Origin of the sequence: Pseudomonas sp. MWU12-2345 (genome assembly GCF_023242385.1) — a bacterium.
In the GTDB taxonomy this organism is placed as follows: domain Bacteria; phylum Pseudomonadota; class Gammaproteobacteria; order Pseudomonadales; family Pseudomonadaceae; genus Aquipseudomonas; species Aquipseudomonas gingeri_D.
On record NZ_JALLJA010000014.1, the window covers coordinates 57,214 to 170,796 of the forward strand.

Annotated in this window: 103 protein-coding genes, 2 tRNA genes and 1 pseudogene (2 of these 106 cut by a window edge); 67 read left to right on the plus strand and 39 right to left on the minus strand. The window is 62.1% G+C overall.

What is annotated here, in order from left to right; all coding sequences use genetic code 11:
* From prfB to M5C71_RS24000, 7 genes and pseudogenes are all read left to right on the plus strand, one after another.
* Nucleotides 1-167 (plus strand): peptide chain release factor 2 gene (gene prfB / locus M5C71_RS23975; protein ID WP_103498378.1) (it extends 929 nt beyond the left edge of the window). Within the gene, nucleotides 1-167 belong to an annotated coding region that runs on past the window's edge; the region does not span the whole gene.
* 96 nt (nucleotides 168-263) lie between these two features.
* Nucleotides 264-1,766: a lysine--tRNA ligase gene (gene lysS, locus M5C71_RS23980; RefSeq protein ID WP_103498377.1), complete on the plus strand. Its 1,503-nt coding sequence runs from the start codon at nucleotides 264-266 to the stop codon at nucleotides 1,764-1,766.
* A 105-nt stretch (nucleotides 1,767-1,871) separates the two neighbouring features.
* On the plus strand, nucleotides 1,872-2,576 hold the full coding sequence (locus M5C71_RS23985; protein ID WP_103498376.1) for a TetR family transcriptional regulator: 705 nt from the start codon (nucleotides 1,872-1,874) through the stop codon (nucleotides 2,574-2,576).
* A gap of 9 nt (nucleotides 2,577-2,585) precedes the next feature.
* A complete protein-coding gene (locus M5C71_RS23990; protein ID WP_247263340.1) occupies nucleotides 2,586-3,899 on the plus strand; it encodes a flavohemoglobin expression-modulating QEGLA motif protein in 1,314 nt (437 codons plus the stop codon).
* Nucleotides 3,900-3,931: 32 nt separating this feature from the next.
* A pseudogene (locus tag M5C71_RS33765) lies at nucleotides 3,932-4,009 on the plus strand (outer membrane lipoprotein carrier protein LolA); the annotation flags it as partial.
* 47 nt (nucleotides 4,010-4,056) lie between these two features.
* Complete coding sequence (locus tag M5C71_RS23995; protein WP_103497419.1) at nucleotides 4,057-4,971, plus strand: alpha/beta hydrolase; 915 nt, start codon at nucleotides 4,057-4,059, stop codon at nucleotides 4,969-4,971.
* Nucleotides 4,968-5,294: a hypothetical protein gene (locus M5C71_RS24000; protein ID WP_103497418.1), complete on the plus strand. Its 327-nt coding sequence runs from the start codon at nucleotides 4,968-4,970 to the stop codon at nucleotides 5,292-5,294. Before M5C71_RS23995 ends, M5C71_RS24000 begins: the two co-directional genes overlap by 4 nt.
* Nucleotides 5,295-5,356: 62 nt before the next feature.
* On the opposite strand, the gene M5C71_RS24005 is transcribed toward M5C71_RS24000, so the two are convergent.
* From M5C71_RS24005 to M5C71_RS24015, 3 genes are all read right to left on the minus strand, one after another.
* Nucleotides 5,357-6,148 (minus strand): OmpA family protein, encoded by a 792-nt coding sequence (locus M5C71_RS24005; protein ID WP_103497417.1) that lies wholly within the window; start codon nucleotides 6,146-6,148, stop codon nucleotides 5,357-5,359.
* A 62-nt stretch (nucleotides 6,149-6,210) separates the two neighbouring features.
* Nucleotides 6,211-6,633, minus strand: coding sequence for a DUF4398 domain-containing protein (locus M5C71_RS24010; RefSeq protein WP_103497416.1), 423 nt, complete (start codon nucleotides 6,631-6,633; stop codon nucleotides 6,211-6,213).
* 414 nt (nucleotides 6,634-7,047) lie between these two features.
* Nucleotides 7,048-7,389 (minus strand): pilin assembly protein, encoded by a 342-nt coding sequence (locus M5C71_RS24015; protein WP_100942392.1) that lies wholly within the window; start codon nucleotides 7,387-7,389, stop codon nucleotides 7,048-7,050.
* A 204-nt stretch (nucleotides 7,390-7,593) separates the two neighbouring features.
* Here M5C71_RS24015 and ppc point away from each other — a divergent pair, with 204 nt between their 5' ends.
* The 6 genes from ppc to M5C71_RS24045 all read left to right on the plus strand — a co-directional run bounded on the left by ppc (nucleotide 7,594) and on the right by M5C71_RS24045 (nucleotide 14,193).
* Complete coding sequence (gene ppc / locus M5C71_RS24020) at nucleotides 7,594-10,224, plus strand: phosphoenolpyruvate carboxylase (RefSeq protein WP_103497415.1); 2,631 nt, start codon at nucleotides 7,594-7,596, stop codon at nucleotides 10,222-10,224.
* Nucleotides 10,225-10,508: 284 nt separating this feature from the next.
* Nucleotides 10,509-11,156, plus strand: a complete 648-nt coding sequence (gene adk / locus M5C71_RS24025; protein ID WP_103497414.1) for an adenylate kinase — start codon at nucleotides 10,509-10,511, stop codon at nucleotides 11,154-11,156.
* A gap of 93 nt (nucleotides 11,157-11,249) precedes the next feature.
* Nucleotides 11,250-11,924 (plus strand): tRNA (adenosine(37)-N6)-threonylcarbamoyltransferase complex dimerization subunit type 1 TsaB, encoded by a 675-nt coding sequence (gene tsaB, locus M5C71_RS24030; protein WP_177099756.1) that lies wholly within the window; start codon nucleotides 11,250-11,252, stop codon nucleotides 11,922-11,924.
* 222 nt (nucleotides 11,925-12,146) lie between these two features.
* Complete coding sequence (locus M5C71_RS24035) at nucleotides 12,147-12,446, plus strand: hypothetical protein (protein ID WP_103497412.1); 300 nt, start codon at nucleotides 12,147-12,149, stop codon at nucleotides 12,444-12,446.
* Nucleotides 12,447-12,459: 13 nt separating this feature from the next.
* The gene (locus tag M5C71_RS24040; RefSeq protein WP_103497411.1) at nucleotides 12,460-13,332 is read left to right on the plus strand and encodes a DUF72 domain-containing protein; all 873 of its coding nucleotides are present in this window, start codon (nucleotides 12,460-12,462) and stop codon (nucleotides 13,330-13,332) included.
* Between the two features lie 33 nt (nucleotides 13,333-13,365).
* Nucleotides 13,366-14,193 (plus strand): isocitrate lyase/phosphoenolpyruvate mutase family protein, encoded by an 828-nt coding sequence (locus tag M5C71_RS24045; protein ID WP_103497410.1) that lies wholly within the window; start codon nucleotides 13,366-13,368, stop codon nucleotides 14,191-14,193.
* An 8-nt stretch (nucleotides 14,194-14,201) separates the two neighbouring features.
* Here the strand turns inward: M5C71_RS24045 and M5C71_RS24050 are convergent, their stop codons facing one another.
* On the minus strand, nucleotides 14,202-14,816 hold the full coding sequence (locus M5C71_RS24050) for an energy transducer TonB (RefSeq protein WP_103497409.1): 615 nt from the start codon (nucleotides 14,814-14,816) through the stop codon (nucleotides 14,202-14,204).
* A 92-nt stretch (nucleotides 14,817-14,908) separates the two neighbouring features.
* Between M5C71_RS24050 and M5C71_RS24055 the strand changes: the two genes are divergently transcribed.
* Nucleotides 14,909-15,691 (plus strand): class I SAM-dependent methyltransferase, encoded by a 783-nt coding sequence (locus tag M5C71_RS24055; RefSeq protein WP_103497420.1) that lies wholly within the window; start codon nucleotides 14,909-14,911, stop codon nucleotides 15,689-15,691.
* Between the two features lie 156 nt (nucleotides 15,692-15,847).
* On the opposite strand, the gene M5C71_RS24060 is transcribed toward M5C71_RS24055, so the two are convergent.
* Nucleotides 15,848-16,483: a TetR/AcrR family transcriptional regulator gene (locus tag M5C71_RS24060; protein WP_248768884.1), complete on the minus strand. Its 636-nt coding sequence runs from the start codon at nucleotides 16,481-16,483 to the stop codon at nucleotides 15,848-15,850.
* Between the two features lie 93 nt (nucleotides 16,484-16,576).
* Here M5C71_RS24060 and M5C71_RS24065 point away from each other — a divergent pair, with 93 nt between their 5' ends.
* Nucleotides 16,577-17,677 carry an efflux RND transporter periplasmic adaptor subunit gene (locus M5C71_RS24065; protein ID WP_177099761.1) on the plus strand — a complete coding sequence of 367 codons (1,101 nt, stop codon included), beginning with the start codon at nucleotides 16,577-16,579 and terminating at the stop codon, nucleotides 17,675-17,677.
* Nucleotides 17,678-17,683: 6 nt separating this feature from the next.
* Nucleotides 17,684-20,749: an efflux RND transporter permease subunit gene (locus tag M5C71_RS24070; RefSeq protein WP_152740215.1), complete on the plus strand. Its 3,066-nt coding sequence runs from the start codon at nucleotides 17,684-17,686 to the stop codon at nucleotides 20,747-20,749.
* 206 nt (nucleotides 20,750-20,955) lie between these two features.
* Here M5C71_RS24070 and M5C71_RS24075 read toward each other — a convergent pair whose 3' ends face one another.
* The 3 genes from M5C71_RS24075 to plsB all read right to left on the minus strand — a co-directional run bounded on the left by M5C71_RS24075 (nucleotide 20,956) and on the right by plsB (nucleotide 25,022).
* Nucleotides 20,956-21,645 carry a DUF4197 domain-containing protein gene (locus M5C71_RS24075; RefSeq protein WP_103497404.1) on the minus strand — a complete coding sequence of 230 codons (690 nt, stop codon included), beginning with the start codon at nucleotides 21,643-21,645 and terminating at the stop codon, nucleotides 20,956-20,958.
* A gap of 122 nt (nucleotides 21,646-21,767) precedes the next feature.
* Nucleotides 21,768-22,388 carry a hypothetical protein gene (locus tag M5C71_RS24080; RefSeq protein WP_177099765.1) on the minus strand — a complete coding sequence of 207 codons (621 nt, stop codon included), beginning with the start codon at nucleotides 22,386-22,388 and terminating at the stop codon, nucleotides 21,768-21,770.
* Nucleotides 22,389-22,514: 126 nt separating this feature from the next.
* Nucleotides 22,515-25,022: a glycerol-3-phosphate 1-O-acyltransferase PlsB gene (plsB, locus tag M5C71_RS24085; RefSeq protein ID WP_103497402.1), complete on the minus strand. Its 2,508-nt coding sequence runs from the start codon at nucleotides 25,020-25,022 to the stop codon at nucleotides 22,515-22,517.
* A gap of 246 nt (nucleotides 25,023-25,268) precedes the next feature.
* Between plsB and M5C71_RS24090 the strand changes: the two genes are divergently transcribed.
* A complete protein-coding gene (locus tag M5C71_RS24090; RefSeq protein WP_100942406.1) occupies nucleotides 25,269-25,478 on the plus strand; it encodes a cold-shock protein in 210 nt (69 codons plus the stop codon).
* 48 nt (nucleotides 25,479-25,526) lie between these two features.
* Here M5C71_RS24090 and M5C71_RS24095 read toward each other — a convergent pair whose 3' ends face one another.
* From M5C71_RS24095 to M5C71_RS24110, 4 genes are all read right to left on the minus strand, one after another.
* The gene (locus tag M5C71_RS24095) at nucleotides 25,527-25,904 is read right to left on the minus strand and encodes a hypothetical protein (RefSeq protein ID WP_100942407.1); all 378 of its coding nucleotides are present in this window, start codon (nucleotides 25,902-25,904) and stop codon (nucleotides 25,527-25,529) included.
* 85 nt (nucleotides 25,905-25,989) lie between these two features.
* Nucleotides 25,990-26,799 carry a putative RNA methyltransferase gene (locus M5C71_RS24100; RefSeq protein WP_177099767.1) on the minus strand — a complete coding sequence of 270 codons (810 nt, stop codon included), beginning with the start codon at nucleotides 26,797-26,799 and terminating at the stop codon, nucleotides 25,990-25,992.
* Nucleotides 26,799-27,950, minus strand: coding sequence for a succinyl-diaminopimelate desuccinylase (dapE, locus tag M5C71_RS24105; RefSeq protein ID WP_103497400.1), 1,152 nt, complete (start codon nucleotides 27,948-27,950; stop codon nucleotides 26,799-26,801). The genes M5C71_RS24100 and dapE overlap by 1 nt, the downstream gene beginning before the upstream one ends.
* Nucleotides 27,951-28,153: 203 nt before the next feature.
* The gene (locus tag M5C71_RS24110; protein WP_177099769.1) at nucleotides 28,154-30,745 is read right to left on the minus strand and encodes a glycosyltransferase; all 2,592 of its coding nucleotides are present in this window, start codon (nucleotides 30,743-30,745) and stop codon (nucleotides 28,154-28,156) included.
* Nucleotides 30,746-31,003: 258 nt separating this feature from the next.
* Here M5C71_RS24110 and tcdA point away from each other — a divergent pair, with 258 nt between their 5' ends.
* Nucleotides 31,004-31,822, plus strand: coding sequence for a tRNA cyclic N6-threonylcarbamoyladenosine(37) synthase TcdA (gene tcdA / locus M5C71_RS24115; RefSeq protein ID WP_103497398.1), 819 nt, complete (start codon nucleotides 31,004-31,006; stop codon nucleotides 31,820-31,822).
* A gap of 3 nt (nucleotides 31,823-31,825) precedes the next feature.
* Here the strand turns inward: tcdA and M5C71_RS24120 are convergent, their stop codons facing one another.
* The 4 genes from M5C71_RS24120 to M5C71_RS24135 form a co-directional block, all read right to left on the minus strand.
* Nucleotides 31,826-32,230: a SufE family protein gene (locus tag M5C71_RS24120; protein WP_103497397.1), complete on the minus strand. Its 405-nt coding sequence runs from the start codon at nucleotides 32,228-32,230 to the stop codon at nucleotides 31,826-31,828.
* Entirely contained in the window at nucleotides 32,227-33,432 is a 1,206-nt protein-coding gene (locus M5C71_RS24125) for a cysteine desulfurase (protein ID WP_248768885.1), read from the minus strand. The genes M5C71_RS24120 and M5C71_RS24125 overlap by 4 nt, the downstream gene beginning before the upstream one ends.
* Nucleotides 33,433-33,664: 232 nt before the next feature.
* Nucleotides 33,665-34,699 carry a 2,3,4,5-tetrahydropyridine-2,6-dicarboxylate N-succinyltransferase gene (gene dapD, locus M5C71_RS24130; RefSeq protein ID WP_248768886.1) on the minus strand — a complete coding sequence of 345 codons (1,035 nt, stop codon included), beginning with the start codon at nucleotides 34,697-34,699 and terminating at the stop codon, nucleotides 33,665-33,667.
* Between the two features lie 45 nt (nucleotides 34,700-34,744).
* Nucleotides 34,745-35,107, minus strand: coding sequence for an ArsC family reductase (locus M5C71_RS24135; RefSeq protein WP_103496373.1), 363 nt, complete (start codon nucleotides 35,105-35,107; stop codon nucleotides 34,745-34,747).
* A 214-nt stretch (nucleotides 35,108-35,321) separates the two neighbouring features.
* Here M5C71_RS24135 and M5C71_RS24140 point away from each other — a divergent pair, with 214 nt between their 5' ends.
* Nucleotides 35,322-36,971, plus strand: a complete 1,650-nt coding sequence (locus tag M5C71_RS24140) for a Na+/H+ antiporter (RefSeq protein WP_248768904.1) — start codon at nucleotides 35,322-35,324, stop codon at nucleotides 36,969-36,971.
* A gap of 6 nt (nucleotides 36,972-36,977) precedes the next feature.
* Here the strand turns inward: M5C71_RS24140 and dapC are convergent, their stop codons facing one another.
* From dapC to map, 3 genes are read right to left on the minus strand one after another with little or no spacing between them, the layout of a single operon-like run.
* Nucleotides 36,978-38,177, minus strand: a complete 1,200-nt coding sequence (gene dapC, locus M5C71_RS24145) for a succinyldiaminopimelate transaminase (RefSeq protein ID WP_248745188.1) — start codon at nucleotides 38,175-38,177, stop codon at nucleotides 36,978-36,980.
* Nucleotides 38,178-38,213: 36 nt separating this feature from the next.
* Entirely contained in the window at nucleotides 38,214-40,916 is a 2,703-nt protein-coding gene (locus tag M5C71_RS24150) for a [protein-PII] uridylyltransferase (protein WP_248768887.1), read from the minus strand.
* 58 nt (nucleotides 40,917-40,974) lie between these two features.
* Entirely contained in the window at nucleotides 40,975-41,757 is a 783-nt protein-coding gene (map, locus tag M5C71_RS24155; RefSeq protein WP_103496376.1) for a type I methionyl aminopeptidase, read from the minus strand.
* Between the two features lie 396 nt (nucleotides 41,758-42,153).
* Between map and rpsB the strand changes: the two genes are divergently transcribed.
* The 23 genes from rpsB to ispD all read left to right on the plus strand — a co-directional run bounded on the left by rpsB (nucleotide 42,154) and on the right by ispD (nucleotide 68,363).
* Nucleotides 42,154-42,894: a 30S ribosomal protein S2 gene (gene rpsB / locus M5C71_RS24160; RefSeq protein ID WP_100938580.1), complete on the plus strand. Its 741-nt coding sequence runs from the start codon at nucleotides 42,154-42,156 to the stop codon at nucleotides 42,892-42,894.
* 189 nt (nucleotides 42,895-43,083) lie between these two features.
* Complete coding sequence (gene tsf, locus M5C71_RS24165; protein ID WP_177099781.1) at nucleotides 43,084-43,944, plus strand: translation elongation factor Ts; 861 nt, start codon at nucleotides 43,084-43,086, stop codon at nucleotides 43,942-43,944.
* Nucleotides 43,945-44,149: 205 nt separating this feature from the next.
* The gene (pyrH, locus tag M5C71_RS24170; RefSeq protein ID WP_003172271.1) at nucleotides 44,150-44,893 is read left to right on the plus strand and encodes a UMP kinase; all 744 of its coding nucleotides are present in this window, start codon (nucleotides 44,150-44,152) and stop codon (nucleotides 44,891-44,893) included.
* Complete coding sequence (frr, locus tag M5C71_RS24175) at nucleotides 44,890-45,447, plus strand: ribosome recycling factor (protein ID WP_100938582.1); 558 nt, start codon at nucleotides 44,890-44,892, stop codon at nucleotides 45,445-45,447. The genes pyrH and frr overlap by 4 nt, the downstream gene beginning before the upstream one ends.
* Nucleotides 45,448-45,463: 16 nt before the next feature.
* Nucleotides 45,464-46,219 carry a polyprenyl diphosphate synthase gene (gene uppS, locus M5C71_RS24180; protein ID WP_177099783.1) on the plus strand — a complete coding sequence of 252 codons (756 nt, stop codon included), beginning with the start codon at nucleotides 45,464-45,466 and terminating at the stop codon, nucleotides 46,217-46,219.
* On the plus strand, nucleotides 46,219-47,025 hold the full coding sequence (locus M5C71_RS24185; RefSeq protein ID WP_103496378.1) for a phosphatidate cytidylyltransferase: 807 nt from the start codon (nucleotides 46,219-46,221) through the stop codon (nucleotides 47,023-47,025). Before uppS ends, M5C71_RS24185 begins: the two co-directional genes overlap by 1 nt.
* Nucleotides 47,022-48,212, plus strand: a complete 1,191-nt coding sequence (ispC, locus tag M5C71_RS24190) for a 1-deoxy-D-xylulose-5-phosphate reductoisomerase (RefSeq protein ID WP_103496379.1) — start codon at nucleotides 47,022-47,024, stop codon at nucleotides 48,210-48,212. The genes M5C71_RS24185 and ispC overlap by 4 nt, the downstream gene beginning before the upstream one ends.
* A 51-nt stretch (nucleotides 48,213-48,263) precedes the next feature.
* Entirely contained in the window at nucleotides 48,264-49,616 is a 1,353-nt protein-coding gene (gene rseP / locus M5C71_RS24195) for a sigma E protease regulator RseP (RefSeq protein WP_103496380.1), read from the plus strand.
* A 75-nt stretch (nucleotides 49,617-49,691) separates the two neighbouring features.
* Nucleotides 49,692-52,079 (plus strand): outer membrane protein assembly factor BamA, encoded by a 2,388-nt coding sequence (bamA, locus tag M5C71_RS24200; protein WP_248768888.1) that lies wholly within the window; start codon nucleotides 49,692-49,694, stop codon nucleotides 52,077-52,079.
* 45 nt (nucleotides 52,080-52,124) lie between these two features.
* On the plus strand, nucleotides 52,125-52,628 hold the full coding sequence (locus M5C71_RS24205; RefSeq protein WP_103496382.1) for an OmpH family outer membrane protein: 504 nt from the start codon (nucleotides 52,125-52,127) through the stop codon (nucleotides 52,626-52,628).
* A 3-nt stretch (nucleotides 52,629-52,631) separates the two neighbouring features.
* A complete protein-coding gene (lpxD, locus tag M5C71_RS24210; RefSeq protein ID WP_103496383.1) occupies nucleotides 52,632-53,687 on the plus strand; it encodes a UDP-3-O-(3-hydroxymyristoyl)glucosamine N-acyltransferase in 1,056 nt (351 codons plus the stop codon).
* 114 nt (nucleotides 53,688-53,801) lie between these two features.
* Nucleotides 53,802-54,242, plus strand: coding sequence for a 3-hydroxyacyl-ACP dehydratase FabZ (fabZ, locus tag M5C71_RS24215; protein ID WP_040064770.1), 441 nt, complete (start codon nucleotides 53,802-53,804; stop codon nucleotides 54,240-54,242).
* Complete coding sequence (lpxA, locus tag M5C71_RS24220; protein WP_103496384.1) at nucleotides 54,239-55,015, plus strand: acyl-ACP--UDP-N-acetylglucosamine O-acyltransferase; 777 nt, start codon at nucleotides 54,239-54,241, stop codon at nucleotides 55,013-55,015. The genes fabZ and lpxA overlap by 4 nt, the downstream gene beginning before the upstream one ends.
* Nucleotides 55,016-55,017: 2 nt before the next feature.
* A complete protein-coding gene (lpxB, locus tag M5C71_RS24225) occupies nucleotides 55,018-56,148 on the plus strand; it encodes a lipid-A-disaccharide synthase (protein ID WP_248768889.1) in 1,131 nt (376 codons plus the stop codon).
* Nucleotides 56,149-56,159: 11 nt separating this feature from the next.
* Nucleotides 56,160-56,786: a ribonuclease HII gene (gene rnhB, locus M5C71_RS24230; RefSeq protein ID WP_248768905.1), complete on the plus strand. Its 627-nt coding sequence runs from the start codon at nucleotides 56,160-56,162 to the stop codon at nucleotides 56,784-56,786.
* 213 nt (nucleotides 56,787-56,999) lie between these two features.
* A complete protein-coding gene (gene dnaE / locus M5C71_RS24235) occupies nucleotides 57,000-60,521 on the plus strand; it encodes a DNA polymerase III subunit alpha (RefSeq protein ID WP_103496387.1) in 3,522 nt (1,173 codons plus the stop codon).
* A gap of 149 nt (nucleotides 60,522-60,670) precedes the next feature.
* Nucleotides 60,671-61,618, plus strand: a complete 948-nt coding sequence (locus M5C71_RS24240; protein WP_103496388.1) for an acetyl-CoA carboxylase carboxyltransferase subunit alpha — start codon at nucleotides 60,671-60,673, stop codon at nucleotides 61,616-61,618.
* Between the two features lie 42 nt (nucleotides 61,619-61,660).
* A complete protein-coding gene (gene tilS, locus M5C71_RS24245; protein ID WP_177099789.1) occupies nucleotides 61,661-62,989 on the plus strand; it encodes a tRNA lysidine(34) synthetase TilS in 1,329 nt (442 codons plus the stop codon).
* Between the two features lie 274 nt (nucleotides 62,990-63,263).
* Nucleotides 63,264-64,895, plus strand: a complete 1,632-nt coding sequence (locus M5C71_RS24250; protein WP_103496390.1) for a CTP synthase — start codon at nucleotides 63,264-63,266, stop codon at nucleotides 64,893-64,895.
* Nucleotides 64,896-64,913: 18 nt separating this feature from the next.
* Nucleotides 64,914-65,759, plus strand: a complete 846-nt coding sequence (gene kdsA / locus M5C71_RS24255; protein ID WP_100938597.1) for a 3-deoxy-8-phosphooctulonate synthase — start codon at nucleotides 64,914-64,916, stop codon at nucleotides 65,757-65,759.
* A 157-nt stretch (nucleotides 65,760-65,916) separates the two neighbouring features.
* Nucleotides 65,917-67,206 (plus strand): phosphopyruvate hydratase, encoded by a 1,290-nt coding sequence (gene eno / locus M5C71_RS24260; protein WP_248768890.1) that lies wholly within the window; start codon nucleotides 65,917-65,919, stop codon nucleotides 67,204-67,206.
* A gap of 171 nt (nucleotides 67,207-67,377) precedes the next feature.
* Nucleotides 67,378-67,656, plus strand: a complete 279-nt coding sequence (gene ftsB, locus M5C71_RS24265) for a cell division protein FtsB (protein ID WP_017906255.1) — start codon at nucleotides 67,378-67,380, stop codon at nucleotides 67,654-67,656.
* Entirely contained in the window at nucleotides 67,653-68,363 is a 711-nt protein-coding gene (gene ispD / locus M5C71_RS24270; RefSeq protein WP_152740229.1) for a 2-C-methyl-D-erythritol 4-phosphate cytidylyltransferase, read from the plus strand. Before ftsB ends, ispD begins: the two co-directional genes overlap by 4 nt.
* A 9-nt stretch (nucleotides 68,364-68,372) precedes the next feature.
* Here the strand turns inward: ispD and M5C71_RS24275 are convergent, their stop codons facing one another.
* Complete coding sequence (locus M5C71_RS24275) at nucleotides 68,373-69,269, minus strand: LysR substrate-binding domain-containing protein (RefSeq protein ID WP_103496393.1); 897 nt, start codon at nucleotides 69,267-69,269, stop codon at nucleotides 68,373-68,375.
* Between the two features lie 107 nt (nucleotides 69,270-69,376).
* Between M5C71_RS24275 and M5C71_RS24280 the strand changes: the two genes are divergently transcribed.
* The 8 genes from M5C71_RS24280 (at nucleotide 69,377) to rpoS (ending at nucleotide 76,527) form a co-directional block, all read left to right on the plus strand.
* Nucleotides 69,377-70,489, plus strand: a complete 1,113-nt coding sequence (locus M5C71_RS24280; protein WP_248768891.1) for an S-(hydroxymethyl)glutathione dehydrogenase/class III alcohol dehydrogenase — start codon at nucleotides 69,377-69,379, stop codon at nucleotides 70,487-70,489.
* An 8-nt stretch (nucleotides 70,490-70,497) separates the two neighbouring features.
* Complete coding sequence (gene fghA, locus M5C71_RS24285; RefSeq protein WP_103496395.1) at nucleotides 70,498-71,343, plus strand: S-formylglutathione hydrolase; 846 nt, start codon at nucleotides 70,498-70,500, stop codon at nucleotides 71,341-71,343.
* A 53-nt stretch (nucleotides 71,344-71,396) separates the two neighbouring features.
* The gene (gene ispF, locus M5C71_RS24290) at nucleotides 71,397-71,870 is read left to right on the plus strand and encodes a 2-C-methyl-D-erythritol 2,4-cyclodiphosphate synthase (protein WP_103496396.1); all 474 of its coding nucleotides are present in this window, start codon (nucleotides 71,397-71,399) and stop codon (nucleotides 71,868-71,870) included.
* On the plus strand, nucleotides 71,867-72,925 hold the full coding sequence (gene truD, locus M5C71_RS24295; RefSeq protein ID WP_248768892.1) for a tRNA pseudouridine(13) synthase TruD: 1,059 nt from the start codon (nucleotides 71,867-71,869) through the stop codon (nucleotides 72,923-72,925). Before ispF ends, truD begins: the two co-directional genes overlap by 4 nt.
* Complete coding sequence (gene surE / locus M5C71_RS24300) at nucleotides 72,913-73,662, plus strand: 5'/3'-nucleotidase SurE (protein ID WP_177099792.1); 750 nt, start codon at nucleotides 72,913-72,915, stop codon at nucleotides 73,660-73,662. The genes truD and surE overlap by 13 nt, the downstream gene beginning before the upstream one ends.
* Nucleotides 73,663-73,703: 41 nt before the next feature.
* Complete coding sequence (locus M5C71_RS24305; RefSeq protein WP_177100209.1) at nucleotides 73,704-74,339, plus strand: protein-L-isoaspartate(D-aspartate) O-methyltransferase; 636 nt, start codon at nucleotides 73,704-73,706, stop codon at nucleotides 74,337-74,339.
* Between the two features lie 196 nt (nucleotides 74,340-74,535).
* Complete coding sequence (locus tag M5C71_RS24310; RefSeq protein ID WP_103496400.1) at nucleotides 74,536-75,414, plus strand: peptidoglycan DD-metalloendopeptidase family protein; 879 nt, start codon at nucleotides 74,536-74,538, stop codon at nucleotides 75,412-75,414.
* Between the two features lie 108 nt (nucleotides 75,415-75,522).
* Nucleotides 75,523-76,527 carry an RNA polymerase sigma factor RpoS gene (gene rpoS / locus M5C71_RS24315; protein WP_103496401.1) on the plus strand — a complete coding sequence of 335 codons (1,005 nt, stop codon included), beginning with the start codon at nucleotides 75,523-75,525 and terminating at the stop codon, nucleotides 76,525-76,527.
* A gap of 105 nt (nucleotides 76,528-76,632) precedes the next feature.
* On the opposite strand, the gene M5C71_RS24320 is transcribed toward rpoS, so the two are convergent.
* Together M5C71_RS24320 and M5C71_RS24325 are read right to left on the minus strand one after the other, a co-directional pair.
* On the minus strand, nucleotides 76,633-76,839 hold the full coding sequence (locus M5C71_RS24320) for an SEC-C metal-binding domain-containing protein (protein WP_100938610.1): 207 nt from the start codon (nucleotides 76,837-76,839) through the stop codon (nucleotides 76,633-76,635).
* A 7-nt stretch (nucleotides 76,840-76,846) separates the two neighbouring features.
* The gene (locus M5C71_RS24325; RefSeq protein WP_103496403.1) at nucleotides 76,847-77,329 is read right to left on the minus strand and encodes an LEA type 2 family protein; all 483 of its coding nucleotides are present in this window, start codon (nucleotides 77,327-77,329) and stop codon (nucleotides 76,847-76,849) included.
* A 133-nt stretch (nucleotides 77,330-77,462) separates the two neighbouring features.
* Between M5C71_RS24325 and M5C71_RS24330 the strand changes: the two genes are divergently transcribed.
* Nucleotides 77,463-77,966, plus strand: coding sequence for a hypothetical protein (locus M5C71_RS24330; RefSeq protein WP_248768893.1), 504 nt, complete (start codon nucleotides 77,463-77,465; stop codon nucleotides 77,964-77,966).
* On the opposite strand, the gene M5C71_RS24335 is transcribed toward M5C71_RS24330, so the two are convergent.
* Together M5C71_RS24335 and M5C71_RS24340 are read right to left on the minus strand one after the other, a co-directional pair.
* Nucleotides 77,959-78,435, minus strand: a complete 477-nt coding sequence (locus M5C71_RS24335; protein WP_103496426.1) for a YchJ family protein — start codon at nucleotides 78,433-78,435, stop codon at nucleotides 77,959-77,961. The two genes, M5C71_RS24330 and M5C71_RS24335, sit on opposite strands and share 8 nt — an antisense overlap.
* A gap of 5 nt (nucleotides 78,436-78,440) precedes the next feature.
* Nucleotides 78,441-78,938, minus strand: a complete 498-nt coding sequence (locus M5C71_RS24340; RefSeq protein ID WP_103496405.1) for a DUF6231 family protein — start codon at nucleotides 78,936-78,938, stop codon at nucleotides 78,441-78,443.
* A gap of 109 nt (nucleotides 78,939-79,047) precedes the next feature.
* On the opposite strand from M5C71_RS24340, the gene M5C71_RS24345 reads away from it, so the two are divergent.
* Nucleotides 79,048-79,326, plus strand: a complete 279-nt coding sequence (locus M5C71_RS24345; protein WP_152740236.1) for a DUF1145 domain-containing protein — start codon at nucleotides 79,048-79,050, stop codon at nucleotides 79,324-79,326.
* Entirely contained in the window at nucleotides 79,319-80,077 is a 759-nt protein-coding gene (locus tag M5C71_RS24350; RefSeq protein ID WP_248745170.1) for a collagen-like protein, read from the plus strand. The genes M5C71_RS24345 and M5C71_RS24350 overlap by 8 nt, the downstream gene beginning before the upstream one ends.
* Nucleotides 80,078-80,226: 149 nt before the next feature.
* Here the strand turns inward: M5C71_RS24350 and M5C71_RS24355 are convergent, their stop codons facing one another.
* Entirely contained in the window at nucleotides 80,227-80,691 is a 465-nt protein-coding gene (locus M5C71_RS24355) for a CopD family protein (RefSeq protein WP_248768894.1), read from the minus strand.
* Nucleotides 80,692-80,790: 99 nt separating this feature from the next.
* Between M5C71_RS24355 and dinG the strand changes: the two genes are divergently transcribed.
* The 6 genes from dinG to M5C71_RS24385 all read left to right on the plus strand — a co-directional run bounded on the left by dinG (nucleotide 80,791) and on the right by M5C71_RS24385 (nucleotide 89,453).
* On the plus strand, nucleotides 80,791-82,935 hold the full coding sequence (gene dinG / locus M5C71_RS24360) for an ATP-dependent DNA helicase DinG (protein WP_248768895.1): 2,145 nt from the start codon (nucleotides 80,791-80,793) through the stop codon (nucleotides 82,933-82,935).
* Nucleotides 82,936-83,032: 97 nt separating this feature from the next.
* Nucleotides 83,033-85,396, plus strand: coding sequence for a beta-galactosidase (locus M5C71_RS24365; protein WP_248768896.1), 2,364 nt, complete (start codon nucleotides 83,033-83,035; stop codon nucleotides 85,394-85,396).
* A 138-nt stretch (nucleotides 85,397-85,534) separates the two neighbouring features.
* Complete coding sequence (locus tag M5C71_RS24370) at nucleotides 85,535-86,680, plus strand: serine hydrolase domain-containing protein (protein ID WP_248768897.1); 1,146 nt, start codon at nucleotides 85,535-85,537, stop codon at nucleotides 86,678-86,680.
* 110 nt (nucleotides 86,681-86,790) lie between these two features.
* Nucleotides 86,791-88,023, plus strand: a complete 1,233-nt coding sequence (locus tag M5C71_RS24375; RefSeq protein ID WP_248768898.1) for an OmpA family protein — start codon at nucleotides 86,791-86,793, stop codon at nucleotides 88,021-88,023.
* Between the two features lie 25 nt (nucleotides 88,024-88,048).
* A complete protein-coding gene (pdxH, locus tag M5C71_RS24380; RefSeq protein WP_103496412.1) occupies nucleotides 88,049-88,696 on the plus strand; it encodes a pyridoxamine 5'-phosphate oxidase in 648 nt (215 codons plus the stop codon).
* 292 nt (nucleotides 88,697-88,988) lie between these two features.
* Entirely contained in the window at nucleotides 88,989-89,453 is a 465-nt protein-coding gene (locus M5C71_RS24385) for a glycine zipper 2TM domain-containing protein (RefSeq protein WP_103496413.1), read from the plus strand.
* Nucleotides 89,454-89,607: 154 nt separating this feature from the next.
* Here the strand turns inward: M5C71_RS24385 and nhaA are convergent, their stop codons facing one another.
* Entirely contained in the window at nucleotides 89,608-90,792 is a 1,185-nt protein-coding gene (gene nhaA / locus M5C71_RS24390) for a Na+/H+ antiporter NhaA (RefSeq protein WP_248768899.1), read from the minus strand.
* A 316-nt stretch (nucleotides 90,793-91,108) separates the two neighbouring features.
* Here nhaA and M5C71_RS24395 point away from each other — a divergent pair, with 316 nt between their 5' ends.
* Nucleotides 91,109-92,206 carry a PLP-dependent cysteine synthase family protein gene (locus M5C71_RS24395; protein ID WP_248768906.1) on the plus strand — a complete coding sequence of 366 codons (1,098 nt, stop codon included), beginning with the start codon at nucleotides 91,109-91,111 and terminating at the stop codon, nucleotides 92,204-92,206.
* A gap of 133 nt (nucleotides 92,207-92,339) precedes the next feature.
* On the opposite strand, the gene M5C71_RS24400 is transcribed toward M5C71_RS24395, so the two are convergent.
* From M5C71_RS24400 to rimO, 5 genes are all read right to left on the minus strand, one after another.
* The gene (locus tag M5C71_RS24400; protein WP_103496416.1) at nucleotides 92,340-93,110 is read right to left on the minus strand and encodes an SDR family oxidoreductase; all 771 of its coding nucleotides are present in this window, start codon (nucleotides 93,108-93,110) and stop codon (nucleotides 92,340-92,342) included.
* 104 nt (nucleotides 93,111-93,214) lie between these two features.
* Complete coding sequence (locus tag M5C71_RS24405; protein ID WP_103496417.1) at nucleotides 93,215-93,676, minus strand: DUF1456 family protein; 462 nt, start codon at nucleotides 93,674-93,676, stop codon at nucleotides 93,215-93,217.
* 54 nt (nucleotides 93,677-93,730) lie between these two features.
* The gene (locus M5C71_RS24410; RefSeq protein ID WP_103496418.1) at nucleotides 93,731-94,441 is read right to left on the minus strand and encodes an rRNA pseudouridine synthase; all 711 of its coding nucleotides are present in this window, start codon (nucleotides 94,439-94,441) and stop codon (nucleotides 93,731-93,733) included.
* 75 nt (nucleotides 94,442-94,516) lie between these two features.
* On the minus strand, nucleotides 94,517-94,966 hold the full coding sequence (locus M5C71_RS24415; protein WP_152740243.1) for a GNAT family N-acetyltransferase: 450 nt from the start codon (nucleotides 94,964-94,966) through the stop codon (nucleotides 94,517-94,519).
* Between the two features lie 102 nt (nucleotides 94,967-95,068).
* Nucleotides 95,069-96,406, minus strand: a complete 1,338-nt coding sequence (rimO, locus tag M5C71_RS24420; protein WP_103496420.1) for a 30S ribosomal protein S12 methylthiotransferase RimO — start codon at nucleotides 96,404-96,406, stop codon at nucleotides 95,069-95,071.
* A 302-nt stretch (nucleotides 96,407-96,708) separates the two neighbouring features.
* Between rimO and M5C71_RS24425 the strand changes: the two genes are divergently transcribed.
* Nucleotides 96,709-98,610, plus strand: a complete 1,902-nt coding sequence (locus tag M5C71_RS24425) for a potassium transporter Kup (RefSeq protein WP_152740244.1) — start codon at nucleotides 96,709-96,711, stop codon at nucleotides 98,608-98,610.
* Nucleotides 98,611-98,685: 75 nt separating this feature from the next.
* On the opposite strand, the gene M5C71_RS24430 is transcribed toward M5C71_RS24425, so the two are convergent.
* From M5C71_RS24430 to M5C71_RS24445, 4 genes are all read right to left on the minus strand, one after another.
* A complete protein-coding gene (locus M5C71_RS24430) occupies nucleotides 98,686-99,966 on the minus strand; it encodes an AcvB/VirJ family lysyl-phosphatidylglycerol hydrolase (RefSeq protein WP_103496423.1) in 1,281 nt (426 codons plus the stop codon).
* Complete coding sequence (gene mprF, locus M5C71_RS24435) at nucleotides 99,966-102,608, minus strand: bifunctional lysylphosphatidylglycerol flippase/synthetase MprF (protein ID WP_103496424.1); 2,643 nt, start codon at nucleotides 102,606-102,608, stop codon at nucleotides 99,966-99,968. The genes M5C71_RS24430 and mprF overlap by 1 nt, the downstream gene beginning before the upstream one ends.
* Before the next feature lie 278 nt (nucleotides 102,609-102,886).
* A tRNA-Met gene (locus M5C71_RS24440) sits at nucleotides 102,887-102,963 on the minus strand.
* Nucleotides 102,964-103,159: 196 nt separating this feature from the next.
* Nucleotides 103,160-103,236: transfer RNA gene (locus tag M5C71_RS24445), tRNA-Met, on the minus strand.
* Between the two features lie 294 nt (nucleotides 103,237-103,530).
* Between M5C71_RS24445 and dinB the strand changes: the two genes are divergently transcribed.
* Complete coding sequence (gene dinB, locus M5C71_RS24450; RefSeq protein WP_248768900.1) at nucleotides 103,531-104,592, plus strand: DNA polymerase IV; 1,062 nt, start codon at nucleotides 103,531-103,533, stop codon at nucleotides 104,590-104,592.
* Nucleotides 104,593-104,622: 30 nt separating this feature from the next.
* On the opposite strand, the gene M5C71_RS24455 is transcribed toward dinB, so the two are convergent.
* The 4 genes from M5C71_RS24455 to M5C71_RS24470 form a co-directional block, all read right to left on the minus strand.
* Nucleotides 104,623-105,576 (minus strand): hypothetical protein, encoded by a 954-nt coding sequence (locus M5C71_RS24455; protein ID WP_248745162.1) that lies wholly within the window; start codon nucleotides 105,574-105,576, stop codon nucleotides 104,623-104,625.
* A 17-nt stretch (nucleotides 105,577-105,593) separates the two neighbouring features.
* Complete coding sequence (locus tag M5C71_RS24460) at nucleotides 105,594-107,309, minus strand: proline--tRNA ligase (protein WP_248768901.1); 1,716 nt, start codon at nucleotides 107,307-107,309, stop codon at nucleotides 105,594-105,596.
* Between the two features lie 117 nt (nucleotides 107,310-107,426).
* On the minus strand, nucleotides 107,427-108,971 hold the full coding sequence (locus M5C71_RS24465) for an AmpG family muropeptide MFS transporter (protein ID WP_177099804.1): 1,545 nt from the start codon (nucleotides 108,969-108,971) through the stop codon (nucleotides 107,427-107,429).
* A gap of 43 nt (nucleotides 108,972-109,014) precedes the next feature.
* The gene (locus M5C71_RS24470; RefSeq protein ID WP_100938638.1) at nucleotides 109,015-109,368 is read right to left on the minus strand and encodes an MGMT family protein; all 354 of its coding nucleotides are present in this window, start codon (nucleotides 109,366-109,368) and stop codon (nucleotides 109,015-109,017) included.
* Between the two features lie 165 nt (nucleotides 109,369-109,533).
* Between M5C71_RS24470 and M5C71_RS24475 the strand changes: the two genes are divergently transcribed.
* From M5C71_RS24475 to groL, 5 genes are all read left to right on the plus strand, one after another.
* A complete protein-coding gene (locus tag M5C71_RS24475; RefSeq protein ID WP_248745160.1) occupies nucleotides 109,534-110,541 on the plus strand; it encodes a DUF481 domain-containing protein in 1,008 nt (335 codons plus the stop codon).
* Between the two features lie 112 nt (nucleotides 110,542-110,653).
* Nucleotides 110,654-111,385: a HugZ family protein gene (locus M5C71_RS24480; protein WP_248768902.1), complete on the plus strand. Its 732-nt coding sequence runs from the start codon at nucleotides 110,654-110,656 to the stop codon at nucleotides 111,383-111,385.
* A gap of 65 nt (nucleotides 111,386-111,450) precedes the next feature.
* Nucleotides 111,451-111,924 (plus strand): FxsA family protein, encoded by a 474-nt coding sequence (locus M5C71_RS24485; RefSeq protein ID WP_103498953.1) that lies wholly within the window; start codon nucleotides 111,451-111,453, stop codon nucleotides 111,922-111,924.
* A 250-nt stretch (nucleotides 111,925-112,174) separates the two neighbouring features.
* Nucleotides 112,175-112,468: a co-chaperone GroES gene (locus M5C71_RS24490; RefSeq protein ID WP_152740251.1), complete on the plus strand. Its 294-nt coding sequence runs from the start codon at nucleotides 112,175-112,177 to the stop codon at nucleotides 112,466-112,468.
* Between the two features lie 49 nt (nucleotides 112,469-112,517).
* Nucleotides 112,518-113,583 carry the 5' portion of a chaperonin GroEL gene (gene groL, locus M5C71_RS24495; protein WP_248745158.1) on the plus strand. It continues 581 nt past the right edge of the window, so only the first 1,066 of its 1,647 coding nucleotides appear in the window; its start codon is at nucleotides 112,518-112,520; the stop codon falls past the right edge of the window.

The window sequence follows — 113,583 nt, forward strand, 5'->3', positions numbered from 1 at the left end:
AAGACACCAAGTCGGATATCGGCTGGGGTCACCAGATCCGCTCCTACGTACTCGACGCCTCGCGGATCAAGGATCTGCGCACCAACATCGAACGCAGCGACTGCGACAAGGTGCTGGACGGCGATATCGACGAATACCTGGAAGCCAGCCTCAAGCAAGGGCTTTAAGGCACTGCGGCGACGGCGCGCACCAAGGCGCGCCGCCTGCCGTGAACCCCTGCCGAAGGCCGGGGGCAACGAACCTGTGATGGAAAATCTAAAGACATGAGCGACCTACAACTCGACCCGCAAGCCCTGCAACAGGAAGAAAACACCCTGATCGCCCTGCGCAAGGAAAAGCTGGCTGCCGAGCGCGCCAAGGGTCAGGCCTTCCCCAACGACTTCCGTCGCGACGCCTACTGCGAAGACTTGCAGAAACAGTACGCCGACAAGACCAAGGAAGAGCTGGCTGAGGCGGCGATCCCGGTCAAGGTTGCCGGTCGCATCATGCTCAACCGTGGCTCGTTCATGGTGATCCAGGACATGTCCGGGCGCATCCAGGTCTACGTCAACCGCAAGACCCTGTCGGAAGAGACCCTGGCCGCGGTGAAAACCTGGGACCTGGGCGACATCATTGCCGCCGTTGGTACCCTGGCCCGCTCCGGCAAGGGCGACCTGTACGTTGAAATGACCGACGTGCGCCTGCTGACCAAGTCGCTGCGCCCGCTGCCGGACAAGCACCACGGCCTGACCGATACCGAAACCCGCTATCGCCAGCGCTACGTCGACCTGATCGTCAACGAAGAAGTGCGCCAGACCTTCCGCGTGCGTTCTCAGGTCATCGCCCATATCCGCAACTTCATGATGCAGCGCGATTTCATGGAAGTGGAAACGCCGATGCTGCAGACCATCCCCGGTGGTGCCGCGGCCAAGCCGTTCGAAACCCACCACAACGCGCTGGACATGGGCATGTACCTGCGCATCGCGCCGGAGCTGTACCTCAAGCGCCTGGTGGTCGGTGGCTTCGAGCGGGTGTTCGAGATCAACCGCAACTTCCGTAACGAAGGCGTGTCGACCCGGCACAACCCTGAGTTCACCATGTTGGAGTTCTACCAGGCGTACGCCGACTACGAAGACAACATGGACCTGACCGAAGAGCTGTTCCGTGAACTGGCCCAGGCCGTTCTGGGCAGCACCGACGTGCCGTACGGCGACAAGGTCTTCCACTTCGGCGAACCGTTCGTGCGCCTGTCGGTGTTCGACTCGATCCTCAAGTACAACCCTGAGCTGACCGCCGCCGACCTGCAGGACGTCGACAAGGCCCGCGCGATCGCCAAGAAGGCCGGTGCCAAGGTGCTCGGCTTTGAAGGCCTGGGCAAGCTGCAGGTGATGATTTTCGAAGAGCTGGTCGAGCACAAGCTGGAACAGCCGCACTTCATTACCGAGTACCCGTTCGAAGTCTCGCCGCTGGCCCGTCGCAATGACGAGAACCCGAACGTCACCGACCGTTTCGAGCTGTTTATCGGCGGTCGTGAAATCGCCAACGCCTATTCCGAGTTGAACGACGCGGAAGACCAGGCCGAGCGCTTCCAGGCCCAGGTGGCCGAGAAGGACGCCGGCGACGACGAAGCCATGCACTACGACGCCGACTTCGTACGGGCGCTGGAGTACGGCATGCCGCCGACGGCGGGCGAGGGCATCGGTATCGACCGCCTGGTGATGTTGCTCACCAACGCACCGTCGATTCGCGATGTGATCCTGTTCCCGCACATGCGGCCGCAAGCATAAAATTGCTGTTGAAAAAGCCGCCCTCACAAGGCGGCTTTTTTATTGTCTATTGGTACTGATGTTTCAGATTATTACAAGAGAGGAAGACCGGTAGTGGAGCGTGCAATGGCGCAAAAGGGAGCAGCTGGCGTCGCTACGGCGGTGGCTGAGAGCGTTCAGTATCAAGGGCGCAAGGCCAGTCGACAGGGAAGCGAGCAACGACGACAGGCGATTCTTGACGCCGCCATGCGCATTGTCGTGCGCGACGGTGTGCGTGGGGTGCGGCACCGCGCGGTGGCCGCCGAGGCCGATGTGCCGCTGTCGGCCACTACCTATTACTTCAAGGATATCGATGACCTGCTCACCGATACCTTCGCCCAGTATGTCGAGCGCAGTGCGGCCTTCATGGCCAAGCTGTGGGGAAACACCGAAGGCATATTGCGGGAAATGGTCGCCTACGGTGACGGCAGTGCGGCCTCGCGGGCGCAAGTGGCCGACGACATCGCCCATATGATTGTCGACTACATCCAGCGGCAACTGCACAACCGTCGCGAGCACCTGATGGCTGAGCAGGCGTTTCGTCAGGAAGCGCTGCTCAATCCACGCCTGGCGGTGTTGGTGCGTTCGCACCAACAGATTCTCCTGCAGGGCGCCTACCAGTTTGTCCAGGTACTGGGTACCAAAGAGCCTCAGCAGGATGCCAAAGTGTTGACGGCGATTATCGGACGGATGGAATATCAGGGCCTGCTCAACGACGCCGAGGTCCAGTCCGAACAGGACATGCTGGGGATCCTCTCGCGCTACATGCACTTGGTGCTGGCCTCGGTCTAGGCTCTGTGCATGGCTATTCACCGGTATCACCTTCAGGAGTCACCCTTGGACGATTACCAGCAGACGATACGCAGCCTCTCTGATCGCATTGTGCTGGCACAGACGCCGATTCGCGTGCTCGACGCGGTGAAGTGGGACGAGAACATCCGCAAGGCGTTTCTCAAGGGCAAGGGCAAGGAAATGCCGGCGGTGGATCGCGACTATTATGCCTCGCGGCCGCTGTCGTTCGATTCCAGCGCGGTGAAACTGGAGTTCCAGAATATCGAGCGCGATATCACCCGGCGGCTCGGCCAGTTCAACCCGGTCGGGCAGATCATGCGCCGCATGTGCCGCGAGTACCGGCAGGTGGTGCGGATGCTCGAAGCCCGTGGCACCGCGGATTTCGGCCTGATCTCCCAGGAGTTGTACGGCGCTGCTTCGGATGCGTTCCACGCCGGTGATCCGACCCTGGCCGACCTCGGCTTGATGCTCTCCGATTACCTGAACAATATCGACGGCCGGGGTGATCTCAAGGACGAGCCCAAGACCCTGACCGCCAAGGAGGCGGTCGATATGCTGCAAAGTCGCCTGAACAAGGTGTTCGGCGAGGCCGAGGAAACCATCCGGGTGTTCGAGTCCGACGGCATTGTCGCCGACGCGGCGGCGGGCGCCGACTACATCAAGATCCGCGCCGATGCGATGTTCAATTCGCGGGATGTGCGGGCGCTGGAGGTGCATGAAGGCCTGGTGCATGTCGGCACCACCCTGAACGGCTTGAACCAGCCGATCTGCACCTTCCTGTCCAAGGGCCCACCGTCGTCGACAGTGACCCAGGAAGGCCTGGCGATTCTGATGGAGGTGATTGCCTTCGCCTCCTATCCGACCCGCCTGCGCAAGCTGACCAACCGTACCCGGGCCATCGACATGGTGGAGCAGGGCGCGGATTTCCTCCAGGTGTTCGAGTTCTTCCGCGAGCAGGGTTTCGAAATGGCGGAAAGCTATGGCAATGCCAGTCGGATCTTCCGTGGCTCGACACCGACGGGGCTGCCATTTACCAAAGACTTGTCCTACCTCAAAGGCTTTATCATGGTTTACAACTATATTCAGTTGGCCGTGCGTAAGGGCAAGCTCGAGCAGGTGCCGCTGCTGTTTTGCGGCAAGACCACGTTGGAGGATATGCGCACGTTGCGCCAACTGGTGGATGAGGGGTTGGTGGTGCCGCCCAAGTACCTGCCGGAACAGTTCCGCGACATGAATGCGCTGTCGGCCTGGATGTGTTTCAGCAACTTCCTGAACCACTTGAGCCTGGATCGGATCGAGGCGGATTACTCTAATATCCTCTGACCGCCGACCCTGTAGGAGCGAGCTTGCTCGCGATGGTCGTCAACGATAACGCGGGGCATCTGGTGCCCCGAGGTGCCTGTGCCTCCATCGCGAGCAAGCTCGCTCCTACAGGTGAGGGTTGGCGACATTTCTCCTTATCTAGCGAGGCTTCAAACGGATGAGAATCCTCGGCATGCTCTGCCTGCTGCTGACCCTGGGCGGTTGTAGCTCCCTGCTGTTCTACCCCGATCGCGGCCTGCCGTTCACTCCCGCTAAAGCGCACCTCGAATACCGCGATGTCACCCTGACCACCGCCGACGGCGTGCGCTTGCGCGCCTGGTGGCTGCCGGTCAAGGCCGGCGTGGCGGTCAAGGGCACGGTGCTGCATTTGCATGGCAACGGCGGCAATCTGTCCGGGCATCTGGGCGGCAGCTGGTGGTTGCCGGAGCAGGGTTACCAGGTATTGATGCTCGATTATCGCGGTTATGGCGTGTCCGAAGGCGAACCGAGCCTGCCGGCGGTCTACCAGGATATCGATGCGGCGTTCGACTGGCTGCAAAAGGCCCCGCAAGTCCAGGGCAAACCCCTGGTGGTCCTGGGGCAGAGCCTGGGCGGGTCGCTGGTGGTGCATTACCTGGTGGAGCGCCATCCCGAATACCAGTCGCGGCTCAAGGCCCTGGTACTTGATGGCGCGCCGGCCAGCTACCGTTCGGTGGGGCGTGATGCCCTTGCGTCGTCCTGGCTGACCTGGCCCCTGCAAATCCCCTTGTCCTGGCTGGTGCCCGATGGCGACAGCGCGATCAAGGCCATGCCGCGCCTGACCGGGGTGCCGAAACTGATTTTCCACAGCCTCGACGACCCGGTCGTGCCGCTGGTCAATGGCATCCAGCTGTATCAGGCAGCACCACCGCCGCGGGTACTGCAATTGACCCGTGGCGGCCATGTGCAGACCTTCGGCGACCCGACCTGGCGCCTGGTGATGCTGCGTTACCTCGACGACCCGCAGCACTTCAACGGCCTGCGCCGCCTGGGCGAGATCCCGAATTATCCGCCTGTCCCGAATTCGAATGTTGAACCAGAGAGTCCGCAATGACTGAAGAACGTAACGCCATTCCCCTGATCCTCACCGGTATCTGCAGCATCATCGGTACGGTCGCGTGCCTGTGGTACTACGGTTACCTGCATTTCGCCAAACCGGAGGATGCGCTGCTGCTGAACGAGTTCACCATGCTCAAGACGGTGCCCGGGGAGGATTACAAGATCTCGCTGGAACCGGCGGCGCAAACCGCGCAGTGCATTGACGGGGTGCTGGTGCTGTTCGACACCGAACAGAAGGGCTTGACCGGCGTACTGGTGAACAGCCAGAAGCAGGCGGTGCGCTGCATGGGGCAGGAAACGCCGACGTTGGTGCAGTAGGTTTTTCCAGAGGCCGGACGTGAAAAAACCGCCTGATTGAATCAGGCGGTTTTTTTAACCTGTCAGTTGGCGCTGCTGATGGACGAGCGCGGGGCCACGGGTTGGTTGTCGTTGGAAATGGTCACTTCCACGCGACGGTTCATGGCGCGGCCGGAAACGCTGCCGTTATCCGCTACCGGGTATTCCTGGCCATAACCCTGGGTCACGATACGCGACGGGTCGACGCCCATCTTGATCAGTGCCACTTGCACCGAGGTGGCGCGGCGCTCGGACAGGCTCTGGTTGTAACCCGAACCGCCGGTGCTGTCGGTGTAACCCTCGATGATCACCTTGCGATCAGGGTTTTCCTGGAGGAACTGCGCCAGTTTGTTGATGTTGACCAGGCCGGAGGATTTCAGGTCGGCCTTGTTGGTGGCGAACAGCACGTCACCGAAGGTCACCAGGGTGCCCCGCTCGGTCTGCTTGGCGTTGAGGCTTTCCTGCAGCTGTTTGATCTGCTGGTCACGGGCGTCCAGGCGGGCCTGGGCCCGCTGGGCGGCCGCGTTTTTCAGGTTGGCTTCGGCGGTGCGCAGGGCGATGGTCTGCTTCGCCACTTCAACCCGCTGGTTGGTCAGGTAAGCCAGCTGGTCGACGGTTTCGACCTTTTCATGGTCCTGGTAGGCCTTGTTGGTCTTGTCCAGGTAGTCGCTGGCGTCCTTGGTTTCCAGGGCGGCGACCTTGCTTGCTTGCGGGTTTGCTTGCAGGCCGGAGAAGTTGGTACGGGCCTGCTCCAGGTTGGCATTGGGCTGCGACGAGCAGGCGGCCAGGCCGACACTGAGGGCCAGGAGGGCGGGGATCATCAATTGTTTACGCATAATGGTTCATCCTTTTTAGGGTTCAAGCTTCAGGGAAAGCAGGCGTCAAGCGGGGCCGATGCTTACTGCACCGGTTGCACGGAGCGCTGGCTTTCCTGGCGCAGTTCCTGAACACCTTTCTGTGAGTCCTTCACGGCCAGCTCGGCCTTGGCGGCCTGGGCCTTGCGTTCGGCGACGCGGGCATCCCATTCAGCCTGTTCGGACAGGCGACGGGCTTCGTCATACTTTTTATCGTGCATGGCCATTTCAGCTTGTTTGAGCTTGTCCTGGGCCGACTTCATTTCCACCGCTGCGTATTCGGTGCCGCCGGCACTGACGGCGCTATTGACCGCCGATTGGGTCACGGCGTACTGCTCGGTCGGCGGGTTACCGGCGCAACCGGCCAGAAGCAGGCTGCTGCCGAGTACCAGCGCGGCCAGTTTCAGTCCGCGCAGGGGGGTAAACGACGATTGGACAGTGTGGGTCTTCATGATCTTCAACTCCATTGGATAGCTCCTGAATGACGTCATCGTCCATCACGGTTCCGGGAGCTTGTCGCGCCGTGTCCGGTAGGGGTTCCGGGAGCGTTTTAACTGCAACTGCTCCGGTGATGGCTACTGGGTGTGACCCAAGGCTTTTTTGAATAGTTCAGGAAAAGATGGCCCATTGCTCGAAAAAAATCTGACCGAGTAGTCAGTACGAAAAGTCTGAACTTTCGCGGTGTTTGGGGGTATCGGATGGAGGGAGTGGAGGAGGGAGAACGGTTTTTTGAATACACCGCTGAACCTGTAGGAGCAGGGCTTGCCCGCGAAGCTTTTAGCGGCCTCAAGGGCCTCTTCGCGGGCAAGCCCTGCTCCTACAGGTCCGTGTTGGCCCCTCAAGGAACAGGGTGCTATCCGCAAGGGGAATCGCGTCAGGCTTTAATGTTTCGGTTTGTCCTGGGACGCCAGGTCATGCAGATGTCGTCGCGACAGCGAGAGAAAACGCGGTGTCGGCCCGACGTCCTCATAAAGGGGGTCGCCTTCTTCGTCAGTGGCCACCACCTGTGAGCCCTGGATGTAGGGGAAACTGGCTTCCAGTTCCTCCAGCGCCGCACCGACCAACTCGCCGAGCAGTTCTTCCGGGCGCCGTTTGGGGTACATGTCGATCACCGCCGCCAGTCGCGCCGCAGCTTCCACATCCAGATGAATGACATAGCCGGTGTCGGTCAACCGACCCTTGGCGTTTTCTTCCCAGTGCTGGGCAAGCTCGCGGATTTTCATATCGACCTCAATTCGCACCCGTTGATAGCGGGTATTGATGAGTGACCGGCCTGTACCGGCGATAAAGCCTTCGTGAGGCTTATTATCAGACTAGTTCTATGTGACGAGGTTCAGTGGGGATTTTTGCCAGGCTTGTAAGCGTTCGCCGCGCTGGTGCACTCTTGAGCCTGTGAGCCATCTCAGCGTCCCCCGGAGAGTCTGTCGATGTCCGATATTGATGTACGTTTGCGTGAAGACGTCCACCTGTTAGGTGAACTGCTGGGCAATACCATCCGTGACCAGCACGGTGACGAATTCCTCGACAAGATCGAGCGTATCCGCAAGGGCGCCAAGGCCGACCGCAGCGGTTCGGCGAATGCCGAGCTCAGTGCCAGCCTCGACAGCCTTGGCGACGACGAGCTGCTGCCGGTGGCCCGGGCCTTCAACCAGTTTCTCAACCTGGCCAATATCGCCGAGCAATATCAGCTGATTCACCGCCGCGACGAGTCGCAGCCAGCGCCTTTCGAGTCGCGGGTGCTGCCGGAGTTGCTGGCGCGGCTGCTCGCCGAAGGCCATGGCGCCGAATCCCTGGCACGGCAACTGGGCCGCCTGGAGATCGAACTGGTGCTCACCGCGCACCCCACCGAGGTGGCGCGGCGGACCCTGATCCAGAAATACGATGCGATTGCCGCGCAATTGGCCGAGCAGGACCACCGCGACCTCACCGCTGCCGAACGCGAGCAGATCCGCCAGCGCTTGCAGCGACTGATCGCCGAAGCCTGGCACACCGAGGAAATCCGCCGGACCCGGCCGACCCCGGTGGACGAGGCCAAATGGGGCTTCGCGGTGATCGAGCATTCCCTCTGGCAGGCCATTCCGCACTACCTGCGCAAAGCCGACCGGGCGCTGTTCGCGGCCACCGGCTTGCACCTGCCCCTGGAAGCCGCGCCGATTCGATTTGCTTCCTGGATGGGCGGTGACCGTGACGGTAACCCCAATGTGACGGCCAAGGTCACCCGTGAGGTTCTGCTGCTGGCCCGCTGGATGGCGGCGGACCTCTATCTGCGTGATGTTGATCAGTTGGCCGCCGAGTTGTCGATGCAGCAGGCCAGCGAGGCCCTGCTTGCCCGCGCCGGTGAGAGCGCCGAACCTTACCGCGCCGTGCTCAAACAATTACGTGAGCGGCTGCGGGCTACCCGCAATTGGGCCCAGGCCTCCCTCGCTACAACGCAACCGGCACCGGACGAAGTCCTGCAGAACAACCGCGAACTGCTCGAACCGTTGCAACTCTGCTACCAGTCCTTGCACGAGTGCGGCATGGGCGTGATTGCCGACGGCCCGTTGCTCGATTGCCTGCGCCGGGCGGTGACCTTCGGCCTGTTCCTGGTGCGCCTGGACGTGCGCCAGGACTCTTCCCGTCACGCCGCCGCCATGACCGAGATCACCGACTATCTAGGGCTGGGCCGTTACGAAGACTGGAATGAAGAAGATCGCCTGACCTTCCTGATGCGCGAGCTGGCCAATCGCCGCCCGCTGTTACCGGCCTATTTCAAACCTTCCGCGGACACCGCCGAAGTGCTGGCGACCTGCCGGGAAGTCGCTGCGGCGCCGGCCGCCTCCCTCGGATCCTACGTAATCTCCATGGCCGGTGCCGCCTCCGATGTGCTGGCGGTGCAGTTGCTCCTCAAGGAGTCCGGCGTGCTGCGGCCGATGCGCGTGGTGCCGTTGTTCGAAACCCTGGCCGACCTGGATAACGCCGGTCCCGTGATGGAGCGGCTGTTGCTGCTGCCGGGCTATCGCGCGCGCCTGCAAGGTCCGCAGGAAGTGATGATCGGCTACTCCGATTCGGCCAAGGACGCTGGCACCACGGCGGCGGCCTGGGCGCAGTATCGGGCCCAGGAACGGCTGGTGGAGATCTGTCGCGAGCAGCAGGTCGAACTGCTGTTGTTCCATGGTCGTGGCGGCACCGTCGGCCGTGGCGGCGGCCCGGCCCACGAGGCCATCCTGTCGCAGCCGCCGGGTTCGGTGGCGGGGCGTTTCCGCACCACCGAGCAGGGCGAAATGATTCGTTTCAAGTTCGGCCTGCCGGACATCGCCGAACAGAATCTCAACCTCTACCTGGCCGCCGTGCTCGAAGCCACCTTGCTGCCGCCGCCGCCGCCGCAACCGGCCTGGCGTAAATTGATGGATGAATTGGCCGCGGACGGTGTCAGTGCCTACCGCGCCGAGGTGCGCGACAATCCGCAGTTCGTCGAGTATTTCCGCCAATCCACCCCGGAACAGGAGCTTGGGCGCCTGCCGTTGGGCAGCCGTCCGGCCAAGCGCCGCGCCGGCGGAATCGAAAGCCTGCGGGCGATTCCGTGGATTTTCGGTTGGACCCAGACGCGCCTGATGTTGCCCGCCTGGCTCGGCTGGGAAGCGGCGCTGCGCAAGGCACTGGCACGGGGTGAAGGCGAGCTGCTGGCGCAGATGCGCGAGCAATGGCCTTTTTTCCGCACCCGTATCGACATGCTGGAAATGGTCCTGGCCAAGGCCGACAGCGATATCGCCCGCTCCTATGACGAACGTCTGGTGGATGCCGAACTACTGCCATTGGGTGTGCACTTACGCGACCTATTGTCGCAGGCGTGCGCGGTGGTACTGGGTTTGACCGGCCAGTCGCAACTGCTGGCCCATAGCCCTGAGACCCTGGAGTTCATTCGTCTGCGCAACACCTACCTGGACCCGCTGCACCGGTTGCAGGCCGAGCTGCTGGCTCGTTCGCGGCGCAAGGAAACGGCCCAGGACAGCCCTCTGGAACAGGCTTTGCTGGTGTCTGTGGCGGGGATTGCCGCCGGGCTGCGCAATACTGGCTAAGGTGTGTGGGAAGAGTTGTCACATGTAATGGGACAAAAGCGACCGCCCAGTCAGGGGCGGTCGTTTTTGTGTGGCGGCACTTTATTGGCGGGGGCGACCCGGCGTAGCAGGTTTCACCGCTTGTGCAGGCATGAGTGACTGCGACTTTCGGCGGCTTGTGTGGCTCCGGTCGGCTGTGTATCTTGATCAGCCTTTGGCCGTTTTGCGGCCATGACCCTATTTTTGAGATTGGCCCCACGAGGCGAATCCGAGCGTTTCTAAATAAAAAATTGAGGAGCACATCGATGCGCGTCATTCTGCTGGGAGCTCCCGGGGCCGGTAAAGGTACTCAGGCTAAGTTCATCACCGAGAAATTCGGCATCCCGCAAATCTCCACTGGCGACATGCTGCGCGCCGCGGTCAAGGCCGGCACCGAGCTGGGCCTCAAGGCCAAGGGCATCATGGACGCCGGCGGGCTGGTCTCCGACGACCTGATCATCGCGTTGGTCAAGGACCGTATCGCCCAGGCCGACTGCGCCAAGGGTTTCCTGTTCGACGGTTTCCCGCGCACCATTCCCCAGGCGGAAGCCCTGGTGGATGCCGGTGTCGAGCTGGACTACGTGGTCGAGATCGCCGTCGATGACGAAGAGATCGTCCAGCGCATCGCCGGCCGTCGTGTTCACGAGGCTTCCGGGCGCGTCTACCACACCGTCTACAACCCGCCGAAAGTCGAAGGCAAGGACGACCTGACCGGGGACGACCTGGTCCAGCGCAAGGACGACACCGAAGAAACCGTGCGTCATCGCCTGTCGGTCTACCACTCCCAGACCAAGCCGCTGGTGGATTTCTACCAGAATCTCTCGGCCGCCCAGGGCAAACCGAAGTACAGCCATATCGCCGGTGTCGGCTCCGTGGAATCGATCACCAGCAAGGTGCTTGAAGCCCTGAGCTGATCGCTGTAGCTGCTATGTGTACAACAGCCCGCTTGCGGGCTGTTGTTGTTTATACTGTTGCACTTTTTTCATTTCGACCTGACGGATACATCGATGAGCACCTTGCTGGCCCTGGACACCGCGACTGAAGCCTGCTCCGTCGCCTTGCTGCATGACGGCAAGGTGACGAGCCACTACGAGGTGATTCCGCGCCTGCATGCGCAAAAGCTCCTGCCGATGATCCAGCAGTTGCTGGCCGACGCGGGTATCAGCCTGTCGGCGGTGGATGCGATTGCTTTTGGCCGTGGTCCCGGGGCTTTTACCGGGGTGCGGATTGCCATCGGTGTGGTTCAGGGGCTGGCGTTTGCCCTGGAGCGTCCGGTGTTGCCGGTGTCGAACCTGGCAGTGCTGGCGCAGCGGGCCTTTCGCGAGCGCGGTGTGCGCCAGGTGGCCGCGGCCATCGATGCGCGGATGGACGAGGTGTATTGGGGCTGCTATCGCGAAGAAGCCGGGGAAATGCGTCTGGCCGGGGTCGAGGCGGTGCTGGCTCCGCAACTGGCGGCCTTGCCGGACGATGCCGCTGGCGAGTGGTTCGGCGCGGGCACGGGTTGGGGTTATGGCGAGCGGATCCAGGTCGCGTTGAGCGGCCAGGATGCCAGCCTGCTGCCCCACGCCGAGGATCTGTTGAGTCTGGCGCGTTTTGCCTGGGCGCGCGGCGAAGCCATTCCGGCCGACGAGGCCCAGCCGGTTTACCTGCGCGACAAGGTGGCGACGCCCAAGGCCCGCTGACGCCGGGCGGCAACTGATAAAATTCAGGCTAAACTGAACGTTAAACCGATCACCCGAAAAAACGCCCAGATAGTCAAAAATGTGCCGTTCGTCATGTTTTCCCCACCCAGGCACCAGGGTGTGAAAACCTTTTTCAGGTTCTGTGGTCCAGTTATCACTCGGGCAATAGCTAAGTGCGGTGCGTGCTGCTAAATTGCCATCATCGACACCGAGCATGCCCCAATGCGTATAGACGGCGTTTCCTCACAGTCCTACCCCATCAAGCGCAAACCGCGTAAAGGCAGCGTCGTGGTCGACGACGAGGCCGATGTCTCGGAGGGCGATAGCGAGGATCTCTCCGAGGTGGCCGCCCGCGCCGAAGCGGCCGGTAGCCGCCTGGCCAACCTGCCGGCCCGTCCGCAGGACATGATCTTCCATCGCGCCATGAGCAAAAGCGTCGCCAACGCCCTGGCCAGCTACCTGACCACCGCCGGTTTCGTCGAGTGGGACATGGAAGTGTTGGGGCTCGACCTGCATATCTGATTTAATCGGGTCGATGACTGATCCTGTCCTGCTGCCTTATTTCCTCGGTTGCCCCTCCTGGAGCGAAAACGCCTGGCGCGAGTACCTGTACCCGCCCACCGCGCGCACGAGCGATTTTCTCGACCTGTACGCCCAGGTGTTCAACGCCGTCGAAGGCAACACCACCTTCTACGCACGGCCCGCGTCCGCCACGGTAGAACGCTGGGCGCAGACCATGCCCGCACACTTTCGCTTCACCGCCAAGTTTCCTCGGGATATCAGCCATGGCGGTGATCTGCGTGAGCAGGTCCAGGCGGCTGAAGACTTCCTGCAACTGCTCAAGCCGCTGGGACCGCGGGTGGCGCCGCTGTGGCTGCAATTGCCGGCCAGTTTTGCGCCGCAGCGCCTGGCCGAGCTGGTCGGGTTTATCGACGCGCTGGAGCGCCCGTTGGCGATTGAAGTCCGTCATCGTGATTTCTTCGCCAAGGGCGACGCCGAGCGGATGCTCAACCGCCTGCTGCTGGACCGGGGTGTCGAACGGATCTGCCTCGATCCACGGGCGCTGTTCAGTTGCACTTCCACCGATGCCTCGGTGCTGCACGCCCAGTCGAAAAAGCCCAAGGTGCCACCACGGCCGGCAGCGTTCACGCTGTTTCCGCAGGTGCGTTTTATCGGGCACCCGGAACTGGAGGCCAATGAGCCTTTCCTGACGCCCTGGGTCGAAAAGGTCGCCGGCTGGATCGAGGAGGGGCGCACGCCCTACGTGTTTCTGCATACCTCCGACAACCGCCTCGCACCGGCGCTGGCGCAACGTTTCCATGCTCGGCTGATGGAGCGTCTGCCTGGCTTGCCGGCGCTGCCTGAGCTATACAGAGGGCCCGCCACGGAGCAACTCGGCTTGCTCTGAGGGCATCACACTCTCTTTGCCAGGAGTCGACCCATGGATGCGCAAACCCTTCGAGCCCAAGCCTTCAAGGCCCTGCACGAACGTGACGGAGCCTTTGTGATTCCCAATCCCTGGGATGCCGGTTCGGCAAAAATGCTCGCCGCACTGGGCTTCGAGGCGTTGGCCACCACCAGCGCGGGCCTGGCGTTTTCCCTTGGACGTCCGGATGCGGAAGGGGCCAACTCGCTGAACGATACGCTGGAAAACGCGCGGAGCATTGTCCTGGCCACGACGCTGCCGGTGGCGGCCGATCTGGAAAATGGTTTTGCCCACAGCCCCGCCGGGTGTGCCGAGGCGATTTTGCGGGCGGCCGAAGCCGGCTTGGTGGGGGGCTCGATCGAAGACGCCAGTGGTCATGCCGAGGACCCCATCTATGAATTCAACCACGCGGTAGAACGGGTCGAGGCCGCGGTTGCCGCGGCCCGCAGCCTGTCGTTCCCCTTCATGCTCACGGCGCGGGCGGAGAACCTGCTGCACGGGCGCCAGGATCTGCCGGATACGATTCGCCGTTTGCAGGCGTTCGCCGAGGCCGGTGCCGACGTGCTGTATGCGCCAGGCCTGCGCACGCGTGAGGAGATCCAGGCGGTGGTCAAGGCCGTGGCGCCCAAGCCGGTAAATGTATTGATGTCGGGCGGGGTCAACCTGTCGGTGACCGAGTTGGGCGAACTGGGAGTCAAGCGCATCAGTGTCGGTTCGGCGTTGGCCCGGGCGGCGTACGGCGCCTTCTATCGGGCGGCCGAGGAGATGCGTGGGCAGGGGACGTTCAGCGCGCTGGATCAGGCCATGCCCTTTGCGCGGATCAATCAGATGTTCAAGAACTAGGTAAACACTCAGGCCGCGAGGCGCAGGTTCTGTGCCACCAGCGGACGGGCCCAGTTCAGGTCGTAGTCCATGGCTTTCTGCTGCTTGACCAGGGTTTCTTCGTCGAACGGCACATGCGGCTCCAGCAGATCCAGCTCGAACTCGGCAATCGGCAGGTGCAGCGGACGCGCTTGCGGCGCGGGGCCCGGTGCTGGCAGCGGCTGGCCGGCGTTGAGGACGATAGGGCGAACCCAGCCGCTTTCGAAATCCTGCTGTTTCTGTTGCGCGACAACTTCTTCCGGCGGGTAAGGCACGGGCCGCTTCAGCAGGTCCAGATCGAATTCGGCAATCGGCAGGAACAGCGGCTCCGGCGGACGGACCGGGGTGTCCTTTACGTCACACTGGCGCTGGTCAACGATCTGCGCCAGCAGCTCGGCACCGGCGGTGGGCTCCACCGGGCCGTCGACCGGCAGTTGTGCCTGGACATTCTTTGCATCCGCCGCGTCCCCGACCTGTTCGGCCAGCGCCCGGGCAAAGAAATCTTGCCACAGGTGACTGACACCGCTCAGTGCCTGGGAATTGCGCAGGCCATAATTGTCGACGGGCGACAGATAACCTATGGATGTAGTGCGAATGTCTGACATGGCTCTCGAGTGACGCTCAGGTCTGGCAAAATGCTGGATAATGTTTTTATCGGCAGCTTTTGCCGATCATTAAATTTTTGAGCGTGTTTTTCATGAGTGAGCAGCAAGCACCGGTCCGTATCAGAGTCGAGGCCCTGGCCGAAGGGTTGCAATCCCGGGCCGAAGCCTGGGCCGAACGCCTCGGTTTGCCGTTGCAGGAAGCCGAAGCGGAGTTCGCTTTGCAGGTGTCGGAGCAGGGGTTGCAGTTGCAGCAACTGGGACCTGAGGCGCCTGGACCGGTCCGGGTGGACTTTGTCGAAGGCGGCGCGGCGCACCGGCGTCTGTATGGCGGCGGCAGCGGGCAGATGATCGCCAAGGCCGTGGGCATTCAACCGGGCGTACGGCCGCGGGTGCTGGACGCCACTGCTGGCTTGGGCAAGGATGCGTTCGTGCTGGCGAGCCTGGGCTGCGAGATGAGCCTGATCGAGCGCCAGCCGCTGATTGGCGCCTTGCTCGAGGATGGCCTGGCCCGTGGGTTGGAAGATTTCGACGTGGCGCCGATTGTTTCGCGCATGCACTTGCTCAAGGGCAATTCGATCGAGGTGATGCGCAATTGGGAAGGCGAGGCGCCCCAGGTGATCTACCTGGACCCGATGTTTCCTCACCGTGAGAAAACCGCCCTGGTGAAGAAGGAAATGCGCCTGTTCCGCCCGTTGGTGGGCGATGACCCGGATGCACCGGCATTGCTGGAGGCGGCACTGGCCCTGGCGACCCATCGGGTGGTGGTCAAGCGCCCGCGCAAGGCGCCGTGTATCGACGGGCCGAAACCGAGCCATGGCCTGGACGGCAAGTCGAGTCGCTATGACATCTACCCGAAGAAAGCCCTGAAGCCTTGAAAGCAGGCTTGGCGTGACGGTTTGGGCGATCTTGAGGGCCTCATCGCGAGCAAGCTTGCTCCTACAGGATTTGTGTCGTGAGCACCGTCTATGCAGTACGCAAAACTTGTAGGAGCAAGCTTGCTCGCGATAGCGGTCTGACAGGCGCCCGAGTGCTCAAGGCCGGTAGGCGCGCATGAACAACCCCACCACCTCGCGCACATGGGCTTCGCCCTCGGCCTCGCTCGGCGGCTCGCCGCAGCCGTAGAGCAGGCGGAAGTTCGCCGCGCCCTTGAGCAGGCAGAAGAAGTGCTCGGCGGCGTAGTGCGGCTTGTCGATCACCAGGGCACCGCCCTGGTTGATCCGACTCAGCAGCCGCTCCATCTCCGTGAGCATGCGTTGGGGCCCGGCCTCGAAGAAGATCTGCGAGAGCTTCGGGTCCTGGCTGCCCAGGGCCATGATCAGCCGATGCAGGTTCACCGACTCGTCACTGTTGATCAGGTGATGAAACCCCCGGGCGATGTTCAGCAGAATGCTTTTCACCGGCACGCCTTCGGGCAGGGCGAAAAACAGCTCGGGCAGCTGTTCTGCGCATTTGGCCACCACGGCGGCGGAGAACAGTGTCTCCTTGTCGTTGAAATGGCTGTACACCGTCAGCTTTGAAACACCTGCTGCTGCAGCGACTGCGTCCATGCTGGTGCTGGCGTATCCATTACTCAGGAACAGATCTTTCGCCGCTTGCAGGATGGCCTGGCGTTTTGCCAGGTCCTTGGGGCGGCCGGGGCCGCTGGGCACTGAAAGATTGTCGGACATTTTCTTAGTTAATACTGGACTGGTGAGTTTGGTATTAATACCATACTGGCCAGTATAAATATTCTGAGCACCACTAGCGAAAGGTCCTACACCATGCTCCGCTATGTCATGCCCCTTGCGTTGCCCGTCAGTTTAGCCCTTTTCCTGGCCGGTTGTGGTCATGAAGAGCCGGCCCAGGTCAGCGTTCGTCCCGCGATGGTGGTGCAGCCACAGCCTTCGGCCCAGGCCATGGACAGTTATCCCGGCGAAGTGCGGGCGCGTTTCGAGCCCGACCTGGCCTTTCGTATCGGTGGCAAGGTCAGCCGACGACTGGTGGAGGAGGGGGAGCGGGTCAAGGCCAACCAGCCCCTGGCGGAGCTCGACCCGCAGGACGTGCGCCTGCAACTGGAAGCGACCCGTGCCCAGGTCGCGGCCGCCGAGGCCAACCTGAACCTGGTGCGCTCCGAGCGTGATCGCTACAAGACCCTGCTCGACCGACAGATGGTTAGCCGCTCGCAGTACGACAATGCGGAAAACCTCTACCGCTCCGGTGAAGCCCGCCTCAAGCAGATCAAGGCCGAGTTCGACGTGTCCAGCAACCAGGCCGGTTATGCCGTGTTGCGTGCGCCCCAGGACGGTGTAGTCGCCAAGCGCCTGGTGGAAGTCGGCCAGGTGGTCGCCGCCGGCCAGACGGTCTTTACCCTGGCCGCCGACGGCGAGCGTGAAGTGCTGATCAGCTTCCCGGAGCAGGCTTTCGGACGGTTCAAGATCGGCCAGGATGTGGCCGTGGAACTCTGGTCGCAGCCGGACCAGCGTTTCAACGGGCGGATCCGCGAGTTGTCGCCGGCCGCCGACCCCAAGTCGCGGACCTTCGCCGCCCGTATCGCCTTCAGCGCCGGCAAGGTGCCGGCTGAGTTGGGGCAGAGCGCCCGGGTGTTTATCCAGGCCGCCGGTGTGGTGCCGTTGTCGGTGCCGCTGTCGGCGGTGACCGCGGAAAACGGTGCGACCTATGTCTGGCGGGTCCAGGCGGACAACACCCTCAAACGGACCCCGGTGCGGGTCGGTGCCTTTGGCGAAAAGACCGTGCCGGTGTTCGAAGGCCTTTCGGCCAGCGATTGGGTGGTGGCGGCCGGTGTGCATGTGCTCCATGACGGCGACCTGGTTCGCCCGGTGGATCGCTCCAACCGCGTGGTCAATCTGGCGGCCAAGGAGTAGTCCCCGATGGGTTTCAATCTTTCCGAATGGGCGTTGCGTAATCGCCAGATCGTACTGTTCCTGATGATTCTGCTCGCGCTGGTTGGTGCCTTGTCCTACACCAAGCTGGGGCAGAGCGAAGACCCGCCGTTCACCTTCAAGGCCATGGTCATCAAGACCAACTGGCCGGGGGCCACGGCCCAGGAAGTCTCGCGGCAAGTCACCGAACGCATTGAAAAGAAGCTGATGGAGACCGGCGAGTACGAGAAAATCATCTCCTTCTCCCGGCCAGGGGAATCCCAGGTGACCTTCATGGCCCGGGACTCGATGCATTCCTCGGAGGTTCCCGACCTCTGGTACCAGGTCCGCAAGAAGATCGGCGATATCCGCCAGACCTTGCCGCCGGATATCCAGGGGCCGTTTTTCAACGATGAGTTCGGCACCACCTTCGGCAATATCTACGCCCTGACCGGCGAGGGTTTCGACTACGCCGTGCTCAAGGACTACGCCGACCGTATCCAGATCCAGTTGCAGCGGGTCAAGGACGTGGGCAAGGTCGATCTGCTCGGTCTGCAGGACGAAAAGGTCTGGATCGAACTCTCCAACGTCAAGCTGGCGACCCTTGGCCTGCCGCTGAGTGCGGTGCAGCAGGCCCTGCAGGAGCAGAATGCGGTGTCCACCGCCGGCTTCTTCGAGACCCCGACCGAGCGTGTGCAACTGCGGGTCAGCGGTAACTTCAAGACCGTCGACGAGATCAAGAACTTCCCGATCCGCGTCGGTGACCGCACCTTCCGTATCAGCGATGTCGCCGAGGTGCACCGTGGCTTCAACGATCCACCGGCACCGCGCATGCGCTTCATGGGCGAAGACGCGATCGGCCTGGCGGTGGCGATGAACGAGGGCGGCGATATCCTGGTGCTGGGCAAGGCACTGGAGATCGAGTTCGCGCGTATCCAGAAAAACCTGCCGGCGGGGATGAAACTGAGCAAGGTCTCCGACCAGCCGGCGGCAGTGAAGACCGGCGTCGGCGAGTTCGTCCAGGTGCTGGTGGAAGCCCTGGTCATTGTGTTGCTGGTGAGTTTCTTCTCCCTGGGTGTGCGCACCGGGATGGTAGTGGCGCTGGCGATTCCGCTGGTGCTGGCGATGACCTTTGCCGCCATGTACTACCTGGGCATCGGCCTGCACAAGATCTCTCTCGGCGCGCTGGTACTGGCCCTCGGCTTGCTGGTGGATGACGCAATCATTGCCGTGGAGATGATGGCGATCAAGATGGAGCAGGGCTTCGACCGCCTCAAGGCGGCGAGTTTTGCCTGGACCAGCACGGCGTTCCCGATGCTCACCGGCACCCTGATCACCGCCGCCGGTTTCCTGCCGATTGCCACCGCGCAGTCGGGCACCGGCGAATACACCCGCTCGATTTTCCAGGTGGTGACCCTGGCCCTGCTGGCGTCGTGGATCGCGGCGGTGGTGTTCGTACCTTACCTGGGGGAAAAGCTGCTGCCGGACCTGGCGAAGATCCACGCCGCCAAGCATGGCAGCGAACAACCGGACCCTTATGGCACACCGTTTTACCAGCGTGTCAGGCGCATGGTGGAGTGGTGTGTACGCCGTCGTAAAACCGTGATCGTGCTGACTGTCGCGCTGTTTATCGGCTCGTTGCTGCTGTTCCGCTTTGTACCGCAGCAGTTCTTCCCGGCCTCGGGGCGGCTGGAGCTGATGGTCGACCTGAAGTTGGCCGAAGGCGCGTCCCTGAACAACACCACCGAACAGGTTGCGCGTCTGGAAGCCCTGCTCAAGGATCATCCCGGTATCGACAACTATGTCGCCTATATCGGTACCGGTTCGCCGCGTTTCTACCTGCCGCTGGACCAGCAATTGCCGGCCACCAGCTTTGCCCAGTTCGTCGTGCTGGCCAAGAGCATCGAGGATCGGGAAGTGCTGCGCACCTGGCTGATCAAGGTCCTCGACGAGCAGTTCGCCGATGTGCGCGGACGCGTGACACGCCTGGAGAACGGACCGCCTGTGGGTTATCCGGTGCAGTTCCGGGTGACCGGCGAGCATATCGAAGTGGTCCGTGCCCTGGCGCGCAAGGTGGCGGCCAAGGTCCGTGAGAATCCGCACGTGACCAATGTGCACCTGGACTGGGAAGAGCCGAGCAAGGTGGTCTACCTGAACGTCGATCAGGATCGGGCCCGGGCGCTGGGGGTGAGTACTTCGAACCTGTCGCGCTTCCTGCAATTGTCGCTGACCGGTTCGACCGTCAGCCAGTACCGCGAGGACAACGAGTTGATCGAAATCCTCATGCGCGGCACTGTCCAGGAACGCAACCAGTTGTCGGCATTGCCTAGCCTGGCGGTACCGACGGACAACGGCACCAGCGTGGCGCTGTCGCAGATCGCGACCCTGGAGTACGGTTTCGAGGAAGGCATTATCTGGCACCGCAACCGCTTGCCGACCGTGACGATCCGCGCCGACATCTACGGCCAGGAGCAGCCCCTGAGCCTGGTCAAGCAGATCATGCCGACCCTGGATCCGGTTCGCGCCGAGTTGCCGGACGGCTACCTGCTGGAGGTCGGTGGTACCGTGGAGGATTCGGAGCGCGGCCAGGCCTCGGTGAATGCCGGCGTGCCACTGTTCATAGTGGTGGTACTGACCTTGTTGATGCTGCAACTGCGCAGCTTCTCGCGGGTGGCGCTGGTGTTCCTCACCGCGCCGCTGGGGCTGATCGGGGTGACCCTGTTCCTGCTGGTGTTCCGCCAACCGTTCGGTTTTGTCGCGATGCTCGGGACCATTGCCCTGTCGGGGATGATCATGCGCAACTCGGTGATCCTGGTGGACCAGATCGAACAGGATATCCGCGCGGGCATGTCGCAATGGCAGGCAATTATCGAAGCGACGGTGCGGCGTTTCCGCCCCATCGTGCTGACCGCCCTGGCGGCGGTGCTGGCGATGATCCCGTTGTCGCGCAGCGTGTTCTACGGACCGATGGCCGTGGCGATCATGGGCGGTTTGATCGTGGCGACGGCCTTGACCCTGCTGTTCCTGCCGGCACTGTATGCGGGGTGGTTCAGGGTGAAGAAGACGGCCCCCTAAAGCGCGGCCGTTTTGTAGAGCCTGGCTTGCCAGCGAAGCTTTTGGCGACCTTGAGGGCCTCTTCGCGGGCAAGCCCTGCTCCTACAGGTTTTTGTCGTATGCAATATAGGTGATCGACTCGGTCATGTAGGAGCCTGGCTTGCCAGCGAAGCTTTTGGCGATCTTGCAGACCTTATCGCTGGCAAGACAGTTCAAGGGGTGAGGTGTCAGAGCGCGCCAAACACCTTCTTCGCCAGGCTGGTGGCCGCCGCCGCCGGGTTGGCGCGGATGTCTTCTTCCTTCTGGGCGATCATCTTGAACAGGCCGTCCAGGGCTTTTTCCGTTACGTAGCCTTCAACGTTGGCACTCTTGGCATCGAGTACGCCGAGAGTCGCCGCCTGCCCGGCGAACGAGTTGTATTGCTTGGCCAGGCCCACCTTGTCGGTAGCCTCCTTGACGATCGGCAGGAACTTGGCGCGAATCTGCTCACGGCTGGTCTTGTCCAGGTACTGGGTCGCCGAATCCTTGCCACCGGTGAGGATGCCCTTGGCATCGGTCACGGTCATTTTCTTCACGGCGTCCACCAGCAACGCCTGGGCCTGTGGCATGGCGGCTTCCGCCGCCTTGTTCATGCTGGCTTCCAGTTGATCGACCTGGGCGCCCATGCCGAACTGCTTCATCTTGCTGGCGACCTTGCCGAGGCTGCCCGGCAGTTCGATCTTCACCGCAGGGTTGTTGCTGAAACCACCCGGCTTGCCGAGGTTGGTCACGGCGGCGACGGCACCCTGGGCCAGCGCGTCCTTGAGGCCGCCGGAGGCTTCACCCTGGGAGAGGCTGCCCAGGGACAAGGCCAGGGCGTTGACGGAAATCAGCAGGCCTGCGCAGAGGCCGACCAGACGAAGGGAGGGACGGAGCATGGAAGCTTCCTTGTTGGGATCAGTGGGGAAATCCGTGGCGCCAGGAGAAACCTGGCGCCAGCCAGTAAGAATCTAACGGATTTATCGGCAAACACCAGTTTTCTACAGGTGTTGCCTGCCACTCAGGCGCTGAGGATCAGGCTCTGGGGTTTTTCTTTCAGCAGTACGACGCTGCGCGGAATGGGCTTCATGGTGAATTTACGGCGGCTGCCGAAGGTGCCCTGGGTCTCGTAGATCTGGCCCGGCTTGACCTTGTTCACGTCGTAGCGCAGGTAGCGCGGGATCGAGCCCTTGAAGAAGGTGATTTCCTCGCTGAGGACATGCACCGGAATACCCGGTTCGGTCTGGGCCACCAGCCTCAGGGTAGCCAGGGTGTTGTCCTGCGTGCCGATCATCGGCACCAGCGCCGCGCTGAGGTACAGGTACCCCGGTGGGCTCAGGTGAAAGGTTTCTTCCTGGTTGTCCCGGCGCCAGCGGAAGCTGTATTTGATGTCCGGCAGCAGCGAGGTGCCGGCGACACTCAGGTCGATGTCGATCTCGACCTTGCAGTTACGCTTGAGGTCCGCCGGCAGTTCGAAGGTAAAGCGCCACGGCGACTGGTCGGGTAGTTGCGCACTGGTCCAGGTTCCCAGCAGGGTGTCGCTGCAGCGGTTGCGCAGGGTGATACGGGTTTCGGCCTTGGCCGGGATCCTGTAGTCCGGTGGAAAGTGGAAAACAGCGGTCACGACGTTTTTTGCGGTCATCTCGATGTCCTTATCGAACGCGTCAAAGGCAACGCAAGATTGAGTCTACACGGGCCTTTGCGCTTGAAAACCGGCGGAGAAGCATCCTTGCTGCTTTACCGAATGGTCTGATGTGGGTGGTTCGTCTTATCCTACGTCAGAACCCGACTCGGGGTTCTGTTCGGCGGCATCTTCGCTGCGATGCAGGGCCACCTGGCGAATCGACAGGCGGATTTCCGCTGGCAGTACCCGTTTCGCCGCGCCCTCGGCCAGCTCGCCGAGCAGTTCGTGATAACCCAGTTTGCCGGCCGCGTCGCGGCGCAGTACATCGAGGTCGAGCAGGGTCTGGATAAAGTGGCGGAACAGGCTCTTGTCGAAGAATTCCGGGGCGTTCAGGCCATGGAGAATCGACAGGCGCTGGGCCATGACCGTACAGAGGTCTTCCAGCTCCTCGGCACTGATGCTGTGCTGGCCGCTGTTGAGCAGCAGCGAGATGGCCATGTAGAACCGTTGCAGGGTCTGGGCGATGCTCCGCGACAGCAGGGTCAGCAGCACGAAGTGCCGCGAGCTCGGTGCCGGGCGCAGGTAGACGTCATTCTCCAGGCGCAACAGGCCCTGTTCGACGAACGCCTCCAGCCATTGGTCGATCACCGCGTCCAGCTCGTCCAGTGACCAGCGGATAAACAGTTCCGCCTGCAGGTACGGATAGAGCGCGCGGCTGTAGCGCAGGATCTGTTCGCGGCTCATGCGCGAGGCGCTCTGGAAGAAGCTCGCCAGCAACGACGGCAGGGCGAAGATATGCAGCACGTTGTTGCGGTAATAGGTCATCAGGACGGCGTTCTGCTCGTCCAGATAGAGGATCTTGCCCAAGGCATCGCTTTGCTCGGCCAGCAGGTCCATGTCCTTGACGTGCTGGATCAGCGCGCGACCGTCGCCTTCCGGCAGGGTGGTGTGCGGCGAGTAGGGCACGCGGCGCAACAGCGCCAGGTAGAGGTCAAGGACCCGGGCCATGGCGCGGTCGTCGAGGGCCAGGCGGGTGGTCGAGAGCAGCGCCAGGGCCACCAGGTTCACCGGGTTGATCGCCGCGGCTTCGTTGAGGTGGCGGGCGACGCGCTCTCCAAGGCGGTTGGTGGTTTCATTGAGCCAGGCCGGGCGGAATTGCGGACCCAGTTCCTGGGCGCGCCAGTCCGGCTGTTCCTGATCGAGGAACTCGGCCAGCTTGATCGGCTCGCCGAAGTTGACCGCGACCTGGCCGAAGCGCTGCTTGAGTGCGCCGATGACCTTGAAGATGTCGAAGATCGATTCTTTCTTCTTGCTCGCGCCACGCAGTTCACCCAGGTAGGTGCGACCTTCGAGCACCCGTTCATAGCCGATATACACCGGGATGAAGACGATCGGCATGCGCGAGGAGCGCAGGAAGCTGCGCAGGGTGATGGCCAGCATGCCGGTCTTCGGCCGCAGCATGCGCCCGGTACGCGAGCGACCGCCTTCGACGAAGTACTCCACCGGGAAACCCTTGGTGAACAGGGTGTGCAGGTACTCGTTGAACACCGAGGTGTAGAGCGGGTTGCCCTTGAAGGTACGGCGCATGAAAAACGCCCCGCCGCGGCGCAGCAGGCTGCCGATCACCGGCATGTTGAGGTTGATCCCGGCGGCGATGTGCGGCGGGGTCAGGCCATTGCGAAACAGCAGGTACGACAGCAGCAGATAGTCGATATGGCTGCGATGGCAAGGCACGTAGATGACTTCATGGCCCTGGGCCACGGCCTGCACACCTTCGATATGGTTGACCTTGATGCCGTCGTAGATCTTGTTCCAGAACCAGCTCAGCACCACTTCGAGGAAGCGGATGGCGGTGTAGGTGTAGTCCGAGGCGATCTCGTTGCCGTAGCGCAGGGCCTGGGCCTGGGCTTTTTCCACGGAGATGTTCTCGCGCTGGGCCTCCTCGAGGATCGCCTGGCGCACCATCGGCTCGTTGACCAGGCCCTTGACCAGGTTGCGCCGGTGGGAGATGTCCGGGCCGATCACCGCGGCCTTGAGGTTGCGCAGGTGTACCCGCAGGATCCGCTGGGCCATGCGCACGGTGCGCTCATGGCCCTTGTTGTGTTCGATCAGGCCGCGCAGGTGGATCGGCGCGGAAAACTGCACGCGGGTCTTGCGCCCGAGAATCAGGATGCTCATCAGGCGGCGCAGGCGACCGGTGACCGCCCAGCTGTCGGCGAACAGCAGTTTCCAGGGGCTCGATTCACTGTCCGGCGACTGGCCCCAGAACACGCTGACCGGGATGATCAGCGCATCTTCGGCGGGGTTCTCGCTCAAGGCGCTGACCAGGCGGGTCAAGGTCGGTGGCGCGCCGCGCTTGTCCTGGCGGCCGAGCCAGTCGGGCTCGGGGGTCAGGTAGAAGAACGCCGCAGGCTCCATGAGCGAACCCACCGACACTGGTAGCACCGGGCGCGGCAGGCCGGCCTTGGTGCATTCGCGGTCGACCACGGCCAGGTCGGTCAGCGAGGGCGATTGCAGGACGTAGAACACCGGCCGACTGCGGTCGAGGTCGAGAGTCAGCGACGATTGGTTGATCGTCTCCGAGCGCACCCACAGGTACAGGAGGCGGCGCAAGGTACCAAACACGAGACGGCGGAACGGGGAACGGGTCATACGGCTTCTGCAGGCAAATGGATTGAACCGAGCGTTTGCTCGGGGCAGCTAGTGTGCCGTATTCGTCAAAAATCGGCAAAAACGCGGCGAACTAATATTGATTGAGAGTTTTTTGACCTGTCTTATACTCGGTCGTTCGCCATGAACGGTAGGATTCATCCGCGCAGCACGATGTTCTGGCGACGCAGCAGGCAGGACCCGTCGAGCCGGGCCCGCCCCAACAATAACAAGACGGAGTACGGATTCATGGCAACTCGCGAGACGGGCAATGTGAAGTGGTTCAACGATGCCAAGGGCTACGGCTTTATTCTGCGCGAAGACGGGGCGGATGTGTTTGTGCACTACCGCGCGATTCGTGGCGAAGGCCATCGCTCCCTGGCCGAAGGGCAGCAGGTGGAGTACGCGGTGGTGGAAGGCCAGAAAGGCCTGCAGGCCGAGGATGTGGTCGGGCTGTGAGTGAGAGGGGCTTGCTATGGCAAGCCCCCTGCCCGGAGTCAGTGAGCGTCAGGCCGTACGCCAGGTGATCTCTTCTTCGCCATCGGCGCTGATGCGGATCCAGCGATCGGCCGTCTCCTCGCCCTCTTCCTCGACCCAGCTGCCCGGGGCACAACGCACTTCCACGTTCAGCGCGGCAAAGGCCGCGCGGGCGCAGGCGATGTCGTCGTCCCACGGGGTCTGGTCGCTTTCCAGGTACAGGCTGTTCCACTTGCCCACGGCCTTGGGCAACCAGGTCACCGGCACGCTGCCGGCCTGGCACTTCCAGGTCTGGCCTTTCTGGACCCAGTCGCTGCAAGGCCCCAGGGCGGCGCCGAGCCAGGCGGCAACGGCCTTGTGATCGACGTCGTCGTCCTTGAGGTAAATCTCGATATCGGGCTGGCGCATGGAAATCCTCGCTGCGGTTGTTCGAAAAATCCATTCGCGGATTTTGCCGGCCTTGAACCCGTGTCCAAGGCCATGAAGAGTGGGGTTATTGCAAAACGAAGTAATCGTAGCGCATCGACACGCTGACCTCGAACGGCTCCGGCTGTTCGATGACCTGCGCCCGGCGCTCGGCACTGGCCCGCCAGCCGTGGGGTGTCATGGCCAGCAGGTTCGCCCGGTCCTGGGCGCTGGCCAGGCTCAGCTTGAACTCCAGCACTTCGCTGTGTTGCAACGCCATGCCCTCCGGTACCAGGGCCAGGTGCTTGTCGTCAGTGTATTCGCGCACTTCATCGTACAGACGCTCGCGCAGTTCCATCAGGTGGCCGCTGGTCGGTCCGACTTTCATCAGGCCGCCACCGGGGCTCAGCAGGCGTTTGGCCTCCTGCCAGTCCAATGGGCTGAACACGCTGGCGATAAACTGGCAGCAGGCGTCGGCCAATGGCACCCGCGCCATGCTGGCGATCAACCAGGTCAGTTGCGGGTTGCGCCGGCAGGCACGCTTGACCGCCTCGCGGGAAATATCCAGCGCATAGCCGTCAGCCGCGGGCAGGGCCTCGGCCAGTTGCGCGGTGTAGTAGCCCTCGCCGCAGCCGATATCGACCCAGCGTCCCGGCGCCCGTTCGGCCGCCAGCTCCGCCAGGCGGCGGGCCACCGGCGCGTAGTGGCCGGCGTTGAGGAAGTCCCGTCGGGCTTCGACCATGGCCAGGTTGTCGCCCGGATCACGGCTGTTCTTGTGCTGGACCGGCAACAGATTCAGGTAACCCTGGCGTGCCCGGTCGAAACGATGCCCGAGCGGACAGGCCACGCCGTTGTCGACCGCGCTCAGGGGCGCGCTGCAGAGGGGGCAGGTGAGCATCAGGCAAGCAACTTGATCAGGGTCTGGTAGTAGATTTCGGTCAGCACATCGAGGTCGCTGGCCAGGACCCGCTCGTTGACCTGATGAATGGTCGCGTTGACCGGGCCCAACTCGACCACCTGGGTGCCGAGGGTCGCGATAAAGCGCCCGTCGGAGGTGCCGCCGCTGGTGGAAGCCTTGGTGTCACGCCCGGTGATGGTCTTGATGCTCGCCGACACCGCATCGAGCAGCGCGCCCGGCTCGGTGAGGAACGGCAGGCCGGACAGCGCCCATTCCACGTGCCAATCCAGGCCGTGTTTGTCGAGGATCGCCGCGACCCGCTGTTGCAGGCCTTCAACCGTGGACTCGGTGGAGAAGCGGAAGTTGAACAACGCCACCAGTTCGCCGGCGATCACGTTGGTCGCACCGGTCCCCGAGTTGAGGTTGGAAATCTGGAAACTGGTCGGTGGGAAGAAGGCGTTGCCATTGTCCCAATGCTCGGCGGCCAGTTCGGCCAGGGCCGGAGCGGCCAGGTGGATCGGGTTTTTCGCCAGGTGCGGGTAGGCCACATGGCCCTGTACGCCGCGCACGGTGAGGCGGGCGCCGAGGGAGCCACGGCGGCCGTTCTTCACCACGTCACCGACCAGGGTGGTGCTCGACGGTTCGCCGACGATGCACCAGTCCAGGCGCTCGCTACGGGCGGCCAGGCGCTCGACCACGGCCTTGGTGCCGTGGTGGGCCGGGCCTTCTTCGTCGCTGGTGATCAGGAAGGCGACCGAACCGCGGTGGTCCGGGTAGTCCGCGACAAAACGTTCGGCGGCCACCAGCATCGCGGCCAGGCTGCCTTTCATGTCGGCCGCGCCGCGACCGCAGAGCATGCCGTGCTCGTCGATCAAGGCATCGAACGGATCGTTCTGCCAGGCCTGCAGCGGACCTGTCGGCACCACGTCGGTGTGACCGGCGAAACACAGCACCGGGCCTTCATGCTTGCCGTGGGTGGCCCAGAAGTTGTCGACGTCCTCGATACGCATCGGCTCAAGCTTGAAACCGGCATCGCCCAGGCGCTGCATCATCAGCTTCTGGCAGTCGGCATCGACCGGGGTCACGGAAGGGCGGCGAATCAGGTCGCAAGCGAGTTGCAGGGTCGGCGAAAGGTCGGCGTGGGCCGTCATGGGAAAGCTCCGAAACGGGTATGTAGGAGCGAGCTTGCTCGCGAGGGTGGTTCAGGCTCCGCGGGGTATCAGGTGCCCAGCATTATCGTTGACGACCATCGCGAGCAAGCTCGCTCCTACAGGAAGATAGGGGCGCGCAAAGGGTGGATATCTTAAAGCAAAACGGCGGCCCGCAGGCCGCCGTTTCGTGTCGTGCATCGCGTTTATGCGACGGATGCCGGCTCCGCCGCGCTGACCGGTTTCGGCAGCGAGGAGACGAACGCCATGATCAGTGCCGCCAGGTACGGCAGCGACTGCACCAGCAACATCACTACCCAGAAGCGCATGTCGTTGCTCGGCAAGCCCTGCACCAGGAAGATCCCCAGCGCCGCGGCCCACAACAGCAGCATGATGAACATCTCTTCGCGGGCTTCCGAAATCGCTACCCAGAAACCGTGGTTATCGGCGTTTTTCGGCGTGCGGAAGAACGGAATACTGCTGGTGAAGAAACCGTACAGCACTGCCTTGGCGATGGTGTGGGACAAGGCCAGGCCAGCCAGTGCGGCGGCGAAGGCATCCTTCATGTTGACCCCGACCGCGCGGCGGTAGAGGAACAGGATCTTGCCGACCTTGAACACGAACAGCGCCAGTGGCGGGATCGCGAAGATCAGCAGCGGCGGATCGACCCGTTGCGGCACGATGATCATCGCCGCCGACCAGAGCAGCGCGCCGACGGTGAAGAAGATATTCATGCCGTCGGCCACCCACGGCAACCAGCCCGCGAGGAAGTGGTAGCGCTGGCCACGGGTCAGTTCGGTGTCCTTGCCGCGCAGCAGGCTGGCGGTGTGCCGCTTGATGATCTGAATCGCCCCGTAGGCCCAGCGGAAACGCTGTTTCTTGAAGTCGATAAAGGTATCGGGCATCAGGCCCTTGCCGTAGCTGTCATGGTGATAAGCCGCCGACAGGCCTTTTTCGAAGACCCGCAGGCCCAGCTCGGCGTCTTCGCAGATGCACCAGTCGGCCCAGCCCAGTTCTTCCAGGACCGAGCGGCGGGTCATGGTCATGGTGCCGTGCTGGATGATCGCGTCGCGGTCGTTGCGGGTGACCATGCCGATATGGAAGAAGCCCTTGTATTCCGAGTAGCAGAGCTTCTTGAAGGTGCTTTCGTTCTGGTCGCGGTAGTCCTGGGGCGATTGCACGATGGCGATCTTCGGATCGGCGAAGTGCGGCACCATGTGCTTGAGCCAGTTGCGGTCGACGCAGTAGTCCGAGTCGATCACGGCGATGACTTCGGCGTCCTTGGCGGTGTGCGGGATCAGGTAGTTCAGCGCCCCGCCCTTGAAACCGGCCAGCGGCGCGACGTGGAAGAAGCGGAAACGCGGGCCGAGGGTTTCGCAGTAGGCCTGCACCGGTTCCCAGACCGCCGGGTCCTTGGTGTTGTTGTCGATGATCAGGACTTCGTAGTCCGGATAATCGAGGGCCGCGAGGGCGTCGAGGGTCTGTTTGACCATCTCCGGCGGCTCGTTGTAGCACGGTACGTGGATCGAAACTTTCGGTCGGTAGTGCGAGTCGCCTTCCACCGGCAGGAATTCACGCCGGCGCTTGTGGGTCCAGACCGCCTCGGCCAGTTCGTGGGCCTCGGTGAGCAGGACGATAAACACGCCCAGGGCACCGATGGCCAGCAGGAAACCCACCGTCAGGCTGAACCAGGTGCTGTATTGCTGGCTGTAGTCGTAGCCGATCCACACCAGCACCGAACCGCAGAGGAACGCGGTAAAGGTCAGGAAGGTCCGGCCGCGCTGGCGCAGGGCCGAGCCGTCGATCATCAGCAGGGTCAGCGAGAGCAGTGCGAGCACCACCGAACCGATGGCCAGTACGCGCCATTGCGGAATCGCTACCACCGGGCCTTCGAAGTTGAACTTCTGCTCGCGCGCGGCGTTGAACACGCCCCAGTAGGCGCCCACCGAACCTTCGTCACTGGCCTTCCACGGCTGGTCGAAGGCTTCGATCACGAAGTAGTTGAAGCCCTGGCGGTTAAGCTTGTTGACCAGGGTGCGCAGGTAAATGGCCTGGTCGGCCTGGGTCGCATCGGCACCGCCACGCATGCGGCCGTTGCTCGGCCAGCCCACTTCCGAGAGCAGCAGGGGCTTTTTCGGGAACATGCGCTTGAGTTCGCGGGCGCGGTCCAGTACGTACTGGCCGGCCTTGTCCATGGGGATGAATTCCCAGTAGGGCAGGATGTGCGCGGCGATCAGGTCGACGTGCTTGACCAGTTCCGGGTTGTGTTCCCAGATATGCCACTGTTCCGAGGTGGTCACCGGCACCTTGACGGCCGCCCGTACGCGGTCGATCAGCACGGCCAGGTCCTTGGCGGTGATTTCCTTGCGGAAGATCGCCTCGTTACCGACCACCACCCGCACGACACTGCGGCTGGTGTTAGCCAGTTCGATGGCGCGGGCGATTTCCCGCTCGTTGCGCTCCTGGTCCGGGCTGATCCAGATCCCCAGGGTCACCCGCAGGCCGAACTCTTCGGCGAGCTTGGGAATGTCCTGAAGGGTGCCGTCGACCGAGTAGATACGGATGTTGTCCGTCAGCTTGCTCATGATCTCCAGGTCGCGACGCATTTCATCGTCGGTCGGGTACTGGTCTTTCTGTGGGAATTGTCCCTGCTGGAAAGGCGAGTAGGAGAAGCCGGCGATCTGCTCGGGCCAGTCAGGCGCCGAAACCGGGCGGTTGATCAGCGCCCAGAAACCGGTGAATAGCGCGGCAATTGCCAACACTACGACCAGGTTGAGTCCAAATTTACGCGATGACATAGGTATTTCGGGTTCCGAAAAGGGCTAGAACAGGGAACAGAGCGGCGCGCATCCTACACTTGCTATCCGTCGACCGTACAGTACCGTGGAATATGCGCAGGCATTGGGCAATGAGACAGGGCTTAAGTTCTTTCCTGATTCTTTGTAGCTCTATTCTCGTCAAAGTGTTGTGATTTAACGCTCATGGACAGCCATTCATAGGCTAAAGCTGCCCTCGGCCGGCGCCCGGCCCTATAATGCGCGCCGGTTTTTGGGGTAATGGTCATGAGTGCAGAAGATCCGCGGTTTGCCGGCGTCGCCCGGTTGTATGGCATTGAAGGGCTGGCGCGGCTGAAGGCCGCCCATGTGGCGATCGTCGGCGTCGGCGGTGTCGGCTCCTGGGCGGCGGAAGCCATTGCCCGTTGCGGTGTCGGCGAGATCTCGCTGTTCGACCTGGACGATGTCTGTGTCAGCAACAGCAACCGTCAGTTGCATGCCCTGGACAGCACCGTGGGTCGGGCCAAGGTCGAGGTGATGGGCGAGCGCCTGAAGGGCATCAATCCGGACTGCCAGGTCCACGCGGTGACCGATTTTGTGACCCGGGAAACCATGGCCGAGTACATCACCCCGGACATCGACTGCGTGATCGACTGCATCGACAGCGTCAATGCCAAGGCCGCGCTGATCGCCTGGTGCAAGCGGCGCAAGATCCAGATCATCACCACGGGTGGTGCCGGTGGGCAGATCGATCCGACCTTGATCCAGGTCTGCGACCTGAACCGTACCTTCAACGATCCCCTGGCCTCGAAGGTGCGTTCGACCTTGCGCCGTGACTACGGATTTTCCCGCACGGTGACCCGCCATTACAGCGTGCCTTGTGTGTTTTCCACCGAGCAGCTGCGTTATCCGAAGCCCGATGGCAGCATCTGCCTACAGAAGAGTTTTGTCGGTGATGGGGTGAAGCTGGACTGTGCCGGTGGTTTTGGCGCGGTGATGATGGTCACGGCGACCTTCGGCATGGTGGCGGCGACCAAGGCGGTGGACAAGATCGTCGCGGGCATGCGCCGGCCGGCGGATCGGATCAAACCGCAGGCCTGAGGCTTATTGGGTCAATTCACGCATCCGCTGAAGCACGGCATTCAGGCCGTTGCTGCGGGACGGCGACAATTGTCGGGACAGGCCCAGTTGGTTGAACCAGTCGGGCAGGTCGACCTGCTGCAATTCGTCGGCGCTCAAGCCATTGACCCGCACCAGCAACAACGCCACCAGCCCACGAATCATTCGTGCATCGCTGCTCGCGGCAAACTGCCACTGACCGTCATGCAGCCGACCGGTCAACCACACCTGGCTTTCGCAGCCATGGACGCGGTTGGCCTCGGTCTTGTCGGCGTCGTTCAAGGGCGGCAAGCGCTCTCCCCATTGCATCAGCAGGCGCGCCCGTTGTTCCCAGCCCGCCAGGTGCCGGAAATTTTCCAGAACCAGCAGTGCTTCAGCGGGCAGGCTCATCGCAACAGCTCCAGGGCCTGATCCAGTGCCTCGAAAAACCGTTCGAGGTCTTCGGAGTCGTTGTACACACCCAGCGATACGCGGATCGCGCCGGCCAGCCCGAGCTGTTTCATCAGTGGCATTGCGCAGTGATGCCCGGCGCGTACGGCAATCCCTTGCTCGGTCAGCAGGTGCGCCAGATCGGCGTTGTGCACGCCGTCGACGATAAAGCTGGCCAGTGCCAGTTGCGGCTCGCCCAACAGGCGGATGCCCTTGCGGACTTTCAGGCCTTGCAACAGGTGGGCGTGCAGCGCCGCTTCGTGGGCCGAGACCGCGGCCTGGTCGAGGCCGGCCAGGTAGTCGAGGGTCGCGCCGAGGCCGATGACGCTGGCAATCGGCGGTGTTCCGGCTTCGAAGCCCAAGGGGGCCGGGCGGAAGCTGGCCTGCTGATAGTCCGCGTCCAGCACCATCTCGCCGCCGAATTGCCAGTGGCGCAGTTGGCTCAGGGCTTCGTGGCGGCCATAGAGCACGCCGACTCCATCGGGGCCGTAGAGCTTGTGGCTGGAAAATACATAGAAATCGCAGCCCAGCGCCTGGACATCGTGGCGACCATGAACCACGCCCTGGGCGCCGTCGACCACGGTCAGTGCGTTGAACGAGCGGGCCAGGGCCAGCAATTGCGGTAACGGTTGCCAGGCCCCGAGCACATTGGACAGTTGGCTGACCGCCAGCAGGCGGGTCCGTGGGCCGATCAACGGGCGGGCGGCTTCCAGGTCGATCAGGCCGCTGTCGGTGATCGGCAGCACCACCAGGCGCAGTCCCCGGCGTTGCGCCAGTTGCTGCCAGGGCAGCAGGTTGGCGTGATGCTCCAGGGCGCTGATGACGATCTCGTCGCCGGGCTGGAAAAGCGCTTCCAGGCCATAGGCCAGGAGGTTCAGCGCCGAGGTGGCGCCGTGGGTGAAGACGATCTGTCCGCTATTGCCGACATTGAGCCACTGGCCAGTCTTGCTTCGACTGTCCTCGAAGGCCTGGGTGGCGTGGGCGCCGGGCAGGTGTTGGGCACGGTGCACATTGGCCGTACCGTTGCTGTAATAGTGTGCCAGGGCATCGATCAGCGCCTGGGGCTTCTGGGTGGTGGCGGCGCTGTCCAGGTAGATCTGGTCTTGCCGTTGCAGGGCGGCGATGGCCGGGAAGTCGGCGCGCCAGGGAGAAGGTATCAACATGGTGTTCGGCCCTGGTGAGCGTGGGCGAGGGGGCGCGAAACCTGTAGGCATTGGTCTGGCTCGTGAAGTTTTTGCCGACCTTGAAGGCCTCTTCGCGGGCAAGCCCTGCTCCTACAGTAGGGCGCCGAGCGCAGGTTTTGCGTACGACATAAACCTGTAGGAGCAGGGCTTGCCCGCGAAGGCGGCCTCACAGGCACCCCCGCCAGCAAGCCGGCCCCTACAACAATCCTGCTCAGTTATGCGCGTGCAGGGCTTCGTTCAGCGCAATGGCCGACTTATGGCTCTTGCATTCCACCGCACCGGTTTCCGAGTTGCGACGGAACAGCAGGTCCGGCAGGCCGGCCAGGTCGCGGGCCTTGAGCACCTTGACCAGCTGGTTGTTTTCGTCGAGCAGCGCCACTTTTGTCCCGGCGGTCACGTACAGGCCCGATTCCACGGTGTTGCGGTCGCCCAACGGAATGCCGATACCGGCGTTGGCGCCGATCAGGCAGCCTTCGCCGACCTTGATGACGATGTTGCCGCCGCCGGACAGGGTACCCATGGTCGAGCAACCGCCGCCCAGGTCCGAACCCTTGCCGACGAAGACACCCGCCGAAACGCGGCCTTCGATCATGCCCGGGCCTTCGGTGCCGGCGTTGAAGTTGACGAAACCTTCGTGCATCACGGTGGTGCCTTCGCCGATGTAGGCACCCAGGCGAATCCGCGCGCTGTCAGCGATACGCACGCCGCTCGGCACCACGTAGTCGGTCATTTTCGGGAACTTGTCCACCGAGAACACTTCCAGCAGCTCGCCACGCAGGCGGGCTTCCAGTTGATGGGCGGCCAGCTCCGACAGGTCGATGGCGCCCTGGCTGGTCCAGGCCACGTTCGGCAGCAGTGGGAACACGCCCGCCAGGCTCAGGCCATGGGGCTTGACCAGACGGTGGGAAAGCAGGTGCAGCTTGAGGTAAGCCTCGGGGGTAGACGTCAGTTGGACGTCTTCTGCCAATACGGTGGCGACCAACGGCTTGTGGCTTTCGGCCAGGCGGGTCAGCAGGGCGGCCTGGGCGGCGTCGACGGTTTTCAGGGCGTCGGCCAGTTGCGAGGCCTGGGCGGTGCTGAAGGTGATCGCCTGGTTGCCGCCGGTGTAACCGAGGATCGGCGCGATGGCGGCGACCAGCTCGGCCGACGGCTGAATCAGGGGGTGGGCGTAGAAAACTTCCAGCCAGGCACCTTGACGATTCTGGGTGCCAACGCCGAAGCCCAGGCTGAACAGAGTAGTGGACATGCAGTTACCTCTTGCAAAATGAGTGGGGGCCTTGAGCGCTCTGGCTCAGTTGAGGGCCGCCGCATAAATATCTGGCTTGAAGCCAATCAGGGTTCGGTCACCGAGATCAAGCACCGGGCGCTTGATCATCGAGGGTTGTGCCAGCATCAGTTCAATCGCTTTCGCCTGGTCGAGATCGGCTTTACGTTCGTCGTCGAGTTTGCGAAAGGTGGTTCCGGCGCGGTTCAGCACCACTTGCCAGCCGTGCTCGTTGCACCACTGGGTCAGGTGTTCGCGGTCGATACCGGCGGTCTTGTAGTCATGGAACGCGTAGGGCACGGCCTGTTCGTCGAGCCAGGTGCGGGCCTTTTTCATGGTGTCACACGCCTTGATTCCGAAAAGGTGCAACGTTTTGCTCGAAGCGGTCACAGCAATTGCCTCCCCTTTGGAGATGCGAGGGATGAAAGGTTGAAGATTATGCCACGACCGGGCCGCTTAGGCGCCTTAGTCGTGTGCGGTTACATCTTCCCCTGCCGACTGCGACTTTGGTGCAGCGTCCGGGCGGCAGCATAAGCGGCTAATATGGCACTTCGACGGCAAACCGTTGCCAGAGATATGCTTTAAACGATTGGGAATGCCTTTTATGCAGACGGCCTACACCGTTCTGATCCTGCTGATGCTGGTCGGCGTCTCGCGTTTGCTCTGGCGGGTGATCCCGCTGCCGCTGCCCCTGGTGCAGATTGCGGCGGGGGCGCTGCTGGCCTGGCCGACCCTGGGCCTGCATGTGGCCCTGGACCCGGAATTGTTTCTGTTCCTGTTTCTGCCGCCGTTGCTGTTTTCCGATGGTTGGCGCATGCCCAAGCGCGAGCTGTGGCGCCTGCGCGGGCCGATCCTGACCCTGGCCGTGGGGCTGGTGCTGTTCACCGTGGTCGGTGCCGGCTATTTCATTCACTGGCTATTGCCGGCTATTCCCTTGCCGGTGGCCTTCGCCCTGGCCGCCGTGTTGTCACCAACCGACGCCGTGGCGGTTTCCGCCATTGCCCAGAACCGTCTGCCGACGCCGCTGATGCATATGCTCCAGGGCGAGGCGCTGATGAATGATGCGTCGGGCCTGGTGACCTTCAAGTTCGCCCTGGCGGCGGCCGTGACCGGTGCCTTCTCCCTGGCCAATGCGAGCCTGACCTTTGTCCTGGTGGCGGTCGGTGGCCTGGCCGTCGGCGTGGCGCTGAGCTGGCTGGTGGGGCGCTTTCGGGTGTGGATGATCGCCCGTGGCTGGGACGATCCGGCGACCCACGTGGTGTTCATGTTGCTATTGCCGTTCGCCGCCTATGTGCTGGCCGAGCGCCTCGGGGTGTCGGGAATCCTCTCGGCGGTGGCGGCGGGGATGATGCAGAGCTGGCTCGACCTGCTGCCGCGCCAGACCAGCACCCGGCTGCTCAACCGCAGTGTCTGGTCGTTGTTGGAGTTCGCCTTCAACGGGCTGATCTTTCTGCTGCTGGGCTTGCAGTTGCCGGATATCGTCAAGGCGATTGCCAGCCACGAGACTTCGTTGTGGCCGACCTTGCTCTATCGCTGCCTCGAAGTGCTGGCGATCTTTCTGGCCCTGGTGGTGTTGCGTTTTGTCTGGGTGCACAGCATCTGGCGCTTGTCGGAGCTGCTGCGGCACTGGCGTGGCAAAGATCCGTTGTCAGGGATGGCCAAGGGGCGTTCCTGCTGGTTGCTGACGGTAGGTGGTGTACGTGGGGCGGTGACGTTGGCGGGTGTGATGTCGGTGCCGCTGCTGATCGCACCCGGGGTGGATTTTCCCGAGCGTGACTTGCTGATTTTCATCGCCGCCGGGGTGATCCTGCTGTCGTTGGTGACGGCCAGTGTTGTCCTGCCGCTGCTGTTGCGCGACTTGCCGAAAAGCCAGGATGACAGGCACCGCGGCGAAGTGCGCGAAGCCTGGAAGAAGACCGCCGAAGCGGCGATCCATGTGCTGGAGGCCGAGGAGTTGGGCGTACAGCAGGACGCGGCCCAGGATGCGACCCAGGCCGCGTTGGCCACCGAGTTGAAAGCGCAGTTGATGGCCGAATACCGGCATCAACTGGAGGTGTTCAACGACTCCACCGAAGCCCAGGCGCTGGCGTTCCAGATGGACCAGTTGGACCGCCGCTTGCGCTTGAAGGCACTGCGGGCGCAGCGCCTGGAGTTGTACCGGCTCAGTCGCCAGCACCAGATCGGCGACGATGTGTTGCGCGAGGTGCTGGCGGAGCTGGATCTGAGCGAGGCGAACCTCGGCTCGGTGAAGTAGCCGGGGTTACTGGCGGCGCTGGATGAACGCGCGAATCCGCTCGGCGGCCTCGACACACTCTGCCAACGGCGCAACCAGGGCCATGCGCACGCGCCCGGCCCCGGGATTGACGCCGTCCACTTCGCGGGACAGATAGGAGCCCGGCACCACGGTCACATGTTCCTCGGCAAACAGATCGCGGCAGAACGCCGCATCATCGCCCTGCACATTCGGCCACAGGTAGAAGCTGCCATCCGGGCGTTGCACATCCAGCACCGGCGCCAGAATCTCCAGCACCGCATCGAACTTCTCGCGATACAACGCACGGTTGGCGCGCACATGGATCTCGTCGTTCCAGGCCGCGACGCTGGCCAGCTGGGTTTGCACCGGCATCGCGCAGCCGTGGTAGGTGCGATACAGCAGGAAGGCCTTGAGAATATCCGCGTCACCGGCCACGAAGCCCGAGCGCAGCCCCGGCAGGTTGGAGCGCTTGGACAGGCTATGGAACACCACGCAACGCTTGAAGTCCTTGCGGCCCAGCGCCACACAGGCACTGAGCAGGCCCGGCGGTGGAGTCTGCTCATCGAAGTACAGCTCGCTGTAGCACTCGTCGGCGGCGATCACGAAGTCATGCTCGTCGGCCAGGGCGATCAGCTTTTTCAAGGTCTCCAGCGGGATCAGCGCCCCGGTCGGGTTGCCCGGCGAGCACAGGAACAGGATCTGGCAACGCTGCCAGATCTCCGCCGGCACGGCGTCGAAGTCCGGGTTGAAGCCGTTCTCGTCCAGGCACGGCAGGTAGTGCGGCTTGGCCCCGGCGAGGAAGGCCGCGCCTTCGTAGATCTGATAGAACGGGTTGGGGCTGACCACCAGGGCGTCGTCGCCACGGTTGACCACGGTCTGGGTAAAGGCGAACAGCGCCTCACGGGTGCCATTGACCGGCAGGATATTGCGCGCCGGGTCGATCCAGCCGCTCGGCACGCCGAAACGTCGCTCGCACCAGCCGGCAATGGCTTCACGCAGGGCCGGTACGCCGAGGGTGGTCGGGTACACGGCCATCTGTTCCAGGTTGGCGGTCAGGGCTTCGGCGACAAACGCCGGCGAGCGGTGCTTCGGTTCGCCGATGGACAGGGCGATCGGCCGCTTGTCCGCATTCGGCGTCACGCTGCCGAGCAGGGCGCGGAGTTTCTCGAACGGATAGGGCTGCAACTGGTTCAGGGCGTTGTTCATCGGTAACGGAGCTCGCTTCATTCAGGTGTCGGCGCGTCAGATACTCAGGCGCATCGTTTCAAGGGGCGGTTCGGCGTTGACGCTCAACTGTTCGACGATGGCGTCCTGCAATCGGCTGCACAGCTGCGGGTCGGACAGCGGTTGGTTGTCGGCGTCGGTAATGAAGAACACGTCTTCCACCCGCTCGCCGAGGGTGGCGATCTTGGCGTTCTGCAGCGACAGGTCGAACTCCAGGAAGATCTTTCCAATCCGCGCCAGCAGCCCGGGACGGTCCGGCGCGCTCAGCTCCAACACCGTCACCGGACGCTGGGCGTCGTTGTGGATGGTGACCTGGGGCGCGAAGGCGAAGTGCTTGAGCTGGCGCGGGACCCGGCGCTGGATGATGGTCGGATAGTCGTCCGGGTTGCGCAGGGCTTCGGTCAGGCCGTCGCGGATCTGCTTGATGCGCTTCGGATTGTCGCCGATGGAGCCGCCGTCGTTGTCCAGCACGATGTAGGTGTCGAGGGTGAACTGGCTGCTGGAGGTGATGACCCGGGCGTCGTGGATGTTCAGGTTGAGCTGGTCCATCGCGGCCACCGTCACGGCGAAGAAGTCGTGCTGGTCCGGGGCGTAGATGAAAATCTGCGTGCCGCCTTCGAATTCACGCTGGGTGGTTTCCTTGATCAGCACCAGCGGGCCGCCATCGGCCGGCTGCTGGAGGATCGCGTCGCTGTGCCAGGCGACGTCGCCGGCGGTGTGGCGCAGGAAGTAGTCATCGCCCAGTTGCGACCAGAGCTGCTCGACATCGTCCGGGTCGGTACCGGCGCGCACCAGGATATCCAGGGCGGCGCTCTGGGTCTGGCGAATCTGCTCCTCGCGGTCCACCGGGTTTTCCAGGCCGCGGCGCAGGGCGCGCTTGGTCTCGGTGTAGAGCTGGCGCAACAGGCTGGCGCGCCAGGAGTTCCACAGGCTCGGGTTGGTCGCGTTGATGTCGGCGACGGTCAGCACGTAGAGGTAGTCCAGGTGTACCTGGTCGCCGACGGTCTGGGCGAAGTCATGGATGACCTGCGGGTCGGACAGGTCCTTGCGCTGGGCGGTGGTGGACATCACCAGGTGGTTCTGCACCAGCCAGACGATCAGGCGGCTGTCCCACGGCGGCAACTGGTGACGGGCGCAGAAGGCCTCGGCATCCACTGCGCCGAGTTCCGAATGGTCGCCGTGGCGGCCCTTGCCGATGTCGTGATAGAGCCCGGCCATGTAGATCAGTTCGGGCTTGGGCAGCTTGGCCATCAGCTTGGCGGCCAGCGGGAATTTCTCCGAGACCTGGGTGTACTGCAGTTTGCGCAGGTGTTTGATCAGGTTCAGGGTGTGGGCATCGACCGTATAGATATGGAACAGGTCGTGCTGCATCTGCCCGACGATATCGCCGAATTCCGGCAGGTAGCGCCCGAGGATGCCGTAGCGGTTCATCCGGCGCAGGTTGCGATGGATGCCGATCTTGCACTTGAACAGCTCGATGAACAGGCTGGTGTTGCGGATATCGTTGCGGAAGTCGTCGTCGATCAGATGACGGTGTTCCCGCAGCAGGCGGATGGTGTCGGCGCGCACACCCTTGATTTCCGGCTGCTGGGCCATCAGCACGAAGATTTCCAGCATGGCGAACGGCGTACGCCGGAAGACATTCGGATTACTCGCCTCGATATAGCCGTCGTGCAACTGGAAACGCGAGTTCAACGGCTGCGGCGGCGCTTCGTCTTCCGGGGCGAGGATGATTTCCTCGAAGTGCTGGATGATCAGGTCGCTGAGCTGGGCAATGCTCATGACCACCCGGTAGTACTGCTGCATGAAGTTTTCGATGGCCTGTTTCGCATCGTCGCCCTTGAAACCCAGCAGTCCGGCGATGCTGCGCTGGTGGTCGAACAGCAGGCGGTCTTCGGCGCGGCCGGCGAGCATGTGCAGGGCGTAGCGGACTTTCCAGAGGAACTCCTGGGATGAGGCCAGCAGGGCGTTTTCGCTCTCCACCAGAAAGCCTTCGCCGGCCAGGGCCCGTAGGTTCAGGGTGCCGTACTGGCGGCGGGCGACCCAGAGGATCGTCTGGATATCCCGCAGGCCGCCGGGCGAGCCCTTGACGTTGGGTTCCAGGTTGTATTCGGTGTCGTTGTACTTGTGGTGGCGGGCCTTCTGTTCGGCGCGCTTGGCCAGGAAGAAGTCCTTGCTCGGCCACATGTGCGCCGTGCTGGTGACATCGAGCATGCGCTGGCGCAGGCGCTCGGGACCGGCGACGGTGCGACTTTCCATCAGGTTGGTGATGATCGTCAGGTCGGCCCGGGCTTCCTCGGCGCACTCGTCGACCGAACGCACGCTCTGGCCGACTTCCAGGCCGATGTCCCAGAGCAGGGTGAGGAAACGTTCTATGGAGTCGCGAAAAATCTCGTGGTCGGCGCTGTCGAGCAGGATCAGCAGGTCGATGTCCGAGTAGGGGTGCAATTCGCCGCGACCGTAGCCGCCGACCGCCACCAGGGCGATATCGGCGTCTTCGCTCCAACTGAACTGGTCCCAGGCCTGTTGCAGGATGTTATCGATGAACCAGGCGCGGTCTTCGATCAGCCGGCGGATATCACGCCCGGCGCGAAAGCGCTGGTCGAGCACCTCGCGGGCGTGGCGAATGGCCTTCTTGAAGGCGGCGATGGGGCTGGCCTTCAGTGCCAGTTCCGCCTGGAACTGGCCGCGGTCGAAGAGTTCGGGGTCCACCTGCGGCATCGATTGGCTTTCCTTGGGTTCTGATAGGCGTTCTGTACAGAGCGGCAGGTGCAAGCGATCAGGCCGAGACGCGCGGGATGGTCTCATCGCTGCGCAGGGTGAAGATCTCGTAGCCGGTGTCGGTGACCAGCAGGGTGTGCTCCCACTGGGCCGACAGCTTGCGGTCCTTGGTGATCGCGGTCCAGCCGTCGCCCAGCACCTTGGTGTCGGCCTTGCCCTGGTTGATCATCGGTTCGATGGTGAAGGTCATGCCGGCCTTGAGTTCCATGCCGGTACCGGCGCGGCCGTAGTGCAGGATCTGCGGTTCTTCGTGGAACACCTTGCCGATACCGTGGCCACAGAACTCACGCACCACCGAGAAGCCGTTCTTTTCCGCGTGCTTCTGGATGATTTCACCGATGTCGCCCAGGCGGCAGCCGGGTTTGACGATCTCGATGGCCTTGTACATGCATTCCTGGGTGATCTGCGACAGGCGCTCGGCCCAGACCGGCACGGTGCCGACGTGGAACATCTTGCTGGTGTCGCCGTGGTAGCCATCCTTGATGACGGTGACGTCGATGTTCACCGTGTCACCATCCTTGAGTGGCTTGTCGCCCGGGATGCCGTGGCAGACCACGTGGTTGACCGAGGTGCAGATCGACTTCGGGAAACCCTTGTAGTTGAGCGGGGCGGGGATGGCCTGCTGCACGTTGACGATATAGTCGTGGCAGATACGGTCCAGCTCCTCGGTGGTGACACCGGGCTTGACGTGTTCACCGATCATTTCCAGTACATCGGCAGCCAGGCGGCCAGCGACACGCATTTTTGCGATGTCCTCGGGGGTTTTGAGGGTGACGGTCATACAGGCTCTCTTTTTACGCGCCGGGCGCGAATAAACACGGAATGGGGCGAAAACGGCGGGGCCGCGATGGCTGGCCCGGGGTTTCAGTACCCTTAAAAGCGTGATTCTACCAGACGCAAGGGGTAAACCATGAGCATCCGGCTATCGCTTCTCTCTATAAGCTGGGGCCATTCTGGCCCGAATCCAGGGCGCGCGCAAAAGCCCGGGAGGGGAAATGCGAATGCAGGTTTCGTTTTGGCCGTTCTTGTGGTATAAAATGCGCCGCTTTCCGGGGATAGCCCCGCGAAGCTTAAATCCACACACGTGTCGACACGATGACCTGGGTGCCTTCAGCTGATGCTGCTGGTTGGTCATTGGGATACGTGGAGGCCAAACCCGACTTATCAAGGAACTATCATGTCCCAAGTCAACATGCGCGATATGCTGAAGGCCGGTGTGCACTTCGGTCACCAGACCCGTTACTGGAACCCGAAAATGGGCAAGTACATTTTCGGCGCGCGTAACAAGATCCACATCATCAACCTTGAAAAAACCCTGCCGATGTTCAACGAAGCTCTGACTTTCGTAGAACGCCTGGCCCAGGGCAAAAACAAGATTCTGTTCGTCGGCACCAAGCGTTCCGCCGGCAAGATCGTTGCTGAAGAAGCAGCGCGTTGCGGTTCGCCGTACGTCGATCACCGCTGGTTGGGCGGCATGCTGACCAACTTCAAAACCATCCGTGCTTCGATCAAGCGTCTGCGTGACCTGGAAATCCAGGCCGAAGACGGTACTTTCGCCAAGCTGACCAAGAAAGAGGCGCTGATGCGCACTCGCGACCTGGAAAAGCTCGATCGTTCCCTGGGTGGTATCAAGGACATGGGCGGTCTGCCTGACGCACTGTTCGTGATCGACGTTGACCACGAGCGCATCGCGATCACCGAAGCCAACAAGCTGGGCATCCCGGTTATCGGCGTAGTCGATACCAACAGCAGCCCGGAAGGCGTTGACTACATCATCCCAGGCAACGATGACGCCATCCGCGCCATCCAGTTGTACATGGGTTCGATGGCTGACGCTGTGATCCGTGGCCGCAACAACAACGGTGGCGGTACCGTCGAGTTCGCTACTGAAGAAGCTCCGGTCGCCGCAGCTGAGTAATTGACGCCCTGGCGTTGACTCAGTAAGCAAAAAGGGGGCTTGGCCCCCTTTTTGCCACCTCGAAAACCGTTGGTTGCTGGTACCGCTACAGCCTTTGTAATGTGTAGCCGCTACAACGGGATCGGGAAGAATTGAACGCCCGTTCGATCGGGTGGAATGGTTGATAACCTATCCAAGAGGAATTTTGAAATGGCAGAGATTACTGCAGCGTTGGTCAAAGAACTGCGCGAGCGTACCGGCGAAGGCATGATGGACTGCAAGAAAGCCTTGACCAAGGCTGGCGGCGACATCGAAAAAGCCATTGATGACATGCGCGCTTCGGGCGCCATCAAGGCTGCCAAGAAAGCCGGCAACATTGCCGCTGAAGGCGCCATCGCAATCAAGGGCGACGGCACTGCTGCCGTGATCCTGGAAGTGAACTCGCAGACCGACTTCCTGGCTCTGCAAGATGACTTCAAGGCTTTCGTTGCTGCCAGCGTTGAAAAAGCCTTCGCTGACAAACTGACCGACGCAGCTCCGCTGATCGCCGCCCAGGAATCGGCACGTGAAGCACTGGTTGCCAAAGTGGGCGAAAACGTCAACATCCGTCGCCTGGCGCGTATCGAAGGTGATGTGGTCGGCGCTTACCTGCACGGCAACAAGATCGGTGTGGTTGTGGCCCTCAAAGGCGGCAACGAAGACCTGGCCAAAGACGTTGCCATGCACGTTGCGGCAACCAACCCTGAGTTCCTGCTGCCATCGCAGGTCTCCGCTGAAGCCATTGAGCGCGAAAAAGGCGTTTTCCTGAGCCTCAACGAAGACAAGATCAAAGGCAAGCCAGCTGAAATCGTTGAAAAAATGGTCAGCGGCCGTATCAGCAAGTTCCTGGCCGAAGCCAGCCTGGTTGAGCAAGCTTTCGTCAAGAACCCGGAAGTCACCGTCGGTGCCCTGGTCAAGAAAGCCGGCGCTGAAATCGTTTCCTTCACTTACTTCAAAGTAGGTGATGGCATCGAGAAGCCAGTGGACAACTTCGCTGAAGAAGTTGCTGCTCAGCTGGCTGCCAACAAGTAAAAGACGGTTTTCAACTGTCGACCCAAGAGGCTGCCCGCTCACGCGCGCAGCCTCTTTTCAAATGGGAGGAGAGGTTTCTCTTTTTCCATTCGGAACCGACTTACAAGGTTGTGTTCTGATGGCGCTGTAGCAGCGCCAAGCTAGAGTAAGCGCAGGCTGCAAACAGCTCGCAAGTTTTTTTTAAACGCCGCAGGAGAGATTCGCAATGGCTCAGCAGGGCAGTGGCTATCAAGCTCGCTATAAACGCATTCTACTCAAACTTAGCGGCGAGGCCCTGATGGGCTCGGAAGAGTTCGGGATCGACCCGAAGGTTCTGGATCGCATGGCGCTGGAAGTCGGCCAACTGGTCGGCATCGGTGTCCAGGTCGGTCTGGTGATTGGCGGTGGTAACCTGTTCCGCGGCGCCGCCTTGAGTGCCGCCGGGATGGACCGTGTCACCGGCGACCACATGGGTATGCTGGCCACCGTGATGAATGCACTGGCGATGCGCGACGCGCTGGAACGTGCGAATATCTCGGCCATCGTGATGTCGGCTATTTCCATGGTCGGCGTGACCGATCACTATGATCGCCGCAAGGCCATGCGTCACCTCAACGCCAAGGAAGTGGTGATCTTCGCGGCTGGTACCGGCAATCCGTTTTTCACCACGGATTCGGCAGCCTGCCTGCGTGCGATCGAAATCGACGCCGATGTGGTGCTCAAGGCGACCAAGGTCGATGGCGTTTACACCGCGGACCCATTCAAAGACCCGCATGCCGAGAAGTTCGATCATCTGACCTACGATGAAGTGCTGGATCGCAAGCTGGGTGTCATGGACCTCACCGCTATCTGCCTGTGCCGCGATCACAAGATGCCGCTGCGCGTATTTAACATGAACAAGCCCGGCGCCCTGCTGAACATCGTGCATGGCGGCGCTGAAGGAACCCTGATCGAGGAAGGCCAGCAATGATCAACGAAATCAAGAAAGACGCTCAAGAGCGCATGAAGAAGTCCCTGGAATCCCTGGCCCATGCATTTGGCCGGATTCGTACCGGGCAGGCTCACCCAAGCATCCTGGAAGGCGTCATGGTGCCTTATTACGGCACTGACACCCCGATCAAGCAGGTCGCCAACATCACCGTCAAGGACGCGCGCACCCTGCAGGTCGTGGCGTTCGAGCGCAACATGCTCGGTGCCGTGGACAAGGCGATCGGCAGCGCCGGCCTGAACCTCAACCCGACCAACCTGGGCGAGCTGCTGCTGATCTCGATGCCGGCGCTGACCGAAGAAACCCGTCGTGGTTTCACCAAGCAAGCGCGCGAAGAAGCGGAAAACGCTCGCATTGCCGTGCGTAACATTCGTCGCGATGTGCTGGGTGACCTGAAGGATCTGGTCAAGGAAAAAGAGATCAGTGAAGACGAAGAACGTCGTGCGGCTGACGATATCCAGAAGCTGACCGACAAGTTCGTGGCGGAAATCGAAGTGGCCGTGAAGCAAAAAGAAGCGGACCTGATGGCCGTTTAAGGGTCAGGACGCTTCCATGGAAAAGACCAAGCAGGCTGTGCCGTCCTCGGTACCGCGCCATGTTGCAATCATCATGGACGGCAATAACCGCTGGGCCAAGAAACGCTTTTTGCCCGGTGTTGCCGGGCACAAGGCTGGCGTCGACGCAGTGCGCGCCGTCATTGAAGTGTGTGCCGAGGCCGGGGTCGAGGTATTGACCCTGTTCGCGTTCTCCAGCGAGAACTGGCAGCGTCCCGCCGACGAAGTCAGCGCCTTGATGGACCTGTTCTTCAAGGCGCTGCGCCGCGAGGCCAAGCGTCTCAACGAGAACAATATAAGCCTGCGGATCATTGGCGACCGCTCGCGCTTTCACCCCGAGCTGCAAGCGGCGATGCGCGATGCGGAAGCGGCGACGGCCGGCAGCAATCGCTTCATTCTGCAGATTGCCGCCAACTACGGCGGGCAGTGGGATATCGCCCAGGCGGCTCAGCGTCTGGCCCGTGAAGTACAGGCCGGGCATCTGCGTCCGGACGATATTACCCCCGAGCTGCTGCAGACCTGTCTGGCCACCGGCGACCTGCCGTTGCCGGACCTGTGCATCCGTACCGGTGGCGAACATCGCATCAGCAATTTCCTGTTGTGGCAGTTGGCCTATGCCGAGCTGTATTTCTCCGACCTGTTCTGGCCGGACTTCAAACACGAAGCCATGCGCAACGCGCTGGCCGATTTTGCTTCCCGCCAGCGTCGTTTCGGTAAAACGAGCGAACAGGTCGAAGCAGGAGCCCGGGTTTAATGCTCAAGCAACGCATCATCACGGCACTCATTCTCCTGCCCATCGCCTTGTGCGGGTTCTTCCTGCTCGAGGGCGCAGGCTTTGCGCTGTTCATCGGCCTGGTCGTCACCCTGGGCGCCTGGGAATGGGCGCGCCTGGCGGGGTTTGAAGCGCAGCCGGCCCGTGTGGCCTATGCGGCGCTGGTCGCGGTGCTGTTGTTCTTCATGTACATCCTGCCCAACCTCGCACCCTGGGTGCTGGGGGCGGCGGTATTGTGGTGGGGGTTGGCGGCGTTCCTGGTGCTGACCTACCCGCGCACCAGCGCGCACTGGTCGACCACCGCGAGCAAGCTGGTGATCGGTTTCCTGATCCTGCTGCCGGCCTGGCAAGGCCTGATCCTGATCAAGCAGGAACCGTTGGGCAACTGGTTGATCATGGCGGTGATGGTCCTGGTCTGGGGCGCCGATATCGGTGCCTACTTTTCTGGCAAGGCCTTCGGCAAGCGCAAGCTGGCGCCGTCGGTCAGCCCGGGCAAGAGTTGGGAAGGCGCCTACGGCGGCCTGGCCTTGAGCCTGGTGATCACCGCGGTGGTCGGGGTCGTGCGCGGTTGGGGCGTCGGGCAGATGATTGCCAGTCTGCTTGGGGCGGCGCTGATCGTGGTGATTTCGGTGGTCGGTGACTTGACCGAAAGCATGTTCAAGCGTCAGTCGGGGATCAAGGACAGCAGCAACCTGCTGCCCGGGCATGGCGGCATTCTTGATCGGATCGATAGCCTGACGGCGGCCATTCCGACCTTTGCCGTACTCCTGTGGATCGCTGCATCGTGAGCCGCCCACAGCAAATTACCGTACTCGGTGCCACCGGCTCCATCGGCCTGAGCACCCTGGATGTCATCGCGCGTCACCCGCAGCGTTACCAGGCCTTTGCCTTGAGCGGTTTCAGCCGCCTGGCGGAACTCTTTGCCCTGTGCATGCGGCATCGCCCGCGCTATGCGGTGGTGCCCGAGGCGTCCGCGGCGCGTGGTTTGCAGCAACAGCTGCGTGACGCGGGCCTGGCGACCGAAGTGCTGGTGGGGGAGGCGGGCCTGTGCCAGATTGCCGCCGATCCCGAAGTCGATGCGGTGATGGCGGCGATCGTCGGCGCGGCCGGTTTGCGTCCTACGCTGGCAGCGGTCGAAGCCGGCAAGAAGATCTTGCTGGCCAACAAGGAGGCGCTGGTGATGACTGGTGCACTCTTTATGCAGGCGGTGCGCAAGAGCGGTTCGGTGCTGTTGCCGATCGACAGTGAACACAATGCGATTTTCCAGTGCCTGCCCCAGGATCACGCCCGTGGCCTGGCGGCGGTCGGCGTGCGGCGAATCCTGCTGACCGCCTCGGGTGGTCCGTTCCGGCAGACGCCGCTGGGTGAGCTGGCCGATGTCACCCCCGAGCAGGCGTGCGCCCATCCCACCTGGTCGATGGGGCGCAAGATCTCGGTCGACTCGGCGAGTATGATGAACAAGGGGCTGGAACTGATCGAGGCGTGCTGGCTGTTCGATGCCAAACCGTCCCAGGTCGAAGTGGTGATCCACCCGCAGAGTGTGATTCACTCCTTGGTCGACTACGTGGATGGTTCGGTTCTGGCCCAGTTGGGGAACCCGGACATGCGCACGCCGATCGCCAATGCCCTGGCCTGGCCTGAGCGGATCGACTCCGGCGCGGCGCCGCTGGACCTGTTTGCCGTGGCGCGCCTGGACTTCCAGGCCCCGGATGAGCAGCGTTTCCCTTGTCTGCGCCTGGCCCGTGAATCTGCCGAGGCCGGAGGCAGTGCGCCGGCGATGTTGAATGCGGCGAATGAGGTGGCGGTAGCGGCATTTCTCGAACGGCGCATCCGCTACCTTGAGATCGCGAGTATCATCGAGGACGTTTTAAACCTGGAGCCGGTGGTTGCGGTCAATGAGCTCGACGCGGTATTCGCGGCAGACGCCAAGGCCAGGACTCTGGCCGAGCAATGGCTGAGTCGCCACGGGCGATGAATCTGGCGTAGCCTTCGGGGCTGTCGGCACCTGGGATTGCGGAGAAAGTAAATGAGCGCGCTCTATATGATAGTCGGCACCCTGGTGGCCCTGGGTGTGCTGGTGACCTTCCACGAATTCGGCCATTTCTGGGTGGCCCGTCGTTGCGGCGTCAAGGTCCTGCGTTTTTCCGTGGGCTTCGGCATGCCGCTGCTGCGTTGGCACGATCGCCAGGGCACCGAGTTCGTGGTCGCCGCGATTCCGTTGGGCGGCTACGTGAAAATGCTCGACGAGCGCGAGGCTGAAGTCCCGCCGGAGCTGCTCGACCAGGCCTTCAATCGCAAGTCGGTGCGCCAGCGCATCGCAATCGTCGCCGCCGGCCCGATTGCCAACTTTCTCCTGGCCATCGTGTTTTTCTGGGGTCTGGCGATGCTCGGTAGCCAGCAGGTGCGTCCGGTCATCGGTACCGTGGAAAGCGGTAGCCTGGCCGAGAAGGCCGGGTTGAGCAGCGGTCAGGAAATCGTCGCCGTCGATGGCGAGCCGACCACCGGTTGGGGCGCGGTCAATCTTCAGTTGGTGCGTCGCCTGGGGGAAAGCGGCACCCTGCAGTTGCGGGTCCGTGAGCCTGGCTCGACGGCCGACTCGCCCCGCGAACTGGCACTGGACCATTGGCTGCAAGGCGCCGACGAGCCCGATCCAATCAAGTCTCTGGGGATTCGCCCATGGCGTCCGGCGCTGGCGCCGGTGCTGGCCGAACTCGATCCGAAGGGCCCGGCCCAGGCCGCCGGCCTCAAGACCGGCGACCGCCTGTTGGCGGTGAATGACCAGCCCCTGAACGATTGGCAGCAGGTGGTGGATTGGGTCCGTGTACGTCCTGATACCAAAATTGTGCTGCACGTCGAGCGTGATGGTGCTCAAATCGACGTCCCGCTGACCTTGGCCAGCCGCGGCGAAGGCAAGGCGGCGAGCGGTTACCTGGGGGCCGGCGTCAAGGCGGTGGACTGGCCGCCGGAGATGGTTCGAGAGGTCAGCTACGGGCCTCTGGCGGCGATTGGCGAAGGTGCTCGACGCACTTGGACCATGAGCGTCCTGACCCTGGACTCGCTGAAGAAAATGTTGTTCGGCGAGCTCTCGGTAAAAAACTTGAGTGGACCGATAACCATTGCTAAAGTGGCGGGCGCTTCGGCCCAGTCGGGCGTCGCTGATTTCCTGAATTTCCTGGCTTATCTGAGTATCAGCCTCGGGGTTCTGAATTTGTTGCCCATCCCGGTACTGGATGGGGGGCATTTGCTGTTTTATCTGATCGAGTGGGCGCGTGGTCGTCCCTTGTCGGATCGGGTGCAAGGTTGGGGGATTCAGATCGGTATCAGTTTGGTGGTTGGGGTGATGTTGCTTGCCCTGGTCAACGATCTGGGTCGACTGTAACGCTTCGCGAAAATTGCGAATCTGCCGCATTGTGCGGCAGTTTGTTTATTGCCAGTTGGAATAAGAAAGGACTTCATGAAACGTCTGCTGCTAACTGCGGTTCTCACCGTATTGATGATCGCCGAAGTTCACGCCGAGTCCTTCACTATCTCCGATATTCGTGTCAATGGCCTCCAGCGGGTATCCGCTGGTAGCGTGTTTGGCGCGTTACCGTTGAATGTCGGGGAGCAAGCGGATGACCGTCGCCTGGTGGAATCCACTCGCGCGCTGTTCAAAACCGGTTTCTTCCAGGATATCCAGCTGGGGCGCGAAGGTAACGTCCTGGTCATCACGGTCGTTGAACGACCTTCGGTGGCCAGCATCGATATCGAAGGCAACAAGGCGATCTCGACTGACGACTTGATGAAGGGGCTGAAACAGTCCGGCCTGGCCGAGGGTGAAATCTTCCAGCGTGCGACCCTTGAAGGCGTGCGTAACGAACTTCAGCGTCAGTATGTGGCCCAAGGCCGCTACTCGGCCGAGGTCGAGACCGAAGTCGTTCCCGAGCCGCGTAACCGCGTGGGCTTGAAGATCAAGATCAACGAAGGCACCGTCGCCGCGATCCAGCACATCAACGTGGTGGGTAACTCGGTATTCAAGGACGAAGACCTGATCGATCTGTTCGAACTCAAGACCACCAACTGGCTGTCGTTCTTCAAGAACGATGACAAGTATGCCCGCGAAAAGCTCTCCGGTGACCTGGAACGCTTGCGCTCCTACTACCTGGACCGCGGCTATATCAACATGGATATCGCCTCGACCCAGGTGTCCATCACCCCGGACAAGAAAAGCGTCTATATCACGGTCAACGTCACCGAAGGCCAGAAGTACAAGGTCCGCGACGTGAAGCTCAGTGGTGACCTGAAGGTGCCGGAAGACCAGGTCAAGTCCCTGCTGCTGGTGGAGAAGGGCCAGGTGTTCTCGCGCAAGCTGATGACCACCACCTCGGAACTGATCACCCGCCGCCTGGGTAACGACGGCTACACTTTCGCCAACGTCAACGGCGTACCGACGCCGCACGATGACGATCACACCGTCGATATCACCTTCGTGGTCGACCCGGGCAAGCGTGCCTACGTCAACCGTATCAACTACCGTGGCAACACCAAGTCCGCGGACGAAGTGCTGCGTCGTGAAATGCGTCAGATGGAGGGCGGTTGGGCTTCCACCTACCTGATCGACCAGTCCAAGACCCGTCTTGAACGCCTGGGCTTCTTCAAGGAGGTCAACGTCGAAACCCCGGCTGTTCCGGGTGTCGATGACCAGGTTGACGTGAACTACACCGTGGAAGAGCAAGCCTCGGGTTCGATTACCGCCAGCGTCGGTTTTGCCCAGAGCGCCGGTCTGATCCTGGGCGGTTCGATCACCCAGAACAACTTCCTCGGTACCGGTAACAAGGTCAGCATCGGCCTGACCCGCAGCCAGTACCAGAGCCGCTATAACTTCGGTTATGTCGACCCCTACTGGACGCCGGACGGTGTCAGCCTGGGCTACAACGTGTTCTACCGCACCACTGACTACAGCGAACTCGATGTCAGCGTTGCCAGCTATGCCGTGGACAGCCTGGGTGCTGGCGTCAGCGTCGGTTACCCGATCAACGAGACATCGCGCCTGACCTTCGGCCTGACGGCCCAGCAGGACAAGATCCAGACCGGCCAGTACACCGTCGACGAAATCTTCAACTTCGTTAACACCCAGGGCGACGAGTTCCTGAACTACAAGGCCTCCCTCGGCTGGTCGGATTCGACCCTGAACAAAGGCGTCCTGGCGACCCGTGGTCACTCCCAGAGCCTGACCCTGGAAAGCACCATCCCAGGCAGTGACCTGTTGTTCTTCAAACTCGACTACCGTGGTCAGGTATTCCAGCCGTTGAGCGACACCTACACCATGCGTTTCCATACCGAATTGGGTTACGGCGACGGCTATGGTTCGACCAACGGCCTGCCGTTCTATGAGAACTACTACGCTGGTGGTTTCAACTCGGTACGTGGTTTCAAGGACAGTACCCTGGGCCCACGTGGTACGCCAAGTCGCGGTGTGGATGTGACCGGTAACGCCGGTACGATTGCCGATACCAGCACGAATCCATTGCCGTTCGGTGGTAACGTACTGATTCAAGGTGGTGCGGAGCTGTTGTTCCCGCTGCCATTCGTGAAAGACCAGCGTTCGCTGCGCACCTCGCTGTTCTGGGACGTGGGTAACGTATTCGACTCCAAGTGCGAACAGGTCCGTAACACCAATGGCACGCTGTCGCAGACGCAGTGCAACGACATCAGTTTCAGCAATATGGCCAGTTCCGTGGGTGTTGGCGTGACCTGGGTAACCGCCCTGGGGCCATTGAGTTTTGCCCTGGCCGTGCCGGTCAAAGAGCCTAGTAACGCTGAAACCCAGGTGTTCCAATTCTCCCTCGGTCAGACCTTCTAACGGCCTGACCCTAGATAACGACAACGGATTTTGTAGGAGTTTATTGTGCGTAAGTTGACTCAACTGGTTCTGCTGGCCACTGTTCTGGTAGCGACCCCGGCCTTTGCCGAAATGAAAATCGCGGTCCTGAACTATCAGATGGCCCTGCTGGAATCCGACGCAGCCAAGAAGTACGCCGTCGATGCCGAGAAGAAGTTCGGTCCGCAACTGACCAAGCTCCAGGCCCTGGAAAGCAGTGCCAAGGGTATCCAGGATCGTCTGGTGGCCGGTGGCGACAAGATGCAGCAGGGCGAACGCGAGCGTCTGGAGCTGGAATTCAAGCAAAAGGCCCGTGACTTCCAGTTCCAGTCCAAGGAACTGAACGAGCAAAAAGCCGTTGCTGACCGCGAGATGCTCAAGCAGCTCAAGCCCAAGCTGGATAGCGCCGTGGAAGAAGTCATCAAGAAAGGTGCCTTTGACCTGGTGTTCGAGCGTGGCGCCGTGATCGATGTCAAACCGCAGTACGACATCACCCGCCAGGTGATCGAGCGCATGAACCAGCTGAAGTAATCCATGACAGCGACCATCAAGCTCGGCCAATTGGCCGAGATCCTCGGTGCCACCCTACGTGGCAACGAGGAGAAACAAATCACTGGGCTAGCCACCTTGCAGGAGGCTGGCCCAGCTCAGTTGAGCTTTCTGGCAAATCCCCAGTACCGCAAATACCTCACTGACAGCCAGGCCGGCGCCGTGTTGCTCAAGGCCGCCGACGCCGAAGGTTATGCCGGCGATGCGCTGGTGGTGGCTGATCCTTACCTGGCCTATGCGCGTATTTCGCACCTGTTCGATCCCAAGCCCAAAGCGCCTGCCGGGATTCACCCGAGCGCGGTGGTGGCTGCCGATGCCCAGGTCGATCCGACCGCCAGTATCGGTGCCTTTGCGGTGATCGAGAGCGCTGCGCGGATTGGTGCTGGCGTGACCATCGGCGCCCAGTGTTTTGTCGGTGCTCGCTGTGAAATCGGCGAAGGCGGCTGGCTGGCGCCACGGGTCACGCTTTACCACGACGTGCGCATCGGCAAGCGGGTGGTGATCCAGTCTGGTGCCGTGCTCGGCGGTGAAGGCTTCGGCTTCGCCAATGAAAAGGGTATTTGGCAGAAAATTGCCCAGATCGGTGGCGTGACCGTCGGTGATGATGTGGAGATCGGCGTCAATACCGCCATCGACCGCGGTGCCCTGGCCGACACGATCATTGGCAACGGGGTCAAGCTCGACAACCAGATTCAGATCGCCCACAACGTTCAGGTCGGCGATCACACGGCCATGGCCGCCTGCTGCGGGATTTCCGGCAGCACCAAGATCGGCAAGCACTGCATGCTCGCCGGTGGCGTCGGCCTGGTGGGGCATATCGAGATTTGCGACAACGTCTTCCTGACCGGGATGACCATGGTCACCCACTCGATTACCGAGCCGGGTGCCTATTCTTCCGGTACGGCGATGCAGCCGGCCGCCGAGTGGCGCAAGAGCGCGGCGCGTATTCGCCAGCTCGACGACATGGCCCGGCGCCTGCGGCAGCTGGAAAAGCGGGTAGGCGACGTGACCCCGGACGGTAATGCTTCATCAGATGGCTGATACCATTTTCCATATCAAGTAGCCGCCTGGGTTTGTACGCAAGCTGCCTTCTTGATTTGCTAGAGGAGCCGCGCGTGGCGCGCTCCCACTCTTTACTACAGGCTTCCCCACGAAATGATGGACATCAAAGAGATTCGCGAATACCTGCCTCACCGTTACCCGTTCCTGCTGGTGGACCGGGTGGTGGAACTGGATGTCGAGGCCCAGCGCATTCGTGCCTACAAGAATGTCAGCATCAACGAGCCTTTCTTCAACGGCCACTTCCCGGCGCATCCGATCATGCCGGGCGTGCTGATTATCGAAGCCATGGCCCAGGCTGCCGGCATCCTCGGTTTCAAGATGCTCGACGTGAAGCCTTCCGACGGTACCCTGTACTACTTCGTCGGCTCCGACAAGCTGCGTTTCCGCCAGCCGGTACTGCCGGGCGACCAGTTGATCCTCGAAGCCAAGTTCATCAGCTGCAAGCGCAAGATCTGGAAGTTCGAGTGCCAGGCTTCGGTTGACGGCAAGCCGGTCTGCTCGGCCGAGATCATCTGTGCGGAACAGAAAGTATGAGTTTGATTGACCCTCGCGCAATCATCGATCCCACGGCCGTACTGGCCGAGGGCGTTGAGGTCGGCCCCTGGTCGATCGTCGGCGCAGGTGTGGAAATCGGCGAGGGGACAGTGATCGGGCCGCATGTGATTCTCAAGGGCCCGACCCGGATCGGCAAACACAACCGCATCTACCAGTTTTCCTCGGTAGGCGAAGACACGCCCGATCTCAAGTACAAAGGCGAAGAGACGCGCCTGGTCATTGGTGACCACAACGTTATCCGCGAAGGTGTGACCATCCACCGGGGCACGGTACAGGATCGCTCGGAAACCACCCTGGGCGACCACAACCTGATCATGGCCTACGCCCATATCGGTCATGACAGCGTGATCGGCAACCACTGCATCCTGGTCAACAACACCGCGTTGGCCGGGCATGTGCACATGGGGGATTGGGCGATCCTCTCGGGGTTCACCCTGGTCCATCAGTTCTGCCATATCGGCGCCCACAGCTTTTCCGGCATGGGCACCGCCATCGGCAAGGATGTTCCTGCCTATGTCACGGTCTTCGGCAACCCCGCTGAAGCCCGTAGCATGAACTTCGAAGGCTTGCGTCGGCGTGGTTTCAGCGAGGAAGTGCTCCACGCCCTGCGCCGGGCCTACAAGGTGGTGTACCGCCAGGGGCTGACGGTGGAACAAGCCATCGCCGAGCTGGCCGAACCTGCCGCGCAGTACCCGGAAGTGGCGGTGTTTCTCGATTCGATCCAGTCCTCGACCCGCGGCATCACCCGCTGATCATGGCGACTTTGCGAATTGCGCTGGTCGCCGGGGAAGCCTCCGGCGACATTCTCGGCTCTGGTCTGATGCGGGCGCTCAAGGCCAGGCATCCTGAAGTCGAGTTTATCGGGGTCGGTGGCCCGCTGATGCAGGCCGAAGGCCTGGTTTCCTATTTCCCCATGGAGCGGCTGTCGGTGATGGGCCTGGTGGAAGTGCTCGGCCGTCTGCCTGAGCTGCTCAAGCGCCGCAAATTGCTGATCCAGACGCTGATTGCCGAAAAGCCCGATGTGTTTATTGGCATCGATGCGCCGGATTTCACCCTGAATATCGAATTCAAGCTGCGCCGTGCCGGGATCAAGACCGTGCATTACGTCAGCCCGTCTGTCTGGGCCTGGCGGCAGAAGCGGGTGCTGAAGATCCGCGAAGGCTGTGACCTGATGCTGACGCTGTTCCCTTTCGAAGCGCGCTTCTATGAAGAGAAGGGCGTGCCGGTGCGGTTTGTCGGACATTCCCTGGCCGACGCCATCCCCTTGCAGGCCGACCGTGGGCAAGCGCGGGCCGAACTCGGCTTGCCGGACGGTCCGTTGGTGGCGCTGATGCCGGGCAGTCGTGGCGGCGAAGTCGGGCGCCTGGGCGGCTTGTTCCTCGATACCGCGCAACGCCTGCGGGAGATGCATCCCGCTATCCGTTTTGTCATGCCCTGCGCCAGCCCGCAGCGGCGTACCCAGATCGAGGCCTTGCTGGTGGGGCGCGATCTGCCGCTGACCCTGCTCGACGGCCAGTCCCACACGGCCCTGGCCGCCTGCGACGCGGTGTTGATCGCCTCGGGTACGGCGACGCTGGAGGCCTTGCTGTACAAGCGTCCGATGGTGGTCGCCTATCGTCTGGCGCCACTGACCTTCTGGATCCTCAAGCGTCTGGTAAAAAGCCCCTACATCTCGTTGCCCAACCTGCTGGCCCAGCGTCTGCTGGTGCCCGAGTTGTTGCAGGATGACGCAACCCCCGAGGCCCTGGCGCAGACCTTGTCGCCGCTGATCGAGGGCGGCGAAGAACAGACCCGGGGCTTCGACGAAATCCATCGCACCTTGCGCCTGGATGCCTCGAACCAGGCCGCCGACGCGGTGTTGAAGCTGATCGGAAAAGCCGTATGAGTAGCGTGAAAATGCAGATGGGATTGGACTTCACCCTGGTGGCCGATGCCGAAGACCTGGTGGCCGGTGTCGACGAAGTCGGTCGTGGCCCGCTTTGCGGCGCGGTTGTGACTGCGGCGGTGATCCTCGATCCCAGGCGCCCGATCCTCGGCCTCAACGACTCGAAGAAACTCACCGAGGCCCGGCGCGAAAAGCTCTACGACGAAATCCGTGAAAAGGCCCTGAGCTGGTGTATCGCCCGCGCCGAAGTCGAGGAAATCGATGAACTGAACATTCTGCATGCCACCATGCTGGCAATGCAGCGGGCGGTCGAAGGCCTGCATATCCAGCCCAAGCTGGCGATGATCGACGGCAACCGTTGCCCGAAGTTGCCGATGCCAGCCGAAGCGGTGGTCAAGGGCGATAGCAAGGTGCCGGCGATCGCGGCGGCGTCAATCCTGGCCAAGGTCAGCCGTGATCGTGAAATGGCAGCTGTCGAATTGATCTACCCGGGTTATGGCATCGGCGGGCATAAGGGCTATCCGACACCGGTGCACCTGGAAGCCTTGCAGCGGCTGGGGCCGACGCCGATTCACCGACGCTCCTTCGCGCCGGTACGGCTGGCCTATGAGAGTCATGGGCGGTCCGGCGAACTTTAACGCTGCTGATGTTTTAGCCAAGGCCCGGTACAATCCGGCGTCTTAAAGCGTAGCGAGCGAAGGTAAGACAAGGCGAAAAGAGGCGAGAAAGCGCAGTTGACTGCAGTCAATGAGCATTTCGAGCCTCTTTTCAACGCAGGATTACCGAGCGCAGTAGCTTTAAGCGCCGGATTTCCGGGCCTTGTTGTTTCTACAGATATAGACAGGATCACTATGCCGGCTTCATTCGTTCATCTACGCCTGCACACTGAGTACTCCCTGGTCGACGGCCTGGTTCGGATCAAGCCGCTGGTCAAGGCCCTGAACGGCCTGAACATGCCCGCCGTGGCGGTGACCGACCAGAACAACATGTGTTCCCTGGTCAAGTTCTACAAGGCCGCCATGGGCGCCGGGATCAAGCCGATCTGCGGCGCCGACCTGTGGCTGTCGAACAAGGATCCCGATGCCCCGCTGAGCCGCATCAGCCTGCTGGCGATGAACGCCGTCGGCTACCGCAACATCACCGAGCTGATTTCCCGTGGCTATATCGATGGCCAGCGCAACGGCATGGTCATCATCGAGCGCGAGTGGGTGGCCGAGGCCAGCGAAGGCGTGATCATGCTTTCGGCGGCCAAGGAGGGCGAGATCGGCATGGCCCTGCTCGGCGACAACGCCGCTGAAGCCGAAGCCCTGGCCCGCGAATGGATGGCGGTGTTCCCGGACCGTTTCTACCTGGAAGTCCAGCGTACCAACCGTCCCAACGACGAAGAGCAGTTGCACGGCGCCGTGGCCCTGGCCGACAAGCTGGGTGCGCCGCTGGTGGCGACCAATGATGTGCGCTTTATCAAGCAGGAAGACTTCGAGGCCCACGAAACCCGCGTCTGCATCGGTGAGGGCCGGGCCCTCGACGATCCGCGCCGTTCGAAGAACTACAGCGACCAGCAATACCTCAAAAGCGCCGAGGAAATGGCCGAGCTGTTCAGCGACCTGCCCGACGCCCTGGAAAACAGCGTCGAGATCGCCAAGCGCTGCAATATCGAAGTGAAGCTGGGCAAGCACTTCCTGCCCAACTTCCCGATCCCCGATGGCATGACCATCGACGAATATTTCCGCAAGGTGTCCTTCGACGGCCTCGAAGAACGCCTGTCGGTCCTGCTGCCCAGGGACACCACCGAAGACTATGAAGCCAAGCGCCAGGTCTATGTCGACCGGCTGAATTTCGAGCTGGATATCATTATCCAGATGGGTTTCCCCGGTTACTTCCTGATCGTGATGGACTTTATCCAGTGGGCCAAGAGCAACGGCGTGCCCGTGGGTCCTGGCCGGGGGTCGGGTGCCGGTTCCCTGGTGGCCTACGTACAGAAGATCACCGACCTCGACCCGCTGGAATATGACCTGCTGTTCGAACGTTTCCTCAACCCGGAGCGGGTTTCCATGCCCGACTTCGACGTCGACTTCTGCATGGATGGTCGCGACCGGGTGATCGACTACGTGGCCGAGAAGTACGGCCGCAACGCCGTGAGCCAGATCATCACCTTCGGTTCCATGGCCGCCAAGGCGGTGGTGCGCGACGTGGCGCGGGTCCAGGGCAAGTCCTACGGCCTGGCGGATCGCCTGTCGAAGATGATCCCCTTCGAAGTCGGCATGACCCTGGAAAAAGCCTACGAGCAGGAAGAGATCCTGCGCGACTTCATCAAGGTCGATGAAGAAGCGGCGGAAATCTGGGAGATGGCGCGCAAGCTCGAAGGCGTGGTGCGTAACGTCGGTAAACACGCCGGTGGCGTGGTGATCGCGCCGACCAAGCTGACCGACTTCTCGCCGATCTACTGCGACGAGGAAGGCGACGGCCTGGTGACCCAGTTCGACAAGGACGACGTGGAGGCGGCCGGCCTGGTGAAGTTCGACTTCCTCGGCCTGCGGACCCTGACGATCATCGACTGGGCGCTGAAGACCATCAACCGGGATCGCGCCAAGGTCAACGAACCGCCGCTGGATATCGCCTTTATCCCGCTGGACGACAAGCCGACCTACAGCCTGTTGCAGAAGGCCGAGACCACGGCGGTGTTCCAGCTGGAATCCCGTGGTATGAAGGAACTGATCAAGAAGCTCAAGCCCGACTGCCTGGAAGACCTGATCGCACTGGTGGCGCTGTTCCGTCCGGGCCCGCTGCAGTCCGGCATGGTGGACGACTTCATCAACCGCAAGCACGGTCGCGCCGAACTGGCATATCCGCACTCCGATTACCAGTACGAAGGCCTCAAGCCGGTGCTGGCGCCGACCTACGGCATCATCCTGTATCAGGAACAGGTGATGCAGATCGCCCAGGTCATGGCCGGTTACACCCTCGGCGGCGCGGATATGCTGCGCCGGGCCATGGGTAAGAAAAAGCCCGAGGAAATGGCCAAGCAGCGCGGCGGTTTCATCGAAGGTTGCGCGAGCAACAATATCGATCCGGACCTGGCGGGTAACATCTTCGACCTGGTGGAGAAATTCGCCGGTTACGGTTTCAACAAATCCCACTCCGCCGCCTACGGCCTGGTTTCCTACCAGACCGCCTGGCTGAAGGCCCACTACCCGGCGCCGTTCATGGCCGCGGTACTGTCCGCGGATATGCACAACACCGACAAGGTCGTGACCTTGATCGAGGAAGTGCGCACCATGAAGCTGCGCCTCGACGCGCCGGACGTGAACGCCTCGGAGTTCAAGTTCACGGTGAACGACGAAGGCCGGATCATCTATGGCCTCGGCGCGATCAAAGGCGTCGGCGAAGGGCCGGTGGAGGCGATCACCGAAGCACGCCAGGAGGGGCCGTTCAAGGACCTGTTCGATTTCTGTGCCCGGGTCGACCTCAAGCGTATCAACAAGCGCACCCTCGACGGCTTGATCCGTAGCGGGGCGCTGGATCGCCTTGGCCCGTATTTCCATGACGAGACCAAGGCCTACCAGGCCAATATCGACCGTAACCGCGCGGTGTTGCTGGCGGCGATGGAAGAGGCGATCAAGGCCGCCGAGCAGACTGCGCGGACCCACGACAGCGGCCATGCCGACCTGTTTGGCGGGCTGTTCGTCGAAGAAGATGCCGATGTCTACGCCAATCACCGCAAGGCCAAGGAACTGACCCTCAAGGAGCGGCTGAAGGGCGAGAAAGATACCCTCGGCCTCTACCTCACCGGTCACCCGATCGACGAGTACGAAGGCGAGATCCGCCGCTTTGCCCGTCAGCGAATCATCGACCTGAAGCCGGCCCGGGATACCCAGACAGTCGCCGGGATGATCATCAACCTGCGGGTGATGAAAAACAAAAAAGGCGACAAGATGGGCTTTATCACCCTCGACGACCGTTCGGCACGGATCGAGGCCTCGTTGTTCGCCGATGCCTTCATGTCGGCCCAGTCGCTGCTGCAGACCGATGCCATGGTGGTGGTCGAAGGCGAGGTCAGCAACGACGACTTCTCCGGCGGCCTGCGCCTGCGGGTCAAGCGGGTGATGAGCATGGAAGATGCGCGCACCAACCTGGCCGAAAGCCTGCGCCTGAAGCTGCAAAGTGCCGCGCTCAAGGGCGATCAACTGCGCTGGCTGGGGGAATTGCTCGGCAAGCACCGGGGGGCCTGCCCGATCACCCTGGAGTACACCGGCAGCGACGCCAAGGCCTTGTTGCAGTTCGGCGAGAGCTGGCGGATCGACCCGGCGGACAGTCTGATTCAGGCATTGCGTGACCAGTTCGGGCGAGACAACGTCTTCCTCCAATACCGTTAGGACGGTGGCGCACTTGGTGCGCGCCGACCTTGACCCTATTTTTAATCTCGACCTGAGCGCGCCATATCCCGTAAGGTAGGGCGCGATACAGATCAATCGGCCGGCCAGGCTGTGTAAAAACTACTGTGCTCGACCCAAGACGGATGCTTATGAACCCGAATTTTCTTGATTTCGAACAGCCGATCGCTGACCTGCAAGCCAAGATCGAAGAGCTGCGCTTGGTCGGTAACGACAATTCGCTGAATATCGGCGATGAGATCTCCCGCCTGCAGGACAAGAGCAACACGCTGACCGAAGATATCTTTGGCAAGCTGACCAGCTGGCAGATCGCGCGTCTGGCGCGTCACCCGCGTCGTCCGTATACCCTGGACTACATCAACCACATCTTCACCGAGTTCGACGAACTGCACGGCGATCGGCATTTCTCCGACGACGCGGCGATTGTCGGCGGTATTGCCCGCCTGGACGACCAGCCGGTGATGATTATCGGCCACCAGAAGGGCCGTGAAGTGCGCGAGAAGGTCCGTCGCAACTTCGGTATGCCGCGTCCGGAAGGCTACCGCAAGGCTTGCCGCCTGATGGAAATGGCCGAGCGCTTCAAGATGCCGATCCTGACCTTTATCGACACCCCGGGTGCCTACCCGGGCATCGACGCCGAAGAGCGCAACCAGAGCGAAGCGATTGCCTGGAACCTGCGGGTGATGGCGCGGCTGAAAACGCCGATCATCGCCACCGTGATCGGTGAGGGTGGTTCCGGCGGTGCCTTGGCCATCGGCGTGTGCGACCAGTTGAACATGCTGCAGTACTCGACTTACGCGGTGATTTCCCCGGAAGGCTGTGCTTCCATTCTGTGGAAAACCGCCGATAAAGCCCCGGACGCCGCCGAAGCCATGGGCATCACGGCCGAGCGCCTCAAGGGCCTGGGGATCGTCGACAAGGTGATTTCCGAGCCCCTGGGCGGCGCCCATCGCGATCCGGCCACGGCGGCGGCCTCGATTCGTGCCGAACTCAGCACGCAGTTGGCTATGCTGAAGAAGTTCGACAACGATGCGCTGCTGGCTCGTCGTTACGAGCGTCTGATGAGCTACGGTCTCTGATAGCGCGCGTTATCGTTCGTGAGCCAGCGCGGGGGGCAACCCATGCGTCAGCCTGATATCGATCTGCCTTCCAGGCTGCTCGAAGCCCTTTCGCCCTGGCGTAATGCCCAGACCTGGCGGATCGGCTTCTCCGGCGGCCTGGACTCCACCGTGCTGCTGCACCTGCTCGCCAGCCTGGCGAAAACCCGGCCCCTGCCCAGGATTGCCGCCTTGCATGTCCATCACGGGCTGCAGGCGGCGGCCGACGGCTGGCCGGCACATTGCCAGGCCGTCTGTGATGAACTCGGGATACCTTTGCAGGTGATCCGTGTCAGCGTGCAATTGGGCGCCAGTCTTGAGCGCGCCGCCCGCGATGCGCGTTACCTGGCCTTTGCCGGGGTCACCCAGTTGCACGACGTACTGCTCACCGCCCAGCATCGCGAAGACCAGGCCGAAACCCTGCTCTTTCGACTGCTGCGCGGCGCCGGGGTGCGTGGCCTGGCGGCCATGCCGGCGCAGCGCGAGGTCGGCGGCGGCTATCTGGTGCGGCCTCTGCTGGACGTTTCCCGGGCCGAGCTCGAGGGTTATGCCCGTCAGCACAAGCTGCGCTGGATCGAAGACCCGTCCAACAGTGACCAGCAGTTCTCGCGCAACTTCCTCCGTCACCGGGTTTTTCCCGGACTGACCGAGCGCTGGCCGCAAGCGGTGAGCAGCATGGTGCGCAGCGCCGCGCACCTGCGCGAGGCCCAGGAGCTGCTCGACGAACTGGCCGAAGTCGACCTCGACGATGCCCTGGCGCATTCCCGGCATGTCTGGCTTGGCATACCGTCGCTGGCCCTCGACGCCTTGATCGACCTGTCTCCGGCCCGGCAGCGCAACGCCCTGCGGCATTGGCTGGCACCGTTGACCCGGCTGCCGGACAGCGACCATTGGGCTGGTTGGGACGATCTGCGCGATGCCGCCCATGATGCCCGGCCGAAATGGCGCCTGGCCGAGGGCGAGCTGCACCGTGCCGACGAGCATTTATGGTGGTTGAGCGGGTCCTGGTTGCGCCAGCCGTCGGCGGATATCGCCTGGAACTGCCCGAATCGACCGCTGGAGCTGCCGGACAATGGCGAACTGCTGGTGGTCGGCGAGGCACCGGCCGGTCCCTTGCAGGTTCGCTATCGTCAGGGTGGTGAGGTTTTGCACCTGCCGGACCGCGGACACCGCGATCTGAAGCGCCTGCTTAACGAAAGTGGGGTGCCCTGGTTTGTCCGCGGCCGATTGCCGCTGCTCTATCGAGGCGACGAATTGCTGGCCGTGGCGAACCTGCCGGGCCTGGACGGCGGGGCGTTGGGTGACTGGCATTTGCATTGGCAGCCACCTTCGAGCGATCAAGGTTTGAGCTGAAAGGCGCTTTCCGGTAGACTACGCTCCCTTCTTGATACAACTTCTGTGGATTGCCAGCAATTGCAGGAGTTGCCGATTACCAGGCTGTCTTTGCCGGGCGATTCCAAAAAATGTGTAGCGCGCACCGTACCGCGGGTTCAACCCTGCGGACCGTCTCAACGCAGCAGTTTTTCGAAAGGTGCACTGTGATGATCGCAGGTAATCGGGGGCTTCGGCCTTCCTTCGCTTTCCCCGGCGGCTCGGACCGCTTTAACGCAGACTTCTAGGGTTTTTCATGACGCGCTACATATTCGTCACGGGCGGTGTTGTTTCTTCATTGGGGAAAGGCATTGCCTCGGCTTCATTGGCGGCCATCCTGGAGGCGCGGGGACTGAAAGTCACCATGCTCAAGCTGGATCCGTACATCAACGTCGATCCGGGCACCATGAGCCCGTTCCAGCACGGTGAAGTCTTCGTCACCCACGACGGTGCCGAGACCGACCTGGACCTGGGTCACTACGAGCGGTTCATCCGCACGACCATGACCCAGAACAACAACTTCACCACGGGCCGTGTCTACGAGCACGTGCTGCGCAAGGAGCGTCGTGGTGATTACCTGGGGGCCACCATCCAGGTGATCCCGCACATCACCGACGAGATCAAGCGCCGCATCATCAAGGGCGCCGGCGATGCCGACGTGGCCCTGGTGGAAATCGGCGGCACGGTCGGCGACATCGAGTCGCAACCGTTCCTCGAGGCCATCCGCCAGTTGCGTTTCGAAGTCGGCGCCAAGCGCGCGATGCTGATGCACCTGACCCTGGTGCCGTACATTGCCACCGCCGGCGAAACCAAGACCAAGCCGACCCAGCACTCGGTCAAGGAGCTGCGCTCCATCGGCCTGCAGCCGGACGTGCTGGTCTGCCGTTCCGACCACCCGATCGATATCTCGTCGCGTCGCAAGATCGCCCAGTTCACCAACGTTGAAGAACGTGCGGTGATTGCGCTGGAAGACGCCGATACCATCTACAAGATCCCCGGCATCCTGCACTCCCAGGGCCTGGATGATTTCGTCGTCGAGCGTTTCGGCCTGCAATGTGGCGGTGCCGACCTGTCCGAGTGGGAAGCGGTGGTCGACGCCAAGCTGAACCCGGAACACGAAGTCACCATCGCCATGGTCGGCAAGTACATGGAGCTGCTGGACGCCTACAAGTCGCTGATCGAAGCGATGAGTCACGCCGGCATCACCAACCGTACCAAGGTCAACCTGCGTTATATCGACTCCGAAGACATCGAAAACCAGGGCACCGCACTGCTCGAAGGCGTTGACGCCATCCTGGTTCCTGGTGGTTTCGGCCTGCGTGGCGTGGAAGGCAAGATCACCGCCGTCCAGTACGCTCGCGAGAACAAGGTGCCGTACCTGGGTATCTGCCTGGGCATGCAAGTGGCGGTCATCGAGTTCGCCCGTAACGTGATGGGCTGGAAAGACGCCAACTCCACTGAGTTCGATCGCACCAGCGGTCACCCGGTGGTCGGCCTGATCACCGAGTGGGAAGATGCCACCGGCGTGGTCGAGACCCGTAGCGAAAGCTCCGACCTGGGCGGCACCATGCGCCTCGGTGCCCAGGATTGCCTGCTCGAAGCCGGATCCCTGGTGCACGATTGCTATGCCAAGGACGTGATCGTCGAGCGTCACCGTCACCGTTACGAAGTGAACAACAAGCTGCTGCCGCAGATCATCGAAGCCGGCCTGAAGATTTCCGGTCGCTCCGGTGATGGCTCGTTGGTGGAAGTGGTCGAGGCCCCGGATCATCCATGGTTCGTCGCTTGCCAGTTCCACCCCGAGTTCACCTCGACCCCGCGCGACGGCCATCCGCTGTTCAGCGGTTTCGTCAAGGCGGCCTTGGCTCAACACCAGAAGAACGCGTGATCTCGGAGAGATAAGAGCATGGCCCAAAAGATCATCCGCGTAGGCGACATCGAGATTGCCAACGACAAGCCGATGGTGCTGTTCGGCGGCATGAACGTACTGGAAAGCCGGGACATGGCGATGCAGGTCTGTGAAGAGTACGTGAAAGTGACCGAGAAACTCGGTATTCCTTACGTATTCAAGGCGAGCTTCGACAAGGCCAACCGTTCGTCCGTCACCTCCTACCGTGGCCCCGGCCTGGAAGAAGGGATGCGGATTTTCCAGGACATCAAGCAGGCGTTTGGCGTGCCGATCATTACCGACGTCCACGAGCCGGCCCAGGCGGCCGTGGTCGCCGAGGTCTGCGACATTATCCAGTTGCCGGCCTTCCTGTCGCGCCAGACCGACCTGGTGGTGGCCATGGCCAAGACCGGCGCGGTGATCAACATCAAGAAGGCCCAGTTCCTCGCGCCCCAGGAAATGAAACACATCCTGAGCAAGTGCGTGGAAGCGGGCAACGACCAGTTGATCCTCTGCGAGCGCGGTTCGAGCTTCGGCTACAACAACCTGGTGGTGGACATGCTCGGCTTCGGCATCATGAAGCAGTTCGAATACCCGGTGTTCTTCGACGTGACCCACGCCCTGCAGATGCCGGGCGGTCGCTCGGATTCCGCCGGTGGCCGTCGGGCCCAGGTCACCGACCTGGCCAAGGCCGGCATGAGCCAGGGTCTGGCCGGGCTGTTCCTGGAAGCGCATCCGGACCCGGACAACGCCAAGTGCGACGGGCCTTGTGCCCTGCGCCTGGACAAGCTGGAACCGTTCCTGGCCCAACTCAAGGCTTTGGACACACTGGTGAAGAGTTTTCCGACGGTAGAAACCGCGTAATCCTTAAATCTCCGGTAAAGTACCGCACGATTCAAGGCTCTGGACTCGGGTTCAGAGCCTTTTCGTCTGCAAGGCTGCCCATTTTTCATTCGCTTGCCGACGATCAAAGATTTCCTTCAGCTGCGTCGTTTTCGTCAACTTTGGAGTGTTTACAACAATGGCAAAAATCGTCGACATCAAAGGTCGTGAAGTTCTCGACTCCCGTGGCAACCCCACCGTGGAAGCGGACGTGCTTCTGGACAACGGCATCATCGGCAGCGCTTGCGCGCCGTCCGGTGCTTCCACCGGTTCGCGTGAAGCGCTGGAACTGCGTGATGGCGACAAGAGTCGTTACCTGGGCAAGGGCGTGCTGAAGGCCGTCGGCAACATCAACGGCCCGATCCGTGAGCTGCTGCTGGGCAAGGACCCTTCCGACCAGAAGGCCCTGGACCACGCGATGATCGCCCTGGACGGTACCGAGAACAAGGCGACCCTGGGCGCCAACGCCATCCTCGCCGTGTCCCTGGCCGCCGCCAAGGCTGCTGCCCAGGACCAGGACCTGCCGCTGTACGCACACATCGCCAACCTCAATGGCACGCCGGGTGTCTACTCCATGCCGGTGCCGATGATGAACATCATCAACGGCGGCGAGCATGCCGACAACAACGTCGACATCCAGGAATTCATGGTTCAGCCGGTGGGCGCCAAGACCTTCTCCGAAGGCCTGCGCATGGGCACCGAGATTTTCCATCACCTCAAAGCCGTGCTGAAGGCCCGTGGCCTGAGCACCGCTGTCGGTGACGAAGGTGGTTTCGCGCCGAACCTGGCGTCCAACGAAGACGCTTTGAAAGTGATCTCCGAAGCCGTGGCCAATGCCGGTTACAAGCTGGGCACCGACGTGACCCTGGCCCTGGACTGCGCGGCCAGCGAATTCTACGAAGACGGTAAATACAACCTGTCCGGCGAAGGCCAGGTGTTCACCGCCGAAGGTTTCGCCGACTACCTGAAAGGCCTGACCGAGCGTTACCCGATCATCTCCATCGAAGATGGCCTGGACGAGTCCGATTGGGCTGGCTGGAAGATTCTCACCGACAAGGTCGGCGAGAAGACCCAGCTGGTGGGCGACGACCTGTTCGTGACCAACACCAAGATCCTGAAGGAAGGCATCGACAAGAAGATCGCCAACTCCATCCTGATCAAGTTCAACCAGATCGGCACCCTGACCGAAACCCTGGAAGCCATCCAGATGGCCAAGGCCGCCGGCTATACTGCGGTGATCTCGCACCGTTCCGGTGAAACCGAGGATTCGACCATTGCCGACCTGGCCGTGGGTACCGCTGCAGGCCAGATCAAGACCGGTTCGCTGTGCCGCTCCGACCGCGTCTCCAAGTACAACCAACTGCTGCGTATCGAAGAGCAACTGGGCGCCAAGGCCAAGTACAACGGTCGCTCCGAGTTTCGCGGTTAAGCAGTAGATGGTAAAAAGACACCAGATTGTGTCGGAAAAGTCGCTATCGCGAGTTTTTTAGCACTAATCTGATGCTTTGAGAGCACAAGCCTGGTTCTTCCAGGCTTCGTGCTATCAGTCGGTTCGAAATGGTTGGCATGGCTGTCTTTTCCACTGGATAACTGAAATTCGATGCGCAGTCCCAATTGGTTGTTCCTCGTTCTGCTCTTGCTGCTGGCTGGCCTGCAGTACCGCCTTTGGGTGGGCAATGGGAGCCTGGCGCAGGTAGCCGACCTGACACAGCAAATTGCCGAACAGCATGCCGAAAACGAGCGTCTGCTGGAGCGTAATCGCGTGCTTGACGCGGAAGTTCTTGAACTGAAGAAAGGCATGGAGACCGTTGAAGAACGTGCTCGCCATGAACTGGGCATGGTCAAGGACGGTGAAACCCTTTATCAGCTGGCGCAATGACTGAATTCTCTCTACCGGCCTTCTGGGCCGTGATTCCTGCCGCGGGCGTCGGTGCCCGTATGGCCGCGGACCGTCCCAAGCAGTATCTGTCCCTGGGCGGACGCACGATTCTCGAACATAGCCTTGGCTGTTTCCTCGATCATCCGGGCTTGAAGGGCCTGGTGATTGCCCTTGCCGCCCACGATCCCTACTGGCCGGGCCTTGCTTGTGCCACGGATTCGCGTATCCAGCGGGTCGATGGTGGCGGCGAACGGGCCGATTCGGTACTCAATGCCTTGCTGCACCTGCATACCCTGGGGGCGGTGGAGGACGATTGGGTGTTGGTCCATGATGCGGCGCGGCCCAATTTGTCCCGTGGCGATCTCGATACCTTGCTCGGTGAGTTGGCCGATGACCCGGTGGGTGGGCTACTGGCCGTGCCGGCGCGGGATACGCTCAAACGCGTCGACAAGCACGGGCGGGTCCTGGAAACCATCGACCGCAGTTTGATCTGGCAGGCCTATACGCCGCAGATGTTCCGCCTGGGTGCCTTGCACCGGGCCCTGGCGGATAGCCTGGTGGCCGATGCAACCATCACCGATGAAGCCTCGGCGATGGAATGGGCGGGCCAGGCGCCGCGCCTGATCGAAGGGCGTTCGGACAATATCAAGGTCACCCGGCCTGAAGACCTGGAGTGGTTGCGTTTGCGCTGGGCTAATCGTCGCTGAGGGCACCGGTCAAACGCTGTACTCGGGCCGTTTGGCCAATCCTTCCTTGAGATGATCCACCAGCTTGCGCACTTTCGGCGACAGGTGCCGCTGTTGCGGATACAGCGCCCATACCGCCGTATTCGGTGGCTGATGGGCTTCGAGCAAGGAGATCAGCGTGCCGTTGTGCAAATGCTCCAGCACGTAATAGTCCGGCAGCTGACACAACCCAACCCCCTGCAGCGCCGCATCCAGCACCGCCTGCCCACTGTTGCAGCGCCAATTACCCTGTACCCGCTGGGAAAACTCCCGCCCGTCCTGCTCCAGTTGCCAGATATCCGAACTGCCGATCAGGCAGTTATGCCGGCTCAATTCCGACAGGCTATGGGGGCGACCATAACGTTCCAGGTAGGACGGTGACGCGCACAGGTACATCCGCCGTGGCGCCAGCCGGGTCGCCACCAGCCGCGAATCCTGCAAACGGCCCAACCGAATCGCCAGGTCCAAGCCCTCATGTACCAGGTCCAGGGTACGGTTGCTCAACTCGATATCCACCCGCAACTGCGGATGCAGCCCCATGAAACTGGTCACCAGCGGCACGATAAAACGTTCGCCATAAGCCACGGCGCAGGTCATGCGCAACATACCCTTGGGTTCGCTGGTCAGGTCGCCCACCGCGCGCAGGGCTTCCTCGCGGCCGTCCTGCAGACGCTGGCAATGCTGCAGGAACGTCTGCCCGGCTTCGGTCAGGGTCACCCGCCGGGTGCTGCGATAGAGCAGGCGGGTTTGCAGGCGCTCTTCCAGCCGGGCGATTTGCCGGCTGATATGGGACGAGGATACCCCGAGGCGCTCCGCCGCCGCCGTGAACTGGCTGCATTCGGCCACCGCGACGAACTCGTCGATGCCTTCCCAGCGGTTATCATTCATTGGATTGTCCCTGTACAGCAATAATGTTTTGCTTTTGACTGGATTATTAATCAATCAAGGCTGATTTACACTCAGGTTTTCGTTGTTCACTTTTCAGGAGTTGCTGGATGATCAAGTCACGTGCTGCCGTTGCCTTCGAGGCCAAGAAACCCCTCGAGATCGTCGAAGTCGATGTCGCCATGCCCAAGGCCGGCGAAGTGCTGTTGCGTGTCGTGGCCTCCGGCGTTTGCCACACCGACGCCTACACCCTGTCCGGCGCGGACCCGGAAGGTATCTTTCCGTCGATCCTCGGCCACGAAGGCGGCGCGATTGTCGAGGCGATCGGCGAGGGTGTGACCTCGGTGGCGGTGGGCGACCACGTCATCCCGCTCTACACCCCGGAATGCGGCAAGTGCAAATTCTGCCTGTCGGGCAAGACCAACCTCTGCCAGGCCATTCGCGCCACCCAGGGCAAGGGCCTGATGCCGGACGGCACTTCACGTTTCGCCTACAAGGGCGAGACGATTTTCCACTACATGGGCACCTCGACCTTCTCCGAGTACACCGTGTTGCCGGAAATCTCCGTGGCCAAGATCTCGAAAGACGCACCGCTGGAGAAGGTCTGCCTGCTCGGTTGCGGCGTCACCACCGGGATCGGCGCGGTGCTCAACACCGCCAAGGTCAAGCCGGGTGACACCGTGGCGATCTTCGGCCTCGGCGGTATCGGTCTGTCGGCGGTGATCGGTGCGGTCAAGGCCAAGGCGGCGCGGATCATTGCCATCGACATCAACCCGGCCAAGTTCGAAATCGCCCGGCAACTGGGCGCCACCGATTGCGTCAACCCGAAAGATTTCGATCGTCCGATCCAGGAAGTGATTGTCGATATGACCGATGGCGGCGTGGACTTTTCCTTCGAGTGCATCGGTAATGTGCAATTGATGCGTGCGGCCCTGGAGTGCTGCCACAAGGGCTGGGGTGAGTCGGTGATCATCGGCGTCGCCGGTGCCGGCCAGGAAATTTCCACCCGTCCGTTCCAATTGGTGACCGGGCGCGTCTGGCGTGGTTCGGCCTTTGGTGGCGTGCGCGGGCGCAGCGAGCTGCCGAGCTACGTGGAAATGGCGCAGAAGGGCGAGATCCCGCTGGATACCTTCATCACCCACACCATGGGCCTGGAAGATATCAACAAGGCGTTCGACCTGATGCATGAAGGCAAGAGCATTCGCACCGTCATTCATTTCTGAGGTCGGTCATGAGCCTGGAAAACCTGTCCTGCCAGAAAAGCTTCGGCGGCTGGCACAAACGCTACAAGCACCATTCCGAAGTCCTCGGCTGCGACATGGTGTTCGCTGTCTATCTGCCGCCACAGGCCGAGCAGGGCGGCAAGCTGCCGGTGCTGTACTGGCTGTCCGGCCTGACCTGCACCGACGAGAACTTCATGCACAAGGCCGGTGCCCAGCGCCTGGCTGCCGAGCTGGGGCTGATCATCGTCGCGCCGGACACCAGTCCGCGCGGCGCCGACGTGCCCGGTGACCCCGACAAGGCCTGGGACTTCGGCCTGGGTGCCGGTTTCTATCTCAATGCGACCCAGCAACCCTGGGCCCAGCACTACCGGATGCACGATTACGTGGTGCATGAGCTGCCGGCGCTGGTCGAGGCGCACTTCCCGGCCTCGGACAAGCGCGGTATCAGCGGTCATTCCATGGGCGGGCATGGCGCGCTGGTCTGCGCCTTGCGCAACCCCGGGCGCTATCAGTCGTTGTCGGCATTCGCGCCGATCAGCAATCCGATGGATTGTCCCTGGGGGCAAAAGGCTTTTTCCCGTTATCTGGGGGAAGAGCGCTCGCGCTGGCGTGAGTGGGATGCTTGCGTGCTGATCGCCGAGGCCACTGAAAAGCTGCCGATCCTGGTGGATCAGGGCGATCGCGACGATTTCCTGGCCAACCAGCTCAAGCCCGAGGCGCTGCAACAGGCGGCGAAGCTGGCGCAACATCCGCTGACGTTGCGGCTGCAACCGGGCTACGACCACAGCTATTTTTTCATCGCCAGTTTCATTGATGACCACCTGCGTCACCACCACGCAGCTCTTAGCGGTTAATCTCTCGCAAAATAGGTAGAATCACGCCCTGACTTACATCGGGGCGTTTTTTTATGCGTATTGGCCACGGCTATGATGTGCACCGTTTCGCCGAAGGCGACTTCATCACCCTGGGCGGCGTGCGGATTGCACACCACCACGGGCTGCTCGCCCATTCCGACGGCGACGTGCTGCTGCATGCCTTGAGCGATGCGCTGTTGGGAGCGGCGGCCCTGGGCGATATCGGCAAGCATTTCCCTGACACCGACCCGACCTACAAGGGCGCCGACAGCCGGGTGCTGCTGCGTCATGTGGTGTCGTTGATCAAGGCCCTGGGCTGGAAAGTCGGCAACGTCGATAACACTATCGTTGCCCAGGCGCCGAAAATGGCGCCGCATATCGAATCGATGCGCGCGCTGATTGCCGCGGATCTTGAAGTTGAGTTGGATCAAGTGAACGTCAAAGCCACCACCACTGAAAAGCTCGGTTTCACCGGCCGTGAAGAAGGCATCGCCGTGCACAGCGTCGCCTTGTTGCTACGCGCATGACTGAACTGGAACTGCTGGGCCCGCGTGCCTACGGCGATGTCCTCGGGAGCGCGGTGCTCAAGGCCACGGCCGAAGACTTCCAGGTCGATGAAGTCCTCGATATCCCGCTGAGCGGCGAGGGCGAGCACCTGTGGTTGTGGGTGGAGAAGCGCGGCCTGAATACCGAAGAGGCTGCCCGGCGTATCGCCAAGGCCGCCGGCGTGCCGTTGCGCACCGTCAGCTATGCCGGTCTCAAGGACCGCCAGGCCCTGACGCGCCAGTGGTTCAGCGTACAACTGCCGGGCAAGGCTGATCCGGACCTGTCGGCGGCCCAGAACGACAGCCTGCAGATCCTCAAGAGTGCGCGGCACAAGCGCAAGCTGCAACGCGGCGCCCATGCCGCCAACGGCTTCACCCTGCGCCTGACCCAATTGAACGCGGACAAGGACGGCTTGCAGCAACGCCTCGAACAGATCGCCGCGCAAGGTATTCCGAATTATTTCGGCGCCCAGCGTTTCGGTCACCTCGGTGGCAACCTCGGCGAGGCCCGTTCCTATGCGGCGCGCCAGGCCTTGCCCGAGCAGCGCAATGTGCGTTCGCGGTTGCTGTCCACGGCCCGCAGCTACCTGTTCAACCAGGTGCTGGCGGCGCGTGTCGCCGACGGCAGCTGGAACCGGGCCCAGGTCGGCGACCTGCTGGCCTTCACCGACAGCCGCAGTTTCTTCCCGGCCGGTGAGGCCGAATGCAGCGATCCGCGCCTGGCCATTCTCGATCTGCACCCCACCGGTCCGCAGTGGGGCGAAGGCCCGTCACCGGCGGCGGGTGCGACTTTTGCCCTGGAGCAAGCGGTTGCCGAGCGCGAGGCCGAGCTCTGCCAATGGCTGGTCAAGGCGACCATGGAACACGAACGACGCATCCTGCGGCTGCCCATTGGCCGGTTGTCGTGGCATTATCCGGAGTCTGACATTCTGCAACTGGAATTCATCCTGCCGGCCGGATGCTTCGCCACTGCTTTGGTGCGCGAACTCGTCGATCTGGTGCCGGTAGGACAGACGGACAGCTCATGCGTATTCTGATTTCGAACGACGATGGGGTTTTCGCTCCCGGTCTCGCCGCGCTTCATGCTGCGCTGGTGGACTATGCCGAGTGCACGGTGATTGCCCCGGACCAGGACAAAAGTGGCGCCAGCAGCTCGCTGACCCTGGATCGCCCGCTACACCCACATACATTGCCCAACGGCTTTATCAGCCTGAACGGCACACCCACCGACTGCGTGCACCTGGGGCTCAATGCCCTGTTGGCGCAGGAGCAGGACATGGTGGTGTCCGGTATCAACCTGGGGGCCAACCTGGGGGATGACGTGCTGTATTCCGGTACGGTGGCGGCCGCCCTGGAGGGGCGCTTCCTCGGGCGTACTTCGTTCGCTTTTTCGCTGGCCTCGCGCCAGGTCGACAACCTGGCCACCGCCGCGCATTTCGCCCGCCTGCTGGTGCAGGCCCATGAAGGCCTGGCGCTGCCCGCGCGCACGGTGCTCAATGTGAATATTCCCAATCTGCCCCTGGAGCGCATTCGTGGTATCCAGCTCACGCGCCTGGGCCATCGGGCCCGGGCCGCGGCGCCGACGCGGGTGGTCGACCCACGGGGCAAGGCCGGTTACTGGATCGCCGCCGCCGGAGACGCCGAAGACGGTGGCCCGGGGACGGACTTCCATGCCGTGATGCAAGGGTTTGTCTCGGTGACGCCGCTGCAACTGGATCGCACCTTCAATGATGCCTTCCAGTCGCTGGGCGGTTGGCTGGAGGGGCTTGCTTGATGACCCGTGAGCAAGACGAACTGATGCGTCGCGGTATCGGCATGACCTCCCAGCGAACCCGCGAACGCTTGATTCAGCGACTCTATGAAGAAGGTGTGACCAACGCCCAGGTGTTGGAAGTGATCCGTCGCACGCCGCGTCATCTGTTTGTCGACGAGGCACTGGCCCATCGTGCCTACGAAGATACGGCGCTGCCGATCGGCCACAACCAGACCATTTCCCAGCCTTATATGGTGGCGCGCATGAGCGAGCTGCTGCTGGAGGCCGGGCCGCTGGACAAGGTGATGGAGATCGGTACCGGCTCCGGTTACCAGACGGCGGTGCTGTCGCAGCTGGTGGAGCGGGTGTTTTCGGTGGAGCGGATCAAGGTTCTGCAGGATCGCGCCAAGGAGCGTCTGGTCGAGCTCAACCTGCGCAACGTGGTGTTCCGCTGGGGCGATGGCTGGGAGGGCTGGCCGGCACTGGCGCCGTACAACGGCATTATTGTCACCGCCGTCGCCACGGATGTGCCCCAGGCCTTGCTCGATCAATTGGCCCCGGGCGGTCGCCTGGTGATTCCGGTGGGTGCCGGTGAAGTCCAGCAGTTGATGCTGATCGTGCGCGAAGAGCAGGGTTTTTCCCGTCATGTATTAGGCGCGGTACGTTTCGTTCCGCTGCTTAACGGACCGTTGGCCTGAACATTTGTTGAACGGCAATGAATTCTGTTTAAGGTCGTAGGTCTTAGAGCGGGACTGGTACGGCACCCATGTTTAAAATGTGTCGGGTTTTCGACTTGGCTTTGTTGTCAGTGAAATTCCAACAGCCAGTTATACTTACGTCACATTACCGCCTGTACAGGCACTCTTATTTCAGCCACCACAAAGGGAGCGGCGGGTGAGTCTCACAGTCATTCGGCAGCGTATGGGTAAAGCAAGCGTTCAGCGCCTGATGATCGGCCTTGCCCTCAGTGCTTTACTGGCTGGTTGCTCCAGTGCTCCAAAGAACGGCGTGCGCGTCGTTGATCGTAACGGCAACGCTACAACGACAGCCGCCAGCGCGACGCCACAGAAACCGATGACCACCACCGGCCAGCATGTGGTCACCCGTGGCGATACCCTGTTTTCGATCGCCTTCCGCTACGGTTGGGACTGGAAAGCCCTGGCCGCGCGTAACAATATTCCCGAGCCTTACACCATCCACGTGGGTCAGGCGATTCGCTTCGACAGCCGTTCAAATTCAACGCCGACGGCTGTCGCCTCGACGTCGTCGAGCGCTTCGCCTTCGAGCAAGTTCACCATCACCCGGCGTCCGGCCAACGGCGCGTCTGGCACTGCAACCACCTCGCAACCCGCGGCCCAGGCACCTGCGGCAGCGGCGCCGATGCCGCCGGCCGGTCCCGCGCCGAAGGGTTGGGCGTGGCCTTCAAACGGTATTCTGATTGGAAAATTCTCTTCAAACGGTAGTTTGAATAAAGGTATTGATATCGCCGGAGATTTGGGACAGCCTGTTTTAGCTGCATCTGATGGGTCAGTGGTTTACGCCGGGAGTGGGTTGCGGGGCTACGGCGAGCTGGTCATCATCAAACACAGTGATACCTACGTCAGTGCTTACGGTCACAACCGTAGGCTGTTGGTTCGGGAGGGTCAGCAGGTCAAGGTCGGACAGACAATTGCCGAGATGGGATCAACTGGTACGGACCGGGTGAAACTGCATTTTGAGATTCGCCGCCAGGGGAAACCCGTAGACCCACTGCAATTCCTGCCACGTCGTTGATCCGTTTTCCAGCCTGTTCTCCTGACTGTAGTGGGAACAGGTTCCAGCGTTGCCAAGGATAAAGGCGCCGCTTGAGCTTGAGGTCGAACTCACCAAAGGACTATAACAATGGCTCTCAGTAAAGAAGCGCCGGGGTTTGACATCGATGATGAGGTGCTCCTTATGGACTCCGACATCGTCATGGATATGATGCCGGAGGACGACAGTTCTCCACCCCCAGTTCGTGCCAAGACCAAGAATGCTGCTGCGCTCAAGCAGCACAAGTACATTGACTACACGCGGGCGCTGGATGCGACCCAGTTGTATCTCAATGAAATCGGTTTTTCCCCCTTGTTGTCCCCGGAAGAAGAAGTTCATTTTGCGCGCCTGTCGCAAAGTGGCGATCCCGCGGGCCGCAAGCGCATGATCGAAAGCAACCTGCGCCTGGTGGTGAAAATCGCCCGACGTTATGTCAACCGCGGTCTTTCCCTGCTGGACCTGATCGAAGAGGGCAACCTCGGCTTGATCCGGGCGGTGGAGAAATTCGATCCGGAACGTGGCTTTCGCTTCTCAACCTATGCCACCTGGTGGATCCGCCAGACGATTGAACGGGCGATCATGAATCAGACCCGGACCATTCGCCTGCCTATTCACGTGGTCAAGGAACTGAACGTCTATCTGCGGGCGGCACGGGAGCTGACCCAGAAACTCGATCATGAGCCTTCCCCGGAAGAAATCGCCAACCTGCTGGAAAAACCGGTGGGTGAGGTCAAGCGCATGCTCGGCCTGAATGAGCGGGTGTCTTCGGTGGACGTGTCCCTGGGGCCGGATTCCGACAAGACGTTGCTCGATACCCTCACCGATGATCGACCTACCGATCCCTGCGAGCTGCTTCAGGACGACGACCTGTCCCAGAGTATCGACCAGTGGTTGTCGGAATTGACCGATAAGCAGCGTGAGGTGGTTGTACGGCGCTTTGGCCTGCGCGGGCATGAGAGCAGTACCCTGGAGGATGTCGGTCTGGAGATCGGCCTGACCCGTGAGCGCGTTCGGCAGATCCAGGTCGAGGGACTCAAGCGCCTGCGCGAGATCCTCGAGAAGAATGGCCTGTCCAGCGAGGCGCTGTTCCAGTAGCGCGCTCCTGCACCTGCCCATAAAAAATCCCCGATCTGGTCGGGGATTTTTTTGCATTGAAATGGGTTCAATGCGTTCCTGCGGGGGCGTTACTGGCAGAAAGCCTCAGGCCCCGTGGCACTTCTTGAATTTCTTGCTGCTGCCGCACGGGCACGGATCGTTGCGACCCACGTCCTTCAGCGCGTTGCGTACCGGCTCCTGGTGAGCGTGACCGCAGTTCGGGCCGTGGACATGGCCATGGTCGTGATCGTGGTGCTCATGCTCGTGATCGTGGTTGCAATCAGGGCCGTGCACGTGAGGTTGCTGGGTCATGCTGGTGTCACTCCGGAATAATTTCGGCGGGAATTATCTCGCCTTTACGCTCCAGGTGCACGTCATGGCTGAGGAATAGTCCGGTTTCCAGTTCGCCCTCCAGTCGGTAGGGGATCGGATCATGGGGGTGTTTCAGGCGCTTGGTCAGGTCGCGCAGGTGTTCCCAGAGGTTGGTCCTGACTGGAATGACCAGGGACGCGTGGCTGTTGGCTTCCACGGTGAACCAGCCGCTGTCGGACTCGCCTTCGCTCAGCAGCCAGCCGTCGAGGTAGAGACGATAATGCAGGCTGCGCACGGTCAGGCTGTCGTCGTTGGGGTTGTCGACACGAAAGTGCAGGCGAAATTTCTGTTGAACCAGGCGCGCCTTGATCAGTTCGACCCGCACCAGGCGAACCTCGGGCTCGCGGGTACCGCCATCGAACCAGGACGCACAGCCGGAAAGCGTCAACAGCATAAGCAGGCCGAGCGTGCCAAGTGTCCGTGAGTGCATGGGGTTCCTCCCGCCGAGGCCCCAGCATAGCAAGCCTGCGACAGAAAAAGCTCATGGTTGTGGCGGTAAATCCACTGGGTGATACTGCTGAGCATTCGCGCAACGGATCAGGTCGGCGCACAGGAGTGTGATCATGATGCTTTACGAGATTGTCTTTAGTGGCGAATCGCTACCTGGTGCTGCGCCCGATCAGGTCAAAAGCAACCTGGCCCGGCTGTTCCAGGCCGATGCCCAGCGCATCGAACTGCTGTTCTCCGGACGGCGCCTGGTGCTCAAGAGCAATCTCGATGCCGCGGCGGCGGAAAAGTATAGGGTCACCCTCGAGCGTGCCGGGGCGCTGGTCGCGGTGGTCGAGATGGCCGTCGAAGAGATCGAGATGACGGCCCCGGTCCCAGCGCCGGGCCGTGCCCAGGTGGCGCCGCGGGATGCCTATATGGCCGCGTTCAGCGGGGTCGATGCGCCGGACTTCGGCATCGCCGAGGTCGGCAGCGATATGCAGGATGCCAAGCCCGAGCCCGTCGCGTTGGCCCTGGATCTGTCGGCCTTCAGCGTGGCGCCGGTCGGTGCCGACATGGGCCAACTGTCGGTGGCAACCGTCGTCACGGTGCCGGATATCTCACACCTGCGCCTCAGCTGAGCAGGTAGCCGGAACAGCACTTCTTGTATTTCTGCCCGCTGCCGCAGGGGCAGGCGTCATTGCGCCCGGCCTTGAGGGGCACGGTGGGGTCGATGAAATACCAGCGCCCATCGGTTTGTACGAAGGACGACTTTTCCCGGTGGCTGTGTTCGCCATTGCTGTCGTGCCAACGCGCGGTAAAGGTCACGAAGGCATGCTCGGGCTGGCCGCCAAAGACTTCCGAGCTTTCCACCTCCAAGCCCAGCCAGGTGCTTTGCGCGCTCCATTCGCCGATGGCCTGGCGGTCCAGCCCCGGTTGTTGAATGGGCAGCGTGGTGTTCACCAGGTAGTCGACCAGCCCCAATACATAGGCGCAGTAGCGCGAGCGCATCAGGGCTTCGGCGCAGGGGGCCGGATGGCCCGCGTGATAATGGCCGCAGCAGGCCTCCAGCAGGTTGCCGCTACCACAGGGACAGATGGATGTGCTCACGGGAATCACCACCAGTACTTGCCGAAATTTTCCGGATTGGCCCAGAACTTGGCGTTCAGCCAGTCCGGCACCTGTTTGTATTCCTTCAGATCATAGGTGAACAACGTCAGTACCTGCTCGTCGCGGGCAAAGCGTTCGCTGTTTTGCAGGGCCAGGGCGAAGAAGTCGCTGTCCTGCCAGCCGCTGGCCGCCATGTCCACCAGCACCGCGATGCGGCTGGCGTTGAGGTTGCGAATGCCACCGAGCAACTGCCGGCCGTCACGCTTGGGCAGGTGCTCCAGACAGTCGACCACCAGCGCCAGGTCGAAACGCCGGGCGGCCAGTGCGGCCGACAGCGGGCCAGGTTCGGCGAATGCCACCTGGGTTTCGGGATGGGCGGCCTGGAACGCCTCCAGTGCCGGAAAGCTGCCGGCCCCGACGAGCAGCAGGTTTTGCGGGGCGTAACGGTCCAGCAGGGCCGCCAGTGCTTGCTGGGGCGTGCGGGCGGAAAGGCTTTCAGGCATCGGGATTCCTCGGTCGGAGCGGCAAACACGGGCGAATTTTCAACGGCCTCTGGCAAACTGCCCTGACTCGCCTTACTGTGCGCCAAAGAATAACTCATCAGGGGGGCGTATGAAGGTGCTTTGGGGGCTGGGGAAGGTGTTGACGCTGATGTTCTGGCTGGTGGTGCTGGTCAATCTGGTGCATCCGCTGATCAGTCCGTTCCGGGTCCTGGTGGATCTGGCCGGGAGCATGCTGCTGTTGACACATTTGTTGGAGATCATGCTGTTCAATGGCAGCCTGCAGGGCCGCGCCCATCCCTGGCGCGACCGGGCGCAGATCCTGCTGTTCGGCATGTTCCATCTGCAAATCCTGCCTTTGCCCACCCGTGAGGAACACCAGCATGCGTAGCCTGTGTCTGCTGGCTGCCCTGTGCAGCCCCCTGGCGTTTGCCCAGGTCGTGACCGTCGAAACCAATTCCATGCTGCGCCTGCCCGCCAGCACTTCGGTGCTGCAACTGGAACGTCTGGATGTGGCCGACTTTGGTACCTTGCTGGTGCCTGCCAGCGTCACGCAACTGAATATCGGTGAACTGCACCTGGGCAAGTCGGCGCGTATCGCCATTGTACCGAGCGAGCAGGGGTTCGCACTCAAGGCCACGCGTGCCGAGCTGGGTAGCGGTAGCCAGATCAGCGCGGTTGGAGCACCGGGCACCTATCAGCGAGCCCCTTCGCCGGGACGGAACCTGGATCTGCGCATCGACGCGCTCAGCGGTCCGTTGCTGTCGATCGATGCCCGGGGTGGCGCGGGTGTGCCGGGGTTTGTCGGGCTTGATGGGGCCAATGGCGATGAGCCGGGTTGTACCTGGGGCGCGGCCGGTCAAGGCGCGGACGGTGACAATGGCGGCGATGGCCATCCGGGCGCGGCAGGGGCACAGGTCCGGTTGCAGTTGCCACGGGATTATCCGGCGGCGCGGATCCAGGTGCTGGTCGATGGCGGTAACGGCGGTATTGCCGGCGCGGCGGGGCGTCCGGGCGCGGGCGGCAAGTCCAAGGGTTGTTTTGTCTACGACACCGACGGCGGCAAGTCCGGTCGTCCGGGTCTGGCGGGCAAGCCGGGGCCGGTTGGTCCTGCGGGCAGCGTGACGGTTCAGCGGCTGTAACAAGATCGTGAAAACGCTACAAACCCTGTAGGAGCTGGCTTGCCGGCGATAGCGACCGATCAGCCAGGCTTGCTTGCCTCATCGCCGGCAAGCCGGCTCCTACACGGTCCGTGGCAGGCCCGGCTCCTGCGTCCAGCCAGCCTCCGCATTCAAAACATCGGACGTGCCGCCGCAACGGCCACCAGCACCAGTCCGATCAGCAGATTGATCCCCACCAGCCGCCGAATCCGTCCCAGCGCCGCCGCCCCTGCCGGCCAGTCCTGGGCCTCTACCGCCTGGCGCAGATCCGGCAATTGCAACGACTGGATACGAATAAAGACTGCAACCATGACGATGTACAGGCCCATCATGACCTGCACATAACGCGGTGCGGTCTCGAAGCCGCTGAAGCGCAACTGGATCAGTCCCACGCCGCTGATCGGCAGGAGCACCACCGCGACCCAGACCCAGACGAAGAAGCGCTGGAACACCTGAAGCCACAGCTTCAGCCGGGCCGGGCCTTCCAACGCGGCCATGGCCGCCGGACGGAGGATCATCCAGGCGAAGAACATACCGCCGACCCAGACCAGCGCGGCCAGGACGTGGAGGGTGTAGACAAGGGCAAAAACGGTCATTCGGGTACTCCGTGCGGCGCGCGAGGGTTTAGCGGGGTATGATAGCCGTCCATTCGAACCACTGAAAATTTATCCAGCGTTTCTTGCGCCTGAAGACTCATGATCAGCACCGAACTCAAAACCACGATCCAGGGCGCCTACTCGCGTTTTCTCGAAGCCAAGAGCCTCAAGCCGCGTTACGGCCAGCGCCTGATGATCGCCGAAGTGGCCAAGGTCCTCGGCGATATCGACACCGATGACGAAGGCCGGCGCAGTGGCGATCCGGCCGTGGTCGCCGTGGAGGCGGGTACCGGTACCGGCAAGACCGTGGCCTACAGCCTGGCGGCGATTCCCACCGCCAAGGCCGCCGGCAAGCGTCTGGTGATCGCCACCGCCACCGTCGCGCTGCAGGAGCAGATCGTCTACAAGGACCTGCCCGACCTGATGCGCAACAGCGGTTTGAACTTCAGCTTCGCCCTGGCCAAGGGCCGCGGGCGCTATATGTGCCTGTCCAAGCTCGACATGCTGTTGCAGGAGGGTCATGCGCAGACCGCCACCGCGCAGTTGTTCGAAGAGGAAGGTTTCCGCATCGAGGTCGACGAGGCCAGCCAGAAGCTGTTCACCAGCATGATCGAGAAGCTCGCCGGGAACAAATGGGACGGCGACCGCGACAGCTGGCCCAACGCCCTGGAAGACGCCGATTGGGCGCGCCTGACCACCGATCACAGCCAGTGCACCAACCGCCATTGCCCGAACTTCGGCCAGTGCGCCTTCTACAAGGCTCGCGAGGGCATGGGCAAGGTCGACGTGATCGTCACCAACCATGACATGGTGCTCGCCGACCTGGCCCTGGGTGGTGGCGCGGTGCTCCCCGACCCACGTGACACCCTCTATGTGTTCGACGAAGGCCACCACCTGCCGGACAAGGCCATCGGCCACTTCGCCCACTACACCCGGCTGCGCTCCACCGCCGACTGGCTGGAGCAGACCGCCAAGAACCTGACCAAGCTGCTGGCCCAGCATCCGCTGCCCGGTGACCTGGGCAAGCTGATCGAGCAGGTGCCGGAGCTGGCGCGGGAGATCAAGACCCACCAGCAGTTCATGTTCAGCGCCTGCGAGCAACTGGCCGACTTCAAGACCGGTGAAGACACCGAGGGCCGCGAGCGGCCGCGCCATCGTTTTGTCGGCGGGGTGATCCCGGAGCATATCCGCGAGATGGGCATCGAGCTGAAGAAAGGCTTCGCCCGCCTCAACGACCTCTTCACCCGCCTGACCGAGTTGCTCAAGGAAAGCATGGATGGCGAGGTCAATATCGGCATCGCCAGCCACCAGGCCGAGGAATGGTACCCGCTGTTCGGCAGTTTGCTGTCCCGCGCCCAGGGCAACTGGGAGCTGTGGACCGCCTTTACCGCCGAAGACCCGGAAGACAATCCGCCCATGGCCCGCTGGTTGAGCCTGGCCGAGAGCGGTGTGTTGTTTGACATCGAGGTCAACGCCAGTCCGATCCTCGCCGCTGAAATGCTCCGGCGCAATCTGTGGAACGTGGCCTACGGCGCCCTGGTGACCTCGGCGACCCTGACCGCCCTGGGCACCTTCGACCGTTTCCGCATGCGCGCCGGCCTGCCGAAGAAGGCCGTGACGGCGGTGGTGCCGAGCCCCTTCCATCACGCCGATGCCGGCGTGTTGCGGGTGCCGAATCTCAACGCCGACCCTCGCGATGCAGTGGCGCATACCGCCGCGATCATTCGCGACCTGCCGGAACTGGTGGAAGGCTCAAAGGGCACCCTGGTGCTGTTCTCCTCGCGCAAGCAGATGCAGGACGTGTTCGACGGCCTGGACCGCGACTGGCGCAAGCAGGTATTCATCCAGGGCAACCTGTCGAAGCAGGAGACCCTCAACAAGCACAAGGCCCGGGTCGACGGCGGTGACTCCAGCGTGTTGTTCGGCCTGGCGAGCTTTGCCGAAGGAGTGGACTTGCCCGGCGCCTACTGCGAACACGTGGTGATCGCCAAGATTCCCTTCTCGGTCCCGGATGATCCGGTCGAGGCGGCACTGGCCGAATGGATCGAAGCCCGTGGCGGCAACCCGTTCATGGAGATCTCCGTGCCGGACGCTTCCCTCAAGCTGGTCCAGGCCTGCGGGCGGCTGCTGCGCACCGAGGAAGACCGCGGCATCATCACCTTGCTCGACCGGCGCCTGGTCACCCAGCGCTACGGAAAAGCTATCCTCAATGCCTTGCCGCCGTTCCGGCGGGAAATTTCTTGATGTGATGCAGGTTAAATAACTAACTTCGTTGTCTACGGATGGCGCCGCTTGGCGTCACGCTGGCCTTTGATTGGCCGTAAGGGAGAGTTTGATTCATATGATTGGCCGTACGCTGCCCGCCGTTTTCGCCTTGTTGTTCGCCGCGCCGCTCTGGGCCGCGCCTGCCGGGCAACAGACGCTGTTCAACTTCGTTCGTCCCGCCGATGTGGTGCAGGTGGTCACCGTGGATGCGAGCCTGCCGCAATACAACGCGGAGCAGACGGCCGAAGGCGAAGTGCTGCGGCGGGTCACCTTCAACCCGGCAGCGCAGCCGAGCCTGCGTCTCACGCCGCAGACCGGTGCCTGGGACTGGTCGCAGGCGGGGGCCATGAGCCTGCGGATCCAGAGTGCGATGGATTGGGCGCTGACCCTCAACGTGACGATCCAGAGCAGCGACGGCAAGACCCTCACCAGTCGCGTCGACCTGCCGGCCGGTCCCGCACAGACCTTGCTGGTGCCACTGCAGGCCAGTTCGCCGTTGAGCCAGGGCATGCGTGCCGGTCCGCCGATGCCGACCACGGTGGATGGCCAGCGTGTGTTGCTGGCCAGCAGCCAGGGTGAATTGAATCGCCAGCAGGTGGTGTCGGTGACCCTGTCGATGGACGCACCCAAAGTGCCTCAGAACATCCTTCTGGAACGTTTCGGCGTGCAGGCCGGTGACGATGTGGTCAAGGCCGTCTATAGCTCGCTGGTGGATGGCTACGGCCAGTCGACCCGTGCCAAGTGGCCGGAAAAAATCAGCAGCGACGATCAGCTCAAGGCCGCCGCGAGCAAGGAAAACCAGCAACTGAAGACCTGGCTGACCGAGCGCGAGCGCAGTGCCCGGGACAAGTTCGGCGGTTCGCTCAAGGGCCCGCTCTTCGACGCCACGGGTTTCTTCCGTACCGAAAAGCACGACGGCCGCTGGTACCTGGTGACGCCGGAGGGGCATCCGTTCTACTCCCTGGGTGTGAATACCGTCAGCGCTCACGACCAGCAGACCTATGTCGAAGGTCGTGAAGGCATGTTCAGCGACCTGCCCAAGGATGGTGAGCCCCTGGCTGCCTACTATGGCAAGGCCGACAACAGCATCACCACCGGGGCTTCCCAGGGCCGGGCCTTCAAGTCCGGGCGCTGGTTCGATTTCTATGGCGCCAACCTGGAACGCACCTACGGTTCGCCGTGCGCGACCACCGCGCCGGCTGAACCCAAGGTGCCCTGCGCCCCGGGTCTGGACGAGCAACGCTGGCAGAAGCACACCCTGGACCGCTTGCAGGCCTGGGGCTTCAACACCATCGGTAACTGGAGCGATCCGGCCCTGGGCCTGAACGACCGTGTGCCTTACACCTTGCCACTGTCCATCGTCGGCGATTATGCGAGCATCAGCACTGGCAGCGACTGGTGGGGCGGCATGCCCGATCCGTTCGACCCGCGTTTTGCCATGGCCACCGAGCGCGCGGTGGCGATTGCCACACGTGATCATCGCGACGATCCTTGGCTGGTGGGTTACTTCGCCGACAACGAGCTGGCCTGGGCCGGTCCCGGCGACGATCCGAAATCCCGTTACGCCCTGGCCTACGGCACGTTGCGCATGACCACCGACGTACCGGCCAAGCGCGCCTTCCTCAAGCAGTTGCGCGACAAGTACCGCAACCAGCAGGGCCTGTCCAAGGCCTGGGGCGTGGAGATTCCGACCTGGGAGCAGATGGAAGACCCGGGTTTCGAGGCGCCGCTGCCCAATCCCGCCCACCCGCAGATCGAAGCGGACCTGAAGTATTTCCAGAAGGTGTTTGCCGATACCTACTTCAAGACCATTTCCGACTCGCTGAAATGGCATGCGCCGAATCACCTGCTGCTGGGCGGTCGTTTTGCCGTCAGCACGCCCGAGGCCGTGGCGTCCTGTGCCCAGTACTGCGATGTGTTGAGCTTCAACTTCTACACCCTCAAGCCCCAGGACGGATACGACTTCGATCAACTGGAGGCATTGAACAAACCGGTGCTGATCACCGAGTTCAACTTCGGCTCGAAGGACCGTGGCCCATTCTGGGGCGGCGTGACGGAACTGGCCCGGGAAGAAGATCGGGGCCCGGCCTATGCCGGGTTCCTCAAGCAGGCGGTGGCCGAGCCGTCGATCGTCGGCGTGCATTGGTTCCAGTACCTCGACCAGCCGGTCAGCGGCCGTCTGCTGGACGGTGAAAACGGCCATTTCGGCCTGGTGGGCATTACCGATGTGCCGTTCCAGGGCTTTGTCGAGAGCGTGCGCAAGAGCAACCTGCAGGCCCTGGCTTTGCTCAACAAGGAAGCCGAGAAAGCCAAGGTGGAGGCGCAGCAGAAGGCCGCCAAGGGCATCGGCCAGGATGACAATGGTGGCAACGGTCGTTCGGGTAGCGCTGGCGGGGAGGGTGCCGGACATTCCGGCGGTCACTCCGGCAATGGCCACTGATTCCTACAGTGTTTCGCGCAACGTCTGACAATTCTTGCAAGGTGTTACGAATTGTCTGATTCAGGTCTGTTCCCAAACCTGCCAATCGCTGGAACAATGCAGGCCACTTTGGAAGGTGTTGCGGCGGGAGAGTCACGGGTGCAGATTCAGGGTCATTTCGAACTTCAATTCGAGGCGGTGCGCGAAGCCTTCGCGGCCCTTTTCGACGATCCCCAGGAGCGCGGTGCCGCGCTCTGTATCCAGATCGGCGGTGAAACCGTGGTCGATCTCTGGGCCGGCTCCTCCGACAAGGATGGCGCCGAGGCCTGGCACAGCGACACCATCGCCAACCTGTTTTCCTGCACCAAGACCTTTACCGCTGTCACCGCGCTGCAACTGGTGGCCGAGGGTAAGCTGCAACTGGATGTTCCGGTTGCCCAGTATTGGCCCGAGTTCGCCGCCGCCGGCAAGTCCGGTATCACCCTGCGCCAGTTGCTCTGCCATCAGGCCGGCTTGCCGGCCTTGCGCCAGTTGCTGCCTCCCGAGGCGCTCTACAACTGGCAGACCATGGTCGACGCCCTGGCGGCCGAATCCCCCTGGTGGACGCCCGGCGAGGGCCATGGCTACGCCGCGATCACCTATGGCTGGCTGGTCGGCGAGTTGTTGCGACGCGCCGATGGCCGTGGGCCGGGTGAGTCGATCGTGGCGCGGATTGCCCGGCCGTTGGGCCTGGACTTCCATGTTGGCCTGGCGGACGAAGAATTCCATCGCGTCGCCCATATCGCCCGGGGCAAGGGCCATGTCGGCGATGCGGCGGCCCAGCGCCTGCTGCAAGTGACGATGCGCGAACCCGAGGCGATGAGCACCCGGGCGTTCACCAACCCACCGTCGATCATGACCAGCACCAACAAGCCGGAGTGGCGGCGCATGCAGCAACCGGCCGCCAACGGGCATGGCAATGCACGGAGCCTGGCGGGCTTCTATAGCGGCCTGCTCGACGGGCGCCTGCTGGAAGCCGACATGCTCGAGGAACTGACCCGCCAGCACAGCCTGGGCATGGACAAGACCCTGCTGACCCAGACCCGTTTCGGCCTGGGCTGCATGCTCGATCAGCCGGATGTGCCCAACGCCACGTTCGGCCTCGGGGCCAGGGCCTTCGGCCACCCGGGGGCCGGCGGCTCCGTCGGTTTTGCCGACCCCGAATACGATGTCGCCTTCGGCTTTGTCACCAATACCCTCGGGCCTTATGTATTGATGGACCCTCGGGCACAGAAGCTAGTACGGATTCTTGCCGGCTGTCTGTAGAATGCGCGGATAAAGTCGTAGGCCGGAACCCTGTGACTTTTTTGCTTTCTAATACACTGTTTCATGGGGCCGAAGGCCCTTGTTTCTCTATCTCATTTTGTGGATATCCAATGTCATCGAACAAGTCTCTCGCCCTGGCCCTCTGCCTGACCGTGACCGGTTGCGCGCAACTTCCACAAAGTGCGGACAAGGACATTGCTCAAGCCCCGGCGACAGCTAACGCGGGTACACCCGCCGCGCCTGCGGCAGCCGTAGCCACGTCCAAGGATGCTGCCAAGCTCCCGGCCAAACCTGCTGCACCCGTGGCCGCCGCCAAGGCCGGTGCTCCGGTAGCGCCTGTCGTGGCACCCGCAGCTCCAAGCGCCGCAGTCGCGCCGACAGCCAGCGCGGATACCGGCAGCAGTTGGTGGTGGCCGTTCGGTTCGTCCGACAAGGCTGCCGTGAAAGACCCGGCCCAGGCTGCTGCGCCGGCCGCCAAGCCACAGGACAAGCCCGTGCCACTGGCCACGGCGGTTGCCGCCGCAACGACGCCAGCACCGCAGACCGATCCTGCTACCCACTGGTGGTGGCCGTTCGGCAGCTCGGACAAGGCCAAGGAAACCGCCCAGCCGCCGGTCAAGGCCGTGCCGATGCCCGATCCGAAAATCACCCAGGCCTGGCTCGACGACTACGAGCCGCGCCTGCGTATCGCCATCCAGGACAGCTCCCTGAAGCTGGAGCGGCGTGAAAACGTGCTGGTGGTCATTGCCCCCGTGGACGGTTTCTACAACCCCAAACGCCCGGAAATGTTGCTGCCGGTCACCCTCGGTCCTTTCAGCCGAATCGCCAAGACCGTCGAGGGTGATCCCAAGACCGCCGTGCTGATCCTCGGCCATGGTGACAACAGCTCCAGCGCCGAGTCGACCCAGGCCTTGAGCCAGCAACGGGCTCAGTCCGTTGCCGCGATCTTCGGCCTCAGCGGCCTGCATCGTGATCGCCTGATGCTGCGTGGCATGGGCTCGGACATGCCGCGTGCCGCCAACGACAGCAGCGAAGGCCGTGCCCTGAACCGTCGTGTGGAAATCATCCTGACGCCGCAGAACACCATGGTTGCGCTGTTGAGCAAATACAGCATTCCGATGCCGGCTCCGCTTCCGGTCACCCAGGTGGCGGCTGCTGACGTCAAGCCGGCAGTGGCTGCGCCTGTGGCGAAGAAAGCGGCTGCCAAGGGCAAGGCCGTGGCCAAGAAAGCCCCGGTGCACAAGAAGGCCCCGGTCAAGAAAGCGGCGGCCAAGCCCGCGGCGGACAAGGCTGCAGCGCCGGCGAAGAAAGACGCCAGCACCGACAGCTCGACCAAGAACTGACCTGACGATCGAGAGGGAACGCGCCATGACTCAAGCCCTGGCGGATATGCGCCGAGACTACACCCGTGACGGTCTCACCGAGGCCCTGGCCCCGGCCGAGCCGTTTGCGCTGTTCCACCAGTGGTTTGCCGAGGCGGTAAAGACCGAGCAGGCGCCTGTCGAGGCCAATGCCATGACCCTGGCAACGGTGGACGAGGAAGGGCGCCCGCATTGCCGCATCCTGTTGCTCAAGGGCCTGGACGAGGCGGGTTTTACCTTCTTCACCAACTATGAGAGCGACAAGGGCCGGCAACTGGCGGCCCGTCCCTTTGCCGCGATGACCTTCTTCTGGCCGACACTGGAACGCCAGGTGCGGATCGAGGGGCGGGTGGTCAAGGTCTCGGCGCAGGAGTCGGATGCCTACTTCCAGGTGCGCCCGCTGGGCAGTCGGTTGGGGGCCTGGGCTTCACCGCAAAGCCGAGTGATTGCCGATCGCGGGGAACTCGAGGGCTTGCTCCAGAACACCGAAGCGCGTTTCAGCGATACCCAGCCCGACTGCCCTGAGCATTGGGGCGGTTATCGTTTGCTGCCGGAGCGCATCGAATTCTGGCAAGGTCGCGCCAGTCGCCTGCATGACCGGCTCGACTACCGCCTGCTCGGCGCGGACTGGACACGTCGGCGCCTGGCACCTTGATCTGACCTGTATTTCCCGGGGCAGTGGTTTCAAACCACTGCCGCCAAGCCAGATGCTTGATAAGCTTCCCCCAGAATTTGCGCGGAAGTTCAGATATGAACTTTTTGTGTATTGCACTGTCTCCCGGTAGCCGTAGCGCCAGATCACGTTCCATCGAGTGTCTGATGTGCTCCGAATTCCCGGGCGCCGAGGCTGTACTGGCGCTGAATGAACATCATTTTATCCGTGCGGTGCCGTGACAGGGATCAAGCTGCGGAGTTTAATTAAAGTCATATCTTTTGGAGTTGATCCTATGCGTAAGTCTGTTTTGTTGATTGCTTCCTTCTCCACCATGGCGATGTTGCTGGGTGGTTGCACCAACAGCCTGACTGGCGATTCCTATTCCCGTGACGAAGCGCGTCGCGTGCAGACCATTCGCATGGGCACCATCGAGTCGCTGCGTCCAGTGAAAATCGAAGGCAGCAACTCGCCTATCGGTGCCGGTGCCGGTGCAATTGTAGGTGGTGTCGGCGGCAGCGCCATCGGCGGTGGCCGTGGCAGTATCGTGACGGCGGTGATTGGTGCGGTCGCTGGTGGCGTGCTGGGCAACATGGCTGAAAAAGGCCTGACCAGCGCCCAGGGTGTTGAAATCACCGTACGTGAAGACGACGGCAGCATGCGTGCCTATGTGCAGGAAGTTCAGCCGAACGAAATCTTCCGTGTCGGCGAGCGCGTGCGTATTTCCACCGTGGGTGGCACCAGCCGCGTTTCCCACTGATTTTGCAATCAGCCTTAAAAAGAAACCCCGGCCAGGTAACTGGTCGGGGTTTTCTTTTTCTGGTGTTCGCTGATTAGGCGATCACCACGAACCTGTAGGAGCAGAGCTTGCTCGCGAAGAGGCCCGTGAGACCGTCAAAACTTCTGTCGGAACGCTACACGGACGCCTTGGGCTTGCGACTGGCCCCCGCCATCACGGCATAGCCGATCACCGCCGCCAGGATCGAACCGGTGAGAATCCCCATGCGGTCCATGCCGGCGTAGTCGCTGCTGCCCGGTATAAAGGCCAGGGAGCCGACGAACAGGCTCATGGTGAAACCGATGCCGCAGAGGATCGCCACGCCGAACACCTGCCCCCAGTTGGCGCCGTGGGGCAGCGCCGCGAGGCCGGCGCGGACCGCCAGCCAGGTCAGGCCGAAGACGCCCACCGTCTTGCCGATCAGCAGGCCGGCGGCGATGCCCATCGGCACGTGGTGGGTAAAGCTTTCCAGGCTCACGCCTGCCAGGGACACGCCGGCGTTGGCAAAGGCGAACAGCGGCAGGATGCCGAACGCCACCCAGGGATGCAGCGCATGCTCCAGGCTCAGCAATGGCGAGGCTTCGGCGTTGTGGGTGCGCAGCGGAATGCAGAACGCCAGGGTCACGCCGGCCAGCGTCGCATGCACACCGCTCTTGAGCACGCAGACCCAGAGGATCAGGCCGATCACCATATAGGGCCCGAGCTTGACCACTCCCAGGCGATTCATCGCGATCAGCGCCACCAGGCAGGCCCCGGCCAGCGCCAGCGACAATGTCGACAGTTCATGGGAATAGAAGATTGCAATGACGATGATCGCGCCCAGGTCGTCGATGATCGCCAGGGTCATCAGGAACAGTTTCAGCGACACCGGTACCCGCTTGCCGAGCAAGGCCAGCACCCCGAGGGCGAAGGCGATGTCGGTGGCCATGGGGATCGCCCAGCCGTCGAGCGCCGCCGGATTGTCACGGTTGAGGAACCAGTAGATCAGCGCCGGCACCACCATGCCGCCGATCGCCGCCGCACCGGGCAGCACCACCTGGGACGGTTTGGACAGATGGCCCTCGAGGAGTTCGCGCTTGACCTCCAGGCCGATCAGCAGGAAGAACAATGCCATCAGGCCGTCGTTGATCCACAGCAGCAGGGGTTTGGCGATTTGCAGGGCGCCGACCTGGGCCACCACCGGCACGTCCAGCAGACCGGCGTAGAGGTGCGACAACGGCGAGTTGTTGATGATCAGGGCCAGGGCTGCGGCGGCAATCAATAGCAGGCCGCTGGCAGCTTCCAGCTGAAAGAAACGGGTGAAAGTGCTACGCAGAGGCAAGGTCGCTCTCCATCGATGAATTCAAAAAGGTAGGACACCCTAACCCGTACTGTTAGTTGTTAAAACAAAAGTTATATTCTTTTTTGTTATAAGTAGGTGATTGAGGGGCTGACCGCAAAAGCCTAGCAGTTGTGTGTCTAATTGCGTCTTCACTGTATCTGTGCGGTCGGTAGGAAACTTCCTATAGTTAACGGATTATTGCCGTGGAGCCTGTCAGGGCTCCGATCTCTGTTTATCCTTCAGCGGTTTGGCCCTGGGCCAGTGGCGCAGCCAGCCGTCAGTGCTTTCGAGCACCTCCGTTCCAAGACGAGTACCCATCATGAGCGACAACCGACAGTGGGCCCGGGAAGCGATCCGGATCATTGAAGCCGACTTCCAGCGCAGTGCCGATACCCACCTGATCCCTTTGCCGCTGCCGGGCCTGCCGGGCATCGAGCTGTACTTCAAGGACGAGTCCAGCCATCCGACCGGCAGCCTGAAGCATCGCCTGGCGCGTTCGCTGTTCCTCTATGCGCTGTGTAATGGCTGGCTGCGTCCGGGCGCGCCGGTGATCGAGGCGTCCAGCGGTTCGACGGCAATCTCCGAAGCCTATTTCGCGCGCCTGCTGGGCCTGCCGTTTATCGCGGTAATGCCGGCCACCACGTCCCAGGAAAAGATCGCGCAGATCGCCTTCTACGGTGGCAAGAGCCACCTGGTGCAGGACCCGACGCAGATCTATGCCGAGTCCGAGCGCCTGGCCCGGGAGAGCGGCGGCCATTTCATGGATCAGTTCACCTACGCCGAACGGGCCACTGACTGGCGTGCGAACAACAACATCGCCGAGTCGATTTTCCAGCAACTGCGTTTCGAGCGGCATCCGGAGCCGAGCTGGCTGATTTCCAGCCCAGGTACCGGCGGCACCACGGCGACCCTCGGTCGTTATGTGCGTTATCGCCAGCATGGCACCCGGGTGTTGTGCGCCGATGCCGAGCGTTCGGTGTTCTTTGACTTTTACCTGACGGGTGACGCCGGCCTGCGTCTGGACTGCGGTTCGCGGATCGAAGGGATCGGGCGTCCACGGGTCGAGGCGTCGTTCCTGCCCAAGGTGATCGATGCCATGGTCAAGGTGCCGGATGCCTTGTCCCTGGCGGCCATGCATTACCTGGCGCAGCGTTTGGGGCGGCGGGTCGGCGGTTCCAGCGGCACCAACCTGGTCGGTGCGCTGATGGCGGCACGGCAGATGTTCCAGGCGGGAGAGAGCGGGTCGATCGTGGCGATCCTCTGTGACGGCGGCGAGCGTTATGCCACCACCTACTACGACCCGCAGTGGCTGAAAACCCAGGGCTATGAACTGGACGGCCTGATTGCGAGTGTGGCAGCCAGTGTCGAGCGCGGCGAGGCGCTGCCCGAGAGCGTGTTGCGGGCCGGGATCTGAACTTGTGGGAGCGGAGCTTGCCGGATCGCCGCGCCGCCGCGAAGCTTTTAGCGGCCACAAGGGCCCCTTCGCGAGCAAGCTCTGCTCCCACAGGTATGGGGTTCCACAAGTTAGTCTTCGGTATTTCCTGTGATTACAGGCTGAAGCCACCATCCAGCGGGATTATATTCCCGGTCATATAAGCCCCGGCGGTACTCGCCAAACTGATCGCCAGCGCAGCCATCTCTTCCTCGCGCCCCCAGCGCTTCATGGGAATCAACGCCGTGTCCTCGGCCAGCGCCTGCTCGTCGGCGCCGATATGCTGGGTCATCTTGCTCGGAAAGCGTCCCGGCGCGATCACATTGACGTTGATGTGCTGGCTGACCAGTTCTCGCGCCAGAATCCGTGACAGTTGATGCAGGGCCGCCTTGCTCGGGCCGTAGGCATAGGCCTGCTCGCCGAAGGAAGAAATCCCCGCCACCGAACCGATATTGATGATTCGCGCCGGGTTCGCCGCCGAACCGGCCTTGCGCAATAACGGCAGGAATTGCTGGATACAGTTGAAGACAGAGGTCACGTTCAGTTGCATGACCTTTTCCCAGCCCTTCACCGGATAGCTCTCCAGCGGCGCGCCCCAGGTGGTGCCGGCGTTGTTGACGAGGATATCCAGTCGATCGATCCGCTCACCCAGGCGTGTTGCCAGCGCCAGCACGCCTTCCTCGGTCGCCAGGTTGGCGGCCAGGGCCTCACAGTGCCCGAGGGCGCCGAGTTCATCGGCGGTCTGCTGGCAGGCTTCGGCATCCCGGGCACAGACGTAGACGTGGGCACCGGCCTCGACGAAGGCCTTGGCGATCATCTTGCCGATGCCACGGGTACCGCCGGTGACCAGGGCGGTGCGGCCTTGCAGGGAGAAGTAAGGGTGCATGGCGAATCCTGAGTGCGAAAAGGTATCGATACCCTAGCCGTCAGGAGTCAAAAGCGGAGCCACTATTGGGCGGCGCAATGATGCGCCATGCACGTCGAAGCGGATCAGCCGCGAACGCGCAGCGTCAGCCCCTTGAGGAAGTTGCGCAGCAACTGGTCGCCGCAGGGACGGTAGTTGGTGTGGCCGAACTTGCGGAACAGTGCGCTCAGCTCGGGCTTGGACACCGGGAACTCGGCGGCCTTGAGAATGGCGTGCATGTCGTCTTCCTTCAGTTCGAAGGCGACCCGCAGTTTTTTCAGAATGATGTTGTTGGTCACCGGCAGCTCGACCGGCAGCGCCGGACGGCTTTCGTCCTTGCCGCGCTTGAAGATCACCAGGCCATCGAGAAAGTGCGCCATGACCTCGTCCGGGCAATGCACGAAGCCTTCTTCCTCATCCTTTTTCAGGTAGGTGATGACATCGGCCTTGGCCACTTCGAAGCCGGTCAGCTTGATGAGCTCGACGACCTTGTTGTCGCTGATGTCGAGCATGTAGCGCACGCTACGCAGTACGTCGTTGTGAATCATGTGAACCATCCTGAGAGGTAGACGCCGCGCATCTGCGCGACGTTGAAGCGGGGATTAGAATTTTTCCTTGGTCGACAGGTAGCGCCATTGGCCAACGGGCACCTTGCCGATGGAGACGCCGCCGATACGGATCCGACGGATGGACACGACCTTGAGCCCGACCGCCTGGCAAAACAGCGCGATCACCCCGGGTTGCGGGTTTTTCATCGCGAAACGCAGGCGGTTCTCGTTCTGCCAGCTGGCTTTCACCGCGGGCAACTCGCGGCCCTTGTAGGTCAGGCCATGGCTCAGGCGGTTGAGACCGTGCTCGACGATATCGCCGCTGACTTCCACCACATATTCCTGCTCGATCTTGGCCGTGTCGGCGGTGAGCTTGCGGAGGATTTTCCAGTCCTGGGTGAACACCACCAGGCCGCTGGCGCCGGCTTGCAGGTCGGCACCCGCGGTCAGGCGCAGGAAGTGCCCCTTGAGCGGACGCTTGCCATAGCGGTGTTCCTCGGAGAGCGTCTCGGCGTGCAGCAGTTGCATGGCCGCCTCGGGGTCCAGGCCGACCGGTTGGTGCAGCAACAGGGTCACCGGCTCCGGGGCGGTGGCCTTGGCTTCGGGGTCCAGTTCGACTTTCTGGGCTTGGACCTTGAACTGCGGCTCGTCGATGACTTCGCCATCGACCGTGACCCAGCCGCCTTCGATGAACAGTTCGGCCTCCCGACGGGAGCAGCCGACCAGCTCGATCAGGCGTTTGGAAAGGCGAGTGGGTTCAGACATGACGGCGGCCGTAAAAAAGGGGGGCGGCTATTGTACCTGCCTGGCGCCGGTTAAGCCCGGCAACATTTGTCGCACTCAGCGCTTGAGGCGCAGATGCAGCAAAGGATAGGGCTGGCCCATGCCATCCTTCTCCGAGCGACCGATCACCTCGAAGCCCTGCTTGAAGTAGAAACCGACGGCCTGGGCGTTCTGTTCGTTGACGTCCAGTTCATCGGCATTCAGGTGTTCGATGGCGTAGCGCAGCAACAGCTTGCCCAAGCCCGTGCCGCGTGCGTGCGGGGCGATGAACAGCATTTCGACCTTGCCCGCCGCGACCCCGGCAAAACCGGTGATGCGCTGACGCGAATCGCGGGTACAGACCAGCATGACCGCATCCAGGTAGTGGGTCAGCAGCATGTTCTTCAGCAGTTGGAGATAACTGTCCGGCAGGAAGTCATGGGTAGCGCGCACCGAGTCTTCCCAGAGCTGGGCCAGTTCCGGGTAGTCACCGGGCTTGGGGGTTTGGATCACCGGGAGCTGGGGCATGTAGCAGATTCCTTCCATCGCGGTTGTACACACGCCAGACTATAGCCGTAAAAAAGCCCCGCATCTCGTTGAAAGAGCGGGGCTTTTCAGATTATTTACAGCTTAGATCGTTTCAGCCCAGAGGTCGTATTCGTCGGCGTCGGTGACCCGGCACCAGACCTTGTCGCCGGGCTTGAGATCGCCGGCGCCTTCGATGAACACGTTGCCGTCGATTTCCGGGGCGTCGAAGAAGCAGCGACCGACCGCACCCTGTTCGTCGACTTCGTCGATCAGCACTTCGATATCGCGGCCGATGCGCAGTTGCAGGCGGGCGGTGCTGATGGCCTGTTGATGGGCCATGAAGCGATCCCAGCGCTCCTGCTTGACGTCATCCGGGACCACGTCCAGGCCAAGGTCGTTGGCCGGTGCGCCTTCGACCGGCGAGTACTGGAAGCAGCCGACGCGGTCGAGCTGGGCTTCGGTCAGCCAGTCGAGCAGGTACTGGAAGTCTTCCTCGGTCTCGCCGGGGAAACCGACGATAAAGGTCGAGCGGATGATCAGGTCCGGACAGATTTCCCGCCAGTTCTTGATCCGCGCCAGGGTCTTGTCTTCGAACGCCGGGCGTTTCATCGACTTGAGCACTTTCGGGCTGGCATGCTGGAACGGGATGTCCAGGTACGGCAGGATCTTGCCGGCGGCCATCAACGGGATCAGTTCGTCGACATGGGGGTATGGGTAGACGTAGTGCAGGCGTACCCACACGCCCAGGCTGCCGAGGGCTTCGCACAACTCGGTCATGCGGGTTTTCACCGGAGCGCCGTTCCAGAAGCCGGTACGGTACTTCACGTCGACGCCGTAGGCGCTGGTGTCCTGGGAGATCACCAGCAGTTCCTTGACCCCGGACTTGACCAGGCGCTGGGCCTCGTCGAGTACGTCACCCACCGGACGGCTGACCAGCTTGCCGCGCATCGATGGGATGATGCAGAAGCTGCAGCTATGGTTGCAGCCTTCGGAAATCTTCAGGTAGGCGTAGTGGCGCGGGGTCAGCTTGATGCCTTGCGGCGGCACCAGGTCGATCAGCGGGTTGTGGTCCTGGCGCGGCGGCACGACTTCGTGCACGGCATTGACTACCTGCTCGTACTGCTGCGGGCCGGTGACGGCCAGCACGCTGGGGTGCACCTTGCGGATATTGCCTTCTTCGACACCCATGCAGCCGGTGACGATCACCTTGCCGTTTTCCTTGATGGCTTCGCCGATCACTTCCAGGGACTCGGCCTTGGCGCTGTCGATAAAGCCGCAGGTGTTGACCACCACGACGTCGGCGTCCTGGTAGGTGGACACCACGTCATAGCCTTCCATGCGCAGTTGCGTAAGGATGCGCTCGGAGTCGACCAGTGCTTTCGGGCAACCCAGGGATACGAAGCCGACTTTGGGGTTGGCTGGCGCGGTAGGGGTGGACATGTCTAACCTCGGTATTAGGGTGTCGAGCCACTTGGGACAAGGGCGTCGCGTGGGCGCTGATGCGCCTCTGATCAAAAAGTGCGCAATTCTAGCGATGGCCGAGGCACTTGACCAGCTTTATGCAGGGAAATGCGACGAGTGCTGCGCTATGCTTCGCCCGATGCGAGTTGCTGTCATTTTTTGTTTCAAATATCCGATGACTTATAAATCGTCGGCAACTGTAAGAAAAACAGCGCATGCTGCGTGAAAAAGCAAATAGTGCTTCTTGAAAGAAGCCTTATTCCGGGGTGTAGGAGTAGTTGATGGGTGGTCAGGCAGTGAGTGAGGGGCAGGTCGGGCACTCGACGGCAAAGCCGTTGGGTATGCTGGTAGCGGCGGTAGGGGTGGTGTACGGCGACATCGGCACCAGCCCGTTATATACCCTCAAGGAGGTGTTCACTGGTGGTTACGGGGTGCCGGTCGACCATGACGGTGTCTTCGGGATTCTGGCACTGATCTTCTGGTCGCTGGTCTGGGTGGTCTCGATCAAGTATGTGCTGTTTATCCTGCGGGCCGACAACCAGGGCGAGGGCGGGATCATGGCCCTGACCGCGTTGGCGCGGCGAGCATCGGCGTCATACCCGAAATTGCAGTCGACGCTGGTGGTTCTTGGGTTGATCGGCGCGGCACTGTTCTATGGCGACAGCATGATCACGCCGGCGATCTCGGTGCTCTCGGCGGTCGAGGGTCTGGAAATTGCCTTCGACGGGTTGGAGCATTGGGTGGTACCGCTGTCGCTGGTGGTGCTGGTGGCGTTGTTCCTGATCCAGAGGCATGGCACCGCGAGTATCGGCAAGCTGTTCGGGCCGGTGATGGTGGCGTGGTTCGTGGTACTGGGGGTCATGGGCGCCTATGGTATTTCCCTGCACCCTGAAGTACTGAGCGCGTTGAACCCGATGTGGGGCGTGCACTTCTTTGTCATTCACCCGGGCATGGGTGTGACGATTCTGGGGGCGGTGGTGCTGGCGTTGACCGGTGCCGAAGCCTTGTATGCCGATATGGGCCACTTCGGTCGCAAGCCAATCGCTCGCGCCTGGTTCGCCCTGGTGCTGCCGGCGCTGGTCCTGAACTACTTCGGCCAGGGCGCCTTGCTGCTGGGAAGCCCGGACGCGGCGCGCAACCCCTTCTATCTGCTGGCGCCGGCCTGGGCCTTGGTGCCGTTGGTGGTGCTGTCGACCCTGGCGACGGTGATCGCTTCCCAGGCGGTGATCTCCGGGGCGTTCTCCCTGACCCGCCAGGCGATCCAGTTGGGCTACATCCCGCGCATGCATATCCAGCACACCTCGAGTGCCGAGCAGGGGCAGATCTACATCGGTGCGGTGAACTGGACCCTGATGATCGGCGTGATCCTGCTGGTGATCGGGTTTGGCTCCTCCAACGCCCTGGCCTCGGCTTATGGCGTGGCGGTGACCGGGACCATGCTGATCACCAGTATCCTGGTGGCGGCGGTGATGCTGCTGCTGTGGAAATGGTCGCCGATCCTGACCGTGCCGATCCTGGTGGGCTTCCTGCTGGTGGACGGGCTGTTCTTCGCCGCCAACGTGCCCAAGATCGTCCAGGGCGGTGCCTTCCCGGTATTGGCGGGGATCGTGCTGTTTATCCTCATGACCACCTGGAAACGCGGCAAGGAGCTGCTGATGGACCGCCTCGACGAAGGGGGCCTGCCGTTGCCGATCTTTATTGGCAGTATTCGCGTGCAGCCGCCTCATCGGGTGCAGGGTACGGCGGTGTTCCTGACCGCACGGCCGGATGCGGTGCCCCATGCGTTGTTGCACAACTTGCTGCATAACCAGGTGCTGCATGAGCAGGTGGTGTTGCTGACGGTGGTGTACGAGGATATTCCGCGGGTGCCGACGCAGCGACGGTTCGAGGTCGATGCCTATGGCGAGGGGTTCTTCCGGGTCATCCTGCACTTCGGTTTTATCGATGAGCCGGATGTGCCTGAGGCGCTGAAGCTGTGTCATCTGGACGAGCTGGATTTCAGTCCGATGCGCACCACCTACTTCCTCAGCCGTGAGACGGTGATAGCGTCGAAGATCGTCGGGATGGCGCGCTGGAGGGAGAGTCTGTTTGCCTTCATGCTGAAGAATGCCAACGGTAACCTGCGTTTCTTCAAGTTGCCGGTGAACCGGGTGATCGAACTGGGGACCCAGGTCGAGATCTGATTCCACGGGTATGAAAAAGCCCCCGTTGCCTTGCGGCAGCGGGGGCTTTTTCTTTGGGCCCCTACAGGGCTCACATCATTCGCTTTTGACCTGACGCTTCTGGATAGCATCCACCAATCGCTTGGCCAGCGCCGGGTAGTTCTCGTCGAAGTGATGACCCCCTGGCAGCTTGACGGCCTCTCCCACCGCGGTGGTGGTGGTGCAGCCACTTTCCTTCACTTCGTCCTGGCCATAGATACACAGCACCTTGGCTGCCGGCAGCTTGGCCATGTCCGGGCCAGTATCGAGTTCCATGCCGGCCTTGCCCAACCAGCCGTCAACGTGAATCTCGAAACTGCCGCTGCGGGCGAACGCCAGCAGGATGATCGCGTCGACCCGCTGCTGCTCGTTTTCCGGCAGGCGGTTATAGATCGCCGGCAGTACGTCGGCACCAAAGGAGTAGCCGGCCAGGACGAAGCGCTTGGCACCCCATTTCTGCCGGTAGTGCTGCATCAGTTCGGTCAGGTCGGCAGCCGTCTGTTCCGGGCTCTTGTGCTGCCAGTAGTAGCGCAGGGTATCGATGCCCACCACCGGGTAGCCCATCTTCGACATATAACCCGCCGCGTCGCGGTCCAGGTCACGCCAGCCGCCGTCGCCGGAGAGGAACAGGGTCACGGTGTCGCTGGTCTTGTCCGCCGGGACTTCCACCACCGGAATGGCCAGGCCGCCGTTGTCCGTACCCACCAGCATCTTGCGCAGTTCGTTGTTCAACACCTGGGGCAGCTTGATGTCGTAGTCGCTGATGCTGGTTTCGGCATTCGCCTGGTCGCGCACGAACGCCGCGCTCGGATCATCCGGGCCGTCGTTCCAGGCCACCAGCCAGTGGCCGTGGGCCGCGGTCTTCGGTACCGGGGTCGTGCAATCCGGTTGATCGAGGACGAAGCCCACCGAGATCGCCTGGGCCTTGTCGCTGGTCTGGGACGCCAGCCAGTTCCAGGCCAGGGACGCGCCCGGACCGATACCGCTGACCAGGGTCGCCGGGCCTTTCAGTTGCTGCAAGGCACTGTCCAGGACCTTCTGCTGCAGTGTGCAGTTGTCCTTGGGCAGGATCACCTGGACGATCAGCGCCGCGCCACTGCGACTCAGTGCGGACAACTGTGTGTCGCTCAGGGCGTCTTCGGCGAGGGTCGCCACGACTACCTGGGCCTTGGGTGTCGTGCCAGGGGTCAGGCGGGTCAGGGTCGAACCGTCGGCCTGGCTCAAGTGTTCGAGAGTAGGTTCCGGTGGAGGGCGGTTCCAGAACCAGTAGCCGCCTCCCGCAAGCGCGGCCAGGAGCAGCACGATTACCAGTAACAACCGCCAGGAGCGTTGAATCATCAGCGTTTCACCAATCCAGTCAAGCCGCCTGCAATCAGGGCAGCGGTATCGGCCAATGCGACCAGCGGATCAAGCCCTGCCGGCACGGCCATGTAACGGGGTTCCCAATCAGGCTGGAACTTGTCCTTGAAACGACGCAGGCCCTGGAAGTTGTAGAGCTGCTCGCCGCGTTGGAACACCATCGAGCCCAGACGCTGGGTCAGTGGTGCGCCACGCCGTGGTTGCAGGCCTGACAGCGGGACCATCCCAAGGCTGAAACGCGCGTATCCGTGAGCCTTATAATGCTGAATCAGGCCAACCATCAAGAACTCCATGGTCAGCTTGGGGGCGTCGGGGTGCGAACGCATCAGGTCGAGACTGGCCAGTTCATGGCTGTGGGTCTCGAGCAGGTTGGCGAACGCCACCGGGCGCCCCTCGAAATGGATGATCGCGACGCGGAAGTGGTTGATGTACTCGGGGCTGAAACGGCCCAGGGAGAAACCTTTCTCGCGCACGTTCTTGCCGGTGAGCCAGGCGTCGGAGATGACCTTGAGCTCATCCAGCGGCGCCTGCCCCGGTTCGTAGATCTCCAGCGACAGGCCGTCGCGGCTACCACGGTTCCAGGTGTAGCGCAGGTCCTTCATCTCCTTGCCCTTGGACTCGAGGTCAAAGCGATGCAGGTCGACCCGGGCTTCTTCGCCGAGCTTGATGGCGGTCAGGCCGATGTCCATGTAGTACGGCAGGTTTTCCGCACGCACCTGATAGAACACCGGACGGGCATGATGGGTGTCGCACAGGTCGCGGAATTGCCAGATCAGTTCGGCACGCTGGCGCGCCGGGCCGATCGGGTCATACAGCGCCACCAGGCTGCGGCCACGACGGGCGTACATCAGGAAAGCGGTGTCGGTGGGGTGGAACAGGAACGCCTTGTCGCCGGTCAGGGCCAGGCCGCCATCAGGCTGGTCCGAGGCCATCAGCACCTTGACCGCCCGCTCCATTTCATCGGGCGTGGGCTGGTGGATCACCGGGCGCGCGGTACGCAGCAACCAGGTCAGCGAAACGGCGACCAGGACCACGGCGGCCCCCAGCAGTGAACGCAGGCCACGGGGGGCATCACCATCCAGCGCGAACTGCCACCACAGCTCGTGGCTGTAGGGCACGTCCTGGTAGGCGAACAGCAGCAGCCAGACCGAGGCACCGAGTACGCAGAGACTGGCCACTAAATAGAGTGGCGAGAACGGCAGTTCGGTGAGGCGGCTGGGTCGATAGAAGGAGCGGCGGAAAATCCCCAGCAGGCAGGCGGTGGCCGTCAGCATGCTGGCTTCTTCCCAGTCGAAACCCTTGAGCAGCGAGAGCAGGGCGCCCACCAGCAGCAAGGTCATGGTCAGCATCCAGGCGGCGGACAGGCGTCGACGCAGGCCCTGGGCCAGCAGCAGGCACAACACGCCCACCAGGCTGGCGCCGAAGTGCGAGGCGTCGATCAGGCGGTCCGGTACCAGGAAGTCGATGCCTTCCAGGCGTGTGTCGATTTCCGGGGTCGCGCCGGAGAACAGCAGGACCACACCGGACAGGAACACCAGTACGGCGAGGATCGGTGCCGCGAAACCCGATGCCACCCGCATGCTCTGGCGGGTACTCATCAGCCGCTGGGCTTCGGTACTCAGCAGGGCCAGGCAGGCCAGCAACAAGGGCAACAGCACATAGATCAGGCGATAGAGCAGCAGCGCGGCGGCCAGCGGTGCGGCGCCCAGCTCATTGGCAAAGGCGGCCAGCAGGATGGCTTCGAACACGCCCACGCCGCCGGGCACATGGCTGAGCACACCGGCGGCCAGGGCCAGCAGGTACACCAGCAGGAAGGCGCCGAACGGTGGGGCTACGGGCAACAGCAGATAGAGCACGGTCGCCGCGGCGGCCACGTCCAGGGCGGTAATCACCAGTTGCAGCAGGGTCAGGCGGGCACTCGGCAGGCGCAGGGTGCGACGTCCGACCTTGACCAGCAGGTTGTCCTTGATCGGTTGTTCCGGCAGGCGCCGGCGATAGATGCCGACCGCCAGCAGGGCGGTCAAGGCCAGCACGACCACGGCGATGCCGCCGAGGAGATAGATGGGCAAGTGCAGGGCTTCGGACGCCGCGGGCAGGTTGCTCAGGGTTGCCAGGGCGGCCAGGGGGGGCAGCGCGCAACCCAGCGAGAGACTGGCGAACAGGGTCATCCGCGCGACTTCGGCGGCCCCCAGGCCGAAACGGGCATAGAGTCGATAGCGCACCGAACCGCCGGACAGCAGCGACAAACCAATGGCGTTGCCGATGGCGAAGGCGGTGAAACCGCCGAGTGCCAGAGTGCGCTTCGGCAGTTGTACATCAGCGTAACGGCTGGCGGACCACTCATAGCCCAGCAGGATAATGAAGCCGATGGCGGTCGCCGCCAGGGCGCCGGCCAATGCTGGCTTGGGCACGCTGAGAATCGAATCGTGCAGGGCGTCCAGGTCGAGTTCGATCAACAGGTGGCGACAGGCGATCAGGGCGATAGCGAACAGGAACAGAGTGATGGCCAGGCCGACGGACTGCCGGTACTTGCTCAACAGATCCAGCCAACGGAGACGGTTGGCGGAGATCGGGTGTGTTGCTGTAACAGTATCGTGTGGTTCGGACGAGTTGGCGCGCATCAATCACCTCTAGGATTGTGCGCGACAGGATGGGGGTATCCAGCCAAGTTACCAATCCCTATGGACAAAATAATTGCAAATATTAACGTGTCTGGCCGTTGTACGGCGACCCACGCCCCGGGCTGTTGTAGAGGAAGTTTGTTGCGGATTCAGCTTAGCCTGTGCACCCATTGACTGCGTTATCCGTCGAGGGTTCGATCCGTCCTGCCTTGATTGGATGAAAGTTTTTTCGGCGGATACAAAAAAGGCCACTCTTTCGAGCAGCCTTTTCTGATATTTGGTTGCGGGAGCCGGATTTGAACCGACGACCTTCGGGTTATGAGCCCGACGAGCTACCAGACTGCTCCATCCCGCGTCTGTGTGGCGGCATTCTACAGCCGAACGGCGGGGTGTCAACCGTTAATGGTCCGTTTGGTCAAAATAATGTGCAAAACCTCGATTTGACCGGCTGCTTTCGCTAAGTGTCAGACAATCAAGGTTTTTTCAGGCTGCCAGGTAAAAACACCCACGCACAAAAAAGGCCACTCTTTCGAGTAGCCTTTTTTGATGTTTGGTTGCGGGAGCCGGATTTGAACCGACGACCTTCGGGTTATGAGCCCGACGAGCTACCAGACTGCTCCATCCCGCGTCTGTGTGTCGGCATTCTACAGAGAAACGCTGGGCTGTCAAACCCTAATTGAGGAAAACCCCTTTATTGTTCAACCGCTTAGCGCTTGAGGTGGGCTCTTCATCGGGGCTCGGGGCCATGCTGGGCAAGGCTTCCAGCTCTATCGACGAGTGCTTTTCGATTGAAAAAATAAATTCATAGGGGTTGTTTCCTACAAGTAAAGAGGAAGAATCAAACTACTGGTGCTATATACAGGTGTCGGTGAGATACTGCTGGCCTGTAGTGTTTCCGCTCCCTGAATGAACCTGTGTTTTCATGACGCAACGCAAAATCATCCACGTCGACTGTGATTGCTTCTACGCCGCCATCGAGATGCGTGATAACCCGAGCCTGGCCGGTAAGCCCATGGCGGTGGGCGGTTCAGCGGATCGGCGGGGGGTGATTGCCACCTGCAATTACGAGGCGCGAGCCTTTGGCGTGCGTTCGGCGATGTCGTCGCGGCATGCCTTGAGCCTGTGTCCGGACCTGGTCATCGTCAAGCCGCGCATGGATGCCTATAAGGAAGCGTCGAAGGATATCCAGGCGATCTTTCGCGACTACACCGATCTGATCGAGCCCTTGTCCCTGGATGAAGCCTACCTCGACGTGTCCGACAGCCCGCACTTTGCCGGCAGCGCGACACGCATTGCCCAGGACATCCGGCGCCGGGTCTCCAAGCAATTGCATATCACCGTCTCCGCCGGAGTGGCGCCGAACAAGTTTCTGGCCAAGATCGCCAGCGACTGGAAAAAGCCCAACGGATTGTTTGTGATCACACCGGATCAGGTGGAGGACTTCGTTGCCGGCTTGCCGGTCAACAAGCTGCACGGGGTCGGCAAGGTCACGGCGGACAAGCTTGGGCGGTTGGGAATTACCGATTGCCTGCAATTGTGCGAATGGGGCAAGTTGGCCCTGGTCCGCGAGTTCGGCAGTTTTGGCGAGCGCCTGTGGGGATTGGCCCGGGGCATCGATGAGCGGCTGGTGCACAACGATAGCCGGCGGCAGTCGGTGAGTGTCGAAAACACCTACGATGCCGACTTGCCGGACCTCGCCAGTTGCCTGGAAAAACTCCCCGAACTGATGGAAACCCTCGCCGGGCGCATTGCCCGACTCGACAGCAGCTATCGGCCGGGCAAGCCCTTCGTCAAAGTGAAGTTCCACGACTTTACCCAGACGACCCTGGAGCAGGCTGGGGCAGGGCGGGATCTGGAGAGCTATCGGCAGTTGCTGAGCCAGGCTTTTGCCCGAGGCGAACGGCCGGTGCGGTTGTTGGGGATTGGTGTGCGTTTGCAGGATTTGCGCGGTGGGCATGAACAGCTGGAGTTGTTCAGCGGCTGAAGCGATTAGTCTTCAGCCCGCTCGAACGCTTCAGTTGGCCGCGGGATCCGCCACCAGCCGCCCGGCTTTTTTGGTCAGGGTCTTGAGAAACTCACGCTGCAACTCGGGATCGTTACGGGTCAGTTCGATCAGGCTCTGCTCCAGTTCGCTGGCTTCGTCCTCCAGCCCCAACTCCGACAGGCGCTTGACCCGATGTACCCATTGGTTGACGTCGTCACCCTCCAGGTCGTTGTAGATCAGGTCATGGGCCTCCAGCAGCTTGCCGCGCAGCTTGCTGCTGATGGACAGGCTGGAGTCCGAGTGAATTTCACCCTGGGCATCTTCCACGCGGATCTGCAGGTTGCCGATGCGATACAGGTCCTGCTCGGCAAACGGGCTGTCCAGCAGGTTGAGGCGCAGCACGCCATTACGGTCGGTGGTCAGCTCGGCGGTCTGTTTGCCGGCGACGACTTCCACCGGGCGTTCGGACCACGGCAGGCTCGAGTATTCCGTGCGCTTGTCGCGCTGGATTTCCTCGACCCCGGCCAGGTTCTGCTGGGCACGGCCGCCAGACTCGACGTTCATGAACGGATTGAGGCCGTCGATGCCGTCCTTGAGCCAGCCATGGGTCATGCTGTCCGGCATATGGCCGAGGGCAAAGATATTGGCCACATTGGCAGCGGCGCCACCGATCAGGGCCAGGGCCCCGAGCGGCATTTCATAGACCTTGCGCCAGCCTTGATAAGGCGTGTAGCGATCATAACGACGGGTAACATCGAATTCGGTGACTTCGAAGGTCTTCTGCTCGTGAATCCGCACGCGACGTTGCGGCAGCTCGAGAACCTTGGGGTCACCGACATCGATCTGCAGGCTGTGAGCGAGCAGTTTGCGCTCGACACGCTCTTCATGCTCGCTGCGTTGTGACATCTGGTTGGCGCAGCCGCTGACCAGCAGGGCGCCGCACAAGGCGGCGCCCCCGAGGGCTAAGGTACTTCGATTGAACATGGGCGCTCTATCTGGACTCAGCGACGGATACGGGCCTGAAGGAAGGACAGCACGTCGGCGACCGGCAGCGCGTGCGCCTCGGCCTCGGTGCGGCTCTTGTATTCCAGGTTGCCTTCGGCCAGGCCGCGGTCGCTGACCACGATCCGATGGGGAATGCCGATCAGTTCCATGTCGGCGAACTTGATGCCCGGGCTGGTTTTCTTGTCGCGGTCGTCCAGCAGCACTTCGAAGCCGGCGGCCGTCAATTCGGCGTAGAGCTTGTCGGTGGCTTCGCGAACCTGTTCGGTTTCATAGCGCAGCGGTACCAGGGCGATCTGGAACGGCGCCAGGGAGTCGCTCCAGATGATGCCGTTGGCGTCGTTGTTCTGCTCGATGGCGGCAGCGACCACGCGGGACACGCCAATACCGTAGCAGCCCATGGTCAGGGTTACCGGCTTGCCGTTTTCGCCCAGGACCTGGCACTTCATCGCTTCGCTGTACTTGGTGCCCAGCTGGAAGATGTGGCCGACTTCGATGCCGCGCTTGATCTCCAGGGTGCCCTTGCCGTCCGGGCTCGGATCGCCGGCCACGACGTTGCGCAGGTCGGCCACGGTCGGTACGGGCAGGTCACGTTCCCAGTTGACGCCGAAGTAGTGCTTGTCGTCGATGTTGGCGCCGATACCGAAGTCGCTCATCAGCTCGACCGAACGGTCGATGATGATCGGCAGCGGCAGGTTCAACGGGCCGAGGGAGCCGGCACCGGCACCGATGGCGTCACGCAGTTCGGCATCGGAAGCCATGACCAGCGGGCTGGCAACGCCTGGCTGGTTGGCGGCCTTGATTTCGTTCAACTCGTGATCGCCGCGGATGATCAGGGCAATCAGCTTGCCTTCTTCTTCGGCGTGGACGATCAGGGTCTTGACGGTCTTTTCGATTGCCAGGTTGTAGCCTTCGACCAACTGCGCAATGGTTTTTGCATCAGGGGTGTCGACCAGGCGCAGGGCTTCGGTCGGCGCCGGGCGCGAGGTTTCGCGAGGCACGGCTTCGGCCTTCTCGATATTCGCCGCGTACTCGGAGCCGTTGCTGAAGACGATATCGTCTTCGCCGGACTCGGCCAGTACGTGGAACTCATGGGAGCCGGCGCCGCCGATGGAGCCGTTGTCCGCTTCCACGGGGCGGAACTTCAGGCCCAGGCGGGTAAAGACATTGCAGTACGCCTGGTGCATGCGGTCGTAGGTGACCTGCAGCGAGGCCTGGTCGACGTGGAAGGAGTAGGCGTCCTTCATGATGAATTCGCGACCGCGCATCAGGCCGAAGCGTGGGCGGATTTCGTCACGGAACTTGGTCTGGATCTGGTACAGGTTGATCGGCAACTGCTTGTAGCTGCTCAGCTCGTTGCGGCACAGATCGGTGATCACTTCTTCGTGGGTAGGGCCGGCACAGAAGTCGCGGTCGTGGCGATCTTTCAGGCGCAGCAGCTCAGGGCCATATTGTTCCCAACGACCGGATTCCTGCCACAGTTCAGCCGGCTGGATGCCGGGCATCAGCACTTCCAGGGCGCCGGCCGCGTTCATTTCCTCGCGCACGATGGCTTCGACCTTGCGCATGACACGCAGGCCCATGGGCAGCCAGGTGTACAGGCCGGAAGCGAGTTTGCGGATCATCCCGGCGCGCAGCATCAGCTGATGGCTGATCACGACCGCGTCGGAAGGTGTTTCTTTCTGTGTGGCGAGCAAATATTGACTGGTGCGCATGGTTGGCCGTTGTCGCTTGCTGATGACTGAAAATGACTGAGCATTGTACGGGTGTGATCCGGCGACGTACAGGCGTGTCGCCGCACCGCTCCGGGGGAGAGCGGTGCGGGCCTGTATTTACGGGGTTTCTTCGCCGACGGCGGTGGGTATCGCGCCTTCGCCACGGCTGGACTGATACCAGTGCAGGGCGATCAGGATCAGGGTCGGAATACCCATCACGGCGGTAATGATGAAGAACTTGTGGTAGCCGAACTTTTCCACCATCACCCCGGAATAACCGCCGATCAGGCGCGGCAGCAGGAGCATGATCGAACTGAGCAGGGCGTACTGGGTGGCGGAGAACTTCAGGTTGGTCAGGCTCGACAGATAGGCGACGAAGGCCGAGGTCGCCAGGCCCGAACTGAAGTTGTCCAGGGAGATGGTGACAATCAGCATCTTCAGGTTCGGGCCCATATCGGCCAGCAGCATGAACAGCAGGTTGGTCGCCGCCGAGGCCGCGCCGCCGATGAACAGGATCGGCAGGATGCCGAAGCGCACGATCAGCAGGCCGCCCATGCCGGCCCCGATCAGGGTCATGATCAGGCCGAAGATCTTGCTGACCCCGGCGATCTGGTCCTTGGTAAAGCCCTGGTCGATATAGAACACGTTGGCCATCACGCCCATCACCGTGTCCGACATCCGATAGGTGGCGATCAGCCCCAGCAATAGCAGGGCCTGCCAGCGATAACGGACGATAAAGTCGTTGACCGGCGTCAGCACCGGCGCCAGGCCGCGACGGCCCATGCTCGACAGGCAGAGGGTGGTGAGGATGGTATAGAGGATAGCGCGCAGGAAGGCACGGTCTTCCAGCAGCAGGTCAAGCATGCTCCGGCCCTGGAACAGCACGCTGGCGAAATCGGTGTTGTAGAGCTGGGTAAACATCGCCGGTACCGAGACCAGCAGGACGATCAGCACGAAGACCGAGGACAGCTGGTGCACGAAGCTGTAGCGCCCGGCGGAGAGCTGGGTCCTTAGCGGCACTGGCGGTTCGCGCATGAAGAAGGTGGTGAGCAGCGCCGGAATCATCAGCAGGCCGAACAGCACGTAGGTGCCGGTCCAGGCCGAATGCTTGTAGCTGAAGCCGGTGGAACCGAAACCTTCGGCGATAAACAGCGCGCCAGCGGTGGCCAGCAGGGCGGCAACCCGATACCCCGACATATAGCTGGCAGCCAGGGCGGCCTGCTGGCTGTCGTTGGCGATTTCCAGGCGATAGGCGTCCACCGCGATGTCCTGGGTCGCGGAGGCGAAGGCCACGACAACAGCAATGGCGATCAGCCAGGACAGGTGTTTCTGCGGATCGCAGAAACCCATGCCGATCAACCCGAGGACGATCAGGATCTGCGCCAGCACCAACCAGGAACGGCGGCGCCCGAGTTTTCCGAGCAACGGCAGGCGCCATTGGTCGAGCAGCGGCGACCAGACCCATTTGAAGGCGTAGGCGAGGCCGATCAGGCTGGCATAACCGATGGTTTCACGGGCCACGCCGGCTTCACGCAGCCAGACGGAAAGCGTGGAAAACACCAACATATAAGGCAGACCGGCGGCGAAACCGAGCAGCAGGAGCACGAGTGTCGAGGGGCTGGCATAAGCGGCGAGCGCGGCGCGCCAGGTTTTACGGGGCATGGGCTGGAATCTGCCTCAGGTTAACGGAAACAAAGCGCGCACTCTAACCGCTGTGCTCTATCGGGCGCCAGCCATGGCGCTTGATATCGACACGATTGTTCAGGACCGTCAGGCCTTCAGTCCGCAGCCGGGCGCGTTGTTCGTCGCCGGAGGGGCTGCCGGCGGGCAGGCTGATCCGACCGCCGGCACCCAGCACCCGATGCCAGGGCAGGCTCGTATCGGCGGGCAACTGGCTCAAGGTCCGTCCGACAAAACGGGCGGCACGCCCCAGACCCGCCAGCTCGGCCAGTTGGCCATAGGTCACGACCCGGCCTTCGGGCACTTGCGCCAGGGTCAGGTAGAGGGCGGTGCGGCGCATCTGTGCAGGGCTTTCGCCGCCGCTGCTGTCGTCGGTCATTGAGGCAGTCCTGTTCGGGGATCTGGCTGCTTGTGTAGGTTATTTCTGTGAGTCATGGGTGATTATTGAACTAGGGTGTCGTTCAGTCGGTCACTCTTTGGTCAAGGTATTGCCCTGCGGGATAATGCCGGTTTTTTTCCGCAAACCCGAGTCCTCTCTCTGCTTATGTTATCCAGAACCCTGCTGTGCCTTGCTGTTCTCAGTGCCTCGACGCCGTTGCTGGCCGATACCGTCTGGTTGAAGAACGGCGATCGCCTGACGGGCAAGATCAGCCTGTTCGACGGCGGCAAGCTGTTGATCCAGACCGATTACGCCGGAGCGATCCCGGTGGACTGGAAGCAGGTCAAGACCCTGGAAAGCGACCAGGAGCTGCTGGTCAAGCAGGATGCCTACACGGGGGAGAAGGCCAAGTCCCTGAAAGCGGCGGCGGACGGCAAGGTGACGCTGGTCAACGGCGAGGCGCCGAAAACCGTCGACCTCGTGAGTATCAAGCAGATCGTCAAGCCCAAGCCGGTGATCGAGGACCTGGTGTGGAAGGGCAATGTCGACCTGGCCCTGGACTACAAACGGGCGGATCAGGACACCGACGACTACGACATCGGCTTCAAGACCACTGCCCGCCATGGCGCCTGGCGGCATAATGCCCAGGGTGAGTACAACCGCGAGTTCCAGAACAATATCGTGACCGCCAACAACTGGAACGTCGAGTATGCCCTGGACCGCTTTATCACCGAAAAGTGGTTCTGGCAGGGGCGCCTGACCTACAAGCGTGACTTCGTGGAAGAACTGTCGCGCCAACGTATCGTCGGTACCGGTCCTGGCTACCAGTTCTGGGACAATGAGCTGGGGGCGTTTTCCCTCGGTTCGCTGCTCAACAATACCGACTACGAGTACAGTAACGGCGATAAGAAGAACTTTTATTCGCTGGGGATGAAATGGGACTACAGCCGTAACCTGGTGGGCAAGACGGTGCAGTTCTTCACCAACGGCGAAGTGGGCAAGCCGTTGAGCGGGCCTTCGGAGTATTCCCTCGACGCCCAGATGGGCCTGCGCTACAAAGTGACCGAGTGGGCCTCGCTGAACCTCAAGGCCGAGCGCAACGTGGTCCAGGGCGATGCGGAGAGCAGCCTGAACAAGACCCGCTACACGGCTGGCTTCGGCGTCGTCTGGTAATCGCACCGCTTTCCCGACCCTGGCCTCCGTCACAGATAATGTTTATTTTGTCACTGATTTTCATTCGCAAGTCCAAGGGCTTGCCGACGGTTTCTGACGAGGAGTCATAAAGGTGATTACTGAAGTTGCCAAGAACGCCCGTGAGCTGCTGCTCAAGGAGTACCGGGGGGTGTTGTCCACGCACTCCAAGGCCATGCCCGGTTTCCCGTTTGGCTCCGTGGTGCCTTACTGCCTTGACGACCAGGGGCGGGCGTTGATCCTGATCAGCCGGATCGCCCAGCATACCCATAACCTGCAGAAGGACCCCAAGTGTTCCCTGCTGGTGGGCGAGCGCGATGCCGAAGACGTGCAGGCGGTCGGTCGCCTGACCTACCTGGCCGAGGCCGAAAAGCTCAGCGATCCCGAGGCGATCGAGGCAGCGGCCGAGCGTTACTATCGCTACTTCCCGGATTCGCGGAACTACCATCAGGCCCACGATTTCGACTTCTGGGTCCTCAACCCGGTGCGGCACCGCTATATCGGTGGTTTCGGCGCGATTCACTGGCTGGATCAGGTCACCTTGGCGAACCCCTTCGCCGGCAAGGCCGAGATCAGCATGGTCGAACACATGAACAGCGACCACGCCAAGGCCATCGCCCACTACGTCGCCCTGGCCGGCCTGCCGGATACAGTGCCTGCGCAACTGGCGGGTATCGACACCGAAGGCATGCATCTGCGCATTGGCCAGGCGCTGTACTGGCTGCCCTTCGAAGCACCTTGCAACACGCCGACACAAGTTCGCGAAGCCTTGGTTTCCCTGGCTCACGCCGAGCATTGGCCAAAAAAGGAAGCCGCTTCAGCTTGAATTCACAACCTGTCGACGTCATCTCAGGTTAAGTGGAAGGCATTCTTCCGTAGAGGAACCATTTGATGCGCGCTTTTTTATTGCTCTTTCTGCTGTTTCCGGTGCTAGAGCTGTATGTGTTTTTCCAGGTCAGTACCGCGATCGGGTTTTTCCCGGCCCTGGCGCTGATCATTCTCGGCTCGATGCTGGGTGTGCTGGTCCTGCGGGTTGCAGGGATCGCCACGGCGTTGCGGGCGCGGGAAAGTCTCAACCGCGGCGAGTTGCCGGCCCAGACCATGCTCGAGGGCCTGATGCTGGCCCTGGGCGGTGGCCTGCTGCTGCTGCCGGGGTTTATCAGCGATATTATCGGCCTGGTCCTGTTGTTGCCCATGACCCGCCGCCTGTTGGCCGACCGCATGCGTCGGCGCGTCGAAGAGCAGGCATTGCGTCAGCGGGCCTTTGCCGACGATCTGCAGCCCCGTGGTCCGTCGGGATCGGCGCCGGCCGCCAGCCGGCAGCCCCAGGTCATCGAAGGCGAGTTCGAACACCGCGATTCCTGATCGTCAGCACAACGACACGGCACCTTCGGGTGCCGTGTTGGTTTTCGGCACCATAAGGTAAAAAAAACGTCACCTCGCCCTTGAAATTACCTTTGGTGACCTTATGTAACGGTCACCGCAAGGTTTTGGCGAAAATCGCCAGACAGTCTTTCGCGGTTCGCTTGGCGAGCCGCAACCGGCAACGCCGGATTTGCTAAACCGGTCGGTATCGACATCGACCCTTGAAAACCATAATTAGGAGAGATCGACAATGAAGCTTCGTCCTCTGCATGACCGCGTCGTCATCCGTCGCAGCGAAGAAGAGAAAAAAACCGCCGGCGGTATCGTGCTGCCAGGTTCGGCTGCCGAGAAAGCCAACCACGGTGAAATTCTCGCTGTAGGTACCGGCCGCGTGCTGGACAACGGTGAAGTCCGTGCGCTGGCCGTGAAAGTGGGTGACAAGGTGGTATTCGGCCCTTACTCCGGCAGCAACACTGTGAAAGTAGACGGCGAAGACCTGCTGGTAATGGCCGAGAACGAGATTCTCGCTGTTATCGAAGGCTGATTCCCGCTCATTTTTCCCGTTACGACAAAGTATTCAAGGAATTACGATCATGGCTGCTAAAGAAGTTCTGTTTGGCGACTCCGCCCGCAAAAAAATGCTCAAAGGCGTCAACGTCCTGGCTGACGCGGTAAAAGCGACCCTGGGCCCGAAAGGCCGTAACGTGATCATCGAGAAGAGCTTCGGCGCTCCGACCATCACCAAGGACGGCGTTTCCGTTGCCAAGGAAATCGAGCTGGAAGACCGTTTCGAAAACATGGGCGCGCAACTGGTCAAGGACGTTGCTTCCCGTGCCAACGATGACGCTGGCGACGGCACCACCACCGCCACCGTACTGGCTCAGTCGATCGTCAACGAAGGCCTGAAGGCTGTCGCTGCCGGCATGAACCCGATGGACCTCAAGCGCGGTATCGACAAGGCGACCATCGCCATCGTCAAAGAGCTCAAAGCCCTGTCCAAGCCTTGCGCCGACACCAAGGCCATCGCTCAGGTCGGCACCATCTCCGCCAACTCCGACAGCTCCATCGGCGACATCATTGCCGAAGCCATGGAAAAAGTCGGTAAAGAAGGCGTGATCACCGTTGAAGAAGGCTCGGGCCTGGAAAACGAACTGTCGGTTGTAGAAGGCATGCAGTTCGACCGTGGCTACCTGTCCCCGTACTTCGTCAACAAGCCGGAAACCATGGTCGCCGAGCTGGACGGCCCGCTGATCCTGCTGGTCGACAAAAAAATCTCCAACATCCGCGAAATGCTGCCAGTGCTGGAAGCCGTTGCCAAAGCCGGCCGTCCACTGCTGATCGTGGCCGAAGACGTTGAAGGCGAAGCCCTGGCGACCCTGGTTGTGAACAACATGCGCGGTATCGTCAAGGTCGCTGCCGTCAAGGCACCGGGCTTCGGTGATCGTCGCAAGGCGATGCTGCAGGATATCGCTGTCCTGACTGGCGGTACCGTGATCTCCGAAGAGATCGGCCTGAGCCTGGAAAGCACCACCCTGGACCACCTGGGCAGCGCCAAGCGCGTGACCCTGTCCAAGGAAAACACCATCATCGTCGACGGTGCTGGCGTTCAAGGCGACATCGAAGCCCGTATCGCTCAGATCCGTGCCCAGGTTGCCGATA

Coding starts and splice junctions, on each gene's coding strand:
- M5C71_RS24070 (WP_152740215.1), top strand. CDS start 17,684: ATGGGTTTCAATCTTTCCGAATGGGCGTTGCGTAATCGCCAGATCGTA.
- M5C71_RS24280 (WP_248768891.1), top strand. CDS start 69,377: ATGATCAAGTCACGTGCTGCCGTTGCCTTCGAGGCCAAGAAACCCCTC.
- M5C71_RS24340 (WP_103496405.1), bottom strand. CDS start 78,938: ATGCCTGAAAGCCTTTCCGCCCGCACGCCCCAGCAAGCACTGGCGGCC.
- M5C71_RS24355 (WP_248768894.1), bottom strand. CDS start 80,691: ATGACCGTTTTTGCCCTTGTCTACACCCTCCACGTCCTGGCCGCGCTG.
- M5C71_RS23990 (WP_247263340.1), top strand. CDS start 2,586: ATGGCTATTCACCGGTATCACCTTCAGGAGTCACCCTTGGACGATTAC.
- pdxH (WP_103496412.1), top strand. CDS start 88,049: ATGACTCAAGCCCTGGCGGATATGCGCCGAGACTACACCCGTGACGGT.
- dinG (WP_248768895.1), top strand. CDS start 80,791: ATGATCAGCACCGAACTCAAAACCACGATCCAGGGCGCCTACTCGCGT.
- bamA (WP_248768888.1), top strand. CDS start 49,692: ATGAAACGTCTGCTGCTAACTGCGGTTCTCACCGTATTGATGATCGCC.
- M5C71_RS23985 (WP_103498376.1), top strand. CDS start 1,872: ATGGCGCAAAAGGGAGCAGCTGGCGTCGCTACGGCGGTGGCTGAGAGC.
- lpxD (WP_103496383.1), top strand. CDS start 52,632: ATGACAGCGACCATCAAGCTCGGCCAATTGGCCGAGATCCTCGGTGCC.
- tilS (WP_177099789.1), top strand. CDS start 61,661: ATGCGTCAGCCTGATATCGATCTGCCTTCCAGGCTGCTCGAAGCCCTT.
- M5C71_RS24250 (WP_103496390.1), top strand. CDS start 63,264: ATGACGCGCTACATATTCGTCACGGGCGGTGTTGTTTCTTCATTGGGG.
- M5C71_RS24100 (WP_177099767.1), bottom strand. CDS start 26,799: ATGCTCACCTGCCCCCTCTGCAGCGCGCCCCTGAGCGCGGTCGACAAC.
- M5C71_RS24185 (WP_103496378.1), top strand. CDS start 46,219: ATGCTCAAGCAACGCATCATCACGGCACTCATTCTCCTGCCCATCGCC.
- M5C71_RS24415 (WP_152740243.1), bottom strand. CDS start 94,966: ATGCCCCAGCTCCCGGTGATCCAAACCCCCAAGCCCGGTGACTACCCG.
- M5C71_RS24325 (WP_103496403.1), bottom strand. CDS start 77,329: ATGCACTCACGGACACTTGGCACGCTCGGCCTGCTTATGCTGTTGACG.
- M5C71_RS24330 (WP_248768893.1), top strand. CDS start 77,463: ATGATGCTTTACGAGATTGTCTTTAGTGGCGAATCGCTACCTGGTGCT.
- M5C71_RS24385 (WP_103496413.1), top strand. CDS start 88,989: ATGCGTAAGTCTGTTTTGTTGATTGCTTCCTTCTCCACCATGGCGATG.
- dapD (WP_248768886.1), bottom strand. CDS start 34,699: ATGTCCACTACTCTGTTCAGCCTGGGCTTCGGCGTTGGCACCCAGAAT.
- M5C71_RS24010 (WP_103497416.1), bottom strand. CDS start 6,633: ATGGAGTTGAAGATCATGAAGACCCACACTGTCCAATCGTCGTTTACC.
- M5C71_RS24490 (WP_152740251.1), top strand. CDS start 112,175: ATGAAGCTTCGTCCTCTGCATGACCGCGTCGTCATCCGTCGCAGCGAA.
- frr (WP_100938582.1), top strand. CDS start 44,890: ATGATCAACGAAATCAAGAAAGACGCTCAAGAGCGCATGAAGAAGTCC.
- M5C71_RS24015 (WP_100942392.1), bottom strand. CDS start 7,389: ATGAAAATCCGCGAGCTTGCCCAGCACTGGGAAGAAAACGCCAAGGGT.
- tsf (WP_177099781.1), top strand. CDS start 43,084: ATGGCAGAGATTACTGCAGCGTTGGTCAAAGAACTGCGCGAGCGTACC.
- fabZ (WP_040064770.1), top strand. CDS start 53,802: ATGATGGACATCAAAGAGATTCGCGAATACCTGCCTCACCGTTACCCG.
- M5C71_RS24110 (WP_177099769.1), bottom strand. CDS start 30,745: ATGTCATCGCGTAAATTTGGACTCAACCTGGTCGTAGTGTTGGCAATT.
- mprF (WP_103496424.1), bottom strand. CDS start 102,608: ATGCGCGCCAACTCGTCCGAACCACACGATACTGTTACAGCAACACAC.
- adk (WP_103497414.1), top strand. CDS start 10,509: ATGCGCGTCATTCTGCTGGGAGCTCCCGGGGCCGGTAAAGGTACTCAG.
- uppS (WP_177099783.1), top strand. CDS start 45,464: ATGGAAAAGACCAAGCAGGCTGTGCCGTCCTCGGTACCGCGCCATGTT.
- ftsB (WP_017906255.1), top strand. CDS start 67,378: ATGCGCAGTCCCAATTGGTTGTTCCTCGTTCTGCTCTTGCTGCTGGCT.
- dinB (WP_248768900.1), top strand. CDS start 103,531: ATGACGCAACGCAAAATCATCCACGTCGACTGTGATTGCTTCTACGCC.
- M5C71_RS24150 (WP_248768887.1), bottom strand. CDS start 40,916: ATGCCGCAGGTGGACCCCGAACTCTTCGACCGCGGCCAGTTCCAGGCG.
- M5C71_RS24345 (WP_152740236.1), top strand. CDS start 79,048: ATGAAGGTGCTTTGGGGGCTGGGGAAGGTGTTGACGCTGATGTTCTGG.
- M5C71_RS24305 (WP_177100209.1), top strand. CDS start 73,704: ATGACCTCCCAGCGAACCCGCGAACGCTTGATTCAGCGACTCTATGAA.
- M5C71_RS24040 (WP_103497411.1), top strand. CDS start 12,460: ATGACTGATCCTGTCCTGCTGCCTTATTTCCTCGGTTGCCCCTCCTGG.
- kdsA (WP_100938597.1), top strand. CDS start 64,914: ATGGCCCAAAAGATCATCCGCGTAGGCGACATCGAGATTGCCAACGAC.
- M5C71_RS24050 (WP_103497409.1), bottom strand. CDS start 14,816: ATGTCAGACATTCGCACTACATCCATAGGTTATCTGTCGCCCGTCGAC.
- M5C71_RS24095 (WP_100942407.1), bottom strand. CDS start 25,904: ATGCGCCAGCCCGATATCGAGATTTACCTCAAGGACGACGACGTCGAT.
- rpoS (WP_103496401.1), top strand. CDS start 75,523: ATGGCTCTCAGTAAAGAAGCGCCGGGGTTTGACATCGATGATGAGGTG.
- M5C71_RS24470 (WP_100938638.1), bottom strand. CDS start 109,368: ATGACCGACGACAGCAGCGGCGGCGAAAGCCCTGCACAGATGCGCCGC.
- M5C71_RS24000 (WP_103497418.1), top strand. CDS start 4,968: ATGACTGAAGAACGTAACGCCATTCCCCTGATCCTCACCGGTATCTGC.
- M5C71_RS24485 (WP_103498953.1), top strand. CDS start 111,451: ATGCGCGCTTTTTTATTGCTCTTTCTGCTGTTTCCGGTGCTAGAGCTG.
- M5C71_RS24075 (WP_103497404.1), bottom strand. CDS start 21,645: ATGCTCCGTCCCTCCCTTCGTCTGGTCGGCCTCTGCGCAGGCCTGCTG.
- M5C71_RS24350 (WP_248745170.1), top strand. CDS start 79,319: ATGCGTAGCCTGTGTCTGCTGGCTGCCCTGTGCAGCCCCCTGGCGTTT.
- M5C71_RS24475 (WP_248745160.1), top strand. CDS start 109,534: ATGTTATCCAGAACCCTGCTGTGCCTTGCTGTTCTCAGTGCCTCGACG.
- surE (WP_177099792.1), top strand. CDS start 72,913: ATGCGTATTCTGATTTCGAACGACGATGGGGTTTTCGCTCCCGGTCTC.
- M5C71_RS24035 (WP_103497412.1), top strand. CDS start 12,147: ATGCGTATAGACGGCGTTTCCTCACAGTCCTACCCCATCAAGCGCAAA.
- M5C71_RS24320 (WP_100938610.1), bottom strand. CDS start 76,839: ATGACCCAGCAACCTCACGTGCACGGCCCTGATTGCAACCACGATCAC.
- ispF (WP_103496396.1), top strand. CDS start 71,397: ATGCGTATTGGCCACGGCTATGATGTGCACCGTTTCGCCGAAGGCGAC.
- M5C71_RS24055 (WP_103497420.1), top strand. CDS start 14,909: ATGAGTGAGCAGCAAGCACCGGTCCGTATCAGAGTCGAGGCCCTGGCC.
- dapC (WP_248745188.1), bottom strand. CDS start 38,177: ATGAACAACGCCCTGAACCAGTTGCAGCCCTATCCGTTCGAGAAACTC.
- rimO (WP_103496420.1), bottom strand. CDS start 96,406: ATGTCCACCCCTACCGCGCCAGCCAACCCCAAAGTCGGCTTCGTATCC.
- M5C71_RS24405 (WP_103496417.1), bottom strand. CDS start 93,676: ATGATTCACAACGACGTACTGCGTAGCGTGCGCTACATGCTCGACATC.
- lysS (WP_103498377.1), top strand. CDS start 264: ATGAGCGACCTACAACTCGACCCGCAAGCCCTGCAACAGGAAGAAAAC.
- tsaB (WP_177099756.1), top strand. CDS start 11,250: ATGAGCACCTTGCTGGCCCTGGACACCGCGACTGAAGCCTGCTCCGTC.
- M5C71_RS24125 (WP_248768885.1), bottom strand. CDS start 33,432: ATGTTGATACCTTCTCCCTGGCGCGCCGACTTCCCGGCCATCGCCGCC.
- M5C71_RS24460 (WP_248768901.1), bottom strand. CDS start 107,309: ATGCGCACCAGTCAATATTTGCTCGCCACACAGAAAGAAACACCTTCC.
- M5C71_RS23995 (WP_103497419.1), top strand. CDS start 4,057: ATGAGAATCCTCGGCATGCTCTGCCTGCTGCTGACCCTGGGCGGTTGT.
- M5C71_RS24410 (WP_103496418.1), bottom strand. CDS start 94,441: ATGTCTGAACCCACTCGCCTTTCCAAACGCCTGATCGAGCTGGTCGGC.
- plsB (WP_103497402.1), bottom strand. CDS start 25,022: ATGACCCGTTCCCCGTTCCGCCGTCTCGTGTTTGGTACCTTGCGCCGC.
- M5C71_RS24430 (WP_103496423.1), bottom strand. CDS start 99,966: ATGATTCAACGCTCCTGGCGGTTGTTACTGGTAATCGTGCTGCTCCTG.
- M5C71_RS24400 (WP_103496416.1), bottom strand. CDS start 93,110: ATGCACCCTTACTTCTCCCTGCAAGGCCGCACCGCCCTGGTCACCGGC.
- M5C71_RS24060 (WP_248768884.1), bottom strand. CDS start 16,483: ATGTCCGACAATCTTTCAGTGCCCAGCGGCCCCGGCCGCCCCAAGGAC.
- rnhB (WP_248768905.1), top strand. CDS start 56,160: ATGCAGATGGGATTGGACTTCACCCTGGTGGCCGATGCCGAAGACCTG.
- M5C71_RS24240 (WP_103496388.1), top strand. CDS start 60,671: ATGAACCCGAATTTTCTTGATTTCGAACAGCCGATCGCTGACCTGCAA.
- M5C71_RS24365 (WP_248768896.1), top strand. CDS start 83,033: ATGATTGGCCGTACGCTGCCCGCCGTTTTCGCCTTGTTGTTCGCCGCG.
- M5C71_RS24275 (WP_103496393.1), bottom strand. CDS start 69,269: ATGAATGATAACCGCTGGGAAGGCATCGACGAGTTCGTCGCGGTGGCC.
- pyrH (WP_003172271.1), top strand. CDS start 44,150: ATGGCTCAGCAGGGCAGTGGCTATCAAGCTCGCTATAAACGCATTCTA.
- M5C71_RS24465 (WP_177099804.1), bottom strand. CDS start 108,971: ATGCCCCGTAAAACCTGGCGCGCCGCGCTCGCCGCTTATGCCAGCCCC.
- rseP (WP_103496380.1), top strand. CDS start 48,264: ATGAGCGCGCTCTATATGATAGTCGGCACCCTGGTGGCCCTGGGTGTG.
- M5C71_RS24425 (WP_152740244.1), top strand. CDS start 96,709: ATGGGTGGTCAGGCAGTGAGTGAGGGGCAGGTCGGGCACTCGACGGCA.
- truD (WP_248768892.1), top strand. CDS start 71,867: ATGACTGAACTGGAACTGCTGGGCCCGCGTGCCTACGGCGATGTCCTC.
- M5C71_RS24120 (WP_103497397.1), bottom strand. CDS start 32,230: ATGAGCCTGCCCGCTGAAGCACTGCTGGTTCTGGAAAATTTCCGGCAC.
- M5C71_RS24045 (WP_103497410.1), top strand. CDS start 13,366: ATGGATGCGCAAACCCTTCGAGCCCAAGCCTTCAAGGCCCTGCACGAA.
- lpxA (WP_103496384.1), top strand. CDS start 54,239: ATGAGTTTGATTGACCCTCGCGCAATCATCGATCCCACGGCCGTACTG.
- M5C71_RS24080 (WP_177099765.1), bottom strand. CDS start 22,388: ATGACCGCAAAAAACGTCGTGACCGCTGTTTTCCACTTTCCACCGGAC.
- dnaE (WP_103496387.1), top strand. CDS start 57,000: ATGCCGGCTTCATTCGTTCATCTACGCCTGCACACTGAGTACTCCCTG.
- eno (WP_248768890.1), top strand. CDS start 65,917: ATGGCAAAAATCGTCGACATCAAAGGTCGTGAAGTTCTCGACTCCCGT.
- ppc (WP_103497415.1), top strand. CDS start 7,594: ATGTCCGATATTGATGTACGTTTGCGTGAAGACGTCCACCTGTTAGGT.
- dapE (WP_103497400.1), bottom strand. CDS start 27,950: ATGACGGCCCACGCCGACCTTTCGCCGACCCTGCAACTCGCTTGCGAC.
- fghA (WP_103496395.1), top strand. CDS start 70,498: ATGAGCCTGGAAAACCTGTCCTGCCAGAAAAGCTTCGGCGGCTGGCAC.
- map (WP_103496376.1), bottom strand. CDS start 41,757: ATGACCGTCACCCTCAAAACCCCCGAGGACATCGCAAAAATGCGTGTC.
- tcdA (WP_103497398.1), top strand. CDS start 31,004: ATGGTCATGAGTGCAGAAGATCCGCGGTTTGCCGGCGTCGCCCGGTTG.
- M5C71_RS24140 (WP_248768904.1), top strand. CDS start 35,322: ATGCAGACGGCCTACACCGTTCTGATCCTGCTGATGCTGGTCGGCGTC.
- ispD (WP_152740229.1), top strand. CDS start 67,653: ATGACTGAATTCTCTCTACCGGCCTTCTGGGCCGTGATTCCTGCCGCG.
- lpxB (WP_248768889.1), top strand. CDS start 55,018: ATGGCGACTTTGCGAATTGCGCTGGTCGCCGGGGAAGCCTCCGGCGAC.
- M5C71_RS24455 (WP_248745162.1), bottom strand. CDS start 105,576: ATGTTCAATCGAAGTACCTTAGCCCTCGGGGGCGCCGCCTTGTGCGGC.
- M5C71_RS24090 (WP_100942406.1), top strand. CDS start 25,269: ATGGCAACTCGCGAGACGGGCAATGTGAAGTGGTTCAACGATGCCAAG.
- M5C71_RS24005 (WP_103497417.1), bottom strand. CDS start 6,148: ATGCGTAAACAATTGATGATCCCCGCCCTCCTGGCCCTCAGTGTCGGC.
- M5C71_RS24375 (WP_248768898.1), top strand. CDS start 86,791: ATGTCATCGAACAAGTCTCTCGCCCTGGCCCTCTGCCTGACCGTGACC.
- M5C71_RS24065 (WP_177099761.1), top strand. CDS start 16,577: ATGCTCCGCTATGTCATGCCCCTTGCGTTGCCCGTCAGTTTAGCCCTT.
- rpsB (WP_100938580.1), top strand. CDS start 42,154: ATGTCCCAAGTCAACATGCGCGATATGCTGAAGGCCGGTGTGCACTTC.